This is a genomic window from Streptomyces sp. NPDC058619, assembly GCF_042717785.1.
GTDB lineage: Bacteria > Actinomycetota > Actinomycetes > Streptomycetales > Streptomycetaceae > Streptomyces.
Genome location: NZ_JBHXQN010000014.1, coordinates 54,976 through 168,562 on the forward strand (window position 1 = coordinate 54,976; position 113,587 = coordinate 168,562).

General features: G+C 71.3%; 102 protein-coding genes, 3 tRNA genes and 3 pseudogenes (1 of these 108 cut by a window edge). 51 read left to right on the plus strand and 57 right to left on the minus strand.

The window, feature by feature from the left end; translation table 11 throughout:
* Positions 1–29 precede the first annotated feature (29 nt).
* Positions 30–692, plus strand: a complete 663-nt coding sequence (locus ACFWTC_RS16370) for a response regulator (RefSeq protein WP_384027650.1) — start codon at positions 30–32, stop codon at positions 690–692.
* A gap of 109 nt (positions 693–801) precedes the next feature.
* Positions 802–1,218, plus strand: coding sequence for a pyridoxamine 5'-phosphate oxidase family protein (locus tag ACFWTC_RS16375; RefSeq protein ID WP_383916063.1), 417 nt, complete (start codon positions 802–804; stop codon positions 1,216–1,218).
* 56 nt (positions 1,219–1,274) lie between these two features.
* On the opposite strand, the gene ACFWTC_RS16380 is transcribed toward ACFWTC_RS16375, so the two are convergent.
* Positions 1,275–2,861, minus strand: coding sequence for a protein kinase (locus tag ACFWTC_RS16380; RefSeq protein ID WP_383916061.1), 1,587 nt, complete (start codon positions 2,859–2,861; stop codon positions 1,275–1,277).
* A 230-nt stretch (positions 2,862–3,091) separates the two neighbouring features.
* On the opposite strand from ACFWTC_RS16380, the gene ACFWTC_RS16385 reads away from it, so the two are divergent.
* The 10 genes from ACFWTC_RS16385 (at position 3,092) to ACFWTC_RS16430 (ending at position 15,334) form a co-directional block, all read left to right on the plus strand.
* The gene (locus ACFWTC_RS16385) at positions 3,092–4,747 is read left to right on the plus strand and encodes a protein kinase (RefSeq protein WP_383916059.1); all 1,656 of its coding nucleotides are present in this window, start codon (positions 3,092–3,094) and stop codon (positions 4,745–4,747) included.
* A 152-nt stretch (positions 4,748–4,899) separates the two neighbouring features.
* Positions 4,900–5,604, plus strand: a complete 705-nt coding sequence (locus tag ACFWTC_RS16390; RefSeq protein WP_384027648.1) for a hypothetical protein — start codon at positions 4,900–4,902, stop codon at positions 5,602–5,604.
* A gap of 96 nt (positions 5,605–5,700) precedes the next feature.
* Entirely contained in the window at positions 5,701–6,393 is a 693-nt protein-coding gene (locus ACFWTC_RS16395) for a PadR family transcriptional regulator (protein ID WP_383916055.1), read from the plus strand.
* Positions 6,394–6,418: 25 nt separating this feature from the next.
* Complete coding sequence (locus tag ACFWTC_RS16400; RefSeq protein WP_384027646.1) at positions 6,419–7,165, plus strand: ABC transporter ATP-binding protein; 747 nt, start codon at positions 6,419–6,421, stop codon at positions 7,163–7,165.
* On the plus strand, positions 7,162–10,023 hold the full coding sequence (locus ACFWTC_RS16405) for an ABC transporter permease (protein WP_384027644.1): 2,862 nt from the start codon (positions 7,162–7,164) through the stop codon (positions 10,021–10,023). Before ACFWTC_RS16400 ends, ACFWTC_RS16405 begins: the two co-directional genes overlap by 4 nt.
* Positions 10,024–10,131: 108 nt before the next feature.
* On the plus strand, positions 10,132–10,671 hold the full coding sequence (locus ACFWTC_RS16410) for a bacterial proteasome activator family protein (protein WP_383916049.1): 540 nt from the start codon (positions 10,132–10,134) through the stop codon (positions 10,669–10,671).
* A 234-nt stretch (positions 10,672–10,905) separates the two neighbouring features.
* Positions 10,906–11,844, plus strand: a complete 939-nt coding sequence (locus tag ACFWTC_RS16415; RefSeq protein ID WP_383916047.1) for an NTP transferase domain-containing protein — start codon at positions 10,906–10,908, stop codon at positions 11,842–11,844.
* Positions 11,841–13,205 carry a molybdopterin molybdotransferase MoeA gene (locus tag ACFWTC_RS16420; protein ID WP_383916045.1) on the plus strand — a complete coding sequence of 455 codons (1,365 nt, stop codon included), beginning with the start codon at positions 11,841–11,843 and terminating at the stop codon, positions 13,203–13,205. The genes ACFWTC_RS16415 and ACFWTC_RS16420 overlap by 4 nt, the downstream gene beginning before the upstream one ends.
* The gene (locus tag ACFWTC_RS16425) at positions 13,193–14,293 is read left to right on the plus strand and encodes a potassium channel family protein (RefSeq protein WP_383916043.1); all 1,101 of its coding nucleotides are present in this window, start codon (positions 13,193–13,195) and stop codon (positions 14,291–14,293) included. The genes ACFWTC_RS16420 and ACFWTC_RS16425 overlap by 13 nt, the downstream gene beginning before the upstream one ends.
* 63 nt (positions 14,294–14,356) lie before the next feature.
* The gene (locus tag ACFWTC_RS16430) at positions 14,357–15,334 is read left to right on the plus strand and encodes an NAD(P)H-quinone oxidoreductase (protein ID WP_383916041.1); all 978 of its coding nucleotides are present in this window, start codon (positions 14,357–14,359) and stop codon (positions 15,332–15,334) included.
* 328 nt (positions 15,335–15,662) lie between these two features.
* Here ACFWTC_RS16430 and ACFWTC_RS16435 read toward each other — a convergent pair whose 3' ends face one another.
* The 3 genes from ACFWTC_RS16435 to pdhA are packed head-to-tail and all read right to left on the minus strand — an operon-like array spanning position 15,663 to position 19,179.
* The gene (locus ACFWTC_RS16435) at positions 15,663–17,030 is read right to left on the minus strand and encodes a dihydrolipoamide acetyltransferase family protein (RefSeq protein ID WP_383916039.1); all 1,368 of its coding nucleotides are present in this window, start codon (positions 17,028–17,030) and stop codon (positions 15,663–15,665) included.
* Entirely contained in the window at positions 17,030–18,046 is a 1,017-nt protein-coding gene (locus ACFWTC_RS16440; protein ID WP_383916037.1) for an alpha-ketoacid dehydrogenase subunit beta, read from the minus strand. The genes ACFWTC_RS16435 and ACFWTC_RS16440 overlap by 1 nt, the downstream gene beginning before the upstream one ends.
* Positions 18,046–19,179, minus strand: coding sequence for a pyruvate dehydrogenase (acetyl-transferring) E1 component subunit alpha (gene pdhA / locus ACFWTC_RS16445; protein WP_383916078.1), 1,134 nt, complete (start codon positions 19,177–19,179; stop codon positions 18,046–18,048). The genes ACFWTC_RS16440 and pdhA overlap by 1 nt, the downstream gene beginning before the upstream one ends.
* 177 nt (positions 19,180–19,356) lie before the next feature.
* Between pdhA and ACFWTC_RS16450 the strand changes: the two genes are divergently transcribed.
* Positions 19,357–19,917: an Lrp/AsnC family transcriptional regulator gene (locus ACFWTC_RS16450; protein WP_383916035.1), complete on the plus strand. Its 561-nt coding sequence runs from the start codon at positions 19,357–19,359 to the stop codon at positions 19,915–19,917.
* A 100-nt stretch (positions 19,918–20,017) separates the two neighbouring features.
* Here the strand turns inward: ACFWTC_RS16450 and ACFWTC_RS16455 are convergent, their stop codons facing one another.
* Together ACFWTC_RS16455 and ACFWTC_RS16460 are read right to left on the minus strand one after the other, a co-directional pair.
* The gene (locus ACFWTC_RS16455; RefSeq protein WP_267725097.1) at positions 20,018–20,608 is read right to left on the minus strand and encodes a TetR/AcrR family transcriptional regulator; all 591 of its coding nucleotides are present in this window, start codon (positions 20,606–20,608) and stop codon (positions 20,018–20,020) included.
* On the minus strand, positions 20,605–22,125 hold the full coding sequence (locus ACFWTC_RS16460; RefSeq protein WP_383916033.1) for a 3-hydroxyacyl-CoA dehydrogenase: 1,521 nt from the start codon (positions 22,123–22,125) through the stop codon (positions 20,605–20,607). The genes ACFWTC_RS16455 and ACFWTC_RS16460 overlap by 4 nt, the downstream gene beginning before the upstream one ends.
* A gap of 124 nt (positions 22,126–22,249) precedes the next feature.
* On the opposite strand from ACFWTC_RS16460, the gene paaN reads away from it, so the two are divergent.
* Positions 22,250–23,932, plus strand: coding sequence for a phenylacetic acid degradation protein PaaN (gene paaN / locus ACFWTC_RS16465; RefSeq protein ID WP_383916031.1), 1,683 nt, complete (start codon positions 22,250–22,252; stop codon positions 23,930–23,932).
* Positions 23,933–23,961: 29 nt separating this feature from the next.
* On the opposite strand, the gene ACFWTC_RS16470 is transcribed toward paaN, so the two are convergent.
* The 3 genes from ACFWTC_RS16470 to ACFWTC_RS16480 all read right to left on the minus strand — a co-directional run bounded on the left by ACFWTC_RS16470 (position 23,962) and on the right by ACFWTC_RS16480 (position 27,041).
* Positions 23,962–24,717 carry a TrmH family RNA methyltransferase gene (locus ACFWTC_RS16470; protein ID WP_384027642.1) on the minus strand — a complete coding sequence of 252 codons (756 nt, stop codon included), beginning with the start codon at positions 24,715–24,717 and terminating at the stop codon, positions 23,962–23,964.
* 264 nt (positions 24,718–24,981) lie between these two features.
* On the minus strand, positions 24,982–26,346 hold the full coding sequence (locus tag ACFWTC_RS16475) for an HTTM domain-containing protein (RefSeq protein WP_384027670.1): 1,365 nt from the start codon (positions 26,344–26,346) through the stop codon (positions 24,982–24,984).
* Complete coding sequence (locus tag ACFWTC_RS16480; protein WP_384027640.1) at positions 26,343–27,041, minus strand: DUF5819 family protein; 699 nt, start codon at positions 27,039–27,041, stop codon at positions 26,343–26,345. Before ACFWTC_RS16480 ends, ACFWTC_RS16475 begins: the two co-directional genes overlap by 4 nt.
* A 135-nt stretch (positions 27,042–27,176) precedes the next feature.
* On the opposite strand from ACFWTC_RS16480, the gene paaA reads away from it, so the two are divergent.
* The 6 genes from paaA (at position 27,177) to ACFWTC_RS16510 (ending at position 32,120) form a co-directional block, all read left to right on the plus strand.
* Positions 27,177–28,169 carry a 1,2-phenylacetyl-CoA epoxidase subunit PaaA gene (gene paaA, locus ACFWTC_RS16485; protein ID WP_384027638.1) on the plus strand — a complete coding sequence of 331 codons (993 nt, stop codon included), beginning with the start codon at positions 27,177–27,179 and terminating at the stop codon, positions 28,167–28,169.
* Entirely contained in the window at positions 28,166–28,450 is a 285-nt protein-coding gene (paaB, locus tag ACFWTC_RS16490; protein WP_030009045.1) for a 1,2-phenylacetyl-CoA epoxidase subunit PaaB, read from the plus strand. The genes paaA and paaB overlap by 4 nt, the downstream gene beginning before the upstream one ends.
* Entirely contained in the window at positions 28,447–29,220 is a 774-nt protein-coding gene (gene paaC, locus ACFWTC_RS16495) for a 1,2-phenylacetyl-CoA epoxidase subunit PaaC (RefSeq protein ID WP_383916023.1), read from the plus strand. The genes paaB and paaC overlap by 4 nt, the downstream gene beginning before the upstream one ends.
* Positions 29,214–29,726: a 1,2-phenylacetyl-CoA epoxidase subunit PaaD gene (gene paaD / locus ACFWTC_RS16500; protein ID WP_383916022.1), complete on the plus strand. Its 513-nt coding sequence runs from the start codon at positions 29,214–29,216 to the stop codon at positions 29,724–29,726. Before paaC ends, paaD begins: the two co-directional genes overlap by 7 nt.
* Entirely contained in the window at positions 29,727–30,842 is a 1,116-nt protein-coding gene (locus ACFWTC_RS16505; protein WP_383916020.1) for a 2Fe-2S iron-sulfur cluster-binding protein, read from the plus strand. It begins immediately after the preceding gene.
* Between the two features lie 135 nt (positions 30,843–30,977).
* Positions 30,978–32,120, plus strand: a complete 1,143-nt coding sequence (locus tag ACFWTC_RS16510) for an acyl-CoA dehydrogenase family protein (protein WP_383916018.1) — start codon at positions 30,978–30,980, stop codon at positions 32,118–32,120.
* 88 nt (positions 32,121–32,208) lie between these two features.
* Here the strand turns inward: ACFWTC_RS16510 and ACFWTC_RS16515 are convergent, their stop codons facing one another.
* The 6 genes from ACFWTC_RS16515 to ACFWTC_RS16540 all read right to left on the minus strand — a co-directional run bounded on the left by ACFWTC_RS16515 (position 32,209) and on the right by ACFWTC_RS16540 (position 37,925).
* Complete coding sequence (locus ACFWTC_RS16515; protein WP_383916016.1) at positions 32,209–32,553, minus strand: rhodanese-like domain-containing protein; 345 nt, start codon at positions 32,551–32,553, stop codon at positions 32,209–32,211.
* A gap of 145 nt (positions 32,554–32,698) precedes the next feature.
* Entirely contained in the window at positions 32,699–33,583 is an 885-nt protein-coding gene (locus ACFWTC_RS16520) for a hypothetical protein (RefSeq protein ID WP_383916015.1), read from the minus strand.
* 216 nt (positions 33,584–33,799) lie between these two features.
* On the minus strand, positions 33,800–35,200 hold the full coding sequence (locus tag ACFWTC_RS16525) for a DUF2252 domain-containing protein (protein ID WP_383916013.1): 1,401 nt from the start codon (positions 35,198–35,200) through the stop codon (positions 33,800–33,802).
* A gap of 117 nt (positions 35,201–35,317) precedes the next feature.
* The gene (locus ACFWTC_RS16530) at positions 35,318–35,977 is read right to left on the minus strand and encodes a response regulator (RefSeq protein WP_383916011.1); all 660 of its coding nucleotides are present in this window, start codon (positions 35,975–35,977) and stop codon (positions 35,318–35,320) included.
* An 8-nt stretch (positions 35,978–35,985) separates the two neighbouring features.
* Positions 35,986–37,659: a sensor histidine kinase gene (locus tag ACFWTC_RS16535; RefSeq protein WP_383916009.1), complete on the minus strand. Its 1,674-nt coding sequence runs from the start codon at positions 37,657–37,659 to the stop codon at positions 35,986–35,988.
* Positions 37,660–37,842: 183 nt separating this feature from the next.
* Positions 37,843–37,925: transfer RNA gene (locus tag ACFWTC_RS16540), tRNA-Leu, on the minus strand.
* A gap of 292 nt (positions 37,926–38,217) precedes the next feature.
* On the opposite strand from ACFWTC_RS16540, the gene ACFWTC_RS16545 reads away from it, so the two are divergent.
* The 6 genes from ACFWTC_RS16545 to pknB all read left to right on the plus strand — a co-directional run bounded on the left by ACFWTC_RS16545 (position 38,218) and on the right by pknB (position 46,350).
* Positions 38,218–39,051 (plus strand): FhaA domain-containing protein, encoded by an 834-nt coding sequence (locus tag ACFWTC_RS16545; protein WP_383916007.1) that lies wholly within the window; start codon positions 38,218–38,220, stop codon positions 39,049–39,051.
* Between the two features lie 10 nt (positions 39,052–39,061).
* On the plus strand, positions 39,062–39,565 hold the full coding sequence (locus ACFWTC_RS16550; RefSeq protein WP_383916005.1) for an FHA domain-containing protein: 504 nt from the start codon (positions 39,062–39,064) through the stop codon (positions 39,563–39,565).
* A 144-nt stretch (positions 39,566–39,709) separates the two neighbouring features.
* Complete coding sequence (locus ACFWTC_RS16555) at positions 39,710–41,164, plus strand: Stp1/IreP family PP2C-type Ser/Thr phosphatase (protein WP_383916003.1); 1,455 nt, start codon at positions 39,710–39,712, stop codon at positions 41,162–41,164.
* A gap of 31 nt (positions 41,165–41,195) precedes the next feature.
* On the plus strand, positions 41,196–42,620 hold the full coding sequence (locus ACFWTC_RS16560) for an FtsW/RodA/SpoVE family cell cycle protein (RefSeq protein WP_384027636.1): 1,425 nt from the start codon (positions 41,196–41,198) through the stop codon (positions 42,618–42,620).
* Positions 42,617–44,080 carry a peptidoglycan D,D-transpeptidase FtsI family protein gene (locus tag ACFWTC_RS16565; RefSeq protein ID WP_383915999.1) on the plus strand — a complete coding sequence of 488 codons (1,464 nt, stop codon included), beginning with the start codon at positions 42,617–42,619 and terminating at the stop codon, positions 44,078–44,080. Before ACFWTC_RS16560 ends, ACFWTC_RS16565 begins: the two co-directional genes overlap by 4 nt.
* Before the next feature lie 215 nt (positions 44,081–44,295).
* A complete protein-coding gene (pknB, locus tag ACFWTC_RS16570) occupies positions 44,296–46,350 on the plus strand; it encodes a Stk1 family PASTA domain-containing Ser/Thr kinase (protein WP_383915997.1) in 2,055 nt (684 codons plus the stop codon).
* A gap of 253 nt (positions 46,351–46,603) precedes the next feature.
* On the opposite strand, the gene ACFWTC_RS16575 is transcribed toward pknB, so the two are convergent.
* The 6 genes and pseudogenes from ACFWTC_RS16575 to ACFWTC_RS16600 form a co-directional block, all read right to left on the minus strand.
* On the minus strand, positions 46,604–47,392 hold the full coding sequence (locus tag ACFWTC_RS16575) for a class E sortase (RefSeq protein ID WP_383915995.1): 789 nt from the start codon (positions 47,390–47,392) through the stop codon (positions 46,604–46,606).
* 22 nt (positions 47,393–47,414) lie between these two features.
* Positions 47,415–48,269 (minus strand): annotated as a pseudogene (locus tag ACFWTC_RS16580) (class E sortase); the annotation flags it as partial.
* Positions 48,236–48,874, minus strand: a complete 639-nt coding sequence (locus ACFWTC_RS16585; RefSeq protein WP_383915993.1) for an aminodeoxychorismate/anthranilate synthase component II — start codon at positions 48,872–48,874, stop codon at positions 48,236–48,238. The pseudogene ACFWTC_RS16580 and the gene ACFWTC_RS16585, both read right to left, overlap by 34 nt.
* Positions 48,871–49,071: a hypothetical protein gene (locus tag ACFWTC_RS16590; RefSeq protein ID WP_383916081.1), complete on the minus strand. Its 201-nt coding sequence runs from the start codon at positions 49,069–49,071 to the stop codon at positions 48,871–48,873. The genes ACFWTC_RS16585 and ACFWTC_RS16590 overlap by 4 nt, the downstream gene beginning before the upstream one ends.
* An 86-nt stretch (positions 49,072–49,157) precedes the next feature.
* A complete protein-coding gene (locus ACFWTC_RS16595) occupies positions 49,158–49,946 on the minus strand; it encodes a class E sortase (RefSeq protein ID WP_384027632.1) in 789 nt (262 codons plus the stop codon).
* Positions 49,918–50,691: a DUF881 domain-containing protein gene (locus ACFWTC_RS16600; protein ID WP_383915989.1), complete on the minus strand. Its 774-nt coding sequence runs from the start codon at positions 50,689–50,691 to the stop codon at positions 49,918–49,920. Before ACFWTC_RS16600 ends, ACFWTC_RS16595 begins: the two co-directional genes overlap by 29 nt.
* A gap of 91 nt (positions 50,692–50,782) precedes the next feature.
* Here ACFWTC_RS16600 and crgA point away from each other — a divergent pair, with 91 nt between their 5' ends.
* Positions 50,783–51,037 (plus strand): cell division protein CrgA, encoded by a 255-nt coding sequence (crgA, locus tag ACFWTC_RS16605; protein WP_383915987.1) that lies wholly within the window; start codon positions 50,783–50,785, stop codon positions 51,035–51,037.
* A 115-nt stretch (positions 51,038–51,152) separates the two neighbouring features.
* Here the strand turns inward: crgA and ACFWTC_RS16610 are convergent, their stop codons facing one another.
* Positions 51,153–52,025, minus strand: coding sequence for a rhomboid family intramembrane serine protease (locus tag ACFWTC_RS16610; RefSeq protein WP_383915985.1), 873 nt, complete (start codon positions 52,023–52,025; stop codon positions 51,153–51,155).
* 115 nt (positions 52,026–52,140) lie between these two features.
* Positions 52,141–52,692 (minus strand): peptidylprolyl isomerase, encoded by a 552-nt coding sequence (locus ACFWTC_RS16615; RefSeq protein WP_383915983.1) that lies wholly within the window; start codon positions 52,690–52,692, stop codon positions 52,141–52,143.
* A gap of 176 nt (positions 52,693–52,868) precedes the next feature.
* On the opposite strand from ACFWTC_RS16615, the gene ACFWTC_RS16620 reads away from it, so the two are divergent.
* The gene (locus ACFWTC_RS16620) at positions 52,869–53,567 is read left to right on the plus strand and encodes a DUF5324 family protein (RefSeq protein ID WP_383915981.1); all 699 of its coding nucleotides are present in this window, start codon (positions 52,869–52,871) and stop codon (positions 53,565–53,567) included.
* 75 nt (positions 53,568–53,642) lie between these two features.
* On the opposite strand, the gene ACFWTC_RS16625 is transcribed toward ACFWTC_RS16620, so the two are convergent.
* Entirely contained in the window at positions 53,643–54,218 is a 576-nt protein-coding gene (locus ACFWTC_RS16625; protein WP_384027630.1) for a LysM peptidoglycan-binding domain-containing protein, read from the minus strand.
* Between ACFWTC_RS16625 and ACFWTC_RS16630 the strand changes: the two genes are divergently transcribed.
* Positions 54,217–54,483 (plus strand): hypothetical protein, encoded by a 267-nt coding sequence (locus tag ACFWTC_RS16630; protein ID WP_383915977.1) that lies wholly within the window; start codon positions 54,217–54,219, stop codon positions 54,481–54,483. The two genes, ACFWTC_RS16625 and ACFWTC_RS16630, sit on opposite strands and share 2 nt — an antisense overlap.
* A 277-nt stretch (positions 54,484–54,760) precedes the next feature.
* On the opposite strand, the gene ACFWTC_RS16635 is transcribed toward ACFWTC_RS16630, so the two are convergent.
* Positions 54,761–54,833: transfer RNA gene (locus tag ACFWTC_RS16635), tRNA-Ala, on the minus strand.
* A gap of 161 nt (positions 54,834–54,994) precedes the next feature.
* On the opposite strand from ACFWTC_RS16635, the gene ACFWTC_RS16640 reads away from it, so the two are divergent.
* Both ACFWTC_RS16640 and ACFWTC_RS16645 read left to right on the plus strand, forming a co-directional pair.
* Entirely contained in the window at positions 54,995–55,543 is a 549-nt protein-coding gene (locus tag ACFWTC_RS16640; protein ID WP_383915975.1) for a helix-turn-helix domain-containing protein, read from the plus strand.
* A gap of 43 nt (positions 55,544–55,586) precedes the next feature.
* A complete protein-coding gene (locus ACFWTC_RS16645) occupies positions 55,587–56,954 on the plus strand; it encodes a serine/threonine-protein kinase (RefSeq protein WP_384027628.1) in 1,368 nt (455 codons plus the stop codon).
* On the opposite strand, the gene ACFWTC_RS16650 is transcribed toward ACFWTC_RS16645, so the two are convergent.
* The 12 genes and pseudogenes from ACFWTC_RS16650 to dnaA (ACFWTC_RS16705) form a co-directional block, all read right to left on the minus strand.
* On the minus strand, positions 56,941–58,203 hold the full coding sequence (locus ACFWTC_RS16650) for a hypothetical protein (RefSeq protein ID WP_384027626.1): 1,263 nt from the start codon (positions 58,201–58,203) through the stop codon (positions 56,941–56,943). The genes ACFWTC_RS16645 and ACFWTC_RS16650 overlap by 14 nt on opposite strands.
* 215 nt (positions 58,204–58,418) lie before the next feature.
* Entirely contained in the window at positions 58,419–58,553 is a 135-nt protein-coding gene (locus ACFWTC_RS16655) for a DLW-39 family protein (protein ID WP_208809277.1), read from the minus strand.
* A gap of 145 nt (positions 58,554–58,698) precedes the next feature.
* A tRNA-Ile gene (locus ACFWTC_RS16660) sits at positions 58,699–58,772 on the minus strand.
* 83 nt (positions 58,773–58,855) lie between these two features.
* A complete protein-coding gene (locus ACFWTC_RS16665) occupies positions 58,856–59,419 on the minus strand; it encodes a DUF3566 domain-containing protein (protein WP_384027624.1) in 564 nt (187 codons plus the stop codon).
* A gap of 87 nt (positions 59,420–59,506) precedes the next feature.
* On the minus strand, positions 59,507–62,116 hold the full coding sequence (gene gyrA / locus ACFWTC_RS16670) for a DNA gyrase subunit A (RefSeq protein WP_383915967.1): 2,610 nt from the start codon (positions 62,114–62,116) through the stop codon (positions 59,507–59,509).
* Positions 62,117–62,156: 40 nt separating this feature from the next.
* Positions 62,157–64,226 (minus strand): DNA topoisomerase (ATP-hydrolyzing) subunit B, encoded by a 2,070-nt coding sequence (gene gyrB, locus ACFWTC_RS16675; RefSeq protein ID WP_383915965.1) that lies wholly within the window; start codon positions 64,224–64,226, stop codon positions 62,157–62,159.
* 485 nt (positions 64,227–64,711) lie between these two features.
* Positions 64,712–65,260 (minus strand): DUF721 domain-containing protein, encoded by a 549-nt coding sequence (locus ACFWTC_RS16680; protein WP_383915963.1) that lies wholly within the window; start codon positions 65,258–65,260, stop codon positions 64,712–64,714.
* Entirely contained in the window at positions 65,257–66,402 is a 1,146-nt protein-coding gene (gene recF, locus ACFWTC_RS16685) for a DNA replication/repair protein RecF (RefSeq protein ID WP_383915962.1), read from the minus strand. Before recF ends, ACFWTC_RS16680 begins: the two co-directional genes overlap by 4 nt.
* A gap of 59 nt (positions 66,403–66,461) precedes the next feature.
* The gene (gnd, locus tag ACFWTC_RS16690) at positions 66,462–67,337 is read right to left on the minus strand and encodes a phosphogluconate dehydrogenase (NAD(+)-dependent, decarboxylating) (RefSeq protein ID WP_383915960.1); all 876 of its coding nucleotides are present in this window, start codon (positions 67,335–67,337) and stop codon (positions 66,462–66,464) included.
* 178 nt (positions 67,338–67,515) lie between these two features.
* Complete coding sequence (dnaN, locus tag ACFWTC_RS16695) at positions 67,516–68,646, minus strand: DNA polymerase III subunit beta (protein ID WP_383915958.1); 1,131 nt, start codon at positions 68,644–68,646, stop codon at positions 67,516–67,518.
* An 864-nt stretch (positions 68,647–69,510) separates the two neighbouring features.
* Positions 69,511–70,641: pseudogene (gene dnaA / locus ACFWTC_RS16700) on the minus strand (chromosomal replication initiator protein DnaA); the annotation flags it as partial.
* A gap of 33 nt (positions 70,642–70,674) precedes the next feature.
* A pseudogene (dnaA, locus tag ACFWTC_RS16705) lies at positions 70,675–71,274 on the minus strand (chromosomal replication initiator protein DnaA); the annotation flags it as partial.
* Positions 71,275–71,631: 357 nt separating this feature from the next.
* Here dnaA (ACFWTC_RS16705) and rpmH point away from each other — a divergent pair.
* The 9 genes from rpmH (at position 71,632) to ACFWTC_RS16750 (ending at position 78,106) form a co-directional block, all read left to right on the plus strand.
* On the plus strand, positions 71,632–71,769 hold the full coding sequence (gene rpmH, locus ACFWTC_RS16710) for a 50S ribosomal protein L34 (protein WP_383915956.1): 138 nt from the start codon (positions 71,632–71,634) through the stop codon (positions 71,767–71,769).
* A gap of 24 nt (positions 71,770–71,793) precedes the next feature.
* The gene (gene rnpA / locus ACFWTC_RS16715; protein WP_383915954.1) at positions 71,794–72,168 is read left to right on the plus strand and encodes a ribonuclease P protein component; all 375 of its coding nucleotides are present in this window, start codon (positions 71,794–71,796) and stop codon (positions 72,166–72,168) included.
* On the plus strand, positions 72,165–72,446 hold the full coding sequence (gene yidD, locus ACFWTC_RS16720; protein WP_078904056.1) for a membrane protein insertion efficiency factor YidD: 282 nt from the start codon (positions 72,165–72,167) through the stop codon (positions 72,444–72,446). Before rnpA ends, yidD begins: the two co-directional genes overlap by 4 nt.
* Positions 72,447–72,449: 3 nt before the next feature.
* Complete coding sequence (gene yidC / locus ACFWTC_RS16725; protein ID WP_383915953.1) at positions 72,450–73,553, plus strand: membrane protein insertase YidC; 1,104 nt, start codon at positions 72,450–72,452, stop codon at positions 73,551–73,553.
* A gap of 15 nt (positions 73,554–73,568) precedes the next feature.
* Positions 73,569–74,081 (plus strand): protein jag, encoded by a 513-nt coding sequence (locus tag ACFWTC_RS16730; RefSeq protein ID WP_383915951.1) that lies wholly within the window; start codon positions 73,569–73,571, stop codon positions 74,079–74,081.
* 106 nt (positions 74,082–74,187) lie between these two features.
* Positions 74,188–74,928, plus strand: a complete 741-nt coding sequence (rsmG, locus tag ACFWTC_RS16735; RefSeq protein ID WP_267721668.1) for a 16S rRNA (guanine(527)-N(7))-methyltransferase RsmG — start codon at positions 74,188–74,190, stop codon at positions 74,926–74,928.
* 267 nt (positions 74,929–75,195) lie between these two features.
* A complete protein-coding gene (locus tag ACFWTC_RS16740) occupies positions 75,196–76,284 on the plus strand; it encodes a ParA family protein (RefSeq protein ID WP_384027622.1) in 1,089 nt (362 codons plus the stop codon).
* Positions 76,281–77,369: a ParB/RepB/Spo0J family partition protein gene (locus ACFWTC_RS16745; RefSeq protein WP_383915946.1), complete on the plus strand. Its 1,089-nt coding sequence runs from the start codon at positions 76,281–76,283 to the stop codon at positions 77,367–77,369. Before ACFWTC_RS16740 ends, ACFWTC_RS16745 begins: the two co-directional genes overlap by 4 nt.
* Positions 77,370–77,488: 119 nt before the next feature.
* Positions 77,489–78,106, plus strand: a complete 618-nt coding sequence (locus ACFWTC_RS16750; RefSeq protein WP_383915944.1) for a GNAT family N-acetyltransferase — start codon at positions 77,489–77,491, stop codon at positions 78,104–78,106.
* Between the two features lie 79 nt (positions 78,107–78,185).
* Here ACFWTC_RS16750 and trxA read toward each other — a convergent pair whose 3' ends face one another.
* The 7 genes from trxA to ACFWTC_RS16785 form a co-directional block, all read right to left on the minus strand.
* Positions 78,186–78,527: a thioredoxin gene (gene trxA, locus ACFWTC_RS16755; RefSeq protein WP_383915942.1), complete on the minus strand. Its 342-nt coding sequence runs from the start codon at positions 78,525–78,527 to the stop codon at positions 78,186–78,188.
* Between the two features lie 51 nt (positions 78,528–78,578).
* Complete coding sequence (gene trxB / locus ACFWTC_RS16760; protein ID WP_383915940.1) at positions 78,579–79,538, minus strand: thioredoxin-disulfide reductase; 960 nt, start codon at positions 79,536–79,538, stop codon at positions 78,579–78,581.
* Between the two features lie 122 nt (positions 79,539–79,660).
* Positions 79,661–80,602 (minus strand): hypothetical protein, encoded by a 942-nt coding sequence (locus ACFWTC_RS16765; protein WP_383915938.1) that lies wholly within the window; start codon positions 80,600–80,602, stop codon positions 79,661–79,663.
* Complete coding sequence (gene sigM, locus ACFWTC_RS16770) at positions 80,599–81,300, minus strand: RNA polymerase sigma factor SigM (protein WP_383915936.1); 702 nt, start codon at positions 81,298–81,300, stop codon at positions 80,599–80,601. Before sigM ends, ACFWTC_RS16765 begins: the two co-directional genes overlap by 4 nt.
* A gap of 400 nt (positions 81,301–81,700) precedes the next feature.
* On the minus strand, positions 81,701–83,428 hold the full coding sequence (locus ACFWTC_RS16775; RefSeq protein ID WP_384027620.1) for a serine/threonine protein kinase: 1,728 nt from the start codon (positions 83,426–83,428) through the stop codon (positions 81,701–81,703).
* 117 nt (positions 83,429–83,545) lie between these two features.
* The gene (murJ, locus tag ACFWTC_RS16780; RefSeq protein ID WP_383915932.1) at positions 83,546–85,720 is read right to left on the minus strand and encodes a murein biosynthesis integral membrane protein MurJ; all 2,175 of its coding nucleotides are present in this window, start codon (positions 85,718–85,720) and stop codon (positions 83,546–83,548) included.
* Between the two features lie 46 nt (positions 85,721–85,766).
* Entirely contained in the window at positions 85,767–88,022 is a 2,256-nt protein-coding gene (locus ACFWTC_RS16785; protein ID WP_384027618.1) for a DUF6049 family protein, read from the minus strand.
* Between the two features lie 186 nt (positions 88,023–88,208).
* On the opposite strand from ACFWTC_RS16785, the gene ACFWTC_RS16790 reads away from it, so the two are divergent.
* Positions 88,209–89,651: a CCA tRNA nucleotidyltransferase gene (locus ACFWTC_RS16790; protein WP_384027616.1), complete on the plus strand. Its 1,443-nt coding sequence runs from the start codon at positions 88,209–88,211 to the stop codon at positions 89,649–89,651.
* A gap of 68 nt (positions 89,652–89,719) precedes the next feature.
* Here ACFWTC_RS16790 and ACFWTC_RS16795 read toward each other — a convergent pair whose 3' ends face one another.
* From ACFWTC_RS16795 to ACFWTC_RS16805, 3 genes are all read right to left on the minus strand, one after another.
* A complete protein-coding gene (locus ACFWTC_RS16795; RefSeq protein ID WP_384027614.1) occupies positions 89,720–90,988 on the minus strand; it encodes an MFS transporter in 1,269 nt (422 codons plus the stop codon).
* Positions 90,989–91,092: 104 nt separating this feature from the next.
* On the minus strand, positions 91,093–92,175 hold the full coding sequence (locus ACFWTC_RS16800) for an inositol-3-phosphate synthase (protein WP_383915924.1): 1,083 nt from the start codon (positions 92,173–92,175) through the stop codon (positions 91,093–91,095).
* A 49-nt stretch (positions 92,176–92,224) separates the two neighbouring features.
* Positions 92,225–92,827, minus strand: a complete 603-nt coding sequence (locus ACFWTC_RS16805; RefSeq protein ID WP_365921848.1) for a helix-turn-helix transcriptional regulator — start codon at positions 92,825–92,827, stop codon at positions 92,225–92,227.
* A 275-nt stretch (positions 92,828–93,102) separates the two neighbouring features.
* Between ACFWTC_RS16805 and ACFWTC_RS16810 the strand changes: the two genes are divergently transcribed.
* Complete coding sequence (locus ACFWTC_RS16810) at positions 93,103–95,736, plus strand: transglycosylase domain-containing protein (RefSeq protein WP_383915922.1); 2,634 nt, start codon at positions 93,103–93,105, stop codon at positions 95,734–95,736.
* 87 nt (positions 95,737–95,823) lie between these two features.
* Entirely contained in the window at positions 95,824–97,284 is a 1,461-nt protein-coding gene (locus ACFWTC_RS16815) for a glycosyltransferase family 87 protein (RefSeq protein ID WP_384027612.1), read from the plus strand.
* Positions 97,285–97,294: 10 nt separating this feature from the next.
* Here ACFWTC_RS16815 and ACFWTC_RS16820 read toward each other — a convergent pair whose 3' ends face one another.
* The 3 genes from ACFWTC_RS16820 to ACFWTC_RS16830 all read right to left on the minus strand — a co-directional run bounded on the left by ACFWTC_RS16820 (position 97,295) and on the right by ACFWTC_RS16830 (position 99,964).
* Positions 97,295–98,326, minus strand: coding sequence for an alanine racemase (locus ACFWTC_RS16820; protein ID WP_383915919.1), 1,032 nt, complete (start codon positions 98,324–98,326; stop codon positions 97,295–97,297).
* A gap of 72 nt (positions 98,327–98,398) precedes the next feature.
* Complete coding sequence (locus tag ACFWTC_RS16825; RefSeq protein ID WP_351270862.1) at positions 98,399–99,517, minus strand: peptidoglycan bridge formation glycyltransferase FemA/FemB family protein; 1,119 nt, start codon at positions 99,515–99,517, stop codon at positions 98,399–98,401.
* Between the two features lie 132 nt (positions 99,518–99,649).
* The gene (locus ACFWTC_RS16830; protein WP_383915917.1) at positions 99,650–99,964 is read right to left on the minus strand and encodes a hypothetical protein; all 315 of its coding nucleotides are present in this window, start codon (positions 99,962–99,964) and stop codon (positions 99,650–99,652) included.
* 251 nt (positions 99,965–100,215) lie between these two features.
* On the opposite strand from ACFWTC_RS16830, the gene rpsF reads away from it, so the two are divergent.
* From rpsF to rplI, 4 genes are all read left to right on the plus strand, one after another.
* A complete protein-coding gene (gene rpsF, locus ACFWTC_RS16835; protein WP_267721467.1) occupies positions 100,216–100,506 on the plus strand; it encodes a 30S ribosomal protein S6 in 291 nt (96 codons plus the stop codon).
* 72 nt (positions 100,507–100,578) lie between these two features.
* Positions 100,579–101,178: a single-stranded DNA-binding protein gene (locus ACFWTC_RS16840; RefSeq protein WP_383915915.1), complete on the plus strand. Its 600-nt coding sequence runs from the start codon at positions 100,579–100,581 to the stop codon at positions 101,176–101,178.
* A gap of 43 nt (positions 101,179–101,221) precedes the next feature.
* A complete protein-coding gene (rpsR, locus tag ACFWTC_RS16845; protein ID WP_005315025.1) occupies positions 101,222–101,458 on the plus strand; it encodes a 30S ribosomal protein S18 in 237 nt (78 codons plus the stop codon).
* 18 nt (positions 101,459–101,476) lie between these two features.
* Entirely contained in the window at positions 101,477–101,923 is a 447-nt protein-coding gene (gene rplI, locus ACFWTC_RS16850) for a 50S ribosomal protein L9 (RefSeq protein ID WP_383915913.1), read from the plus strand.
* A 124-nt stretch (positions 101,924–102,047) separates the two neighbouring features.
* Here rplI and ACFWTC_RS16855 read toward each other — a convergent pair whose 3' ends face one another.
* A complete protein-coding gene (locus ACFWTC_RS16855; protein WP_383915911.1) occupies positions 102,048–103,385 on the minus strand; it encodes an MATE family efflux transporter in 1,338 nt (445 codons plus the stop codon).
* 440 nt (positions 103,386–103,825) lie between these two features.
* Between ACFWTC_RS16855 and dnaB the strand changes: the two genes are divergently transcribed.
* On the plus strand, positions 103,826–105,322 hold the full coding sequence (dnaB, locus tag ACFWTC_RS16860; protein WP_383916074.1) for a replicative DNA helicase: 1,497 nt from the start codon (positions 103,826–103,828) through the stop codon (positions 105,320–105,322).
* A 9-nt stretch (positions 105,323–105,331) separates the two neighbouring features.
* A complete protein-coding gene (locus ACFWTC_RS16865; RefSeq protein ID WP_384027610.1) occupies positions 105,332–106,717 on the plus strand; it encodes a serine hydrolase domain-containing protein in 1,386 nt (461 codons plus the stop codon).
* A gap of 26 nt (positions 106,718–106,743) precedes the next feature.
* On the opposite strand, the gene ACFWTC_RS16870 is transcribed toward ACFWTC_RS16865, so the two are convergent.
* The 3 genes from ACFWTC_RS16870 to ACFWTC_RS16880 are packed head-to-tail and all read right to left on the minus strand — an operon-like array spanning position 106,744 to position 109,343.
* Positions 106,744–107,919 (minus strand): winged helix DNA-binding domain-containing protein, encoded by a 1,176-nt coding sequence (locus ACFWTC_RS16870; RefSeq protein ID WP_383915907.1) that lies wholly within the window; start codon positions 107,917–107,919, stop codon positions 106,744–106,746.
* 57 nt (positions 107,920–107,976) lie between these two features.
* Positions 107,977–108,438: a GNAT family N-acetyltransferase gene (locus ACFWTC_RS16875; protein WP_383915905.1), complete on the minus strand. Its 462-nt coding sequence runs from the start codon at positions 108,436–108,438 to the stop codon at positions 107,977–107,979.
* A gap of 17 nt (positions 108,439–108,455) precedes the next feature.
* Positions 108,456–109,343: a GNAT family N-acetyltransferase gene (locus ACFWTC_RS16880; RefSeq protein ID WP_384074226.1), complete on the minus strand. Its 888-nt coding sequence runs from the start codon at positions 109,341–109,343 to the stop codon at positions 108,456–108,458.
* Between the two features lie 157 nt (positions 109,344–109,500).
* Between ACFWTC_RS16880 and ACFWTC_RS16885 the strand changes: the two genes are divergently transcribed.
* Together ACFWTC_RS16885 and ACFWTC_RS16890 are read left to right on the plus strand one after the other, a co-directional pair.
* Positions 109,501–110,151 carry an HAD family hydrolase gene (locus ACFWTC_RS16885; protein WP_383916072.1) on the plus strand — a complete coding sequence of 217 codons (651 nt, stop codon included), beginning with the start codon at positions 109,501–109,503 and terminating at the stop codon, positions 110,149–110,151.
* A gap of 120 nt (positions 110,152–110,271) precedes the next feature.
* The gene (locus ACFWTC_RS16890; protein WP_384027606.1) at positions 110,272–111,474 is read left to right on the plus strand and encodes a globin domain-containing protein; all 1,203 of its coding nucleotides are present in this window, start codon (positions 110,272–110,274) and stop codon (positions 111,472–111,474) included.
* Between the two features lie 80 nt (positions 111,475–111,554).
* On the opposite strand, the gene ACFWTC_RS16895 is transcribed toward ACFWTC_RS16890, so the two are convergent.
* The 3 genes from ACFWTC_RS16895 to ACFWTC_RS16905 form a co-directional block, all read right to left on the minus strand.
* Positions 111,555–112,034 (minus strand): NUDIX domain-containing protein, encoded by a 480-nt coding sequence (locus tag ACFWTC_RS16895; protein WP_384027604.1) that lies wholly within the window; start codon positions 112,032–112,034, stop codon positions 111,555–111,557.
* Positions 112,035–112,094: 60 nt separating this feature from the next.
* Complete coding sequence (locus ACFWTC_RS16900) at positions 112,095–113,000, minus strand: LysR family transcriptional regulator (RefSeq protein WP_383915897.1); 906 nt, start codon at positions 112,998–113,000, stop codon at positions 112,095–112,097.
* A gap of 176 nt (positions 113,001–113,176) precedes the next feature.
* On the minus strand, positions 113,177–113,587 hold the 3' end of the coding sequence (locus ACFWTC_RS16905; RefSeq protein ID WP_384027602.1) for a cystathionine gamma-lyase. Its footprint extends 738 nt past the window's final position; only the last 411 of its 1,149 coding nucleotides appear in the window; the start codon falls outside the window, past its right edge — the gene reads right to left on this strand; the stop codon is at positions 113,177–113,179.

The following is a 113,587-nucleotide window of genomic DNA, read 5'->3' on the forward strand; positions in this document are numbered from 1 at the left end:
GGAAGGGGTGAGTGTGTGAAACTGACTTCGTGCGCGAAGACGGAAAAATCAAGGTATTCCTCCTGGACGACCACGAGGTGGTGCGTCGGGGCGTTCATGAGCTGTTGTCGATCGAAGAGGACATCGAGATCGTCGGTGAGGCCGGTACCGCCGCCGACGCCCTGGTCCGCATCCCCGCCACCCGTCCCGACGTGGCCGTCCTCGACGTTCGCCTGCCGGACGGCAGCGGCGTGGAGGTGTGCCGCGAGGTGCGCTCCCAGAACGAGGACATCAAGTGCCTGATGCTGACCTCGTTCGCCGACGACGAGGCACTGTTCGACGCGATCATGGCGGGTGCCTCGGGCTACGTCCTGAAGGCGATCCGGGGGAACGAACTGCTCGGCGCCGTACGTGACGTCGCGGCCGGCAAGTCCCTGCTCGACCCGGTGGCGACCGCCCGGGTGCTGGAGCGGCTGCGCGACGGCAAGAATGGGAAGGGCGACGACCGCCTCTCCAACCTCACCGACCAGGAGCGCAAGATCCTCGACCTGATCGGCGAGGGCCTGACGAACCGCGTCATCGGCGAGCGGCTGCACCTGGCCGAGAAGACGATCAAGAACTACGTCTCCAGCCTGCTGTCGAAGCTGGGCATGGAGCGGCGCTCCCAGGCCGCCGCGTACGTCGCCCGCCTGCAGGCGGAAAAGCGCCGCTGACGCGGGGGCTCCGCCGACGGAGGAATGGTTCCATTCGGGACCAACGTCCCCGATCATGGGGGCGGGATCCTCTTTACCGCCGACGCGTCGGTACCCGACAGTGGACGGCATGTCCCCAGAGGAACTCCACGCCGTAGAACTGCTGCGCCGGGTGCCGTACGGCCAGGTGGCCACGAGCATGCGCGCGCTGCCCTTCCTCGCCCTCGCCCGCCACATCGTGGTGGACGGCAAGGTCGTCCTGCGAATGCACTCCGGTTTCGGCCACCACCAGGCCTGCAACGGAAGCGTGGTGGCCTATGGCGCCGACAACTTCAATTCCCGGGACGCGCGTCTGTGGTCGGTCCAGTTCACCGGCACCGCCCAGGTCGTCGAACCGACCAACGCGGAACTGGAGCTATTCGGTCCGGGCCCGCATTTCGTGGACGGCTCGCTCTTCGACCCCGTCTACATGCGGATCGAACCCCAGTTCGTCACCGTGCACTCCCTGGCGGGGAATCCCGACCGCGCGTATCAGCACGCGCTCTGAACCACGTACGGAGAAGGGCCCGGCGGAGGCACTTCCGCCGAGCCCTTCTGCGCGGGTCATTCCCCTGCCTGGGGCTCCGGATCCGGGGACTTCGTCACCGGCGGGTCGGGGGACTTCGTCACCGACGGCTTGGTCGACGGAGTCGTCGACGGCTTCGTGGAGGGCGTCGACGACGGCGTCGCGGACGGGCTCGCCGACGCGGAGGGCGTCGGGCTCGGGCTCTGCGTCCGCGTGCGGTTCGGCGTCGGCGACGACTGGTTGTACGTGGGGTTGCTGGTCTCCGGCGTCGAGCGCGGCGGCGGGTTCTCCTCGGTCCCTGGCTGGCTCGGCTGGGTGCCGGGCGTGCTCTGGGACGTCTGGGGCGCGGGCGGCTCCTCCTTCTTGCCGCCGCCGCTCATGGTGCTGACGGCGTACGCCACGCCGCCCGCGACCGCGATGATCGCGAGCACCGCGAACAGCCACATCTTCCAGCGGCTGCCGCCGTTGCCGCGGTCTTCGTACCCGTCGTAGCCGCCCTGGCCGCCGCGGCCGCCGCCGGGGAAGGCCGAGCCGTCGTCCGGGTTGATCGGCGGCACCATCGACTGCTGGAACTGCGAGGTCGTGGCGTGCGAGGGGTACTGCTGGTGCCCGCCGGAGCCGCCCACGGACATGGACGTGGTCGCGGCCGGGCCCCGCCCGTGCGGCAGCGACATGGTCACCGGGCCGGTGTTCCAGGTGCCCGTGTTCGGCCCCTGCTCGTGGAGCATCTGGAGGGCGTACTGGGTCAGCCCGCGCATCTCCTCGGCGCTCTGGAACCGGTCGTCCGGGTCCTTCGCGAGGGAGCGCATGACGAGCCCGTCGAGCTCCTTCGGGATCGAACCGCCCTCGGGCAGGTGCGAGGGCGGGATCGGCGCGTCCTGAACGTGCTGGTAGACCACTGACAGCGGGGTCTCACCGGTGAACGGGGGCCGCAGCGCGAGGAGTTCGTACAGCAGACAGCCGGTCGCGTACAGGTCGGAGCGGTGGTCCACGGCCTTGCCGAGGGCCTGCTCGGGCGACAGGTACTGCGGGGTGCCCATGACCATGCCGGTCTGGGTCATCGTCGACTGCACGCCGTGCAGGGCGCGGGCGATGCCGAAGTCCATGACCTTCACCGCGCCGGCGTCGGTGATGATGACGTTCGCCGGCTTGATGTCACGGTGCACGATGCCGTGCTGGTGCGAGTACGCGAGGGCTTCGAGGACACCGGAGACGATGATGAGCGCCTGCTCGGGACCCGGGGCCTCGGCGCTGAGCAGCAGCTCGCGGATGGTGCGGCCCTCGACCAGCTCCATCACGATGTACGGGACGGTGTTCGGACCGACGGGGTCCTCGCCCGAGTCGTACACGGCGACGACGGCGTGGTGGTTGAGCCCGGCGACGGACTGCGCCTCGCGCGTGAAGCGGGCCTTGGAGACCGGGTCCTCGGCGAGGTCGGCGCGCAGCAGCTTCACGGCCACGGTGCGGCCCAGGCGTACGTCCTCGGCGGCGAACACCTCGGCCATGCCGCCTCGGCCCAAGCGGTGGGTCAGCCGGTAACGGCCGTCTCCCACCAGGCCACCGGCGCCCCAGTACTCAGGACCATCGGCCATCCCGGCGCCGTTTCCCTCGGGTTCGGGTGCCATCAGTCCTCGCCGTCGTCTCTCTCGGCCGCCGCTCAGCGGTTGTCCTCTTCTTTGGTGTTCCGGTGAACGCTACAGCCTCGGAACCGCTCGCCGTTCGGACAAAGGCGCCCTGTGCCCGTGTGGTCACGGATCGGGTACCCGGCTTGACGTGTGCTTGCCCTCCGGCAGACTGGGCGCGACATGCGCTCAGCCAGACGCGTAGTGACACATCCCGAGGGGAAGCAACAGCCATGAGCCAGGACGGCACTCAGGGCCAGTACGCGGGCGGCTCTCTGGCCGGTGGCCGTTACCAGCTAAGGGACTTGCTGGGCGAGGGCGGCATGGCCTCCGTGTACCTGGCCTACGACTCGGCGCTCGACCGGCAGGTCGCCGTCAAGACTCTGCACAGCGACCTCGGCCGCGAGCAGTCTTTCCGCGAGCGCTTCCGCCGCGAGGCCCAGGCTGTAGCCAAACTGTCGCACACGAACATCGTCTCGGTATTCGACACCGGCGAAGGCGAACTGGGCGGCGCGGTGATGCCGTACATCGTCATGGAGTACGTGGAGGGCCGGCCGCTCGGCTCGGTGCTCGACGAGGACATCCGGCGGTACGGGGCGATGCCGGCGGACCGGGCGCTGAAGGTGACGGCCGACGTGCTGGCCGCGCTGGACACGAGCCACGAGATGGGCCTCGTCCACCGGGACATCAAGCCGGGCAACGTCATGGTGAACAAGCGCGGCGTGGTCAAGGTGATGGACTTCGGCATCGCGCGCGCCATGCAGTCGGGGGTCACCTCGATGACGCAGACCGGCATGGTCGTCGGCACCCCCCAGTACCTCTCCCCCGAGCAGGCGCTGGGGCGCGGCGTCGACGCCCGTTCCGACCTCTACTCGGTCGGCATCATGCTGTTCCAGCTGCTGACCGGGCGGATCCCCTTCGACGCGGACTCCCCGCTGGCCATCGCGTACGCACACGTCCAGGAGGAGCCGGTCGCCCCGTCCTCCATCAACCGCTCGGTGACCCCGGCGATGGACGCGCTGGTGGCGCGGGCGCTGAAGAAGAACCCGAACGAGCGCTTCCCCACCGCCGCCGCCATGGGCGACGAGGTCGCGCGGGTGCTGGCTTCCGGGCAGACCGGGGCCCCGGTGATCGTCCAGGGGGCGCCGACGGGCGGCAGTGGCGCGGGCGTCTCCTCGGCCGTGTTCCCGCCGGTGGACTCCGGCTTCCAGGCACCGCCTCAGCACTCGGTGCAGCAGCCGTACCAGCCGCAGCACACCCCGGCGCCGTCCCCGTACGCGCCGAACCCGACGCCGGCCCCGCAGGCGCACGGGCAGGGCGGCTATGCCTACCCGCACACGCCCGCGCCCGCGCCGCAGCAGTACGCGCCGCAGACCCCGCCGCCCTACACGATCTCGCCGGCGGCGGGCGGGCAGGGCCAGGGGAGCTCCGCGGGCGGCGGGAAGCGGAACACGCCCGTGGTCGTGGGCGCGGTCGCGGTGGCGCTGCTGGCCGTCGGCGGCCTGATCACGGCGATCGTGATGAGCGGCGGCGACAAGGACCCGGACGACAACGCCTCCCCGGGCAGCTCGGCGTCGGCTCCCGCCACGGTCAAGCCGGGGTTCAAGGACGCGGACGTCACGCGCACGATCGACGCGTCCAAGTGCAAGGAGCCGACGAAGCACTACAGCGAGGCGGGGAAGTACATCGCGCCGGACCTGAAGTACAAGAACCTGCTGTCGGTGAAGGCGTGCATCCAGGCCTCGGGCGGCAAGTACAAGATCGTCGAGAAGGACGAGGCGGTGTTCGGCAAGGACACGGTGCTCTCCCAGTCCCCGAACGCCGGCGACAAGATCGAGAAGGAGGGCACGGAGTACACGCTGACCGTGTCCACTGGCTACCCGGAGTAGGACGCGGCGCGGGCTCCACGCCCCCGCGGCACCGCGGAATCTGACACACCGGCATCCCGGGCACCCCGATGGGGCGCCCGGGATGCCGCTTTTGCCCCACTATGTAAATCTGAGCGAGACACTTCGGTCGCTCGGGACGGGAGGGGCTCCCCGTGTTCACAGGCTTCCACCCCCGGCGCCGCACCCGGGACCGCACCCGACGCGTCCGGCCCGCCCGGACTCCGCGGGTCGCCCGGACTCGCTGGGCCGCACGGCTCACCCGGGGCGCACGGCTCACCCGGGTCGCACGGCTCCGTCCGCCGCGCCTGCTGGCCTGCGTCGCGCTGGCGGCCGCCGCGCTCGCGACGGCCGCACCGGGCGCCCACGCGCTCACGGCTCCCGCCGTCCTCGGCGCCCCGGCCGCCGCTCCGGCCGCTCCGGCCGCCCTCGCCGCCGCCGTGGTGGCCGTCCCCGCCGCCGCTCCAGCCGTCGTTGCGGCGCCCTCGAACCGCCGGTTGCCCGTCGGCGGGCCGCCGGGGGACGAACCGCCGAACGACCGGCCGGAGCACGCGTACGGGGACCTGGCCGGCAGCGCCCCCGGTGTCGGCCGGGAACGACCGGGCAGGCCGGTGACCGACCCGGTGAACCGGGAGGCCATGGTCGCCTCCCGCCCGCCGGCCGTCCGGCCGCGCACCCGGCCCGCCGCCCCGCCGAAGCCCGAGCCGACCCCCAGCCCCCGGGCCACCACCGCGCTCGGCACCGCGCCGAACGAGCGGGCCGCCGACCTCGCCGCGCACCTGCTGCCACTGGGCACCGGATGCGCCCTGATGGGAGTGGGCCTCGGCTACCTCGGGGCGCGGCTGCGCCGGGGGATCTAGAGCGCCGCCGCGGACCCGCCACCATCCGCCTCCCCCTCAGGACGTACGCCTGAGGATGGTTGCCCAGCGTGAACATACTGGGTATACATACTCGGTATGTCGATCCGCCACGGCCTTCTCGCCCTGCTGGAACGGGGTCCCCGGTACGGCTCACAGCTGCGTACCGAGTTCGAATCCCGCACCGGCTCCACCTGGCCACTGAACGTGGGGCAGGTGTACACCACCCTCGCCCGCCTGGAACGCGACGGCCTCGTCGCCCCCGGCGGAGAGGACGCCGCCGGGCACACCCTCTACGTCATCACCGACACCGGAAGCGCCGAACTGCGCCAGTGGTACGAGCGCCCCGTCGACCGGGCGAACCCGCCCCGTGACGAACTGTCCATCAAGCTCGCCATGGCCGTCGGCTCGCCCGGCGTGGACATCCGCGCCGTCATCCAGTCCCAGCGGCACGCCACCATCCGGGCGATGCAGGACTACACCCGGCTCAAGGCCCGGGCACTCGCCGCCGTCGAGAACGGGGACACCCGCGAACGCGACGACGTGGCCTGGCTCCTCGTCCTGGAACAGCTGATCTTCCAGACCGAGGCGGAGGCCCGCTGGCTCGACCACTGCGAGGCCCGGCTCGTACGGCTCTCCCTGCCGGCCGACCGGAGAGCCGACGCACCCCGACCGCCCCAGGCCGCAGGGCCCGTGGACCCCTCGGCAGCCGCGGCCGCCGGCGCCCCGGGCTCCTCCCGTACCGACCCGACCACCACCCCGCCCCGCACCGCCCGCACGCGGCGGGGCTGATCCACCGTCCCAGGGGGACCCCCTCATGCCTGACCAGCGCCCGTCCCAGTCGCCCGTGCTGCAGTTGGACCAACTGGTCCGCACCCACGGCAGCGGCGCCACCGAGGTCCACGCCCTGCGCGGCATCGACCTCTCCGTCTTCCCCGGCGAACTCGTCGCCGTCATGGGCCCGTCCGGCTCCGGCAAGTCCACGCTGCTCACCCTGGCCGGCGGCCTCGACACCCCGACCAGCGGGCGGGTGATCGTCGAGGGAACCGACATCACCACCGCCGGCCGCAAGCAGCTCGCGGCCCTGCGCCGCCGCAGCATCGGGTACGTCTTCCAGGACTACAACCTCATACCGGCCCTCACCGCGGCCGAGAACGTGGCCCTGCCCCGGGAGCTCGACGGCGTCTCCGCCCGCAAGGCCCGCGTCTCCGCGCTCGCCTCGCTGGAGGAGATGGGCCTGCGCCAGCTCGCCGACCGCTTCCCGGACGAGATGTCCGGCGGCCAGCAGCAGCGCGTGGCCATCGCCCGCGCCCTGGTCGGCGACCGCCGCCTCGTCCTCGCCGACGAGCCCACCGGCGCCCTCGACTCCGAGACCGGCGAGTCCGTACTCGCCCTGCTGCGCTCCCGCTGCGACGCGGGGGCGGCCGGGGTCCTCGTCACCCACGAACCGCGGTTCGCCGCCTGGGCCGACCGCGTCGTCTTCCTGCGCGACGGCAGCGTGGTCGACGAGACCCTGCGCAGCCACGCCGACTCCCTGCTCTCGGGGCGGGCGGCCGGCCAGTGATCTCCTGGTACCACTCCTGGGTCGCCGCGATCCGGATCGCCCGCCGCGACGCCTGGCGCGCCAAGGGCCGCAGCGCCCTCGTCCTCGCCATGATCGCGCTCCCCATCGTCGGCGTGAGCGCCGCCGACCTCACGCTCCGCAGCGCCGACCTCTCCGCCGAGCAGTCCCTGTCCCGGAAGATCGGCGCCGCCGACGCCCGGCTGTCCGACTCGCACCTCGGCCCCGTCTACCAGAGTCCCCGAGGCGACGCCTCCGCACCCGTCGGCGGCTACGAGACCTACGACCCGACGCGGTCCAAGCCGAAGGAGGGCGCGCCGGACCCGGTGCTCGCCGCGCTCCCGGCCGGTGCCCAGGCCGTCAAGGAGAGCACCGGCCACGCCAAGGTCCGCACCCGGCACGGCCTCCTCCACACCGAGATCCGCGAACTCGACACGCACAGCCCGCTGACGGCCGGCCTGCTCACGCTCGACCGCGGCCGCCTCCCGCGGGCCGCGGGCGAGGTCATCGCCACCAACGCCTTCCTGGAGGAGTCGGGGCTCTTCGTCGGCTCCTCGGTGCTGCCGCGCGGCGCGAAGTCCGCGTACCGGATCGTCGGCGCGTACGAGCTGCCCTCCGAGCTGAAGAAGCCCCAGATCACTGCCCCGCCCGGGACCCTGTTCGCCCCGCTCGACGAGGCCCTGCAGGCCGCCGGGAGTTCGGGCGTCCGGGCCGAGGACGGCTACCTGGTCAAGGTCGGCGGCGCCGGTTTCACGTGGAACATGGTCAAGGCGGCCAACGCCAACGGCGCGATCGCCGTCTCCCGCGCCGTCGTCCTCGACCCGCCCGCCGACTCCGAGGTACCGCTCTACCAGCAGCAGTCCAAGGACCAATACGGGCTCAACGGCACCGACGCCGCCGAGATGGCCGTGCTCGCGACCGTCGTCGGCCTCGCCATGCTGGAGATCTGCCTGCTGGCCGGACCCGCCTTCGCCGTGGGCGCCCGGCGCTCGCGCCGCCAGCTCGGCCTGGTCGGCTCCAACGGCGGCGACCGCCGCCACATCCGCGCCATCGTGCTCTCGGGCGGCCTGGTCATCGGCGCCGCCGCCGCCGTCATCGGCACCGGCATCGGCATCGCGCTCACCATCGCGCTGCGGCCCCTCCTGGAGGACCAGCTCGGCGTCCGCTTCGGCGGCTTCGACGTCCGCCCGCTGGAACTGGCCGGCATCGCCCTGCTCGCCGTGGTGACCGGACTGCTCGCCGCGATCGTCCCGGCCGTCACGGCCTCGCGGCAGACCGTCCTCGCCTCGCTGACCGGCCGCCGCGGGGTCCGCAAGGCCAACCGCGTCCTGCCCGTCATCGGCCTGGTCGCCGTCGCCGCAGGCGCCGCGATCGCCCTGTACGGCAGCGCTTCCGAGATGGGCTCCACCGTCGTCGCGGGCGGCAGTGCCGTCGCCGAGCTCGGCATCGTCGCCCTCACCCCGACCCTGGTCGGCCTGTTCGGGCGGCTCGGCCGCTGGCTCCCGCTGTCGCCGCGGCTCGCGCTGCGCGACGCGGTCCGCAACCGGGGGCGTACGGCGCCGGCCGTCGCCGCCGTACTGGCCGCCGTCGCCGGCACCGTCGCGGTGGCGACGTACGAGCACAGCCGCGACCTCCAGATGCGGCACGAGTACGTGGCCAGCCTCCCGCACGGCGTCGGGGTCCTCAACGCCGACGGCAGCGCCCACAAGGAGATGCCGGCCCTGCGTGAGGCCCTGTCCCGGCAACTCCCCGTGGCCACCCGAGCGGACGTGGACCGGATCGTCGTCGGCAAGCCGGGCTGCGAGGCGTACTCGTCCGACCCGACGTGCGGCCGGGCCGAGATCCTCACGCCCAAGGACCAGCGCTGCCCGCTCTACGAAGCCGAGAACGGGCCCGCCTCCTTCAGCGCCGAGGAGGCCAAGAAGCTGCGCACGGACTGGCGCTGCGCGGACGCGTCGCGGATCGGCGGAGGCCCGTCCAGCCCGTACGGCACGATCGTCGCCGACGAGACGCTGCTGCGCGTCCTCGCGGTCACCGACCCCGGCACCGTCTCCGCCCTCGCGGCAGGCCGGCCGGTCGCGTTCGACCGGCGCATCGTCAAGGACGGCAAGGTGACCATCCGGGTCGTCACCGACATGACGGCCGCCGAGGGCGCCTCCATGCGGCGGGAGGACCCGCCCGGCCAGGACAAGGTGTTCGCCGTGCACCAGGCGCCCGCAAGCGCCAACTCCTGGGGCAGCCAGCTGATCCTGCCGCCCTCCGCGGTCAAGGCCGCGGGCCTGACCACCAGCCCGTCCGGCAGCTACTTCACCCTCGACGAGACGGCCACCAGCAAGCAGCGGCAGGCCCTGGACGGGGACATCGACCGGATGGCGGTGGACGCGAACGTCGCCATCGAGTCCGGCTACCAGAGCGGGGGCGACATGGGCCTCCTCATCCTCACCGTCTTCGCCGGCCTGGTCACCGTCGGCGCCGCCGGCATCGCCACCGGCCTCGCCCAGGCCGACGCCGAGGCCGACCTGAAGACGCTGGCGGCGGTCGGCGCCGCTCCGCGGGTCCGGCGCACGCTCAGCGGCTTCCAGTGCGGGGTGGTCGCCCTGATGGGCGTCGTCCTCGGCTCGGCGGCCGGCCTGCTGCCCGCGGTCGGGCTGCGCTTCGCCCAGCGGCGGGAGATGGAGCAGCTCTACGCCAAGGGCCGCGAGATGGGCTCCTCGGTCACCGAGGCCGTGCCCTACGTACCGGTCGCCGTGCCGTGGGAGACCCTCGGCGGACTGCTGATCGTGGTGCCGCTGGGCGCCGCGCTGCTGGCGGCGCTGGTCACCCGGTCGAGCGGGGCGCTGGCACGGCGGGCGGCCGGATAGCCACACGGAGTGATGCAGGTGCCTGATGCAGGTGCCCCCGTACAGGGTGGATCACGCCCGTACGGGGGCACACCGTGTGAGTACGAAGGTGTGCGAGACAATGACGGCATGGAGATGCCGAGGAGTGAACGGTCGCAGGAAAGCCCCCCGAACGTCCTGATCGTGGGACAGGACGGGATGGCGGTCGGCGGCGCCGATGACGAGTCGCGCGAGGTCCCGGTGACGGAGATGGTCGAACAGCCCGCCAAGGTCATGCGGATCGGAAGCATGATCAAGCAACTCCTGGAAGAGGTACGTGCCGCGCCCCTCGACGAGGCGAGCCGGGTTCGGCTCAAGGACATCCACGCCGCGTCGGTGAAGGAGCTGGAGGACGGCCTGGCCCCCGAGCTCGTGGAGGAACTGGAGCGCCTGTCGCTCCCGTTCACCGAGGAGGCCATCCCCTCCGAGGCGGAACTGCGCATCGCGCAGGCCCAGCTGGTGGGCTGGCTCGAAGGGCTCTTCCACGGCATCCAGACGGCCCTGTTCGCGCAGCAGATGGCGGCGCGGGCGCAGCTGGAACAGATGCGCCGCGCGCTCCCGCCCGGTGCCTCCCACGAGGACGACGAGGACGGCGGCCACGGGGCCGTCCGCTCCGGCCCCTACCTGTAGCCGCCGGCGGCCGCCGGACCCCCTCCGCCGGCCGCCCACCCACCGCCGGGGCCCGGCGCCGCACCCCGGCACCGGGCCCCCGGCGTTCGCACCCCGGCATAGCCCCCCGGCATTCGCGCCACCCCAGCCCCGCCGGCGCCTGAGACGCGGGTCCGGGCGGAGCCCGGAGGGGTGGGTAAGTGGTGGGTAAGGGCGGGTGCCCGCCGGGGACATGGGCCGCGCATACTCGGGGGCATGAGCTACGACGCGATCGTCTTGGCGGGCGGCGCCGCACGGCGGCTCGGCGGGGCCGACAAGCCCGCGCTGAGCGTCGGCGGCCGTACCCTCCTCGACCGCGTCCTCGACGCCTGCCCCGACGCCGCCACCACCGTCGTGGTCGGCGGCCGCCGGGCCACCGCCCGGCCGGTGCGCTGGGCCCGCGAGGAACCGGCCGGCAGCGGCCCGGTGGCCGCCCTGGACGCCGGACTGCGCCAGACCACCGCCGAGCAGGTGCTCGTGCTCTCCGCGGACCTGCCGTTCCTGGACCGGGCGACCGTACGCACCCTGCTGGCCGCCCCCGGCGGGCACGCCGGACCCGCCGGCGACGGCCCGCACGAAGGCGCGCTCCTGCGCGACCCCGACGGCCGGGACCAGCCCCTCGTCGCCGTCTACCGGACGGCCCCGCTCCGCCGCGAGCTGACCCGCCTCGCCGCCGGGCGGAACGGCCTCGCCGGGCTCCCGCTGCGCTCGCTCACCGCCGCACTGGACCTCGCCCGGGTCGACGCGGGGCCACTCGCCTCCTTCGACTGCGACACCTGGGACGATCTCGCCGTCGCCCGCGCCCGGATCAGGGAGCATGGAACCGTGCTGGAGCAATGGATCACCGCCGTCAAGAACGAGCTGGGCATCGACCTCTCCGTCGACACCGCAGCCCTGCTCGACCTCGCCCGTGACGCCGCCCACGGCGTCGCCCGGCCCGCCGCCCCGCTGACCACCTTCCTGGTCGGCTACGCGGCGGCCCGGGCCGAAGCCGCCGGTGCCGACCCCGTCGAAGCCGTCGCCGAAGCCACCCGCAAGGCCACCGACCTGGCCCTGCGCTGGGCCGCGGAGGCCGAGGCCGAGGCCGCCACCGGAGCCGGGGCCACCACCGACACCGACACCGCCGCCGACCCCCGAAAGAACGGCTCCGGATGACCCCCACCGACGCCGACCGCGCCCTGGACGAAGCCCCGGCGGAAACGGCCGGGTCCGCCGAGCCCACCGGCTCCACCGAGCGGGACCTCGAAGAGGCCCTGGCCCTCGTCAGCCGCACCCCCGGTTCGGGCCCGGTCGCCGGAGCCGAGGGCCACCGCGCCGCCGCCTGGCAGCGGGCCCGGGACACCGCCGTGCACGCCGGGACCGCCGCACGGGCCCGTACCCACCGGGTTCCGCTCGCCGAAGCCCTCGGTGAGGTGCTGGCCGCGCCCCTGGACGCGCTGACCGACCTGCCGTCCTTCGACACCTCCGCCATGGACGGCTGGGCCGTCGCCGGCCCCGGCCCCTGGACCGTACGTACCGGGGACGACGCCCTCGCCGGTTCCGAGCGCCCCGGGCCCCTCATGGACGGGGAGGCCGTGCGGATCGCCACCGGGGCCCGGATCCCCGCCGAGACCACCGCCGTGATCCGCAGCGAACACTGCCGCGTGCACGGCGCCCAGCTCTTCGCCGACCGGCGCGTCCTCACCGGCCAGGACATCCGCCCGCGCGGCCAGGAATGCCGCTCAGGCGACCTGCTGCTGCCCGCGGGCTCCCTGGTCACCCCGGCCGTGCTCGGCCTCGCCGCGGCCGCCGGGTACGACGAGCTGACCACCCGGCCCCGGCCCCGCGTGGAGATCCTGGTGCTCGGCGACGAGCTGCTCACCTCCGGCCTCCCGCACGACGGCCTGATCCGGGACGCCCTCGGCCCCCTGCTCGCCCCCTGGCTCACCCGCCTCGGCGCCGAGGTCACCGGGACCCGCCGGCTCGGCGACGACCCCGCCGGGGCCGAGGCCCTGCTGAAGGCCGTCACCACCTCCACCGCAGACGTGATCGTCACCACCGGCGGCACCGCTTCCGGACCCGTCGACCACGTCCACCCGGTCCTGCGCCGGGCCGGCGCCGAACTGCTCGTCGACGGGGTCGCCGTACGGCCCGGACACCCCATGCTGTTGGCCCGCGTCGGCGACCGGGCGGACCCGCGGTACGTGGTCGGGCTGCCCGGGAACCCGCTCGCCGCCGTCTCCGGGCTGCTCACCCTCGCCGAACCGCTGCTGCGCGCCCTCGCGGGCCGCCGTCGGCGCCCGCGCTACGCGGCAGCGGTTCAGGGCGACGTCCCGGGGCACCCGCACGACACCCGGCTGGTGCCGGTCCTGCTGAACGACGAGCACGCCGTACCGCTGCGCTACAACGGACCGGCGATGCTGCGCGGGGTGGCGGCCGCCGACGCGCTGGCCGTCGTACCGGCGCACGGAGCGCGGTCTGGACAGGAGCTGGAGATCCTCGATCTGCCCTGGGCTTCGGGAGGATGTTTCACGTGAAACTCCACGGCCAGGACGCCATGGCCCGGGGGGCGGACGAGAAGCTCGTCTCCCGCCGCATCAAGCTGCCCAAACGCATCGTCGAAAAGCCGCTCGCCCAGGTCACCAAACGCCTGGTGATGGCCTTGTTCGTGCTCTTCCTGACGGTCCTCATCGTCTGGCTCGACCGCGCCGGCTACCACGACAACGCCGACGAGGAGGTCGACCTCCTCGACAGCCTCTACTACGCCACCGTCACCCTGTCGACGACCGGGTACGGCGACATCGTCCCGTACAGCGCCAGCGCGCGGCTGGTGAACGTCCTGCTCATCACCCCGCTGCGGGTGCTGTTCCTCATCATCCTGGTCGGCACGACCCTGGAAGTGCTGACCGAGCGGACCCGAGAAGAGTGGCGGCTGAACCGCTGGAGGAAGAACTTGCGTGAGCACACGGTCGTCGTCGGCTTCGGCACCAAGGGCCGCTCCGCCCTGCAGACGCTGCTGGCCACCGGCCTCTCCAAGGAGCAGGTCGTCATCATCGACCCGAGCGCCAAGGTGATCGACATGGCGAACGCGGAGGGCTTCACCGGGGTCGTCGGCGACGCCACCCGTTCCGAAGTCCTGCTGCGGGCCGAGCTCCAGAAGGCCCGTCAGGTCGTCATCGCAACCCAGCGGGACGACACGGCCGTCCTGGTGACGCTGACCGCACGCCAGCTCAACCGCGGCGCGAAGATCGTCGCCGCCGTGCGCGAGGAGGAGAACGCCCCGCTGCTGCGCCAGTCCGGCGCGGACGCGGTCATCACCAGCGCGAGCGCGGCCGGGCGGCTGCTGGGCCTGTCGGTCCTCAGCCCCAGCGCGGGCACGGTGATGGAGGACCTGATCCAGCAGGGCAGCGGCCTCGACCTCATCGAACGGCCGGTCACCAAGGCCGAGGTCGGCAAGTCGGTGCGGGAGACCAACGACCTGGTGGTCAGCGTGCTGCGCGGGCACCGGCTGCTGGCGTACGACGACTTGCACGCGAGCCCCCTGCAGCTGACGGACCGCCTCATCACCATCGTGCGGGCGTCGCCGCCGAGTTCGCCGCCGGTGATACTGGGACCGGCCGAGTAGGAGCACCGGCGCAGGCCCGGCGGATGCTGCGCCGCGGGGGGTCGTTCGCGTAGCCTCCGGGCCATGCATGCGATCACCATCGAGCAGCCCGGCGGCCCCGAGGCCCTCGTCTGGACCGACGTACCCGATCCGGTCGCGGGTGAGGGCGAGGTCCTCGTCGAGGTCGCGGCGAGCGCCGTGAACCGCGCCGACGTCCTCCAGCGCCAGGGGTTCTACGACCCTCCGCCCGGCAGCTCCCGCTTCCCCGGCCTGGAGTGCTCCGGTCGGATCGCGTCGATCGGGCCCGGGGTGTCCGGCTGGTCGGTGGGAGACGAGGTCTGCGCGCTGCTGGCCGGCGGCGGGTACGCGCAGAAGGTGGCCGTTCCGGCCGGGCAGCTCCTGCCCGTCCCGGCGGGCGTGGACCTGGTGACGGCCGCCGCGCTGCCCGAGGTCGTCGCCACGGTGTGGTCGAACGTCTTCATGGTGGCCGGGCTGCGCCCCGGCGAGACCCTGCTCGTGCACGGCGGATCCAGCGGCATCGGGACGATGGCGATCCAGCTGGCGAAGGCGGTGGGCGCCACGGTCGCGGTGACGGCAGGCGGCCCCGAGAAGCTGGCGCGCTGCGCGGAACTGGGCGCGGACGTCCTGATCGACTACCGCGAGCAGGACTTCGTGGCGGAACTGCGGACCGCGACGGGCGGCGCCGGGGCGGACGTGATCCTCGACATCATGGGGGCGAAGTACCTCGCGCGGAACCTGGACGCCCTGGCCGTCAACGGCCGGCTGGCGGTGATCGGCCTCCAGGGCGGGGTGAAGGCCGAACTGAACCTGGGCGCACTGCTGGCCAAGCGGGCGGCGATCACCGCCACGTCACTGCGGGCGCGGCCGCTGGAGGAGAAGGCCGCCATCATCGCGGCCGTACGCGAGCACGTGTGGCCCCTGGTCGCGGCGGGGCGGGTGCGGCCGGTGGTGCACGAGACGTTCCCGATGGCCCGGGCCGCGGAGGCACACCGGGTCCTGGAGTCCAGCAGCCACGTGGGCAAACTGCTGCTGACGACCTGACCCCCGCGAATCCCCCTTCCGGCCCCGCCAGGGCAGCTTTCCCCTTCCCGGCCCAACCGGACAACCACCAACCCCCGCGACCCACCCGGCATGCCGGGGCACCCTTTCAGCCTCGCCGGCGTTTGAGGCGCGGGGTCCGGGGGGAGCCCCGGCGGGTCCGGGCCGCGTCCCGGTAGCGGTGGCAGGGCGGGTCGGGGACCCGCTCCGCGCAGCGGCACCACACCACCGGACCGCACCACCGGCAAGGCCGGGCGCCGGCCGTCACGGCACGGCCGGGCGCCCGGCCGTCACGGCGGAGGGGGAGCGGAGGCCCCGCCCCGCCGGCCGGCTACAGGCCGCGCAACAGCACCGCCGGCGACTCGACGCAGTCCGCGACGTAGCGGAGGAAGCCCCCCGCCGTCCCCCCGTCGCACACCCGGTGGTCGAACGTCAGCGACAGCTGGACGACCTGCCGCACCGCCAGCTCCCCGCCGTGCACCCACGGCTTGGGGATGATCCGGCCGACGCCGAGCATGGCCGCCTCCGGGTGGTTGATGATCGGCGTGGAGCCGTCGACGCCGAACACCCCGTAGTTGTTCAGGGTGAAGGTGCCGCCCGTCAGGTCGGACGGTGCCAGCTTGCCCGCCCGCGCGAGCTCGGTCAGGCGGGCGAACTCCGCCGACAGTGCCTCCGCGCTGCGGCCCTGCGCGTCGCGGACCACCGGGACCATCAGGCCCCGCTCGGTCTGCGCGGCGAAGCCCAGGTTCACCGACGGGAGCCGGACGATCTCGCCCGCCGCCAGGTCCACCGTTGAGTTGAGCTCCGGGTACCGGGCGAGGGCGGCCGTGCAGATCCGCGCCAGCAGGGCCAGCACCGAGATCTTCGGCCCGCCCGCGGCGTTCATCGCGGTACGGGCGGCCATCAGCTCGGTGGCGTCGGCGTCCACCCAGCAGGTGGCGTCCGGGATCTCCCGGCGGCTGCGCGAGAGCTTCTCCGCGACGACCCCGCGCAGGCCCTTCAGCGGGACCCGCTCACCCCGCACCTGCGGCGCCGCCACGGGGGCGGCCGCGGCGGCGGCCGACGGCGCCGACAGCGCCGCCTCGACGTCCGCGCGCAGGATCAGGCCCTCGCGGCCCGACCCCCGCAGCGCACGCAGGTCGACCCCGTGGTCCCGGGCCAGCTTGCGCACGATCGGCGAGATGACGGCCACCGGCCCGGCGGAACCCGCCACCGGAGCGGAGACCGGCGCCGCGGCCACCGGAGCGGCGGAACGGACCGGAGCGGGAGCCGCGGCCTCGGCGGTGGCGGGTCGCACCCGCCGCCGTCGCGCCGGGCGGGAGTGGTCCGTGCCGTAGCCCACCAGCACGTTCCCCGACCCCGAGGACTCCGACGTCGAGGACTCCGACGCCGGGGACCCGGAGGTCCCAGCCCCCGAAGGCTCCGCATCCGGCTCCGGCTCCGTCCCCGCGGCCGCACCCACCGCCACGGTGATCAGCGGAGCCCCCACCGGAAGCTCCTGCCCCTCCTCACCGAAGCGGGCGGTGACCACGCCCCCGTAGGGGCACGGCACCTCCACCATCGCCTTGGCCGTCTCGACCTCGACGACCGGCTGGTCGATGGCGACGACATCGCCGACCGCCACCAGCCAGCGCACGATCTCGGCCTCCGTCAGGCCCTCACCGAGATCCGGCAGCTTGAACTCCATCACCTGCGGCATCAGTTCTCCCACTGCAGGCGGCCCACGGTGTCCAGGATCCGGTCCACGCCCGGCAGGTGGTACTTCTCCAGCATCGGCGGCGGGTACGGGATGTCGAAGCCCGTCACCCGCAGCACCGGCGCCTCCAGGTGGTGGAAGCACCGCTCGGTGACCCGGGCGGCGATCTCCGCGCCCGGTCCGCCGAAGCCGCCCGCCTCGTGCACGACCACCGCGCGCCCGGTCCGGCGTACGGACTCCACGACGGTGTCCTCGTCGAAGGGGACCAGCGAGCGCAGGTCAACGACCTCCAGGTCCCAGCCCTCCTCGCGGGCCGCCTCGGCCGCCTCCAGGCACACCGGAAGCGACGGCCCGTAGGTGATCAGGGTCGCGCTCGTGCCGCTGCGCCGGACGAGCGCCTTCCCGATGCCCGGGACCCGCGCCGGTGCCTGCGGCGACCAGTCGGCCTTCGACCAGTACAGCCGCTTCGGCTCCAGGAAGATCACCGGGTCGTCGCTCGCGATCGACGCGCGCAGCAGACCGTACGCGTCCTCGACCGTCGCCGGGGTCACCACGGTCAGGCCAGGCGTCGCCACGTAGTACGCCTCGGAGGAGTCGCTGTGGTGCTCCACCCCGCCGATCCCGCCGCCGTACGGCACGCGGATGGTGATCGGCAGCGGCATCGCGCCCCGGGTGCGGTTGCGCATCTTCGCCACGTGCGAGATCAGCTGCTCGAAGGCCGGGTACGCGAACGCGTCGAACTGCATCTCGACGACGGGCCGCAGCCCGTACATCGCCATGCCCACCGCGGCGCCGAGGATGCCGGCCTCCGCGAGCGGGGTGTCCGTACAGCGCTCCTCGCCGAACTCCTTCGCCAGCCCGTCCGTGATCCGGAAGACCCCGCCGAGCGTGCCGACGTCCTCGCCCATGACGTGAACGGTCGGGTCCTCCGCCATCGCGTCGCGCATCGCCCGGGTGAGGGCCTGCGCCATCGTGGCCGGCTTGGCCGGAGCCTTGGCCTTCGCCGTGGCCGTCGTCATCACTCGTCCTCCGCTTCCAGCTCCGCGCGGAGCATGGCCGCCTGCTCGCGCAGTCGGCCGGTCTGCTCCGCGTAGACGTGCGCGAAGAGGTCCATCGGGTCCAGTACGGGATCGGCGTTCATCCCCTCGCGCAGCGCCGCCGCCATCTCCTCGGCCGCCTCGCGCTCCACCCGGATGCCCTCCTCGTCGAGGATGCCGCGGGCGGTCAGCTCGCGCTCCAGCAGCAGGACCGGGTCGTGCGCCTTCCACGCCTCGACCTCGGCGTCCCCGCGGTAGCGGGTCGCGTCGTCGGCGTTGGTGTGGGCCTCGATGCGGTACGTGACCGCCTCGATCATGGTCGGTCCGCCGCCGGCCCGGGCCCGCCGGACGGCCTCGGAGAGCACCTCGTGCATGGCGGCGACGTCGTTGCCGTCGACCAGCCGGCCGGGCATCCCGTACCCCACGGCCTTGTGGGCCAGGGTCGGGGCGGCGCTCTGCTTGGCGAGCGGGACGGATATCGCGAAGCCGTTGTTCTGCACCAGGAAGACCACCGGCGCCTGCCAGACCGCCGCGAAGTTCATCGCCTCGTGGAAGTCGCCCTCGCTCGTGCCGCCGTCGCCGACCATGGCGAGGGCGACCACGTCGTCCCCGCGCAGCCGGGCCGCGTGCGCCAGTCCGACGGCGTGCGGCAACTGGGTGGCGAGCGGGGTGCTCAGCGGGGCTATCCGCAGCTCGCGCGGGTCGTAGCCGGTGTGCCAGTCGCCGCGCAGCAGCGTGAGCGCCTGGACGGGGTCCAGTCCGCGGGCGACGGCCGCCAGGGTGTCGCGGTAGCTCGGGAAGAGCCAGTCCTGCTCCTCCAGGACCAGGGCGGCCGCGATCTCGCAGGCCTCCTGTCCGACGGTGGAGGGGTACACGGCGAGGCGGCCCTGCCGGGTGAGCGCGGTGGCCTGCGCGTTGTAGCGGCGGCCGCGCACCAGTTCGGCGTAGCAGCGCCGCATCAGCACGGGGTCGAGCCGGTCCGCCGCCTCGGTGCCCAGCACCCGGTAGGGCTCGGGGTCCGGAAGCAGCGGAGCGGCGTCCGTACGGGGCCTCCAGGCGGGCGGCGGGGTGGACCGGTGGGACGCACCGGCACCGGGCAGCTCTTGGACCGTCATGGCGGCGTACACCTCCTCGTGGGAAGCGGGCAGGGACGCCTCGGGTGTGAGGCGCCTCACCTACCGATTGTTCGGTTGTCCGCGCAATTTGGCTACAGGCGGCTCCAGGCTGTGGACAAACTGGCGCCGGGGCCCTGGGATGGGTGCAGGACGTCCAGGAGAGGGAGGCATCGGGCAATGCCGGATGAACAAATGGCCGGAGCGGGTTCCGCGCCGGTCCCGCCGGGGGGCTCCTCCGGCGTCCCGCCGGTGCCGCCCCGCCCCCTCGACCCGATCGACCGGTCGATCATGCGGCTGCTGCAGGCGGACGGCCGCGCGTCGATACGGTCGGTGGCGGAACAGGTACACGTCTCGCGGGCGAACGCGTACGCCCGCATCAACCGGCTCATCGACGACGGGGTGATCCGCGGGTTCACCGCCCGCGTGAACCACGAACGGGCAGGTCAGGGCGCCTCCGCCTACATCACTCTGAAGATCGTCCAGAACTCCTGGCGCACGGTCCGCGAACAGCTGCGCGAACTCCCGGGCGCCGCGCACATCGCGCTGGTCAGCGGGGACTTCGACGTACTGCTCCTGGTGCACACCCCGGACAACCGCACGCTGCGCGAGCTGGTGCTGACCCGCCTCCAGTCCATCCCGGAGGTGCTATCCACCCGCACCCTGCTGGTGTTCGAGGAGACGGACCTGCTGGCCCCGGGGCCGGGCCGGCCCTCCGGACCGACGATCACGGAGGACTAGGCCGTACGGGGCGGTCGGCGCGGGGCAGTCCGGGCGCGGCGATCCGTGCGGGGCAGGTCCGTGAGCGAACCGCCCCCGGAGCGGGCCGGGCGCCCCGAGGTCAGTCCCGGACGGTCCGCAGGCCGTCCAGCGCCATGCTGACCACCGCGTCCGCGAGCTGGTCCTGGCTCGTGCCCGGGTGCGGCCGGTACCACTCGACCAGCGAGTTCACCATGCCGAACAGCAGGCGGGTCGCGAGGCGGATGTCCACGTCCGCGCGCAGGTCGCCCTCGGCCGCGGCGGCCTTGAGGAGCTCCGCGACCTGATGGTCGAACTCGCGCCGCCGTTCCAGGGCCCACCGCTCGGTCCGGGTGTTGCCCCGTACGCGCAGCAGCAGCGTCACGTACGGCAGCTCGGAGACCAGCACCTCCACCGTGCGGCGGGTGACGTACTCGACGCGCTCGACGGCGCGCCCGCGCACCGCGGCCGGCTCCTCCAGGACGGCGAACAGCCCGTCGAGGGCGCGGCTGACGGCCCGGCGCAGCAGTTCCTCCTTGCCCGCGACATGGTGGTAGATCGAGGACTTGGAGATGCCGGCGGCCTTGGACAGGTGCTCCATCGACGTGCCGTCGTAGCCGCGCTCGTTGAAGACCTGCACGGCCACGGACAGGAGCGTCTCGGGGGTGTAGGTGTCCCGTTTGGCCGTCGTCACTCCGTGTCCCCCGACTCGTCCTCGTCGCCCGCCGCGTAGCCCAGCTTGAACAGCGCCAGCGAGGGCGCGTACCGGCCGCCGGGGCACCGTTCGTCGAGGTGGTGGAGGAGGTCGTACGCCCAGTCCCGGCCGAGCCGGTCGTGCCATTCGGCGGGGCCGAGCGGGTAGTTGACGCCGAGCCGCATCGCGGTGTCGACGTCCTCGGCAGTGGCCGCCCCGCGGGCGACGGCGTCGGCGGTGAGGTCGATCAGCATCGCCACCGTCCGCGCGACGATCATGCCGGGGACGTCCCCGATGACGGAGACCTTCTTGCCGAGCTTCTGGAAGAGGCCGACCGCCTCGGCGAGGGTCCGCTCGCTGGTGTCCGCGCTCGCGGAGAGCGCGACGCGGGTGCAGCCGCGGTAGTCGAGCGCGAGGTCGAAGTAGACGACGTCGGCGAACTCGACGGAGGTCTTGCCGTCCGCGAGGACCAGCTGGCCCTCCCCGGGCAGCTGGATGTACGGGCCCCCGTGCTCGGCGGCCGTGACCGCGATCCCGGCCTCCTCCAGCAGGTCGGCCAGCTCGGACGCCGGACCCAGGTCGCCGACGACGGTGACCTGGGCGGGCGCCTCCTCGGGCCCGGCCGTGTGCGGCTGCGGCAGGACGGCGTCCGGGCCGTACGGGAACCAGCCGTGCCCCGACTTGCGGCCGAGGCGGCCCGACTGGACCAGGCGGCGCTGCGCGAGGGACGGGGTGAACTTGGGGCTGCGGAAGAAGGACTCCCACACCGAGCGGGTCACGGCCTCGTTGACGTCCTGGCCGATCAGGTCGGTCAGCGCGAAGGGGCCCATTTTGAAGCCGCCGCTCTCGCGGAGCACGGCGTCGATGGTGGCCGGGTCGGCGCCCTGCTCCTCGTACACCGCGAAGGCCTCGGCGTAGAAGGGGCGGGCGATCCGGTTGACGATGAAGCCGGGGGTGTCGGCGCAGCGGACCGGCGTCTTGCCCCAGCCGAGGACGGTGGCGTACGCGCTCTCGGCGGCGGCCGGGTCGGTCGCGAAGCCGGTGACCACCTCGACGAGCGGGAGCAGCGGGGCCGGGTTGAAGAAGTGCAGGCCGAGGAAGCGGCCGGGGTGCGCGAGTCCGGTGGCGAGCTCGGTGACGGAGAGGGAGGAGGTGTTCGTGGCCAGCAGCGCGTCCGGCGCGACCACCTCTTCGAGGGCCTGGAAGAGGGCGCGCTTGACGCCGGCGTCCTCGACGACCGCCTCGACGACGAGGGCGGCCGCGGCGAGGTCCGCGAGGCCGGCGGCCGGCGCGATCCGGGAGATCGCGTCCTCGGCCTCGGCCCGGTCGATGCGGCCCTTGGCCGCCATGCGCTCGACGCGGTCCTGCACGATGCCGGCGCCGTCCGCGGCGAGCGCGCCGTTGATGTCGTAGATCAGCACGCGGTGACCTGCGAGGAGGGCGACCTGGGCGATGCCCTGACCCATGGTGCCCGCGCCGACGACCGCCACAGTCCGGGACCGCTCGATTGCTGTCATGACCCGATCCTCCCGCACCGACTTATCCACAGGTCGGCCGGGCCCTCTTGTCCCGACCGATCGTTCGGTTACTCTAACTCCAGTCTGCTCTCCTTCGCCCGGCTCAACGAGGAGTTGGTCCCTGATGGCCGCCGAGCTCACCGTCCCCCAGCTGTCCGCCCAGCACCGGCCCACCCTGGACCAGGCCCTGTCGGCGATCCGCAGCCGTGCCTACTGGTCCCCGCACCCCGAACACCCCAAGGCGTACGGGGAGACCGCGCCGGCCGACGGGCTCGCCGCCTTCGAGGCCCTCCGCGGCACCCGGCTGGACCTGGACCAGCCCGGTACGGACGGCTGGGTCGGCGGCGAGGTGTCGCCGTACGGCCCGGAACTGGGCGTCGAGTACCCGCACGCCGATCCGGAGGTCCTGCTGCCCGCCATGCGGGCCGGCATGGGCGCCTGGCGCGACGCGGGCCCCGAGACCCGCGCCCTGGTCTGTATCGAGATCCTGTCCCGCATCTCCGCCCGCACCCACGAGTTCGCGCACGCGGTGATGCACACCAGCGGCCAGGCCTTCATGATGGCGTTCCAGGCGGGCGGCCCCCACGCCCAGGACCGCGGCCTGGAGGCCGTGGCCTACGCGTACGAGGAGCAGACCCGCGTCCCCGGCCGCGCCGACTGGTCCAAGCCGCAGGGCAAGCGCGACCCGCTGCAGATCGGCAAGAGCTTCACGGCGGTCCCGCGCGGCATCGCCCTGATGATCGGCTGCAACACCTTCCCCACCTGGAACGGCTACCCGGGCCTGTTCGCCTCCCTGGCCACGGGCAACGCCGTGCTGGTCAAGCCGCACCCGCGCGCCGTCCTCCCGCTGGCCCTGACCGTCCGGGTCGCCCGCGAGGTGCTCGCCGAGGCCGGCTTCGACCCGAACCTGGTCGCGCTGGCGGTGGAGCGGCCCGGCGAGGGCATCGCGAAGACCCTGGCCGTGCGCCCCGAGATCAAGCTGATCGACTACACGGGCTCCACGGAGTTCGGCGACTGGCTGGAGGCCAACGCCCGCCAGGCGCAGGTCTACACGGAGAAGGCGGGCGTCAACACCGTCGTCCTGGACTCCACCGACGACTACAAGGGCATGCTGTCCAACCTGGCCTTCTCGCTGTCCCTGTACAGCGGCCAGATGTGCACCACCCCGCAGAACCTGCTGATCCCCCGCGAGGGCATCGCCACGGACGCCGGGCACAAGACGTACGACGAGGTCGTGGCCGACCTCGCGGCCTCGGTCGGCGGCCTGCTGGGCGACGACGCCCGGGCCAACGCGCTGCTGGGCGCCCTGGCCAACCCGGACGTCAAGGCCCGGCTGGAGGCGGCCGCCTCCCTCGGCGAGGTCGCGCTGGCCTCCCGCGAGGTGGTGAACCCCGACTTCCCCGACGCGGTGGTCCGCACCCCGGTCGTGGTCAAGCTCGACGCCGCCAAGCCGGACCCGGACGCGGCCTACCTCTCCGAGTGCTTCGGCCCGGTCTCCTTCGCGGTGGCGGTCGACTCCACGGCGGACGCGCTGGACCTGCTGCGCCGCACGGTGCGCGAGAAGGGCGCCATGACGGTCGGCGCGTACACGACGTCGGCGGACACCGAGCGGGCCATCGAGGAGGTCTGCCTGGAGGAGTCGGCGCAGCTCTCGCTGAACCTGACGGGCGGGGTGTACGTCAACCAGACCGCCGCGTTCTCCGACTTCCACGGCTCCGGCGGCAACCCGGCGGCCAACGCGGCCCTGTGCGACGGCGCCTTCGTCGCGAACCGGTTCCGCGTGGTGGAGGTCCGCCGCCAGGCGTAGGGCTGCCGGGGGCTGCCGGGGGCTGCCGGTCAGTCCTTAGGGCCGCCCCAGTGGAAGAGGGTCATGGCCACGCTGGTCGCCAGGTTGTAACTGGAGACCTGCGGCCGCATCGGCAGGGAGACCAGGTGGTCGGCCCGGGCGCGCAGCTCGGGCGAGATGCCGTGGCGCTCGGAGCCGAAGGCGAGCAGGGCGTCGTCCGGGAGGGTGAGGGAGCGGATGTCCTCGCCCTCCGGGTCGAGCGCGTACATCGGCCCCGGGGGCAGCTCCTCCAGCTCGACCCGGTCCACGGTGGTGGCGTAGTGCAGCCCGGCCCCGGACCGGACCACGTTCGGGTGCCAGGGGTCGAGGTCGCCGCGGGTGACCACGCCGGTCGCGCCGAAGCCGGCGGCCAGGCGGACGACGGCTCCGACGTTGCCGAGGTTGCGGGGGTTGTCGAGCACGACCACCGGGGCGGGACGCGGCAGCCGCCCGAGCGCGGCGCGGCCCGCCTCCCGGTCGGGCCGTACGGCGAGTGCGGCCACCCCCGTGGGGTGCACGCGGGCCAGCAGGCCCTTCAGCTCCGCCCGGCGCACGAGCCGGTCCACGTCGGGCCCGACGTCCGGGGCGAGCTCGGCCGCGAGGCCCCGTACGGCGGCGGGATCGTCGGCGACGACCACCTCGACCCGCGCCCCGAAACGCAGGGCGTGCTTCAGCGCGTGGAACCCGTCCAGCAGCACGAGATCCCCCCGCCCGGCGGCCTCCCGCCACACCCGCGCGGTTTCCCCGACTCCCGCATCCTCACTCATCCCCCGACCCTACGACCCCACCACGCCCCTCACGGCCCCCGTCCGGCCCCGCCGGGCCGAACCCACCCGTCAGCGCCCCGCCATCGCCCACGCGCTCTCCTCACAGCTCAGCAAACGCCTGGGCACACCCCTCACGGCCCAGCCACCGCTCAGGGCTTGCCGCCCAGCCCCGCACATGCTTGAGGCACGCATCCAGCCCCCGCCGGCGTTTGAGGCGCGGGGGTCCGGGGGCGGAGCCTCCGGGAACGGCGTCGCAGGTCGGGGTCAGCGCCCGCTCGGACTGGGCGCCGGCGCCGGCTCCGGGACGGCCGCGGGCTCCCCCTCGGCCTCGGCGGGCGCCGCAAGCCTCCCGGCACCGCGCGCGGGCGCCGGGCCCGAAGCCGGCAGCGGCACCGGCTCCGGCACCCCACCCCCCGGCCGGAGGCCGCCGACCCGGGCCCCGAGCCACAACAGGAACCCCGTCGGCAGGAACACCGCGTCAGCGGCGATCATCGCCAGCGAGAAGAACGGCAGGCCCAGCAGCACCGCGATCCCGGCGTGCTCCAGCATCATCACCGCCAGCAGCACGTTCTTGATCCGCCGGTTGCACAGCGTGAACGGGAACGCCACCTGCACCGCCACCGTCCCGTACGACAGCAGCATCACCAGCGTCCCGCTGCCCGCCACCAGCGCCGACAGCGCCGGCCACGGCGTGAAGTAGTCCAGCCCCAGCGGGTAGTACAGCGCGGTTCCGTCCTGCCACCGCGAGCCCTGGATCTTGTACCACCCCGCGGTCGCGTAGATCAGGCAGACCTCCGCCATGATCACCAGCATGCCCGCGTTGTGCAGCAGGTTCGCCAGGACGTCCAGCGTCGCCCGGCCCTCCCCCTCCGCCTCGTACCGGTCGACCATCCACCACAGCGCGGTGGCGACCCACAGCGTCGCGAAGGCCGCCAGCCAGCCGTAGCCGAACCGCCCGGTCGCCGCCCCGTACGCGAACGCCGCGCCCAGGACCATCCACAGCACCGGCCCGCCGGCGCCGGCCGTCGCCGAACCGTGCCGACGGGCCCTGCGGGCGTCCAGCGACCACACCTGCGCGCACCGCGTCAGCACCAGGTAGAGCGCCATGAGGTGGATGACGTTGTCCCCGCCGTCCCCCATGAAGACGCTGCGGTTCTGCAGCGACAGCACCCCGACCATGAACACCACGGACGTGCCGCGGGTCCGCCAGCCCAGCATCAGCGCCACGCTCGCCAGCACGGACACCGCGTAGACGATCTCGAACCACAGGGTGGAGTCGGACCACATCAGCACGGTGAAGGCCCGGTTCGAGGCGATCAGCCGCTCCGCCAAACCGAAGCTCCACGGCCCGTCCGGCCCGTACAGCTCGGCCCGGTTCGGGATCTCCCGGAGCAGGAAGAAGAGCCAGGTGCCGCTGAAGCCGATCCGGATGACGGCACTCTGGTACGGGCCCAGGGCCTGCCCGGAGACCTTCGCCAGCCCCCGCCCGGCCGAAGCCCGGAGCCTCCGCGCGACGGCCCTCGCCCCCGGCACAGAACCCGGCACGGGACCCGAACCCGGACCCGCCGGGGCCGGACCCGCCGGGGCCGGACCCGCCGGGGCCGGACCCGCCGGGGCCCCCGGCTTCACACCGTCCACCACGGCAGCTCCCGGTAGTACGTCTGGGTGTCGGTCGTCTCGGTGCTCCACTCTGGCGCGGGTACCGCCCTCGTCGCCGAGCGCAGCTGGATCCGCAGGACGTGCCCGTCCCGGTGGTCCGGCCCGATCCGGGCCGCCGCGATCCGCCGCAGGTACTCCTCGGACAGCTCGCCGCGCTCGCCGCTCGGCTTGTTGTCCGCGTCGTGGGAGCCCGTGAAGAAGTCCCAGGCCCGCCGCAGCTCGTTCTGCTCGGTGTGGCTCGGCAGCAGGCTGTGGCGGATCGCCGCGCCGTCCTCGGCGGACAGGTCGCGCCAGCCGGTGGTGACCAGGTTGCCGCCACCGGTCCGCACCTGGGCCCGTACCTCGACCGCGATGTTCTGCTGGAGCGGGTTGGGCGCGAAGAGCTTCCAGTTCTGTTCGAACTCGGGATAGATCCAGCCGTCGACCGTCCGCGCGTGCTCCCGGCTGACCGTGTTCACGGGCGCCACGTGCAGGAAGACCAGTGCCAGGTGGGAGCAGGCCGCCACGGCGGCCGCCCCCAGGGCGAGGGCCGTGACGACCCGGTACGGGGTGCTCAGACCGGCGATTCCGGGTGCTCTCGGAGGAGGCGGGAGCGGAGGCTGGGGCGGAGGCTGGGGCGGGGGCTGAGCAGTGCCCTCGGCGGGCTTTCGCTCGTTCGAATCCATCCCGCCCCGATCATCGGCCGTCCACAGGGTTCACCACAGAGGTTGACACCCTACGGGCCGCCGTCTCACCATTGAAGAGGATGAACCGAACGATCGGTCGGTCGGGCGGACGGCAGACTCAGACAGGGAGCCGGGATGACGGCAGTGACCCCGGACACGGGACACGACACGGACCTCGTGCGGCTCGCAGCCGCCTTCGACGCCACCGTGGCGGCGGACGAGCGCGTCGAGCCGCGTGACTGGATGCCCGAGGAGTACCGCGCGACCCTGGTCCGCCAAATGGCCCAGCACGCCCACTCCGAGATCATCGGCATGCAGCCCGAGGCGAACTGGATCACCCGCGCGCCCTCGCTGCGCCGCAAGGCGATCCTGATGGCCAAGGTCCAGGACGAGGCGGGCCACGGGCTGTACCTGTACAGCGCCGCCGAGACGCTGGGCACCAGCCGCGACGAGCTGCTCGACAAGCTCCACGCGGGCAAGCAGAAGTACTCCTCGATCTTCAACTACCCCACCCTGACCTGGGCGGACGTCGGCGCGATCGGCTGGCTCGTCGACGGCGCCGCGATCACCAACCAGGTGCCGATCTGCCGCTGCTCCTACGGGCCCTACGCCCGGGCCATGGTCCGGATCTGCAAGGAGGAGTCCTTCCACCAGCGCCAGGGGTTCGAGCTGCTCATGGCCCTCTCTCGGGGCACCGAGGCACAGCACGCGATGGCGCAGGACGCGGTCGACCGGTGGTGGTGGCCGTCCCTGATGATGTTCGGTCCTCCGGACGACGCCTCGTCGCACTCGGCGCAGTCGATGGCCTGGCGCATCAAGCGCCACTCCAACGACGAGCTGCGCCAGCGCTTCGTGGACATCGCCGTCCCGCAGGCCGAGTCGCTGGGCCTGACCCTGCCCGACCCGGACCTCAAGTGGAACGAGGAGCGCGGGCACCACGACTTCGGCGCGATCGACTGGGCCGAGTTCTGGGACGTGCTCAAGGGCAACGGCCCCTGCAACGCGGAGCGGATCGGCCGCCGGCGCGCGGCACACGAGGAAGGCGCCTGGGTGCGCGAGGCGGCGGCGGCCTATGCGGACAAGCAGGCCGCGAAGAACGACGGACAGACCGAGGAGGCACGGGTATGACGCAGAACTGGCCCTTGTGGGAGGTGTTCGTGCGCTCGCGGCGCGGCCTGTCGCACACGCACGCGGGCAGCCTGCACGCCCCCGACGCGGAGATGGCCCTGCGCAACGCCCGCGATCTCTACACCCGGCGCGGCGAGGGCATCTCGATCTGGGTGGTGCCCTCCACCGAGATCACCGCCTCGTCGCCGGACGAGCGGGACCCGTTCTTCGCACCGTCCGCCGACAAGCCCTACCGGCACCCCACCTTCTACGACATCCCGGAGGGGGTGAGCCACCTGTGACCGGCACCGACACCGCCCGCGGGACCGTTCGCGAAACCGGTCCCGACACCGTCCGCGACAGCTCCGCGGCGGCGGCCCTGGCCCTCGGGGACGACGCGCTGATCCTCTCCCACCGCCTCGGCGAGTGGGCGGGCCACGCCCCCGTCCTGGAGGAGGAGGTCGCGCTCGCCAACATCGCCCTCGACCTCCTCGGCCAGGCCCGCGTCCTGCTGTCCCTGGTCGGCGACGAGGACGAGCTCGCGTTCCTGCGCGAGGAGCGGTCCTTCCGCAACCTCCAGCTGGTCGAACAGCCGAACGGCGACTTCGCCCACACCATCGCCCGCCAGCTGTTCTTCTCCCTCTACCAGCACGAGCTCTACGGGGAACTGGCCCGGGGCGACGGCCCGTTCGCCCCGCTCGCGGCCAAGGCCGTCAAGGAGACCGCCTACCACCGCGACCACGCCGAGCAGTGGACCCTGCGGCTCGGCGACGGCACTCCGGAGAGCCGCGCCCGCATGCGGGCCGCCCTCGACGCGCTGTGGAGGTACACGGGCGAGATGTTCCAGCCCGTGGAGGGCCTCGACGACGTGGACCGGGCCGCCCTGGAGGCCCGCTGGCTCGCCGCGGTCACCGCCGTGCTGGAGCGGGCCGGGCTGGCGCTGCCCGGGGGGCCGCGCACCGGAGCCTGGGCGGCCGGAGCCGGTCGGCAGGGCCTGCACACCGAGCCGTTCGGCAGGCTCCTCGCGGAGATGCAGCACCTGCACCGCAGTCACCCGGGGGCGTCGTGGTGACCGGCGCGGGAACGGCCGCGACGACCCGGCTCGAAGCCGAACTGGCCGAGCTCGCGGGCTCCGTGCCCGACCCCGAGCTGCCCGTCCTCACGCTCTCCGAGCTCGGCGTCATGCGCGGGGTGCGGATGTGCGAGGACGGTCACGTCGAGGTCACCCTCACCCCCACGTACACCGGCTGCCCGGCCATCGAGGCGATGTCCGCCGACATCGAGCGGATCCTGAACGACCACGGCGTGCCCGAGGTGCGGGTGACCACGGTCCTGGCCCCCGCCTGGTCCACCGACGACATCTCCGCCGAAGGACGCCGCAAACTGGCCGAGTTCGGCATCGCCCCGCCCCGGCCGCACGCGGCAGGCGGCCCCGTCCCGCTGACCCTCTCGGTGCGCTGCCCGAACTGCGGGTCCACCGACACCGAACTGCTCAGCCGCTTCTCCTCCACCGCGTGCAAGGCCCTGCGCCGCTGCGTCGCCTGCCGCGAACCGTTCGACCACTTCAAGGAGCTGTAGATGGCCGAGGCACCCCGGCCGGCCGGCCGGCACGGCGCGTTCCACCCGCTCACGGTGGCCTCGGTCGAGCGCCTCACCGAGGACGCGGTGGCCCTGGCCCTCCAGGTCCCCGGCGGCCTGCGCGCCGAGTACCGGCACGCCCCCGGCCAGCACCTGACCCTGCGCCGGACCACCCCCGAAGGGGTGGAGATCCGCCGCACGTACTCGATCTGCTCAGCCGCCCCGGCCCCGGACGGCCCGGGCCCCGACCTGCTCCGCGTCGGGGTGCGGCTCGTGGAGGGCGGCGAGTTCTCCACGTTCGCGCACAAGGAGATCGCCGCCGGGGACGTGCTCGACGTGATGGTCCCGGCCGGACGGTTCGTCCTGGACCCGGCCACGGCACCGGCCGACGGGCACTACGCCGCCGTCGTCGGCGGCAGCGGGATCACCCCCGTGCTGTCCATCGCCGCGACCCTGCTGGCCGCCCGTCCCGACGCCCGGTTCTGCCTCGTGCGCAGCGACCGCAGCGCCGCCTCCACGATGTTCCTGGAGGAGGTCGCCGACCTCAAGGACCGCTACCCCGCCCGCTTCCAGCTGGTGACGATCCTCTCCCGCGAGGAGCAGGAGGCCGGCCTGCCCTCCGGCCGCCTCGACGAGGAGCGGCTGGCGGCGCTGCTGCCCGCCCTGCTGCCGGTCGCCGAGGTGACCGGCTGGTTCCTGTGCGGGCCGTACGGCCTGGTGCAGGGCGCCGAGCGGGCGCTCGGGGCACTCGGCGTCGCCCGGAACCGGGTCCACGAGGAGATCTTCCACGTCGAGGACACGGCGGCGCCGACCCGCGCGGCCGCGTCCGCCGCGCCCGCCCACGGGCGGGTCACCGCACGGCTCGACGGCCGCTCGGGCACCTGGCCGGTCCGCGACGGGGAGTCCCTGCTGGACGCGGTGCTGCGCAACCGCGCCGACGCCCCGTACGCCTGCAAGGGCGGCGTGTGCGGCACCTGCCGGGCCTTCCTCGTGACGGGCGAGGTGCGGATGGAGCGGAACTTCGCCCTCGAAGAGGAGGAGACGGAGGCCGGCTTCGTCCTGGCCTGCCAGTCGCACGCCGTGACGGAGGAAGTGGAGATCGACTTCGACCGCTGACCCGGCGCCCTCCCGGCCGTCCTCCCCGCGCCCTTCCGCCCCGGTCCGGCACCAGGCTGTGCATTTTCAAGAACTTGTTCTATCTTGACGCACCGTCAGGACAGGACGGACCGGGTGCGCGCGGGAGGACAGGCAGTGGACTTCACCTTCACCGAGGAACAACAGGCCGCCGTCGAGGCGGCGAAGGCCGTGTTCGCGGATGTCGCGCCCGACAGCGTGCCGAGTCCCGCACTCACCCCCGGGGCGGTCGCCCAGGACTTCGACCGGCCGCTGTGGGCCAAGCTCGCCTCATCCGACCTGCTGAGCCTGGTCCTCGCCGAGGAACACGGCGGCGCCGGCCTGGACACCATCGCCCTGTGCCTGGTGCTGCGCGAGGCCGCCGGGGTACTGGCCCGCGTACCGCTGCTGGAGCACTGCGCCACCGCCATGGCCGTCCAGGCCCACGGGGGGCCCGAGCTGACCGCCGCGCTCCTGCCCGGCGCCGGGAACGGGACGCTCGTCCTCACCGCCGCCGCGCACGGCCGCTCCGGCCACGACCCGGCCGAACTCGCCGTCACCGCCCGCCGCGACGGCGCCGAGTGGACCCTGGAGGGCGTCCAGACCGCCGTCCCCTGGGCCCAGAACGCCGACTGGATCGCCGTACCGGCCCACACCGGCGGGGGAGAGGCCGTCCTCGCGCTCGTCCCCCGCACCGCCGGGGGCCTGGCCCTCGCCGAGCAGTCCTCCACCAGCGGGGAGCGCCTCGCCGAACTGACCCTGGACGGCGTACGGGTGCCCACCTCGCACCTCATCGAAGCCGCCGGCGCCTGGGAACGGCTCCGCCAGCTCCTCGCCACCGGAACCTGCGCCCTCGCACTCGGCCTCGGCGAGCGGGTGCTCGCCATGACCAGCCGGTACACCGCCGAGCGCGAGCAGTTCGGCTTCCCCGTCGCCACGTTCCAGGCCGTCGCCGTCCAGGCCGCCGACCGCTACATCGACCTGCGCGCCATGGAGGTCACCCTCTGGCAGGCCGCCTGGCGCCTCGACGCCGCGACCGGCGGAGCCGGCGGTCCGCTGCCGAGCTCCGGTGACGTGGCGGTCGCCAAGATCTGGGCCTCGGAGGGGGTGCGCCGGGTCGTGCAGACCGCACAGCACCTGCACGGCGGGTTCGGCGCCGACACCGACTACCCGCTGCACCGCTACCACGCGTGGGCCAAGCAGCTGGAGCTCCAGCTCGGCCCGGCCGCCGCGCACGAGGAGGCCCTGGGCGACCTGCTGGCCGCCCACCCCCTCGCCTGACGCCGGGCCGGGCCCGGGGGCCCGGTCCGGGCCCCCGGGGGCCGCCCTGAGGCCCCAGAGCCCTGGGCCCTTGAGCTCCTGACCTGCCCTAGAGCACGAAGGGCGGGGTCCCGCTGTCCGTCACCATCGGGCGCCCGGCCCCGTCCCAGGCCTGCATGCCGCCGTCGATGTTGACGGCGTCGATGCCCTGGCGGACGAGGTACTGCGTGACCTGCGCGGAGCGCCCGCCCACGCGGCACATCACGTGCACGCGGGCGCCGTCCGGGGCCGCCTCCGTGAGCTCGCCGAAGCGGCTCACGAAGTCGCTCATCGGGATGTGCAGAGCGCCCTCGACGTGGCCGGCCGCCCATTCGTCGTCCTCGCGGACGTCGAGGACAAAGCCTTCGGAGGGCACCGCGGCGGCGTCCACCGAGGGAAGCGGTCCGAAGTTCATGCGTGGCCTTCTCTCATCGCAGATGGGTGAGGCCAACCTATCGGACCGCACCCCTGCGACCCGCCGGTGCCGGGGTCCCGCCGAGTACCGCCGCGGCCGGGCCCACAACCCCATCGGCGCAGGCCGGGGAGGGCCGCAGCGCCCCTCAGGGAGCGGCGAGAGCAGCCAGTTCCGCCTCGCGCTCGGACACCTGCGCCAGCAACTGCTCCGCGATCTCCTCCAGCAGCCGGTCCGGGTCCTCCGGGGCCATCCGGAGCATCGACCCGATCGCGCTGTCTTCCAGGTCCTTGGCGACCAGCGACAGCAGCTCCTTGCGGCGCGACAGCCACTCCAGCCGGGCGTACAGCTCCTCGCTCTCGCCCGGAACCGCCTGCTCGGGCGCCGGACCGGCCGCCCACTCTTCGGCGAGCTCGCGCAGCTGCTGCTCCTCGCCCCGCCCGTACGCGGCGTTCACCCGGGCGATGAAGGCGTCACGGCGCTCTCGCTCGGCCTCGTCCTGGGCGAGGTCCGGGTGGGCCTGGCGGACCAGCTCGCGGTAGAGGCGCCGTACCTCCTCCGAGGGCCGCACCCGCTGCGGCGGCCGCACCGGACGGTCGGTGAGCATCGCGCCGGCGTCGTCGGAGACCCCGTCGGAGTCCATCCAGTCGTGGAACAGCTCGTCCACGCCCGGCATGGGCATCACCAGCGCCCGGGCCTCCTTGGCCCGCCGCAGATCGTCGGGATCGCCGCTACGGTCCGCCTTCGCCTCGGCGATGAGCGCGTCCAGCTCATCGAGCCGCGAGTACATCGGCCCGAGCTTCTGGTGGTGCAGGCGGGAGAAGTTCTCCACCTCCACGCGGAAGGTCTCCACCGCGATCTCGAACTCGATCAGCGCCTGCTCGGCGGCGCGCACGGCCCGCTCCAGGCGCGCCTCGGGACGGTCTGCGCCGGAGTCACCGCAATCGCCGGGACCGCCGGAATCACCGGGGCCGCCGGGGGCCGGCTGCACGGGCTGCTCAGGCTGCTCGGTCTGTTCGGTCTGCTCGCTCACGCGGCCAGCCTACGGCCCGCCCGGCCGGGTGGTGTTTCACGTGAAACACCACCCGCCGCGCGAGGCACCACCCCGAAGCCCGGGCCCCCGGAGACCCACCCCCCGAACCCCGCCTGCCGACCCGGCACCGGGCCCGGCACCCGACCCGCCGACCCGGCACCCGCCCGCGGCACCGACCCCGCCGGCCCCGCGCCCGGCCCGCACCGCGCCGCACCGTCAGACCCCGGCCTCCGCCGCGATCCGTCCCGCCCGCACCGCCGTCACCAGGTCCGCGTGGTCCGCCTCGGTCCGGTCGGCGTAGGCCACCGCGAAGGCGGCCACCGCCTCGTCCAGCTCCTCGTTCTTCCCGCAGTACCCGGCCAGAAGCCGGGGGTCGACGCTGTGCGCGTGCGCCCGCGCCAGCAGCGCCCCGGTCATCCGCCCGTAGTCGTCGAACTCCTCCGCGGTCAGCGCCGCCGGGTCCACGCTGCCCTTTCGGTTGCGGAACTGCCGCACCTGGAAGGGCCGCCCCTCCACCGTGGTCCAGCCGAGCATGATGTCCGACACCACCTGCATCCGCTTCTGCCCGGTCACCACCCGGCGCCCCTCGTGCTCCTGCGGCGGCGCGGGGAAGCCCAGGGCCGGCAGGTGCGGCAGCAGGACCGAGGGCCGCGCCTCCTTCACCTGGAGCACCAGCGGCTCGCCCCGGTGGTCCATGAGCAGCACCACGTACGAGCGCGTGCCGACGCTCCCGGTGCCCACGACCCGGAAGGCAACGTCGTGGATCGCGTACCGGGCCAGCAGCGGCAGCCGGTCTCCCGTCAGGGTCTCCAGGTACGGGCCCAGCGAGGCCGCCACCGCAGCCGCCTCCGCGTCCCCGACCCGGCGCAGCACGGGCAGCGCGTCCACGAAGCGACAGCTGCCGTCCGCCGCGGCCTCGGTCGACTTCGCCGCGAACCGGGCGGAGGTGTTGTTGCGGGCCTTCTGCGACACCCGCTCCAGCGTCCCCAGCAGGTCCCGCGCGTCGGCGTGCGAGACGAGTTCCTCGTCCGCGATGGCGTTCCAGGCGTCCATGGCGGGCAGCTTCGCCAGCAGCCGCATGGTCCGCCGGTAGGCGCCCACCGTGTCCCGCGCCGCCGCACGGCAGGTGTCCTCGTCGGCTCCGGCCACCCGCCCGGCCAGCACCAGCGAGGTCGCCAGCCGCTTCACGTCCCACTCCCACGGACCGAAGACGGTCTCGTCGAAGTCGTTGAGGTCGATGGTCAGACGGCCGTGCACGTCCCCGTACAGCCCGAAGTTCGCCGCGTGCGCGTCCCCGCAGATCTGCGCGCCGACCCCGGTGACCGGGCCGCCGGACAGGTCGTACGCCATCAGCCCGGCCGCCCCGCGCAGGAACGCGAACGGGTTAGCCGCCATCCGCCCCACCCGTATCGGAGTTAGCTCGGCGACCCGCCCGGCGTTGGACTCCTCGACCGCCCGCACGGCGTCCGGGCGGTCGGCCGGCGCCTCGAAGGCGGCGTGCGCCGAGCGCGGCACCCGTCCGCGCAGGGCCTTGCCGTGCTCCTTCGGCGATCCGTCCGCCACTCTCGGCGCGAACCCCTTCACCTGCGGTATCCGCTGCCCCGCTGCCGCCGTCATGTGCGCCGCCCCACCCGTCCATTCGATCGCCAGAACGGGCTGACCGTACCGACAGCCGGCGCCCCTGGCCAGCAACCTCCGTGCCGGCGTCCCCGGCCCGCACCTCCGGCCGGGCGGCTACAGCCCCGCGTCCCTGGCCAGCAGCGCCGCCTGCACCCGGTTCTCACAGCCCAGCTTCGCCAGGATCCGGCTCACGTACGTCTTCACCGTGGCCTCGCTCATGTGCAGCCGCCGGCCCGCGTCCGCGTTCGACAGGCCCTCCCCGAGCAGCGCCAGCACCCCGCGCTCCCGCTCGCTCAGCTCCGCCACCTGCCGGCGCGCCTCCTCGCCGCGCACCGCCGCCCTACCCGAGGACAGCTGGTCCACCACGTGCCGCGTCGCACCCGGCGACAGGTAGGCGTCGCCAGCCGCGGCCGCCCGCACCGCCCCGATCAGCTCGCCCGGCGCGGAGTCCTTCAGCAGGAACCCCGCGCCGCCCTGACCCAGGGCCCGCAGCACGTTCTCCTTCTCCCCGAAGGTGGTCAGGATCAGCGCCCGCACCGCCGGAACCGCCCGCTTCAGCTCCCCCAGCGCGGTCAGCCCGTCCATCACCGGCATCTGGATGTCCAGCAGCACCACGTCCGGCCCGTGCGCGCGGGCCAGGTCCACGGCCTCGCGCCCGTTCGACGCCTCCGCCACCACCTCGATGTCCGGAGCCGAGGTCAGGATCATCCTGATCCCGGCCCGGATCAACGGCTCGTCGTCCGCGATCACCACGCGGATCACTTCGGTTGTCACCCGAACTCCTACTGCTTGACCTGGTAGGACTGCTTGTCGACAAGCGTGCCGTCCTTGAAGCAGAACCGGAACGCGACGTCGGTGGTCAGGTCCGGCGAATCCTCCGACGACAACAGCACCAGACAGCTCGCCCCCTCCGGCCGCGGCGGCCCCTTCCGGTCCATGCCCCCGGTGAAGATGCTGTCCCCGTCCGGCAGCCGGTCGCGGACCGCCTGCTCCGGCTCGCCCAGCCGCACGGCGTCGTACTCACCCCGGTCGATCATCGCGTTGTTCACCGACCCCACCAGCAGCACCACTCCGGCCACCAGGGCCACCAGCAGCACCACCACGGCCGCGGACGCGATCCCGCACCCCAGCGCTATGCCGCCGGACCGGCTGCGGGCCCGTACGGCCAGCTCCCGGTCCACCGCGGCCCAGTCCATCGGGGAGTCGCCCTTCGGGTCCCCGACCACGGCCCCCTGCCCGAAGTCGTCGGCCACGTCCGCCACCCCGGCCGGCCCGGCACCGTACGGGAGCACCCCCGCGACCCGGAAGCCGCCGCCCTCGACGGCGCCCGCGTGCACCATTCCGCCGACCAGCCGGGCCCGTTCGCGCAGCCCCGTCAGCCCCTGCCCGCCCGACACGACCTCGCCGGCCCCCGGACCGGTCGCCACGCCGTTGGCTATCTCCACCACCAGCGAGTCGTCCTCGTACCGCAGTTCCACCGCGATCGACGCCCCCGGAGCGTGCTTGTACGCGTTCGTCAGCGCCTCCTGCACGATCCGGTACGCCGCGTGGTCGCAGGCCGCGACGAGCTCCCTCGGCTGCCCCGACGTCGTCAGCCGTACGTCGGTCCCCGCGCCCCGCGCCGCCTCCACGACCCCCGCGATCCCGGCCACGCCGCGCGCCGGGGACTGGGCCTCCTCCACCGGCACCGGGCCCTCCACCCCGTCGCGCATGATGCCGACGACCTCGCGCAGCTCGTGCATCGCCGCCACCGAGGCCTGCCGCAGCACCCCCACCGCCTCGCGCTGGCGGTCGGTCAGCTTCGGATCGACCTCCAGCGCACCGGTGTGCACCGAGATCAGCGCCAGCTGGTGGCCCAGGCTGTCGTGCATGTCCTGCGCGATCCGCTGCCGCTCCCGCAGCCGCGCCTGGCCCGCGATCATCGCCCGTTCCCGCAGCAGCTGCCCGTTGCGCTCCTGCAGGGCCCGCAGCAGCGTCCGGCGCTGCGACCAGTACCGGCTGGCCAGACCCGGCACCACCGTCGCCACGAGGAACATCAGCGTCGTGAACACGATCACGAGCAGCGGCCGCATCTGGTCCCACTGGGACAGCAGGCTGAATCCGGTCGCTGCGAGGAAGGCGAGGGTGAAGGCGGCCAGCGCCCGGCCCACCCCGACGATCCGCCGCCCCGCGGACCAGCCCAGCAGAATCGTGACCAGGAACACCCCGGGCAGCACGCTGCTCGCCGCCGAGCCGACCACGAGGGCGCTCCCGGGGAACCGCCGGCGCAGGAGCGTCAGCACCACGACGGCCAGGGCGCTCACCAGCATCCGGCGCCCGGAGCCGTTGTCGAGTTCCTCGACGCCCAGCCCCAGCACGGCCAGCACACCGGCCAGGGCCAGGTCACCGGCCAGCATCCGCCGGGTCCAGGGCTCGGGCCCCCTCAGCCGGTCCCAACCCGCACGCGTCTTCGCCATGACATCCACCCGACGACCCTAGACACCCGCGTCCGGCGCCGGCCGCCCTCTTTCGTCGCACCCCCCGCGACGAAAGTCTGGTGTCCGGGGACAAGGGAGACGAAGAGGGACCAGGGACCCACCCGATGCGGGCAACACGAAACGGCCGCCACCGCTTCCGCGATGACGACCGTTTCGTCGATGTGGGCGAGGGGGGATTTGAACCCCCACGTCCCGAAGGACACTGGCACCTGAAGCCAGCGCGTCTGCCGTTCCGCCACTCGCCCGAGCAGCACCCCAGTGGATCTTCCCTTTCGGGCCGTTCCCCTGGCGACGTCGAAAGATTAGCACGTAGAACGGGGTGGATTCACATCCCTTTCCCCGGCCCCCGCACCCCGCCGGGGGCGGCCCCTCCCGCACTCCGCCCCGGGTGCGGGACACTGTCCCTGACACGCCCCTACGATCGCTTGTGAGGACCAACACTCCTCCGCACAGGACCGATGGGGAACCAGCCGAATCCGCCACGCGTGGATACGATCAGTAAGCAGTACAGGGCGACAACGACGGAGGAGGTGCCCCATGGGAGTCCTGAAGCGGTTCGAGCAGCGACTCGAAGGTCTGGTGAACGGCACCTTCGCCAAAGTCTTCAAGTCCGAGGTCCAGCCGGTCGAGATCGCCGGCGCCCTCCAGCGCGAGTGCGACAACAACGCCACCATCTGGAACCGTGAGCGGACCGTCGTCCCCAACGACTTCATCGTGGAGCTCAGCGCCGGCGACTACGACCGCCTGAGCCCCTACTCGGGGCAGCTCGGCGACGAGCTCGCGGGCCTGGTCCGCGACTACGCCAAGCAGCAGCGCTACAGCTTCATGGGCCCCATCAAGGTCCAGCTGGAGAAGGCCGAAGACCTCGACACCGGGCTCTACCGGGTCCGCAGTCGTACCCTCGCCTCCAGCACCTCGCAGCCGCAGGCCCCCCAGGGCGGCCAGGCAGCGTCCCAGAACCAGCAGCAGGGCGGCTACGGGTACCCCCCGGTCGCCGCCCCGCCCATGCCCGCGGGCCCGCCTCCCGGCGGCGCTGCAGGGCGTCGGCCCGCCCCCGGCGGAGCCGCTCCCGCGTCCTCCCCGGGCGCCCCGCGACGGCACTGGATCGAGATCAACGGCACCCGCCACCAGATCTCGCGCCCCACGCTCGTACTCGGCCGAAGCACGGAAGCCGACGTGCGGATCGACGACCCCGGCGTCTCGCGCCGGCACTGTGAGATCCGGACCGGAACGCCCTCGACGATCCAGGATCTAGGGTCCACCAATGGCATCGTGGTGGACGGGCAGCACACCACCCGCGCTACGCTCCGCGACGGCTCGCGGATCGTCGTGGGCAGCACCACCATCATTTACCGGCAAGCCGAAGGGTGAAGCGGGGGCAATGTCAGAGCTGACCCTGACGGTCATGCGGTTGGGTTTCCTAGCCGTTCTGTGGCTGTTCGTCATCGTGGCCGTCCAGGTCATCCGCAGCGACCTCTTCGGCACGAGGGTGACGCAACGCGGCTCCCGCCGCGGCGGCGCGGCTGCCGGTGCCCAGCAGCAGGCGGGGGGCCGCCAGGCGGCCCCACCCCAGCAGCGCCAGCGCCGCGGTGCGCCGACCAAACTCGTCGTCTCCGAGGGCACCCTCACGGGCACCACGGTGGCCCTCGCGGGCCAGACGATCACGCTGGGCCGCGCCCACGACTCGACGATCGTGCTGGACGACGACTACGCGTCCAGCCGTCATGCCAGGATCTACCCGGACCGTGACGGGCAGTGGATCGTCGAGGACCTCGGCTCCACCAACGGCACGTATCTCGACCGGAACCGGCTGACCACCCCGACGCCCATTCCGCCGGGTGCCCCGATCCGCATCGGCAAGACCGTCATCGAGCTGCGGAAGTAGTACGAGAATGAGCGAGCGGAGCGAGCGAGCCGCGGAGATCCGTCCCACTGTGGAAACGGACCCGCGCGCGCTCCCGACCGGAGGGTGGGCAGTGTGGCTCGAGACCGGTTGTACCCGGAGGCAGCGTCGACAGGGCAGGTGCGCATGAGTCTGTCCCTGCGGTTCGCTGCCGGATCGCACAAGGGCATGATCCGCGAGGGGAACGAGGACTCCGGTTACGCCGGCCCACGTCTCCTCGCGATCGCCGACGGCATGGGCGGCCAGGCCGCCGGCGAGGTCGCCAGCTCCGAGGTGATCTCGACCCTCGTGCAGCTCGACGACGACGTCCCGGGCTCCGACATCATCACCTCGCTCTCCACCGCCGTGCAGCGGGCCAACGACCAGCTGCGCGCGATGGTCGAGGAGGACCCGCAGCTCGAGGGCATGGGCACCACCCTGACCGCCCTCCTGTGGACCGGCCAGCGCCTCGGCCTCGTCCACGTCGGCGACTCCCGGGCCTACCTGCTGCGCGACGGCGTCCTCACGCAGATCACCCAGGACCACACCTGGGTGCAGCGCCTCGTCGACGAGGGCCGTATCACCGAGGAGGAGGCGACGACCCACCCGCAGCGCTCCCTCCTGATGCGCGCGCTCGGCAGCGGCGACATCGTCGAACCCGACCTCTCCATCCGCGAGGTCCGGGCCGGAGACCGCTACCTGATCTGCTCCGACGGGCTGTCCGGCGTGGTCTCCCACCAGACCCTGGAAGAGACCCTCGCCGACTACCACGGCCCCCGCGAGACCGTGCAGTCCCTGATCCAGCTCGCGCTGCGCGGCGGCGGTCCCGACAACATCACCTGCATCGTCGCCGACGTCCTCGACACCGACAGCGGCGACACGCTCGCCGCCCAGGTGAGCGACACCCCGGTCGTCGTCGGCGCGGTCGCCGAGAACCAGCACCAGCTCTTCGACGGCGGCAACGCCATGCACACCCCGGCCGGCCGCGCCTCGGGACTCGGCCGCCAGGCCCCCCCGCCCGCCGGCTCCTTCGGCCCGCCCGGAAGTGGCGACGCCCCCGGTTACGGGTACGCGGACCCCGGCCAGGGCGGCGGCGGGTACGGCAGCTTCGGCGAAGCCGACGGCTACGACTCCGGGTACGAGGACGCGTACGACAAGCCCCGCAGGCGCCGCAGCAAAGGGCGCAAGTGGACCACCCGTACGCTGATGCTGCTGCTCGTCGCCGGAGTCATCGGCGGCGGCCTCTACGCCGGCTGGCGCTGGACGCAGACCCAGTACTACATCGGCGTCAAGGGCGACCACGTCGCGCTCTTCAAGGGCATCAGCCAGAAGCTCGGGCCGGTCAAGCTCTCCGAGGTGGAGACCGACCGACCCGACATCGAACTGAAGTACCTCCCGCCCTTCAAGCTGAAGCTCGTACAGGCCACCATCAGCGAGAGCAGCCTGGACGGCGCACGCGAGAAGATCGACGACCTCGGTCTCCAGGTGTCCGCCTGCAAGAAGGACGAAGAGCGCCGCAACGCCGAGGCGCAGAACCAGACACCCGCCGCCGGCCTGACTCCCGCGGAGCAGCAGCTGGTCGGCCTGTGCGGAAAGCAGTAGACACACGCGGGCGCAGGGGGCCTGCCACACCATGAGCGTTGTCACCAATACGACCACCATCGGCGCCATCGAGCTGCCGAGCCGGCGGAACACCGAGCTGATGCTGCTCGGATTCGCCGTGGTCATCCCGATGTTCGCCTACGCCAACGTGGGTCTCGCGATCAACGGCACGCTGCCGCCCGGCATGCTCGCCTACGGCCTCGGCCTCGGCGCGCTCGCCGGGGTCGCGCACCTCGTCGTACGCCGCTACGCGAAGTACGCCGACCCGCTGCTGCTGCCGCTGGCCACCCTGCTCAACGGACTCGGCCTCGTCTTCATCTGGCGCCTGGACCAGTCCGAGCGGCTGCAGAACCTCGCGAAGCGCTCCTTCGGCAACTTCTCCCCCTCAGCGCCCAACCAGATGCTCTACACGGCCGTCGGCATCGCCCTGTTCGCCGCCGTCCTGCTGCTGCTCAAGGACCACCGCGTCCTGCAGCGGTTCACGTACATCTCGATGGCCGGCGCCCTGGTCCTGCTGATCCTGCCCGTCATCCCGGGCCTGGGCGCGGACGTCTTCGGCGCGAAGATCTGGATCAGCGTCGGCGGGTTCTCCATCCAGCCCGGCGAGTTCGCGAAGATCGTCATCGCGATCTTCTTCGCCGGCTACCTGATGGTGAAGCGCGACGCGCTGGCCCTGGCCAGCCGCCGCTTCATGGGCCTCTACCTGCCGCGCGGCCGCGACCTCGGCCCGATCCTGATGATCTGGGCGATGAGCCTGCTCGTCCTGATCTTCGAGAACGACCTCGGCACCTCGCTGCTCTTCTTCGGCATGTTCGTGATCATGCTGTACGTGGCCACCGAGCGCACCAGCTGGATCGTCATCGGCCTGCTGATGTCGGTGGGCGGCGCCGTCGTCGTCGCCTCCTTCGCCAGCCACGTCCAGGCCCGCGTCACGGCCTGGCTCGACCCCTTCGCCTGCTACACCACCTCGGGCGCCTGCGAGCAGGTCGGCCAGTCCCTGATGAGCTTCGGCTCCGGCGGCGTCCTCGGCACCGGCCTCGGCCAGGGCCACTCCGACCTGATCCTCTTCGCCGCGAACTCCGACTTCATCTTCTCCACCGTGGGAGAAGAGCTCGGGCTCGCCGGCGTGATGGCCTTCCTGCTGATCTACGGGCTCATCATCGAGCGGGGCGTCCGCACCGCCCTGGCCGCCCGCGACCCCTTCGGCAAGCTCTTCGCCATCGGACTCTCGGGCGCCTTCGCCATCCAGATCTTCGTCGTCGCCGGCGGGGTCATGGGCCTCATCCCCCTCACCGGCATGACGATGCCCTTCCTCGCCTCCGGCGGCTCCTCCGTCCTCGCCAACTGGGCCCTCATCGGGATCCTCATCCGGATCAGCGACACCGCACGCCGACCCGCCCCGGCTCCCGCTCCGTCCCCCGACTCCGAGATGACCCAGGTGGTCCGCCCGTCATGAACAAGCCCCTGCGCCGCATCTCGCTGTTCTGCGGGCTGCTCGTCCTCGCCCTGCTGATCCGGACCAACTGGCTGCAGTACGTGCAGGCCGAGGAACTCAGCACGCGCAAGGAGAACCGCCGGGTCCAGATCGCCCAGTACGCGACGGAGCGCGGCAACATCATCGTGAAGGGCAAGCCGATCACCGGCTCGGTCGCCACGAACGGCAGCGACTTCGAGTTCAAGCGGACCTACGAGGAGGGCCCCCTGTGGGCCCCCGTGACGGGCTATGCCTCGCAGGCCTTCGGCTCCACCCAGCTCGAATCGCTCGAGGACGGCATCCTCACCGGCAACGACGACCGGCTCTTCTTCGACCGCACGGTCGGCATGTTCACCGGGGAGAAGAAGCAGGGCGGCAACGTCATCACGACGCTCAGCCCCGACGCCCAGCGGGCCGCCTTCGCCAAGCTGGGCAAGAACAAGGGCGCGGTCGCCGCGATCGACCCGCGCACCGGCGCGATCCTGGCCCTGGTCTCCACCCCCTCGTACGACCCGTCGAGCTTCGCCGGCAACTCCAAGGACGACGAGAAGGCCTGGGTCTCGCTGAAGGACGCCGAGGACAAGAACCTCGTCAACCGCGCCCTGCGCGAGACCTACCCGCCGGGCTCGACCTTCAAGGTCGTCACGGCCGCCGCCGCCCTGGAGCACGGTGTCGTCACCGACATCAACGCGCCGACGGACACCCCGGAGCCGTACATCCTGCCCGGCACCAAGACGCCGATGGTCAACCACGCGAGCGGCTGCGAGAAGGCCCCGCTCAACGAGGCCCTGCGCGTCTCCTGCAACTCCGTCTTCGCGAACCTCGGCAACAAGGTGACCCGCGACAAGATGGTGGAGACCGCGGAGAAGTTCGGCTTCAACAACGACAAGGTCGACATCCCGGTCCGCGCCTTCGCCAGCGTCTACGACAAGAAGATGAGCCCGGACGGCAACGCGCTGAGCTCCATCGGGCAGTTCAACACCGCGGCCACCCCGCTCCAGATGGCCATGGTCACCGCCGCCATCGCCAACGACGGCAAGCTGATGAAGCCGTACATGGTGGACCAGCTGACCGCGCCCAACCTCGACCTCATCGAGAAGCACGAGCCGCAGGAGATGAGCCGGCCCCTCTCCGCCGCCAACGCGCAGAAGGTCCAGGAGATGATGGTCAACGTCGTCGAGACCGGCACCGGCACCCCGGCCAAGATCAAGGGCACCAAGGTCGGCGGCAAGACCGGTACCGCCCAGCACGGCGAGGGCAACAAGAAGCGCCCGTACGCCTGGTTCATCTCGTACGCCGAGAACCCGGACGGCAGCTCGCCCGTCGCCGTCGCCGTCGTCATCGAGGACAGCGGCGCGGACCGCGAGGACATCAGCGGCGGCGGACTCGCCGCCCCGGTCGCCAAGGCCGTGATGGAAGCCGTGCTGAAGGGCCAGGGGTGAGCCGGTGCGAGCCGGGCGCGAGCCGCGAACGGCGGGGGCCCGCGGGGTGATCCGCGTCACTGGTTCCGGGCGGATGCGAGCGTACGGTACCGGTCCGGTATCAGCCTGTGGCCACGAACCGATCACCGACGATCGGCCGGTAGCCTTTGCGCGAACAGCACACCGCCGGACCACACACAGGTGCGGTCGGGACTGACGGAGAGGGCTGGAACGTTATGGAAGAGCCGCGGCGCCTCGGCGGCCGGTACGAGCTGAGCCACGTGCTCGGCCGTGGTGGGATGGCCGAGGTCTACCTCGCCCACGACACCCGGCTCGGCCGTACCGTCGCCGTCAAGACCCTGCGTGCCGACCTCGCCCGCGACCCGTCCTTCCAGGCCCGGTTCCGGCGCGAGGCCCAGTCGGCCGCGTCCCTGAACCACCCGGCGATCGTCGCCGTCTACGACACCGGCGAAGACTACGTCGACAACATCTCCATCCCGTACATCGTGATGGAGTACGTCGACGGATCCACCCTGCGCGAGCTCCTGCACTCCGGCCGCAAGCTGCTGCCGGAGCGCACCCTGGAGATGTGCATCGGCATCCTCCAGGCGCTGGAGTACTCGCACCGCGCCGGCATCGTGCACCGCGACATCAAGCCCGCCAACGTGATGCTGACCCGCACCGGCCAGGTCAAGGTCATGGACTTCGGCATCGCGCGCGCCATGGGCGACTCCGGCATGACCATGACGCAGACCGCGGCGGTCATCGGCACGGCCCAGTACCTCTCGCCCGAGCAGGCCAAGGGCGAGCAGGTCGACGCGCGCTCCGACCTGTACTCGGCCGGCTGCCTGCTCTACGAACTCCTCAGCGTCCGGCCCCCGTTCGTCGGTGACTCCCCCGTGGCCGTCGCCTACCAGCACGTACGGGAAGAGCCCCAGCCGCCGTCCAACTTCGACTCCGAGATCACGCCCGAGATGGACGCGATCGTGTTGAAGGCGCTGGTCAAGGACCCCGACTACCGCTACCAGTCCGCCGACGAGATGCGCGCGGACATCGAGGCCTGCCTCGACGGCCAGCCCGTCGCCGCCACCGCCTCCATGGGCGCGGCCGGCTACGGCTACCCCGACCAGGGCCACGGCTACGGCCACCAGGGCTACGACCAGCCCACCACCGCGCTGCGCTCCGCCGACAACGGACAGACCGCGATGATGTCGCCCATGCCTCCCGGCGGGGGCGACGGCGGGTACGGGTACGGCGACCAGGGCGGCTACGACCAGGGCCCGCACCGCCGCCAGAAGAAGAGCAAGGCGTCCACGATCCTCCTCGTGGCGGCCGGCATCCTCGTCCTCGTCGGCGCGATCCTCATCGGCCGCTCCCTCTGGGGCGACGGCGCCGACAACCGCCCCGCGGTGCCCAAGCTCGTCGGCCAGACGCTGGAGCAGGCGCAGAAGAGCGGCGCCAACGCCGGGGTCAAGGTCGAGAAGGAAGCCGACGAGCCCTGCGAGGGCCAGGCCAAGGGCAACGTCTGCTCGCAGAACCCGGAGGCCGGCCTCAAGGTCGACAAGGACTCCACGGTCAAGGTGAAGATCTCCTCGGGCGCGCCCGCGGTGGCGGTGCCCGACGTGCTCCGCGTCCCGTTCGAGGAGGCCGAGGCGGCGCTCAAGGCCAAGGGCTTCCAGGTCGAGCGCAAGAACCAGGAGTCCGACAGCACCCCCGGCATCGTCCTGGAGCAGAATCCCAAGGCCGGCACCCAGGCCCAGAGGAACGACGTCATCACGCTGACGGTGGCCAAGGAGCAGTCCAAGACCACGGTCCCGGACCTGCTGGGCAAGTCGAGGGAAGAGGCGGTCAAGCTCCTCACCACCGCCAAGCTCAAGCTCGGCAGCACGACGGAGACCGAGTCCCCCGGCGCCACCCCGAAGACGGTCATCGCGCAGCAGTTCGCGGCCGGCGAGCCGATCGAGATCGGCAAGACGGTCAACATCACGGTCGCCAAGGCCGCGACGACGGCGCAGGTGCCCAACCTGGCCGGCAAGACGGTCGACCAGGCCAAGGACGAGCTCAAGCGGGCCAACCTGGCCTTCGGCTCCGTCCTGTCGGGCCCGACGGACGACAAGGCAACGGTGATCATCTCCGACCCGCCGGCGAACACCACGCTCCCCAGCGGTACGCCCGTCAACGTCCGGACCCTCCCGGGCCAGCAGGACGGCGGGAACAACAACGGCGGGAACAACAACGGCGGAAACAACAACGGCGGCGGCGGCTTCATCGGCGGCCTGGGCGGCCGCTAGCGCCGGCCGCCGGCCGCAGCGCGCCGCGGCACGGGCACGGATAGGGTCCGGCCCCTCCTCAGGGAGGGGCCGGACCTTCGCCGTACGGGCCTCGGTACGGGCCGTGGCGCGGCCGTGGAGGCTGTGCGGGGACCGTAGGGCCCCCGGGGTTGCCCGCGGGGGCCCGTGGGGCTCCAGGGACCCCCGCGGGCCCGGGCGGCTCGGGTGCGGGGCATCCCTCGGAGCACGGCCGTCGGCGCCACCGCCGTCGGCCTCAGCGCAGCTCCGCCGGGAGGCTGCGGTCGGCGTTCACCCTCTCCGTCCGGACCAGCTCGCCCCACACGACGTACCGGTACTTCGAGGTGTACACGGGCGTGCAGGTCGTCAGCGTGATGTACCGGCCGGGGGCCGTGCGGCCCGACTCCTTCGGGACCGGACTGATCACGTCCACGTTGTACTTGGAGGTCTGCCGCAGTTCTGCGAAGACCTTGTAGACGTACCAGGTGTCGCGCGTCTCGAAGACGATCGCGTCGCCGTTCCTCACCTTGTCGATGTTGTGGAACTTCGCCCCGTGACCGTCCCGGTGCGCGGCGAGGGAGAAGTTCCCGGACGCGTCCCACGGCAGCGCCGACTTCACCGGCTCGGTGTAGTAGCCGGCCACCCCGTCGTTCAGCACGTCCGGCGCGGTGCCGCGCTTGACCAGCACCTCGCCGTTCTTCATCGCCGGCACGTGCAGGAAGCCGACCCCGCCGCCGGTGTCCAGGGCTCCCGGCTCCGCGGGCTTCGCGGGCTCCGGGGCGGACGGGGAGGGGGCGAGCCACTGCTGGCGGACCGCGTCGCCGCGCGCCGACGCCTGCCGGTCCGCAAGCACGTTCGTCCACCACAGGGAGTACGCGACGAACAGGCCCAGCACCAGGCCCAGCGTGATCAGGAGCTCGCCCAGAAGGCTCAGGAACCCGGCGAGGACGCTGCGGCGCACGGCCGGCGGGCCGTCGGCGGAAGAGGCGTCGTACGGGGCGGCGGCAGCGTCGGCAGGACGGCGGCGGTGGCTGGAAGGTGACACTGCGGATTCGTCCTTCGGGCGGCTACGAGCTGGTCAGCGCGGGTGGCGGACCCTCGCTGCGGGGACGTTCTCCGGTCATCCTGCCCCATACGATCATCCGGTAGGTGCTGGTGAACTCCGGGGTGCAGGTGGTCAGCGTGATGTACCGGCCCGGAGTAGTGAACCCCGAGCCCTCCGGCACCGGCTTCAGCACCGCGACGTTCGTCGGCGGCGTCTGCGCCAGCGCGGAGGCCGTCTCGTACGTGTAGTAGGCGTCCCGGGTCTCGACCACGACGGGATCGCCCTGCACCAGCCGGTTGATGTAGCGGAACGGCTCGCCGTGCGTGTTCCGGTGGCCCGCCACCGCGAAGTTGCCCTGCGGGTCCGAGGGCATCGCCGTCTTGAGCGGGCCCTCGGCGTAGTGCCCGACCATCCCGCGGTCCAGCACCTTCGGCTTGCTGATGCCCTCCGCCACCGGGACCTTCACGTCCAGCTTCGGGATGTGCAGGATGGCGAAGCCCTGCCCCGGTTCGAACGCCGACACCGGCGGGGCGCCCGCCCCGGCCTCCGGCGCCCGTTCCCAGGTCTGCCGGAGCGAGCCCGCCGCGCCGTTCGCCGTCCGCGCCGCGAGGAGGTTCGTGTACCAGAGCTGGTAGGCCACGAACAGCAGCATCACCAGGCCCAGCGTGATGAACAGCTCGCCGCCCAGCCGGCTCGCGACGACCAGCGGTCCGCCCGACGCCGGCCGCCTTCGGCGCCGTCCGCCGCGCCGCCGCGTCTGCTTCGCGGCCCGCTTCGCCGCCTCCTGCGCGGCCCTGCGTCGCGCGGCCCGGCCCTCCGTGGGCGCGGACGGCGCGAGCGTGGTCACGCGACGGCCTTGCCCACCACCGGGGCCAGCCCCACCGACCGCTCCACGGCACCGGCGTCGCCGCAGCGCACCAGCCAGTTCGCGAGCATCCGGTGCCCCCACTCGGTGAGCACCGACTCGGGGTGGAACTGCACGCCCTCCACGTCGTGCTCCCGGTGGCGCAGGCCCATGATGATCCCGTCCTCCGTGCGCGCCGTGACCTCCAGCGTGCCGGGGAGGGCCAGCGGCTCGGCGGCCAGCGAGTGGTAGCGGGTCGCGGTGAACGGCGACGGCAGCCCCTCGAACACCCCGAGGCCCTCGTGGACCACGGGCGAGGTCTTGCCGTGCAGCAGTTCCGGGGCCCGGTCCACGACGCCGCCGTACGCGACCGCCATCGACTGCATCCCGAGGCAGACGCCGAAGACCGGGACACCGGTGTCCGCGCAGTGCCGGACCATGTCGATGCAGATCCCGGCCTCCTCGGGGGTTCCCGGGCCGGGGGACAGCAGGACGCCGTCGAACCCGTCCTGCGCGTGCGAGAGCGCCACCTCGTCGTTGCGCAGCACCTCGCATTCGGCGCCGAGCTGGTAGAGGTACTGGACCAGGTTGAAGACAAAGCTGTCGTAGTTGTCGACAACCAGAATGCGCGCGCTCACGGAGTCGCTCCCGATCCCTCGTCCACCGTCACGTCGTTGAACGGAAGGAGCGGCTCGGCCCACGGGAAGACGTACTGGAACAGCACGAACACCACCGCGAGGACCAGTACGAGCGAGATCAGCGCGCGCACCCACGCGGTTCCCGGCAGATGCCGCCAGATCCAGCCGTACATGCCGTCTGATTCCTTTTCGTCCACGATCGTTCCACGCACCGCGGGGGCGGTACGCGAACAGCCTAAAGGCAGCGGCCCGGCGGGGTGGGTCAGCTCGGCAAACCCCCGGATCAGACCTGCCCGGACGTCCGGGTGCCGGTCAGTTCCGCCCACACGACCAGCCGGTGGCTGTGGCCCCACTCGGGGTCGCAGGTGGTCAGCGTCAGGTAGCGGCCGGGGACGGTGAAGGGTGACTTCCGGGGCACCGGGTCGACCACGGCGACGTCGGTCGGCAGCGTGCGCACGGGCCCGCCGCGGATCATGTAGGTGTACGTCGTCGTCGCGTCCTTGAGGATGACGGCGTCCCCGGGGCGCAGGGCGGGGAAGTCCTTGAAGGGGTCGCCGTACGTGCGCCGGTGCCCCGCGACCGAGAAGTTCCCGGTCCCGCCGAGGCGGGCGGTGCGGGTGTAGTGGCCGAGGCCCTTCTTGAGTAGCTCGGTGCCGGTGCCCTCCAGGACGGGCTTCCTCCAGTCCGGCCCGAAGCGCGGGATGGACATCTCGGCGAAGGGCCGTCCGGCGGGGTACGCGGCGGGTTCGGGCTCCTTCGCGGTCCCGGGCGGCTCCGCCGGCTGCGCGGGCTTCCCGGACGGGCCCGGGCCCGGGGGCGGGGTAGGGGACAGGGACGCGGACGGGGACGTCGGCTCGGGGTCTCCGGACGCTGCCCAGCCGCCGCGCAGCCGGGCCATCTCGCCGTCCATGGCCCGGTCGGCCTTGACCCCGGTCCAGAGCAGGACGTAGGCCACGAACAGCACGATCAGCGTGCCCGCCGTCAGGCACAGCTCGCTCAGCGCCCGGACCACCAGGCGCAGGACGACGTCGGCGCTGACCCGCTCAGGGCGTCGGTTCCACCGGCTTCGCATAGTGGAGGTCCACTGTGCCGGAGTAGCCGGGAAGTGTCAGCGCCCTGTGCTCGTCCACTTTCCAGCCCAGCCCGTACGCGTTCACGTACAGCTGGTAGTTCTGCAGGGCGGGAGAGGCCGCGAGGGCCTTGCGCAGCACGCCCGGCTCGCCGACCGCCGAGATCTTGTACGGGGGCGAGTACACGCGGCCCTGGAGGATCAGGGTGTTGCCCACACAGCGGACGGCGCTGGTGGAGATGAGCCGCTGGTCCATGACCTGGATGCCCTGGGCGCCGCCCTTCCAGAGGGCGTTCACCACCGCTTGGAGGTCCTGCTGGTGGATCACCAGGTCGTTGGGCTGCGGCTCGGGCACGTTGGGGATGCGGGCGGTGGCGCCCGGCGGGGCGTCGTTCAGCGTGACGGTCAGGCCCTTGCCGGCGAGCTCCTCGGTGCCGGAGGCTTTGCGCAGGGCGGCCATCCTGGCGTCCTCCGCCCGGGTCCTTCCGTCGTCCCGCTCGGCGAGGGTGTCCACCCGGCTGCGGACGGCTCCGGTGCTCTGTTCCAGCTCCGCGTTCCTCTGGCTGCGCTCCTGGATCAGGTCCGACAGCTTCAGGAGGGAGGCATCGGTCCGGATGTTCGTACCCTTGGAAGTGTTGAAGCTGGTGACGAAGATCAGACCGGCCAGGGCGAAGACCGCGGCCGTCAGCAGCCGGACCGGCCTGGCCCGGCGACGGGGACCCGCGGAGGAGTCGTCGGAATTGCTCAACGTACCCTTCTCCTTCAACGCCACAGGTCCACTACGCTAACGGACGCCCGGGGCAGGCAAGGTCCCCAGCCCATCGACAGGAGAGCCCCTCGTGCCGAAGTCACGTATCCGCAAGAAGGACGACTACACGCCGCCGCCGTCGCGGCAGCCGCAGGCCATCAGGCTGACGAACCGCAGCTGGGTCGCCCCGGTCATGCTGGCCCTCTTCCTGATCGGACTCGCGTGGATCGTCGTCTTCTACGTGACCGAGACCCAGCTGCCGGTCGAGGCACTGGGCAATTGGAACATCGTGGTCGGTTTCGGTTTCATCGCGGCGGGATTCGGCGTATCCACACAGTGGAAATAGCACCTTCCGACCGCTGAGGGAAGCTCTCCCCATGAGTTATCCACAGCGTCATCCACACCTGAGGAAAAGACAGAAGATCTGTGGATAACCCTGTGGAGAGTTGACGCCGGTGTGATCAGGTGAGTGCGGCCGTGCGGACCAGTACGACCGCTGCGGCCAGCAGGAACACCGCCACACAGGTACCCCACTGGATGAGGGTGCGGCTCCTGCCCGCGGCGGGCAGGAGCATCCCCAGGGCCACCAGTGCCCCGGTGACCAGGCCGCCGACGTGGGCCTGCCAGGACACCCGCAGGCTGCCGAACGACACGAAGCTCAATAGCAGCATCAGCCCGACCATCACGAGCACCGGCCGCATCTCGTACCGCAGCCGCCGTGCCAGGACGACGGTCGCGCCGAGCAGGCCGAAGACGGCCCCGGACGCGCCGATGGTCGGTACGTTCGGCGCGGTCAGCAGATAGACGAGGGCGCTGCCGCCCAGGCCGGACAGCAGGTAGACGGCGAGATAGCGGGCGCGGCCCAGCGCCGCCTCCAGCGGGCCGCCGATCACCCACAGGCCGATCATGTTGCCGATGATGTGCCACCACTCGGCGTGCAGGAACACCGAGGTCATCAAGCGGTAGTACTCCCCGCTGGAGACGCCCTGGGCCGGCGCCCCGTAGTACTCGGCGTACCGGCCGAGCAGTTCCAGCGGGCGGGCGGCCGTCGGCACGGCCAGACAGAAGAGGAACACCGCGGCGTTGAGGCCGATCAGGGCCTTCGTGACCAGCTGGGGGTCGGCGGCGACCACTCCGCCGGCGAGGGTGCGCGGCGCGTTCGCGGAGGGCCGGTGTCCGGTGCCGGAACCCTCGCGCACGCACTCCGGGCACTGGAAGCCGACCGAGGCACTGATCATGCACTCGGGGCAGATGGGACGCTCGCAGCGGGTGCAGCTGATCCCCGTGTCGCGGTCCGGGTGGCGGTAGCAGCCCGGCAGGCGGTCCGTGTCCATCGGTCCCCTCGGTCGGCGGCGGGTCGCGGGGGGGGGCGCCCCGCCGGTCCGGTACGTGTATCCAGGACGGACGGGCGGGGCGGAAAGGTTCCCCGCGGCCGGAGGCCGTGCTCGGTCAGCGCTTCTCCGTGGCGACGGATCCGCGCTTCTCGATGACGACGGACTGGATGATCACGTCGTCCAGGGGGCGCTCGGTGCGCGGATTGGTGGCCAGGCCGGCGATCGCGTCCACGACCTGCCGGGAGGCCTTGTCCGTGACCTCGCCGAAGATGGTGTGCTTCCGCGTCAGCCACGCGGTGGGGGCGACGGTGACGAAGAACTGCGAGCCGTTGGTGGCCGGACCGGCGTTGGCCATGGCGAGCAGGTAGGGCTTGGTGAAGGCCAGGTCGGGGTGGAACTCGTCGGCGAACTGGTAGCCCGGGCCGCCGGTGCCGTTGCCGAGGGGGTCGCCGCCCTGGATCATGAAGCCGCTGATGACGCGGTGGAAGACGGTGCCGTCGTAGAGCGGGTCCGTGGTCTTCTGACCGTCGGTCGGCCGGGTCCACTCGCGGGCGCCCGTGGCGAGCTCGACGAAGTTCCGGACGGTCTTCGGAGCGAAGTTCGCCAAGAGCTCGATCTCGATGTCGCCGTGGGTCGTCTTCAGGGTGGCGTAGAGCTTCTCGGCCACGGATCTGCCTTCCTTAGTCATCACTGTCGGTCCAGATAGTCGCACGGAGCGCTGCACCGTACAGAAAATCGTCCACCCGTATGCCCTGTCACGCATGCCCGTCGACGTGATGGCAGGCATGATCCGACAAAGGGTGGAAAGGTGAACTGTGTCCGCCACCGAGGAGGAGGAATCCCGTGACCCGCAAGGACAGCGTGCGCCTGGCCGCCGAGAGCGCCAGGGAGACTGTGCGGCACGCGTCGGAAGTGGTGGCGCCGTACGCAGAAACCGCCAAGGATGCCGCGGTGCACTACGCGCATGAGGCGAACGAGCGGCTGGCGCCCAAGGTGTCGTACGCGGCCAACGAGGCCGCGAAGCAGGCACGTACGACGTACGACAACCATCTGCACCCCCGGCTCAAGTCGGCGCGCTCCCACGTGCCGCCGAACGTGGACCGGGCGGCGACGCGTGCGGTAGAGCAGACGCGCAGGGCCGCGCGTCAGGCGGCCGACTACACGCAGCCGAAGTTCGAGAGCGCGATCGCGGCGGCCACCCCGGTCGCCGAGGAGGCCGCCTCGCGGTCGACCGCCGCCTTCGCCGCGCTGCGCGGCCAGGTGTCGGCGAAGGAGGTGCAGCGGCTGGTGCGGCGACACGAGCGCCGGGCGCGCACGGGCCGCGTGCTGCGCGGCGTGGCCCTGGTCGGCCTGCTGGCCGGCGGTGCCTACGCGGCGTGGAAGTGGTGGGACCAGCAGTCGAACCCGGACTGGCTCGTCGAGCCCCCGGCGGCCACCGAGCTGTCGGCGCGCGACACCGGCCCGGCCAGCTTCGACGACGAGCTGGCGGAGAAGGAGCGCGACGCGGACGCGGGGCCGACCGTCGAGGGCGAGCGGCCCTGACCCGCGGATCACCCGTAGGCCGAAGGGGCCCGCATCCTGCCGGATGCGGGCCCCTTCGGCATGTGCCGGGCGGCGTCAGTTGGGGAGGACGAGGACCATGCCCGGGCGGATGAGGTCGGGGTTGGATCCGACGACGGCCTGGTTCACGGCGTAGAGCTCGCGCCAGCGGCCCTCGTTGCCGAGCTCGCGGCGGGCGATCAGGGAGAGCGAGTCGCCGGGCCGGACGGTGTACGTGCGCTTCTTGGCGGCGGCCGCCGCCGGGACCGCCTTGTGCGCGGCCGAGGTGGGCGACGGGGTGTGCGGCGCACCGGGACCCCTGGCGGGCGCCACGGGCTTCGGCGGCACGACGGCGGGCTTGGGGGCCACGGGGACGGCCTTGTGCGCCGCCGACGCGGGGGTTGGCGCCGCGGGCCTGGGCGACGCGCCCCCGGCCGGGGTGCGGACCGCCGCCACCGGGCGGGTCGGCGCGGCCTTGGGCGGCGCGGCGGCCGCCATCCGGTCGGCGGCCGCCCGGGTCGCCGCGGCGGCGTCGGCTGCGGAGCTCGCGGGAGGCGCGGCGGGCGGCGACGCCTGCTGGACCTGTTCCTTCCCCTTCTCGGCGGTCTCGTCCTGCTTCTTCTTGTCGGACTTCAGGAAGTCGAAGAGTCCCATGTCTGTACGCCTCCGGCGTGGTGGTGCCCCCCTGGGCGGTACGCCTTCCCCCACTGTCGGACACCGGGCCCCGGACGGCCCCGCGACGGGGCCGTCCGGGGGACGCGCGTGCCTTCGGCGGTCTCCTGCTGCCGACACCGTCGGCGCCCCGCTGGTCACCGCCGGGCTGATGCCGGGCGTCTTCACCGTGTTCGAGGTGGAGCGGTACGGCTGGACCGCCGGGCGCACCCTCGGCCTCGGGGGCCTCTGGCCCTCGTCGTGCTGACCCGGCTGCCGGTCGACGCCGATGACGCCACCGACCTGCTGCCCTTGATGCTGCCGGTAGCCAGCTTCGGCCTGGCCCTGCCAACAGATCGGCATGGCGCTCGGAGTGGCCGTACCCTCCACCCTCACCGCGACCCTCCTGCGGGGCTCGCGACCCTCCTGCGGGGCGTTGTTTCACGTGAAACAACGCCCCGCAGGTAGCCGGGGCAGCCCCGGACGCACGCGCACGAAAAACCCCCCTGCCTGCGTTTCCGCAGTTCAGGGGGGTCATTACGATGTGGAGCCTAGGAGATTCGAACTCCTGACATCTGCCTTGCAAAGGCAGCGCTCTACCAACTGAGCTAAGGCCCCGAGCATGTGGACGCACCCGTCCCCGTACGAGGAGGGGTCGTTCCGCAGAACAGAGTACCGGGTGTACCCCCTCATCTCGCAAAATGATAGGGACTCCCGCCCCGCGACCACTCTCCGTAAGATGCTCGCGAGGTTCGCACCAGCGAAGGGGAGTAGTAAGAGTGGACGCAGTACAACAAGAGGCCACGGCCAGAGCAAGAGAGCTCCAGCGCAGTTGGTACGGGGAGCCGCTCGGCGCACTCTTCCGCCGACTCATAGATGACCTCGGCTTGAACCAGGCCCGCCTCGCTGCCGTCCTCGGACTGTCGGCGCCCATGCTGTCCCAGCTGATGAGCGGCCAGCGCGCCAAGATCGGCAACCCTGCCGTGGTGCAGCGCGTCCAGGCCCTCCAGGACCTCGCCGGACAGGTGTCCGGCGGGAGCGTCAGTGCCGGGGAGGCCGCCGACCGGATGGACGAGATCAAGAAGACCCAGGGAGGCTCCGTCCTCAGCAACAGCGGCCAGACCGCGACCCATTCAGGCGCCCCCACCGTCAAGCGGGTCGTCCGGGAGATCCAGTCGCTGCTGCGCTCGGTCTCCGCGGCCGGCGACATCATCGACGCCGCCGACACCCTCGCCCCCAGCCACCCGGAACTGGCAGAGTTCCTCCGGGTGTACGGCGCGGGCCGCACCGCGGAAGCGGTGGCCCACTACGAGGCCCATCAGAACTGACACGTACGGCGGCGGACAAAGGTGACGGGGGGACGGGCACAGCGTGGGTGAGATCTTCGCCGGTCGGTACGAGCTGATCGATCCGATCGGGCGCGGTGGTGCGGGGGCCGTGTGGCGGGCCTGGGACCACAGGCGTCGACGGTACGTCGCCGCGAAGGTCCTCCTGCAGAGCGACGCCCACACCCTGCTGCGCTTCGTGCGGGAACAGGCCCTGCGGATCGACCACCCCCACGTACTGGCGCCGGCCAGCTGGGCGGCCGACGACGACAAGGTCCTCTTCACCATGGACCTGGTCGGCGGCGGCTCCCTCGCCCACGTGATCGGCGACTACGGACCGCTCCCGCCCCGCTTCGTGTGCACGCTGCTCGACCAGCTCCTGTCCGGGCTGGCCGCGGTGCACGCGGAGGGTGTCGTGCACCGCGACATCAAACCGGCCAACATCCTGATGGAGGCCACCGGAACCGGGCGGCCGCACCTGCGGCTGTCCGACTTCGGCATCTCCATGCGCAAGGGCGAGCCCCGGCTGACGGAGACCGACTACGTGGTCGGCACGCCCGGTTACTTCGCCCCCGAGCAACTTCTGGGCGCCGAGCCCGACTTCTCGGCCGACCTCTTCGCCGTCGGGCTGGTGGCCCTGTACCTGCTGCGGGGGCGCAAGCCCGACTCCCAGGGCCTGGTGGAGCGCTTCCTCGCCCACGGCACCCCCGGCGCTCCCGAAGGCGTTCCCGCGCCGCTCTGGGACGTCCTCTCCTCCCTCCTCCAGCCGGACCCCCACAGCCGGTTCCGGACGGCCACGGGCGCCCGCAAGGCGCTCGCCGAGGCCGTCGAGCTCCTCCCGCCGCCCGCCCCCGACGAGGAGCCGGTGGAGGTGTTCGACCAACTCGGACCGATCCCCGCCGGTTTCGGCCCGCAGGGGCCGCTGAGCACGTCCGCCGTGACCCCCGGGGCGCCCACGGTCGCCACCGTCCCGCCGGGCGGTCACCCGCCCGTTCCCGGCCCCCCTCCCGCGTCCTCCGGGACCGTGCCGGAGTCCGCCCCCGCCGATCCGCGGGGAACGGCCCGGACGGCGGCCGGGGCCACGGCCCCCGCCTCCCCCGCAGCGCCCCACAGCGGGACCACCGCCGCCCCGTACCCGGCTGCCCCGTACCCGGCCGCGCCCTACCCGGCCCCGGCCCACCCTGCCGCTCCCGCCCGGGCGTCCGGCCCCTCGGCGACCGGGAGCTTCCACCTGCCGCCCCCGGGCCCCGCCCCGCACCCGACACCGGCGGCACCCGCCGCGTCCGCGGCACCCGCCGCCCCGGCGGCCCGTACCGGCGGCATCGCACCGCCCCCGGCCCGGGTGACGGCCGGCATCCTCCTCGCGGCGCTGCTCTGCTTCGCCGTCGGAGTCTGGGCCGTCATCCAGCAGTAGCGCCCCGGCCCCGCCGGGCCAGCAGCACCCAGCCGCCCAGGACGAGCAGCAGCAGCGTCCCGGTGCCGAAGCCCGCCCCGGCCACCAGCCGCATCGACGAACGGTTCGCGGCGTCCTCGCTCGCCTCCGGCGCGGTCAGCCCGTCACGGGCCGCCGCCCGCTCCGCGGTCCCGACGCCGAACCCGCCCGGGGCGGGATCCTCCCGGTAGGCGGGCGCCCTCCCCGGACTGCCGATGACGTCCGTCCGCAGGGTCAGGGGCACCGGAACGGCGTCCTGCGTGAACTCGGCGACCTTTACGCCCATGGTGACGCCGATGTAGTACCAGCCTGCGATCCCCACCGCGTGGACGTCCGTGTCACCGGAGAAGCGGTTCTCGTACGCCACGGGCGGCGTCTTCTCCAGCGTGAGCCCGGCCTGCTTGCCGTCGTACGGGGCGTTCTCGTCCGAGACGAGAGCCCGGTACGGGCTGTACAGCGCGACGGTGAGCCCGTTCGACGCCGAGCCGTACTGCTTCGTCATCCGGGCCGCGGCCAGCTCGGCGCCGACGCCCAGCTGCTGCCCCCAGTCCAGCGGGACCCGGTAGTACCGGGTCTGCCCGGGCAGCAGCTCGTCGCGCCACACCCCGGACGTCAGGGCCCGGGCGTCGTTGAAGCCGGTGCCGCCGGTCCGGGGCACCGGCTCGCTGCCGGGCAGCGCGGGCGTCCCCGAGGGCCAGGCGCTCGGCGCCGCTGTGGGGCCGCCCGCGCCGGTGCCGGGCTCGCGCTGGACCCGGAGCTCCAGCGGCCAGGGGCTCTGGTCGGAGCCCTTCGCGGCGGTCCGGGTGACCTTGGCGTAGTAGACCCCGCCCGGCGCGCAGTCGTGGTCCTCCGCGCCCCGCCGGACGCCCGCGGCGCTGATGGGGACCGGGTCGTAGCCGAAGGAGGCCCGGCCCGAACCGCCGGGGCAGGTCCGCCCGGCGGTGGTCATGACCTCCACCGTGATGCCGTCGCCGTAGCCGACCTTGGCGCCGGCCCCCGGCCGCGCCACCGCGGAGACGTACACGTCGGACCGGTCCTGCTCCAGGACGAGCCGGTAGACCCGCTCCCCTGGCGCGAGGGTGTCCGCGTAGGTGTGGCCGGCCTCCAGCAGCGGGGCGTCCGCGGTGGAGGGCTTCCCCTCCACCGCCCTGGCGCCCTCGGCGGCCCGGTACGCCGGCACGGGCTGCGGGGCCGCCCCCGTGGCGTGCGCCGCCGCCGGCGCCCCCGCCACGAGGCCCAGGACCGCAGCTCCCAGAAGCGCGGTCCTCCGTACCCGCGGGGCCCGGCGCACCCGCACCCGACCCGTCCGACGTACCCGACCCATCACACCCACCCCGAGTTTGCTAGCGCAAGTCAAATCTTTACATAACGCAATTTTTCGTCACAGGACAGCACAAAGCCCCGGCAGCAGCGGCAGCCGGGGCTTCATGGGATCAACCTTGGGTCTCACACACCGGAACCAGAGGGCACGGAGTCAGTTGCCTCCGTCCACAGGTCCTGCTCGGCGCGGTCCGCCTGGATCTGGCGGTACACGAGGAGCCCGCCGATGGCGGCCAGTGCGACCAGGAGCAGCTTCTTCACCGCGCGACCTCGTCTTTCGTTGACGTAGGGGACTTCTGGCGCCCAACAATACACACCGACCGATACCGATCGGTGACCTGGCGACCCACCAACTGGCCCAACGACGAAGACCCCCAGGCCTAGGGCCTGGGGGTCTTCGACACTGTGGGGCTAACAGGATTTGAACCTGTGGCCTCATCCTTATCAGGGATGCGCTCTAACCAACTGAGCTATAGCCCCATCCGCGCTGCGCGCTGACTCCTGAAGATTAGCGCACAGACGCGGTAGCTCCAAAATCGGTTCTGACCACGCGTCTGCGCAGGTCACTCGTCCTCGGCGAGCGTCAGCTCGACACCGCCGACGAAGCCTGCGGACAGGTTGTAGATGAAGGAGCCGAGCGTCGCCAGCGCAGTCGCCAGCACCACGTTGATGACCGCGATCACCGACGTGAAGACCAGCACGCGCGGCAGCGACAGGAACGACTGGAGGTCGAAGCCGTTGCTCTCGTTCGAGCCGGTCGCCTCGCTGATCGTGCCGCCGACGGTCGAGAAGACGCCCATCGCGTCCATGACCATCCACAGCACCACCGCGGCGACGATCGTGCAGACGCCCAGCGCGATCGACAGAAGGAAGCTGACCTTCATCACCGACCACGGGTCGGCCTTGGCCACCCGCAGCCGCGCCTTGCGCGTCCGGGGCGCCGTACGCGTCCCCGTACGCGGCGCGCGCTGTGCGGCCGCGCCGCCGCCCCGCGGCGCCCCCTGGCCGGGGGGCGCCGCGTATGCCTGCGGCGGCTGGTACGGCTGTGCGGGCCGCTCCTGGCCGGCGCCGGCACTGGTACCCGTACCGGCGCCGCCCGCGGGCTGCGGTCCTCGGGTGTCCGTCACGGTTCCCCCCTGAGGGTCCGCGGCGGGGCCACGGGCACCGTTCGCTCCAGTCTTGGCCGGTCCGGCGCCCGTGGCTCCACTCACGACTTACTCCTCGTGCTCCCCGGCCGGAGGCTGCGTGCCCCCGGCGGCCTCGGCGGCCTGTCCGTCGGCTGCCTCGGTCTCGATCTCTGTCTCGATCTCGTCGACCTCGTCAGCTTCCTGACCGGCCTCGGCGTTACGAGCGATGCCCACCACGGCATCGCGCTTCCCCAGGTTGATCAGCTGGACACCCATGGTGTCACGGCCGGTCTCCCTGACTTCGTTGACGCGCGTACGAATCACACCACCGCTGAGCGTGATGGCAAGAATCTCGTCCGTTTCGTCCACAACGAGCGCCCCTACGAGCGACCCGCGGTCCTCCACGATCTTCGCGGCCTTGATGCCCAGACCGCCACGGCCCTGGACCCGGTACTCGTCGACCGGCGTGCGCTTGGCGTAGCCCCCGTCGGTCGCGGTGAACACGAACGTACCCGGCCGGACCACGCTCATCGAGAGCAGCTCGTCCGCGCCGCGGAAACTCATGCCCTTCACGCCCGAGGTGGCGCGGCCCATCGGGCGCAGCGAGTCGTCGGTCGCCGTGAAGCGGATCGACTGCGCCTTGCGGCTGATGAGCAGCAGGTCGTCGTCGGCGGACACCAGCTCCGCGCCGATCAGCTCGTCGTCGCTGCCGTCCTCCGTCTCCCGGAGGTTGATCGCGATGACGCCACCCGAACGGGGCGAGTCGTAGTCCTTGAGCGCCGTCTTCTTCACCAGGCCGCCCTTGGTGGCCAGGATCAGGTAGGGCGCCGCCTCGTAGTCGCGGATCGCGAGGATCTGGGCGATCTTCTCGTCCGGCTGGAAGGCCAGCAGGTTCGCCACGTGCTGCCCGCGGGCGTCACGGCCGGCGTCCGGCAGCTCGTACGCCTTGGAGCGGTAGACGCGGCCCTTGTTCGTGAAGAACAGCAGCCAGTGGTGCGTGGTGGAGACGAAGAAGTGGTCGACCAGGTCGTCCTGCTTCAACTTCGTCCCGCGCACGCCCTTGCCGCCGCGCTTCTGCGAGCGGTAGTCCTCGGTCTTGGTCCGCTTGACGTAGCCGCCGTGCGTGATCGTGACGACGATGTCCTCTTCGGCGATCAGGTCCTCCATGGACATGTCGCCGTCGAAGGGGACCAGCTTGGAGCGCCGGTCGTCGCCGAACTTCTCGACGATCGCGGCCAGTTCCTCACTGACGATGGTGCGCTGGCGCGACTCCGAGGCCAGGATCGCGTTGTACTCGTTGATCTTGGCCTGGAGCTCGTCGTGCTCGGCGACGATCTTCTGCCGCTCCAGGGCCGCCAGGCGGCGGAGCTGCATCTCCAGGATCGCGTTCGCCTGGATCTCGTCGATCGACAGCAGGCCCATCAGGCCCTCGCGCGCGATCTCGACGGTGTTGCTGCGCCGGATCAGCGCGATGACCTCGTCGATCGCGTCCAGCGCCTTGAGCAGGCCGCGCAGGATGTGCGCCCGCTCCTCCGCCTTGCGCAGGCGGAACTTCGTGCGCCGGACGATGACCTCGATCTGGTGCGTCACCCAGTGGCGGATGAACGCGTCGATCGACAGCGTGCGCGGCACGCCGTCCACCAGCGCCAGCATGTTGGCGCCGAAGTTCGTCTGCAGGTCGGTGTGCTTGTACAGGTTGTTCAGCACGACCTTGGCGACGGCGTCGCGCTTGAGGACGATCACCAGGCGCTGGCCGGTCCGCGAGGACGTCTCGTCGCGGACGTCGGCGATGCCGCCGACCTTGCCGTCCTTGACGAGGTCCGCGATCTTCTGCGCGAGGTTGTCGGGGTTGGTCTGGTACGGGAGCTCCGTGACCACCAGGCACTGGCGGTTCTGGATCTCCTCGACCTCCACCACCGCGCGCATCGTGATGGAGCCGCGCCCGGTCCGGTACGCCTCCTCGATGCCCTTGCGGCCCACGACCAGGGCGCCCGACGGGAAGTCCGGGCCCTTGATGCGCTCGATGAGCGCGTCCTGGAGCTCCTCGTGCGAGGCCTCCGGGTGCTCCAGCGCCCACTGGGCACCGGACGCGACCTCGCGGAGGTTGTGCGGCGGGATGTTGGTGGCCATGCCGACCGCGATGCCGGCGCTGCCGTTGACCAGCAGGTTCGGGAAGCGCGCCGGCAGGACGGTGGGCTCCTGGTTGCGGCCGTCGTAGTTGTCCGTGAAGTCGACGGTGTCCTCGTCGATGTCCCGGAGCATCTCCATGGCCAGCGGCATCAGCTTGCACTCGGTGTAGCGCATCGCGGCCGCCGGGTCGTTGCCCGGGGAGCCGAAGTTGCCGTTGCTGTCCACCAGCGGCATCCGCAGCGACCACGGCTGGGCCAGGCGGACCAGCGCGTCGTAGATCGAGGAGTCGCCGTGCGGGTGGTAGGTGCCCATGACGTCGCCGACGACGCGGGCGCACTTGTAGAAGCCCTTCTCGGGCCGGTAGCCGCCGTCGTACATCGCGTACAGCACGCGGCGGTGGACCGGCTTGAGGCCGTCCCGCACGTCCGGCAGGGCGCGCGAGACGATGACGGACATGGCGTAGTCGAGGTAGGAGCGCTGCATCTCCGTCTCGAGCCCGACGGGCTCGATACGCATGACGGGCTCCTCCGCGGAGTTCTCCGCGGTGGGGGTGGTTTCGTCGGCCATTGCTGGTCAGAGGTCCTTTCAGGCAGTCAGCTGAGCCGACTCAGATGTCGAGGAAGCGGACGTCCTTGGCGTTGCGCTGGATGAAGGAGCGCCGGGCTTCGACGTCCTCACCCATCAGCACCGAGAACAGGTCGTCGGCCTGTGCGGCGTCGTCCAGGGTGACCTGGCCCAGTACGCGGTGGTCGACGTCCATGGTGGTGATGCGCAGTTCCTCGGCGTTCATCTCGCCCAGACCCTTGAAGCGCTGGATGGAGTCTTCCCTGATCCGCTTGCCGTTGTGCTTGCCGAGTTCGACCAGGGCGTCGCGTTCGCGGTCGGAGTACGCGTACTCGAAGTCGTCCCGGCCCCACTTGATCTTGTAGAGCGGGGGGCGGGAGAGGTACACGTGTCCGGCCTCGACCAGCGGCCGCATGAAGCGGAAGAGGAAGGTGAGGAGGAGGGTGTTGATGTGCTGGCCGTCGACGTCGGCGTCCGCCATCAGGATGATCTTGTGGTAGCGGAGCTTCTCGATGTCGAAGTCCTCGTGGACACCGGTGCCGAAGGCGCTGATGAGGGCCTGGACCTCGGTGTTCTGGAGGATCTTGTCGATGCGGGCCTTCTCGACGTTCAGGATCTTGCCGCGAATGGGCAGGATGGCCTGGTACATCGGGTTGCGGCCGGACTTCGCGGAGCCGCCGGCCGAGTCGCCCTCGACGATGAAGATCTCGCACTTGGCCGGGTCGTTGGACTGGCAGTCGGACAGCTTGCCCGGCAGCGAGGCGCTCTCCAGGAGGCCCTTGCGGCGGGTGAGGTCGCGGGCCTTGCGGGCCGCGACGCGGGCCGTGGCGGCCTGGATCGACTTGCGGATGATGTCCGCGGCCTCGTTCGGGTTCCGGTCGAACCAGTCGTTGAGGTGCTCGTGGACCACCTTCTGCACGAAGGTCTTGGCCTCGGTGTTGCCCAGCTTCGTCTTCGTCTGGCCCTCGAACTGGGGCTCGCCCAGCTTCACCGAGATGATCGCCGTCAGACCCTCGCGGATGTCCTCGCCGGCGAGGTTGTCGTCCTTCTCCCGCAGGAACTTCTTCTCCCGCGCGTAACGGTTCACCAGCCCGGTCAGCGCCGCACGGAAACCCTCCTCGTGCGTGCCGCCCTCGTGCGTGTGGATCGTGTTCGCGAAGGAGTAGACCCCCTCCGTGTACTGCGAGTTCCACTGCATCGCGATCTGGACCGAGAGCATGCGCTCCTTGTCCTCGGCCTCGACGTCGATGACCGTCGGGTGGATCAGCTCGCCCTTGCGCGAGTTGAGGTACTTCACGAAGTCGACGATGCCGCCCTCGTAGTGGTACTTCACCGTGCGCGCCGGGGGCTCGGCCGCGTCCACGTCCGGGTCGTCCGCGCCGACCGTCGCCTTCGCCGACTCCCGCTCGTCCGTCAGCGACAGGGTCAGGCCCTTGTTGAGGAAGGCCATCTCCTGGAAGCGCCGGGAGAGCGTCTCGAAGGAGTACTCGGTCGTCTCGAAGATGTCGGCGTCGGCCCAGAACGTCACCGACGTGCCGGTCTCGCCGGTCTCCTCGTTCTTCGCGAGCTCCGCGGTCGGGGCGCCGAGCTTGTAGTCCTGGGTCCAGCGGAAGCCGTCACGCCGGACCTCGACCGCGACCCGCTTGGACAGCGCGTTCACGACGGAGACGCCCACGCCGTGCAGACCGCCGGAAACGGCGTAGCCGCCGCCGCCGAACTTGCCGCCCGCGTGCAGGACGGTCAGCACGACCTCGACGGCCGGCTTGCCCTCGGAGGGCACGATGTCGACCGGGATGCCACGGCCGTTGTCGACGACCTTGACCCCGCCGTCGGCGAGGATCGTGACGTCGATGGTGTCCGCGTGTCCGGCCAGCGCCTCGTCGACCGAGTTGTCGACGACCTCGTAGACGAGGTGGTGCAGACCGCGCTCACCCGTCGATCCGATGTACATGCCGGGCCGCTTGCGGACCGCGTCCAGGCCCTCCAGGACCTGGATGTTGCTTCCGGTATACGAAGATCCACCTGCCTCGGCGGCCTCGCCGCCGGCGGTGGACTCGTTCTTGTCGTTGGGGTTGCCGGAATCGGCCACGAAGCGCCCTTTCTGGCACAGCACAGGCCGTACTCCGGGCCAGCAGGCATGCGAGCGGGAGCGGCTGCGTCGATCTGCGTTGTCAGCGTGTTGTCGGCGTAAGTCGACGGGATCCCGCGATCGGGCGGGATTGGCTCCAGTCTACCGGTACCGCCGACATGAATGGGGGTTTGCCGGTACCTGAGTCCGCATGTGCCGCCCTGAACCGCCTCTCTCCGACTCCCCATATACGGGAAGGGGCTCAAAGAGGCTCACACGGGCATCCAGCGCTTCGGCCTGTCAACCTCCCGCTACCGTGAGGGACGCCACGCGCGAACCGCCGCCGGACCCCGCGCCCGGCGCGCGTTCCGGCGCCGCCGACCGCCCGTCCCGTACGGGATATCCGGGCGGAGGACCCGCTGCCGGGACCGGCCGGGCCGCGGGTGCCGCCGCCGGGGCCGCCCGGGCAGGGACAGCACCGCCGACGGGTTCCGCCCCCGGCCCCCGGCCGCGGGCGCCGGGGGGCCGGCTCAGCCGTAGGTGTCCCCCGGGCCCTTGCTACCGGGCGCCCGCCACGGCCCGTACCCCTTGGGACGCCCGCCGGGGCCATGCACCTTGATCAGCCGTACCGTGCCCTGCCCCAGGTCCGCGTTGAGCCGCGCGACCAGCTGCGGGGCCAGCAGCTTCAGCTGCGCCGCCCACGCCGAGGAATCGCACCGCACGACCAGCTCACGGTCCTCGTAGCGTTCCGGTTCACAGTGCGCGGCGATGTCCGGGCCGACGATCTCCGGCCAGCGCTCCATCACGCCCGCCACCGCCATCGGCATCTCCCAGCCGCGCTCCGTGCGCAGCCGGTCCAGCGCCGCCATCAGCGGCATCGGGTCGCGGCCGTCCGCCCGGGCGCCCGAGCGCAGCCCCTGCTGGTGCTGCCGCTTGCGGCCGCCGCCCGCCGCGTTGCCCCGGGCCCGCGCCTGCTCCCGCGCCGCCGCCAGGGCCTGGCGGGCCAGGTCCACCCCGGACGCCTCCGGAACCCTGCGCGGCTCCTGTCCGGCCCGGGGGCCGTCTCCCTGATCGTTCACAGCCGGGTCACCTCACCGCCGGACACTCCGAACCGCGCTCCCGCCAGCACACCCGGAACGTCATCGTCCACAGCCGCCGTCACCAGGACCTGCTCACCCGGCGCCACCAGCTCCGCCAGCCGCTCCCGGCGCCGCGCGTCCAGCTCCGCGAAGACGTCGTCCAGGATCAGCACGGGCTCGCTGCCCTCCGAGCGCAGCAGCTCGTACGAGGCCAGGCGCAGCGCCAGCGCGTACGACCACGACTCCCCGTGGCTGGCGTACCCCTTCGCGGGCAGCTCGCCCAGCCGCAGCAGCACGTCGTCGCGGTGCGGGCCGACCAGGGTCACCCCCCGCTCGATCTCCTGCTTGCGCACCTCCGCCAGGGCCGCCAGCAAGGCATCGAACAGCGCCTCGCGGGTCCGCGCGGCGCCGCCGTCCCCGGCCTCGGCCGCCTCGCCCGCCGAGGACTTGTACGCCATGCCCAGCGGGCCGCCGCCGGGCGCGAGCTGCTCGTACGCCTTGTCCGCCAGCGGCAGCAGGGTCGCGATGAGGTCCAGGCGGTGCGCCAGCAGCTCCGCGCCCGTGCGCGCCAGGTGCTGGTCCCACACGTCGAGGGTGGACAGGTCCATCGAGCGGCCGCCGTGCCGACGGGCCATCGCCGCGGACTTCAGCAGGGTGTTGCGCTGCTTGAGCACGCGCTCGTAGTCGGACCGGACCGCCGCCATCCGCGGCGAGCGCGCGGTGACGAGCTCGTCCAGGAACCGCCGCCGCTCTCCCGGGTCGCCCTTGACCAGGGCCAGGTCCTCCGGGGCGAACAGCACCGTGCGGACGATCCCCAGCACGTCCCGCGGCCGTACCTGCGAGGAGCGGTTGATCCGGGCCCGGTTCGCCCGCCCCGGGTTCAGTTCCAGCTCCACCAGCTGCCGGCGCTCGCCCTGGGTGAGGGCGGCGCGGATGACCGCCCGCTCCGCGCCCATCCGCACGAGCGGGGCGTCCGAGGAGACGCGGTGGCTGCCGAGGGTGGCCAGGTAGCCGATGGCCTCGACGAGGTTGGTCTTGCCCTGGCCGTTGGGACCCACGAACGCGGTGACGCCCGGGTCGAGGGGTACCTCGGCCCGGGCGTACGAGCGGAAGTCGGCCAACGAGAGATGCGAAACATGCATACGGCGCCGACCTCCCCCGGCTTCCTGCTGCTCTGTGGTGCTGTCGTGCTGTGGTGGTGCTAGGCCTTCTCGACCGCGTGGCCGCCGAACTGGTTGCGCAGCGCGGCGATCATCTTCATCTGGGGGGAGTCGTCCTGGCGCGAGGCGAAGCGCGCGAACAGCGACGCGGTGATCGCCGGCAGCGGAACGGCGTTGTCGATCGCCGCCTCCACGGTCCAGCGGCCCTCGCCCGAGTCCTGGGCGAAGCCGCGCAGCTGATCCAGGTGCTCGTCCTCGTCGAGGGCGTTCACGGCCAGGTCCAGCAGCCAGGAGCGGATGACGGTGCCTTCCTGCCAGGAGCGGAAGACCTCGCGGACGTCGGTGACCGAGTCCACCTTCTCCAGGAGCTCCCAGCCCTCGGCGTAGGCCTGCATCATGGCGTACTCGATGCCGTTGTGGACCATCTTCGCGAAGTGGCCCGCGCCGACCTTGCCGGCGTGTACGGAGCCGAAGTCGCCCTCGGGCTTGAGGGCGTCGAAGACCGGCTGGACGCGGGCGACGTCGTCCGCGGAGCCGCCGTACATGAGGGCGTAGCCGTTCTCGAGGCCCCAGACGCCGCCGGAGACTCCGCAGTCGACGAAGCCGATGCCCTTGGCGGCGAGCTCCGCCGCGTGCTTCTCGTCGTCGGTCCAGCGCGAGTTCCCGCCGTCGACGACGACGTCGCCGGGGGAGAGCAGCTCGGCGAGCTCGTCGACGGTGGACTGGGTCGCCGCGCCTGCCGGGACCATCACCCACACCACCCGGGGGGCCTGCAGGCTGTCCACAAGTTCCCGCAGGCTGTGGACATCGGCGAGGTCCGGGCTGCGGTCGTATCCGATGACGGTGTGGCCTGCGCGGCGAATGCGCTCGCGCATGTTGCCGCCCATCTTGCCGAGACCGACGAGACCAAGCTCCATCAGGTGGTTCCTTAAGCGTTGTGGCCGTCTGTACCGGGGGTCCCCTGCTTCCCGGAGACACCCCCCGGCCCCGAGCCTACGCCGGGGCGGGGCGCCCGGCTTCACGGGGCGCACGGGGACCGTGACGCGGTCAGGCCCGGTCCCGCAGACTGCGAAACCGGGCCTGACCTGCGAAGCATCAACCGGAGAGACGCACCGGCATGATCAGGTACTTGTACGCCTCGTCCGCTTCGGCGTCGACCGCGGGACGGCCGCTGAGCAGGGCCGGCTTGGTGGACGTGGTGAAGCTGAGCTGGGCGGCGGGCGAGTCGATCGCGCTCAGGCCGTCCAGCAGGAAGGTCGGGTTGAAGGCGATCGAGATGTCGTCGCCCTCGAGCTTGGCGTCGACGCGCTCCACAGCCTGTGCATCGTCGCTGGAACCGGCTTCCAGGATGAGCACGCCCTGCTCGAAGCTCAGCCGGACGGGGGTGTTGCGCTCGGCGACCAGGGCGACGCGCTTGACGGCCTCGACGAACGGGGCGGTCTCGATCACGGCGACGGAGTTGAACTCGGTCGGGAAGAGCGTCCGGTACTTCGGCAGGTCGCCTTCGAGCAGCCGGGTGGTGGTGCGGCGGCCGGCGCCCTCGAAGCCGATGAGCCCCTCGCCCTGACCGGAGCCGGAGAGCGCCAGGGTGACGGTGTCACCGCTGGTCAGGGACTTCGCGGTGTCCAGGAGCGTCTTCGCGGGCACCAGGGCCACGGCGGAGGCCTCCGGGTCCTCCGGCTTCCACAGGAACTCGCGGACCGCGAAGCGGTAGCGGTCGGTGGAGGCCAGGGTGACGCGGTCGCCCTCGATCTCGATGCGGACACCGGTCAGCACGGGCAGCGTGTCGTCGCGGCCGGCGGCGATGGCGACCTGCGCGGCGGCGGAGGCGAAGACCTCGCCGGGCACGGTGCCGGTCGCGGTCGGCATCTGCGGCAGCGCCGGGTACTCCTCCACAGGCAGGGTGTGGAGTGTGAATCGTGAGGAGCCGCAGACCACGGTGGCCCGTACACCGTCTGTGGAAATCTCCACCGGCCGGTTGGGCAGGGCGCGGCAGATGTCGGCGAGCAGCCGACCGGATACCAGGACCGTGCCGTCCTCCTCGACGTCCGCGTCGACGGAGACCCGGGCCGAGACCTCGTAGTCGAAGCCGGAGAGGCTCAGCTTGCCGTCCTCGGCCTTCAGCAGAAGGCCCGCGAGAACGGGGACCGGCGGCCGGGCCGGGAGGCTGCGGGCCGTCCAGGCCACCGCCTCCGCGAGTACGTCGCGCTCCACCCGGATCTTCACCGGAACCGCCTCCTGCTGTTGCTCGCTCGTCTTGCCGGCCTTCGTCGTCGGCTCGTCGATGCCTCGACCGATGCCGGGGACCAGTCTGACGTACGGCGCCGACAGTCGGTGCGGTCGGCGGTCAAGTCGGGGACGAGGCGGCGGCGAGCCCGCCCACCGAGTTGTGCACAGGGCCTGCTTGAAAACCGAATCCGAGCTAACTCTCTATGGGGGTAGTAGTAGGGGCTGTGGATACAGTGGATAAAACCGTTTCCGCAGGTCAAGGCGTGGTTTTTATCCACCGGGCCTGTGGGCGGCACCGGTGGACAACACGGTGTTCCTGTGGAGAACGAAAACTTCTGCACAGGCCGTCCCCAGGAGAGCCCTACTACTCCACAGGTGTGTCCCCAGCTTTCCCCCGGTACTCCACAACCCAAACGTCTACTTCCGTGTGACCGCTTTCACTCGGGGCGGTGAGAGGGGGTGGCGCTTTGCCGAACAGTGGACAACGGTGTGGAGAAGTCCTCGGATCCTGTGCACAGGGTCGGCGAAGCTGTGGGCCGCCGGTGGACAAAGGCGTGGACAGCCCTGTGGACGAAATATTCGTCCACAGCCTGTGGATGACGCTTGCGCACAATTCCACAGGGGGCTGACCTGCCCTGATGGGGACTCACCCGGCAGCCCTGTGGACAGATTGTGGGCAACGGATCCTGTCCCCAGGCTGTGGACGGAAGAAAGTCCGGGAATCTGTGGATGACTTGCTCTCTTGGGGGCGTATTCGAACAGGTCAGGGGCGCACGGACGAAGAAGGGCGCCCCCGTTGTGATCCGGGAGCGCCCTCTGCGTGCGTGTGACGGGGCCCTGGCATCGCTCCTGCGGGCCGTCTCAGGCGTTCTTGATGCGGTTGGTGAGCTCCGTGACCTGGTTGTAGATGGAGCGCCGCTCGGCCATCAGGGCCCGGATCTTGCGGTCCGCGTGCATGACGGTGGTGTGGTCGCGGCCGCCGAACTGCGCCCCGATCTTGGGCAGGGAGAGGTCCGTGAGCTCCCGGCACAGGTACATGGCGATCTGCCGGGCGGTCACCAGGACCCGGCTCCGGGACGACCCGCAGAGGTCGTCCACCGTCAGCCCGAAGTAGTCCGCGGTGGCCGCCATGATGTCCGAGGCGGTGATCTCGGGCGCGCTGTCCTCGCCGCCCGGGATCAGGTTCTTGAGGACGTCCTCGGTGAGGCCGAGGTCGACCGGCTGCCGGTTCAGGCTCGCGAAGGCCGTGACCCGGATCAGCGCTCCCTCCAGCTCGCGGATGTTGCGCGAGATGCGTGAGGCGATGAACTCCAGTACCTCCGGCGGCGCGTTGAGCTGCTCCTGGACGGCCTTCTTGCGCAGGATCGCGATACGGGTCTCCAGCTCGGGCGGCTGGACGTCGGTGATCAGGCCCCACTCGAAGCGGTTGCGGAGCCGGTCCTCCAGAGTGACGAGCTGCTTGGGCGGCCGGTCGGAGGACAGCACGATCTGCTTGTTGGCGTTGTGGAGCGTGTTGAAGGTGTGGAAGAACTCCTCCTGCGTCGACTCCTTGCTCGCGAGGAACTGGATGTCGTCGACCAGCAGGATGTCCATCTCCCGGTACCGCTTGCGGAAGGCGTCGCCCTTGCCGTCGCGGATGGAGTTGATGAACTCGTTGGTGAACTCCTCGGAGCTCACGTACCGCACGCGGGTCCCCGGGTACAGGCTCCGCGCGTAGTGCCCGATGGCGTGCAGCAGGTGCGTCTTGCCGAGGCCCGACTCCCCGTAGATGAAGAGGGGGTTGTACGCCTTGGCGGGTGCCTCGGCGACGGCCACCGCGGCGGCGTGCGCGAAGCGGTTGGAGGCGCCGATGACGAAGGTGTCGAACAGGTACTTGGGGTTCAGCCGGGCGGTCGGCTCCAGCGGGCCCGAGGTCGAGCCGCCGGACGGGGCCGGCGCCGAGGGCCGGCCCTGGGGCTGGCGCGGCGCCGGCTGCTCGTACTGCTGCTGCTCGTACTGATGGGACTGCCGCGACTGCTGGGGCTCGTACGGGGACTGCTCGTACTTCTGCTGCTCGTACGGGCCCTGGTCGTAGCCGGAGGGCTCGGACTGCTGGAGGTACCCCGGCTGCGGGGAGGCGTACGGGTCGCGCTCGGGGAAACCGCCGAGGCGCGGCTGCTGCCAGCCGTAGTCGTCCTGCTGCCCGCCGCGGGGCCAGGAGCCGGGCTCGGGGCGGGGCTGCTGGTAGTCCGGGTAGGCGGGGCGGGCGCTGGGGAGCTGGTCGTCCGGGGGGCCGCCGCCGGAGCGCTGGCCGCCGTACGGCTCGTAGCCGTCGCGCTGCTGGACGGGCTGGGCGGGGGGAGCGGGCTCGCCCGCGGAGTCGTCCACGGTGATGGCGATCCGGATGGGGCGGCCGCACTCCCGGCTGAGCGCGTCGCTGATGAGCGGGGCGAGCCGGCCTTCGAGGACGCGCTTGCCCCATTCATTGGGGACGGCGAGCAGCGCGGTGTCGGCGACGAGGGCCAGCGGCTGACAGCGCTCGACCCACTGCTTGTCCTTGGGCTCGATCCCCGGCTGTCCCTCTCCGAGGAGCTTTTCGAGCACCCTTGGCCACACTGCGGCAAGATCGGCAGGTACGTCAGCCACAGAACACGCTCTCTCACGGGGGTCCCACGAATGTGTGGTTCTTTGGGACGGTCGGGACTAAAAATCCGGGGTCAGTCAACGGTAGTCAGGGCGACGGGTACGGTTCAAGTCGTTGTCCACAGCCTGTGCACAGTGTGGGGCACCGTCGGCTCGGTTTGACCGGATGGCGTAGCCGCGCGTACCGTGACGAGGTCGAGTTGTCGATGGCTGCTGCCGCCTGCCTACCGATGGGCGAAGATCACGGAACGTGATCGTTTGCGGTGCCACTCGGGCGAACACGCGAGTTGTTTCCTCGTGGGCGCACGGTGACAGCCAGGCGATGTCCCGCCACAACGATTCATTCTCTGGAGCCCCCGAGTGAGCAAGCGCACCTTCCAGCCGAACAACCGCCGTCGTGCCAAGACCCACGGCTTCCGTCTCCGGATGCGTACCCGTGCCGGTCGCGCGATCCTGGCGAACCGCCGTGGCAAGGGCCGCTCCGTCCTTTCCGCGTAACCAACAGACGCAGGTCGTGACGTCGTGCTGTCTCCCGAAAATCGGCTGAGGCGGCGCGAGGACTTCGCGAGCGCGGTACGTCGAGGACGCCGGGCCGGTCGCCCGCTCCTCGTCGTCCACCTACGTACAAGCGGTGCAACGGACCCGCACGAGCCGGGGGAGATCGATCCCTCGACGCGTGCGGGTTTCGTCGTCAGCAAGGCCGTGGGCAACGCCGTCGTCCGTAACCGGGTGAAGCGCCGTTTGCGCCATCTTGTCCGCGAGCGGCTGTCCCAGCTGCCCGCCGGTAGCCTGGTGGTGGTACGCGCGCTGCCCGGATCGGGTGACGCCGGCCCCGACGAACTGGCCCGGGACCTGGATGCCGCGCTGACGCGGCTCCTGGGAGGCGTCGCTCGATGAAGTACCCGCTGCTCGCTTTGATCAAGCTGTACCAGTGGACGATCAGTCCGCTGCTCGGCCCGGTGTGCCGGTACTACCCCTCGTGTTCGCACTACGGGTACGCGGCCATCGACCGGCATGGTGCGGTGAAGGGGACGGTTCTGACCGCCTGGCGGATCCTGCGGTGCAATCCGTGGTCCCCGGGCGGCGTGGACCACGTCCCACCCCGTAAACGCCCGCGTTGGCACGAGCAGCTGCGCAGTGCGTTGCGTAGATCTCGCAATGCTCAAGGAGCCTGATTAGTGGACACGATTGCCGGTCTGTTCAGCTTTATCACCACACCCGTCTCGTGGATCATCGTCCAGTTCCACAGCGTCTATGGCGCGGTCTTCGGACCGGACAGTGGGTGGGCCTGGGGCCTGTCCATCGTGTCCCTGGTGATCCTGATCCGTATCTGCCTGATCCCGCTCTTCGTGAAGCAGATCAAGGCGACGCGTGGCATGCAGGCGCTCCAGCCGAAGATGAAGGCGATCCAGGAGCGCTACAAGAACGACAAGCAGCGTCAGTCCGAAGAGATGATGAAGCTGTACAAGGAGACGGGTACCAACCCGCTCTCCTCGTGCCTTCCCATCCTGGCGCAGTCGCCGTTCTTCTTCGCCCTCTACCACGTGCTCGCCAGCATCGCCAACGGCGAGACCATCGGTGTCATCAACCAGTCGCTGCTGGAGAGCGCCCGGCAGGCGCACATCTTCGGCGCCCCCCTGGCTGCCAAGTTCACGGACAGTGCCGAGAAGGTCGCGGGCCTGGACGCCTCGATCACCAACGTGCGCATCGTGACCGCCATCATGATCGTCCTGATGTCGCTGTCGCAGTTCTACACGCAGCGCCAGCTGATGCAGAAGAACGTCGACCTGTCGGTCAAGACGCCGTTCATGCAGCAGCAGAAGATGCTGATGTACATCTTCCCGCTGATCTTCGCGGTCATGGGCATCAACTTCCCCGTCGGTGTCCTCGTCTACTGGCTCACCACGAACGTCTGGACCATGGGTCAGCAGATGTACGTGATCAACCAGAACCCGACGCCGGGCAGCATGGCGCAGGACCAGTACCTGACCCGTCTGCTGAAGCACATCAGTGCGAACGGCGACGTCAAGGGCCGGAGCAAGAAGAAGATCGTCGCGGGGATCGTGGCCAAGGGGCCGGACCGCAACGACAACGAGCGCAAGTTCATCAATGCGCTGACGAAGCAGGGTCTGGCCGCCCAGGCTGACGGTTCCGTGTCCAAGAGTGTCGAGGCCACGGCAGACTCTGATGCGGCGAGTGGTGGTGCCGCGAAGCGGCAGCAGCCGAAGCGCCAGTCGAAGTCGCAGCGCCAGACGCCCACCAAGCCCTCTCCCAAGAAGTAAGAAGGAGTCCCTCCCGTGACGGAAGGCACCACCACCGCCGCCGCTGAGGGTGGCGACACCCTGACCCGCCTCGAGCAGGAGGGCGAGATCGCGGCCGACTACCTCGAGGGTCTGCTGGACATCGCCGACCTCGACGGGGACATCGACATGGACGTCGAGGCCGACCGGGCCGCGGTGTCGATCGTGAGTGACTCGGCCACCCGCGACCTGCAGAAGCTCGTGGGCCGCGAGGGCGAGGTCCTGGAGGCTCTGCAGGAGCTGACGCGCCTTGCCGTGCACCGGGAGACCGGGGACCGCAGCCGGCTGATGCTGGACATCGACGGGTTCCGCGCGAAGAAGCGCGAGGAGCTGACGGCAGCGGGCGCTCAGGCCGCGGCGGACGTGAAGGCGTCCGGCGAGCCCCTGAAGCTGGCGCCCATGACCCCGTTCGAGCGGAAGGTCGTCCACGACGCGGTGGCGGCCGCGGGCCTGCGCAGCGAGTCCGAGGGCGAGGAGCCGCAGCGCTTCGTCGTGGTACTCCCCGCCTGACCTGTAGCGAGAGTGTTCGGCCCCGTCTGTGTCGCAGGCGGGGCCGATGTTTGTCAGCCTGGCATGTGAACAACGCACCATCGTGAAGACGTGGTTCTTCAGAACCATGCGGTACGGAAGGACGGTCCCCGTGACGGAGGCAGCTGAGCTTCCCCCGGCGCCTGAAGAGGCGCGCGCGGTGTTCGGTGAGTTTTTCCCGGAAGCTGTGCGCTACGCGGAGCTGCTGGCCGATGCGGGAGTCAAGCGGGGCCTGATCGGGCCCCGCGAGGTGCCGCGGCTGTGGGAGCGGCACCTGTTGAACTGCGCTGTGCTGTCGGAAGTGGTGCCCCAGAACGTCACCGTGTGCGACGTGGGCTCGGGCGCCGGGCTCCCCGGCATCCCCTTGGCCCTGGTGCGGCGCGATCTCAAGATCACGCTGCTCGAGCCGCTGCTGCGCCGGACGACCTTCCTTCAGGAGGCCGTGGAGCTGCTCGGCCTCGACCACGTCACCGTGGTGCGCGGGCGGGCCGAGGAGGTCCTCGGCAAGCTGCAGCCGGTGCACGTGGTGACGGCGCGCGCGGTCGCCCCGCTGGACCGGCTGGCCGGCTGGGGCGTACCCCTGCTGCGCCCCTACGGGGAGATGCTGGCGCTCAAGGGCGACACCGCAGACGAGGAGCTGGTGGCGGCGAAGGTCGCGCTGGCGAAGCTCGGTGTGGTGAAGACCTCGGTGCTCCAGGTGGGCGAGGGAGTCGTGGATCCGCTGTCCACGGTGGTGCGCGTCGAGGTCGGAGAGAGCCCCGGTGGGGTGAGGTTCGCGGCCAAGCGGGCTAAGGCGGCGCGGGTGGGACGCGTCCGCCGTCGCCGTTGATCATGCTGCTCCCGGGGCGTCCATGCGGGAGATTTCACCCGTGTTGAGCCCTATAGGTATGGATTTCGGAGTGTCGTAGCGGCCTGAAGACTCCGTCCGGGCATCGTGTTTCACGTGAAACGTCGCTCTCTGCTGCACGGAATCATCAGCCGCGGTCGGGCGGCTGCGGCCCCTCGCCCCCGCAAGGACGCGAGGGGGACAGAGTTGTCCACAACGGTGGATTCATCCACAGGAGTATGGGCCCCGCTGGTTCGCGACCCGGATGACATGGCAGGCTCTGTGCATCGCGAGCCTGATGTCGAGGAGAGTGACACCGTGCGGTCCGACGCCAACCTCGCGGGGCCGATGGCCGATCCGGTCCCCGGTCCCCGCTCTGAATCGGTGGGGGAGGATGTTTCACGTGAAACATCGCCTCCGCCCCTTGTAGACAACGACACCCCCATCGGCCGATCCGCCCAGCTGCCGGTCGAGGCGCTGGGGCGCGCCGGTGAGGGTCTGCCCCGCCCGGACCAGACCCGGATCATCGTGGTCGCCAACCAGAAGGGCGGGGTGGGCAAGACCACCACGACCGTGAACCTGGCGGCCTCGCTGGCACTGCACGGTGCACGGGTCCTGGTGGTCGACCTCGACCCGCAGGGCAACGCGTCCACGGCGCTGGGCATCGATCACCACGCCGATGTGCCGTCGATCTACGACGTGCTCGTCGACAGCCGTCCGCTGCTCGAAGTGGTCCAGCCGGTGGCGGACGTGGAGGGCCTGTTCTGTGCTCCGGCCACGATCGATCTGGCGGGCGCCGAGATCGAGCTGGTATCGCTCGTGGCGCGGGAGAGCCGGCTTCAGCGGGCGATCCAGGCGTACGAGCAGCCGCTCGACTACATCCTGATCGACTGCCCGCCCTCGCTGGGTCTACTCACCGTGAACGCACTGGTGGCGGGTGCGGAGGTACTCATCCCCATCCAGTGCGAGTACTACGCGCTGGAGGGTCTCGGCCAGCTGCTGCGCAACGTCGACCTGGTGCGCGCCCACCTCAACCCGACGCTGCACGTCTCGACGATCCTGCTCACGATGTACGACGGCAGGACCCGGCTGGCCTCGCAGGTGGCGGAGGAGGTGCGCACCCACTTCGGCAAGGAGGTGCTGCGCACCAGCATCCCGCGGTCGGTGCGCATCTCCGAGGCGCCGAGCTACGGACAGACGGTTCTCACGTACGACCCGGGTTCCAGCGGTTCCCTCTCCTACCTGGAGGCGGCACGCGAGATCGCGTATCGCGGGGTCGGAATGCAGTACGACGCCCAGCACGCCCATCTGGGCGCGGGCATGAACAGCACGCAGAGTGTGGCGGAGGGGATCCAGTGAGTGAGCGACGTAGAGGTCTGGGGCGGGGACTCGGTGCGCTGATCCCCGCGGCTCCGCAAGAGAAGACACCGCCGGTGATCGGCGCCGGTTCGACGTCTCCGTCGGCGGTTCCGGTACTGCCCTCGGAGCGCGGGGTCGCGGCGGCGAAGCTCGCCGCGCTGACGCAGGCCGATGTTTCACGTGAAACATCGCTCGCCGTCGTGCCGGCAGAGCCGGATCCGGTGGCGGCGGAGGTCAACGTGGTGGCGGGGGCGACGTTCGCGGAGCTTCCGATGGACTCCATCACGCCGAATCCCCGGCAGCCGCGCGATGTCTTCGACGAGGACGCCCTCGCCGAGCTGGTGACCTCCATCCAGGAGGTGGGTCTGCTACAGCCGGTGGTCGTGAGGCAGGCTGCTCCCGGCCGCTATGAGCTGATCATGGGCGAGCGTCGCTGGCGGGCCTGCCGCGAGGCCGGGCTGGAGAGCATTCCGGCGATCATCCGTGCCACGGACGACGAGAAGCTGCTGCTGGACGCCCTGCTGGAAAACCTGCACCGGGCGCAGCTGAACCCGCTGGAAGAGGCTGCGGCGTACGACCAGCTGCTCCGGGACTTCAACTGCACGCACGACCAGCTGGCCGACCGGATCGGCCGGTCCCGTCCGCAGGTGTCGAACACCCTGCGGCTGCTGAGGCTGTCGCCGTCGGTGCAGCGCCGGGTTGCCGCGGGTGTGCTGTCGGCGGGTCACGCGCGGGCCCTGTTGTCGGTGGACGACTCCGAAGTGCAGGACCGGCTGGCGCACCGGATCGTGGCCGAGGGCCTTTCGGTGCGGGCGGTCGAGGAGATCGTGACGCTGATGGCCTCGGAGCCGTCGAGCTCGGTCAAGTCGAAGGGGCCGCGAGCCGGCGCCCGGGTGGCTCCGGCGCTCAACGAGCTGGCGACGCGGCTGTCGGACCGGTTCGAGACGCGGGTAAAGGTGGACCTGGGCCAGAAGAAGGGCAAGATCACCGTCGAGTTCGCCTCGATGGAGGACCTGGAGCGGATCCTCGGGACGCTGGCACCCGGCGAGGGCCGCGTGCTGGAACAGGGGCCGTCCGGGGAGTAGTCCCCGGCCCGTAGGGGCGGATCGCGCTGGTGACAACCGGTGTGGTCCGCCCCTTCGCCGTGTCCGGCCCGAGGCGCCGACCCGTCGAAGAAGGAGGGGTCAGTGGATACGATGCGCTCATGGGTCGTCGGCTGGTACCGCTCACGCTGGACAACCTCCCGGACCTGCCCCGGCGTTGCCGGTCCTGCGTGTTCTGGGAGCTGGATCCGGTCAGCGGGGAGGCCGCCGTAAAGGCGGGCACCGCGGAGTCGGAGAAGGAGGCGTGGATCTCGGCCGTCCTCCTGGAGTGGGGATCGTGCGGCCGCGTGATCTACGTGGACGACGTCCCGGTGGGGTTCGTGCTGTATGCGCCCCCGGCGTACGTGCCCCGGGCCACCGCGTTCCCGACCAGTCCCGTCTCACCCGACGCCGTACAGCTGATCACCTCGTGGATCATGCCGGGCTATCAGGGCCAGGGCCTGGGGCGCGTGATGGTCCAAACGGTGGCGAAGGATCTGCTGCGCCGGGGGTTCCGGGCGATCGAGGCCTTCGGCGACGCCCGCTGGGAGGGCCCGGCCTGTCTGCTGCCGGCGGACCATCTGCTCGCGGTGGGCTTCAAGACCGTACGGCCCCACCCGGTACACCCGCGGTTGCGGCTGGAGCTGCGCTCCACGCTGTCGTGGAAGGAAGACGTGGAGATGGCGCTGGACCGGCTGTTGGGCGGGGCGCGCAAGGAGCCGGTCCTGCGCCCGCTGTGATCAGGGGTAGCGAAACGGGGCCGCCCCTGGGGGCGACCCCGTTTCACGTGAAACACCGCTGCCGTCGAATGGTCCCGACTCAGACGGTCTTGACCTCGACGAAGTCGGCGAGGTCGCGCAGGATGGCAGCCTTCGGCTTGGCGCCGACGATGGTCTTGGCGACCTCGCCACCCTGGTAGACGTTCAGGGTGGGGATGGACATGACGCCGTACTTGGCAGCCGTGGCCGGGTTCTCGTCGATGTTCAGCTTGACGATCTCGATCTGGTCGCCGTACTCGGCGGCGATGGCCTCGAGGGACGGCGCGATCTGACGGCACGGTCCGCACCAGGCGGCCCAGAAGTCCACCAGTACGGGCTTGTCGCTCTTGAGGACCTCGGCATCGAAGTCAGCGTCGGTCACGTTCTTGAGGGTGCCGGCCACAGCGGCCTCCTTCTTCTTCCTGCGGGGTGTGGGTGGGGGCTGGTAAGGGTGTCAGACCGTTGCGTGGGCCTTCTCGGTGTCCGCGAGGGCGGCGAGGAAGCGCTCGGCGTCGAGAGCGGCGGAACAGCCGGTTCCCGCGGCGGTGATGGCCTGACGGTACGTGTGGTCCACGACGTCGCCCGCGCCGAAGACGCCGGTGACGTTCGTCCGCGTGGACGGGGCGGCGACCTTGAGGTAGCCCTCGTCGTCGAGCTCCAGCTGGTCCTTGAACAGTTCGGTGCGCGGGTCGTGGCCGACGGCGATGAAGAGGCCGGTCACGGGCAGCTCGGAGGTCTCACCGGTCTTGGTGTTGCGCAGGGTGAGGCCGGAGAGCTTCTGCTCGCCGTGGATCTCGGCGACCTCGCTGTCCCAGGCGAACGTGATCTTCGGGTCGGCGAAGGCGCGGTCCTGCATGGCCTTGGAGGCGCGCAGGCTGTCGCGGCGGTGAACGATGGTGACGGACTTGGCGAACCGGGAGAGGAAGGTCGCTTCCTCGATCGCGGTGTCGCCGCCGCCGACGACGGCGATGTCGTGGTCCTTGAAGAAGAACCCGTCACACGTGGCGCACCAGGACACGCCGCGCCCGGACAGGGCGTCCTCGTTGGGCAGGCCGAGCTTGCGGTGCTGCGAGCCGGTGGTGACGATGACGGCCTTGGCGCGGTGCACGGTGCCGGCGGTGTCGGTGACGGTCTTGATCTCGCCGGTGAGGTCCACGGACACGATGTCGTCCGGGACCAGTTCGGCGCCGAACCGCTCGGCCTGGCCGCGCATGTTGTCCATCAGGTCCGGACCCATGATGCCGTCCTGGAATCCGGGGAAGTTCTCCACCTCGGTGGTGTTCATCAGGGCGCCACCGGCGGTGACCGCGCCTTCGAAGACCAGGGGCTTGAGCGAAGCGCGTGCGGTATACAGGGCGGCCGTGTAACCGGCCGGCCCGGAGCCGATGATGATCACGTTTCGAACGTCGCTCACGGGTTTCTTCCTCGTCTCTGCGGACTGCTTCTTGCCTACCGGGGGCCGGTGCGGACTCTCACCCCACCCAACGGATCCTACGGCGCGTGCATTCCCCGGCTGTCCGCCGCGATCCTGCGGTGTCAGCTTCGCGGGTAGGTGCTCGACAGCAGGAGCTTTCCGGGGGCGTCCGCACCGGCGGACTCGCAGGCGGTTTCCACGAGGTAGGCGTCGACCCGGGTGACGTCTCCCGGGTGCGCAAGGACCAGAAGGTAGACCGGGGCGCCCCGGTAGCTGCCGCGCTCGGCGGCGAGCGGGGTGTCGGGGCGGCCGGTCCCGTTCTGGACGCAGGAGGGGACGGCGGAGGCCGCGCGGTCGCCGCCTCCGGCGATTCCGGGAGCCGGGGAGGTGTTCTCCATCCCGAAGGTGTTGTTCTGCTCCTGCGGGGCGGTCTTGGCGCCGGGCCCGGAGGCCAGCAGCTCGCGGACGTCGTCCCGGAGGCCCCCGGCGGTGTAGGTCCCGTCCTCCGCGGGGGGCTGGGCCGCGGAGGACGCGGCGTCGCCGCGGGAGGTGGTGTTCTGGTCGGGCGCGCCGGAGAGGTCGGCGAAGAGGAAGATCCCGAGGGCGCAGGCGGTGGCTCCGGCCAGGCCCGTGATGATGGCGATCCGGCGGCGGGCGCGGCGGCGGCCGGGGCCGCTTGGGCCGACCGGGTGACCGGAGGGCCGGCGGACGTCGGTTCCGGGGGTGGAGCCGGACGTGGTTCCACGTGAAACAACCGGCGCCGCGGTGTCGGTCCGGGGCGCGGCCGGGGAGGGTGCCGGGTGCTTCGCGGCGTCGAGGAGGGCCTCGGCGGCGAGAGCCGCGTCGATGCGTCCGGCGATGTCCGCGGGCATGCGGGCGGGGCCCGGAAGGGTGCCCAGCAGGCCGCGGATCTCGTCCAGGGAGGCACCGACGTCCGCACACAGCGCGCAGTCGCCGAGATGGCGGCGGACCTCGGTGGTGCGGGCGGGCGAGAGGAGCCCTTCGGCCAGGTCGGAGATCTCCGAGACGTCCGGGTGCCTGATCGTGCCGCTCGTGGGGCTCACGGTCGTCCACCTCCACCCTTCACAGCGTCTGGGTCTGGATGCCTGGGTTCTGCCGACGGTGTGACGGATGGGCCCGGCGTCCGGTTCCCTCCCCGCTCGGAGACGGTGTTATCCCCGGCATTCGCGCGCAGATGAGTGAGGAGCGGGGCCAGTTTGGCCCGCCCCCGCGCGCACCGGCTCTTCACCGTCCCGGTGGGCACGTCGAGGATGTGGGCGGCCTCGGCCACGGGGTATCCCTGCATGTCTACGAGGACCAGCGCGGCGCGCTGGTCGGCCGGCAGAGTGCCCAGGGCGGCCAGGAGCTGCCGGTGGAGGTCCTGGCGCTCCGCGGGGGCCTCGGCGGACTCGTGGGGCTCCAGGAGCCGCTCCAGGCGGTCCGTATCGTCCAGGGGCGCCGTCTTGCGGGAGGCGGCCTTGCGCGCGCGGTCGAGGCAGGCGTTCACGGTGATGCGGTGCAACCAGGTGGTGACGGCCGATTCCCCGCGGAAGGTGTGGGCGGCCCGGTAGGCGGAGACGAGGGCGTCCTGGACCGCGTCGGCGGCCTCCTCGCGGTCGCCGAGGGTGCGCAGCGCGACGGCCCACAGGCGGTCGCGGTGGCGTCGTACGAGCTCGCCGAAGGCTTCGGGGTCGCCGGCCACGTGCCGGGCGAGGAGATCCTGGTCGGTGCCCGAGCGGGGGTCGTCAGCCGCGGGCCTCATGATTCCCCTCCCTGGTCGGATCCGTGCAGGTATTGAATCGGGTTTGCCGCAGAAAGTAAACGACGAAAATCGGGCATTTCGGCCACCCTGGCACCGGCACTTCTGCCGACGCCGATCGAGAGGGAATGCATTCCCGTGCCCGCCCCGGTGCCGCTGTGCGGCGCGGTGCTGCCGGGAATTCTCGGGCTCCCCATGGCTCCCGGTGTGGGAAACCCGTCACCCGGCCGAACGTGCTGTCGGGTCAGGTCTGACGAGTCGGCGCCGCCGCGGCCCCTGCGGAGCCCGCCCGGCTCGCCGGCCGAGGGCCGGACGCGTATTCCCGCGGGAACTCGACCGCATTCCGGGGCTGCGGAATATGGTGCTCCACCGCCCCGGTTTGCGTTTCCGGATCTTTCCGACGCTATGAATTGCGCGAGAACGAGACGTTCGTGACGGCCTGCTTGTAGCCGGCTCCGCTGAATTCATAGGCGTTGGACTTCGGCATGGCGGTGATCCACAGGACCACGTAGCGGGTCTTGACCGGCGTCTCGGTGGCGAGGTCGAGTTGCTTGCCGGAGGTCTTGCCGGTGACGATCTTCTGCATGGAGCCGACCGGCGTCGCAGACGACAGGCTGTTGGTCGCGTACAGGGTGGCGGTGGTGTGGTCGCCGCCGAACTTGAACTTTATCGACGCGGCGTTGACCTCCTGCTCGAGGCCCAGGTCGTAGACGATGCCGACGCCCGCCTTGAAGGAGGGGTCCATTTCGGGACCGTCGTTGAACGCCTTGGTCCGCCAGTACGACGCGGGATCGTTGTCGTAGCTGTTCGCGACGTCTTCGGCGTTCTGTGCCGTTCCGTCCGGGTAGTACTCGGCCGCGTCCTTGACGGGGAGCTGGACCGGCTCTGCCTTCGGGTCGTCGCCGGTCTCGGCGGGCTCGTCCTGCGTGGTGCCGGTGTCGCTCTGGCTCCTGTGGTCCAGGAGCGTGTCGGCGAGCTGCCAGCTGCCCAGGCCCAGTGCGGCGATCAGCAGGGCGGCGACGCCCCACTTGAGCGCCCGTCCGGTACGGCTCTGCAGCGGGGGTGGCGGGACGACCACGACCGACGGGGCCGTGGGCGCGCCGCGGGGCGTGGGACGGCCGTAGCTGCCCTGCTGGTAGGTCGTGTGCTGGTACTCGGGCGGGGCGGTGAAGGTGGGCTCCGGCGGCCTGATGCGGGGCATCGCGGCAACGGCCTTGGCCAGCTCTTCCGGGGTGGTGAAGGCGGGCTCCTGACGGGAGGCGGTCGCCCCGTCGTTGGCGAGCGCGCGCATGGCGAGTTCGCCCAGGCTGCGGTGGACTCCGGCGCGTACCTGGTCGGGTGCGATCAGGCCCACGCCCTTGGGCAGGCCGGTGAGGCCGTAGGCGTCGTTCTCGTACGGCCAGCGCTGGGTCAGGGCGGCGTACAGGAGGGCGCCGATGGCCTCGGTGTCCGCGCGCTGCGGGGTGTCGCTGGTGATGCCGCGCAGGGCGGCGTTCACGGCGAGGCCGCGGATGCGGTACTGGCCCGAGGAGGTGCGCAGTATCGCGCTGGGCGTCAGCCGCAGGTGGGCGAGGCCCTCGCGGTGCGCGGCGGTCATCGCCTGGGAGATCTGGCTGACGAGCTGGTAGGCCTCGTGGGCCTCCAGCGGGCCGGCGGCCAGGAGCGCGGTGAGCTCGGTGGAGTCGGGCAGCCACTCGTGGACGACGTAGACGAGGTCGTTCTCCTCCACGGCGTCGAGGACCTGGACGAACCGGGGGTCGCCGAGGAGGGCCGAGGAGCGGGCCGCCGCCAGCACGGAGCGGGCCCGCGGGTGGTCGGCCGGCAGCAGGTGGACCCCCACGGCCCGGCGCAGCTTCTCGTCCATCGCACGCCAGCTGCTGAATCCGTCCACACGGGTGACGCATTCCTCGAGGCGGTAGCGTCTGGCGAGCTTGTGGCCGCTGTGGAGTTCGGGGGCGGCCGCGGGGGCCGCGCCGATCCGTTCGCCGTCTTTTTCGAGCACAGGTCCGTCCGCGGCTCGTCCGTTCTGGGTGTCCACCCCGTCGGCCGTGGCCTTGGCCGCATCTGCGGCCAGCGGCTCTTCGCCGCTGTTGTCGGCCACGTCGACGGCAGCCGTGCTACGTTCCGCCACCGTCGGTTCCGCCTCCCCATCCGTTGCGCGCTGTAGGCCAGCCTGCGAAGCCATGCCAATTGTGCCCACAGTCCGTCGCTATGCACGACACGCGATGGGGTCCGACGGTTGTGCGCATCAGCGCCCCAAACGTCCGCGGACCATTCCGACCATCGCGTTGAGCTCTTCGATCCTCATCCGCTTGGCGGCGATGAGGAACACCGCCGCCAGGGCGATCCCGCCGGCGACGAGGGCGGCTGCCGAGCCGGTGACCCCGCTGCCGAGCCACTGGGTGACCCCGTAGGCGGCGGCTCCCGCCACCGCGGCGGCGGGGACGCACGCGCCGGTCAGGCGGGCGTAGGTGCGCATCACGTGGGCGCCGTCGAGGTCGCCGCCGAGCCGGTTGCGCAGGCGGCGCCAGGCGACTCCGACGCCGACGGCGTAGCCGAGGCCGTAGGCGGCGGCCATGCCGACGACGGCCCAGCGCGCGGGGAGGAGGAAGAAGGAGGCCGCGGAGCCCGCCGCGTTGACGGCGGCCACGATGACCGTGTTGTAGAAGGGCGTCCGGGTGTCCTCGTAGGCGTAGAAGCCGCGCAGGACGACGTACTGGACGGAGTACGGGATCAGTCCGAGACCGAAGGCCATCAGGACGTAGCCGATGTTCTGGGCGCCGGAGCCGGATCCGGCGTAGAGGAGGGTCGCCATCGGGACGCCGAGCGCGAGGAACGCGAAGGCACAGGGCACGATCGCGACGGCGGAGGTGCGCAGCCCGTACGAGATGTCGTCACGGACGGCTGCGGCGTCCCCGTCGTGGGCCGAGCGGGAGATGCGGGGGAGGACGGCCGTCATGACGGAGACGGTGATGATGGCCTGCGGCATCTGCCAGAGCAGCAGCGCGTAGTTGTAGGCGGTGATGCCCGTGCCGGGGTGGCCCTGCTTCTCGGCGACCGAGCCGGCCCAGGTGGCGAGCTGGGTGACGACGACGAGGCCGACCTGGTTGGCGAGGACGAAGAAGAACGTCCACTTGGCCAGGCGGGCGGCCTTGCCCAGGCCGTGGCCCTTCCAGTCGAAGCGCAGGCGCGGGGCGAAGCCGGCGTCGCGCAGGTAGGGCAGCATCGCGAGGGCCTGGACGGTCAGGCCCAGCAGGGTGCCCAGGCCCAGCAGGCGGACGCCGTCCGCGGTGACGGTGGTGGCGTTGACGCCGGAGGTGGTGAAGCCGCCGAACGCCCAGATGAAGGCACCGAAGGTGGCGATGACGACGATGTTGTTGAGGACCGGGGTCCACATCATCGCGCCGAACCGGCCGCGGGCGTTCAGGATCTGACCGAGGACCACGTGGACGCCCATGAAGAACATGGTCGGCAGGCAGTAGCGGGCGAAGGCGACCGCGACGTCCATCTGCTGGGGGTCGGAGGCGATCTTCGGCGACATCATGGTGATGAACACCGGGGCGGCCAGCACGCAGACGGTGGTGATCGCGGCGAGCAGGACCACGACGAGCGTCAGCAGCCGGTTGGCGTACGCCTGTCCGCCGTCGCTGTCGTTCTTCATGGCCCGGACGAGCTGGGGGATGAAGACGGCGTTGAGCGCGCCGCCACCGACCAGCACGTAGATCATCGTGGGCAGCGTGTTGGCGATCTGGTACGTGTCGTTGAAGGTGCCGACGCCGATGGCACCGGCGATGACCAGGGTCCGCAGGAAGCCGGTGATGCGGGAGACGATCGTGCCGGCGGCCATCAGCGCGCTGGACTTGAGCAGGCTGGATGCCCGCCCGGCCGGCTTGGCCGGCGCCGGGGCCGCCACCGGGGCGTCCTCCGCGGCGGTGCGGGGCGCCGCCTCCTGGTCCCGGTACAGGTGCGCGAAGGCATCCGGTTCCGGCTGCTCGTCCGAGGCCCTGGTCACGAGGGAGTCCACGCCGACGAACTGGGTGGTGGTGGCGTGGTCCCCGTACGGCAGGTGTCTCGACGGGCCGTCCGGCTCGGGCGGCGGGGTCTGGGCCCAGACGCGCGGGTCGGGGGAGTACGGGGGTGCGGACGGGGCCGCGTAGAGCGGGCCGGGCTCCTGGTAGGTGCCCGGCGGCGGCGGGGGGTGCGAGGCCCGGTCGTAGAGGACCTCGGCGACGGGGTCCTGGGCCGACAGGTCCTGCGACCGGTAGGGGTCGTAGTCGTAGGCTCCCTGGACATACGGGTCGTGGTCCGGTGCGGGCGCGGGCGCGGGAACCTGCCCGGGCACCGGGGTGCCCGGGGCAGTGCCCTGGCCGGGCGCGGGCCCACCAGTGCCCTGCGCGCGGTCACCGTCGTACGGCGCGTTCATCGAAACCCCACCTCATCGTCCCCAGGCCGACCGGCCACGGCATCGCTCAACGGTCCACTGTCTCACCCGTGCCGGACGCCTCGGTGCTTTGCGGTCCGGTGTCCGTGGACTCGTCACTCGGCTGCGTGCTCTCCTCGGCGGCCGCGCGTGCCGCGACGCGCTTGCGGCTGGCGTACATCTTGATGCCCGCCAGGACGAGGAGGAGCACACCGCCGGCGATGACGAGCATGACGGTGGGGGTGATTTCGGTGGCCTCGACGGTGAAGGTGCGTGCCTTGCCGTAGGGGACGCCGTCTTCGGTGAAGAGCTGTGCGGTGACCTCGACCGGGCCGCTCGCCGTGGCGTTCGCGGTGAACTTTACGGTCTGGCTGTGCCCGCCCTGCACCGTGACCTCCTGCTCGCTGTCGCTGAACATCAGGCGGGTCGGGTTCGCCGACTTCACCCGCAGGACGAGGTTGTGGACATCCTGGACGAGGCTGTTCTGGACGCTGACCGGAATGGTGGCGCTGTGGCCGGACAGGGTGGCGTCGGACTTGGGGATGACCTTGACCTTCTCCGTCAGGCCGATCAGGTAGTCCTGCACCTGCTGCCGGTAGAGCTTGGCCTCCTCCGGACGTCCGCGCCAGGAGGTGGACATCTCCCGGTTGATGGCGTTGCCGAACGGGATTTCCACGCGGTCGGGCGCGGCGAGGATGACCTTGAAGTGGTCGAGGGTGTTCTGCGTGGTACGGATCTTTTCGAACGCCGCCACCGGCAGTTCCTGCTTGCGCAGGGCCTCGGGGTACTCCCCCGCGCCCGGTACCTGGGTGGCGGCGCCGGGGTCGGGCTTGGCCGCAGCCGCGGACTCGAGGTCGCCGGGCTGGGTCCAGCGGCCCGCCTGGAGGCTGCGCAGGGCGGTGGCCATCGAGTTCGCCTGGCTGGCGGACGGCATGCGCTGAGGGGTGACGACGAAGCTGCGCTGCTCGTCGGTCTTCTGCAGGTTGAGGGCGAGGCTCTGGGCGAGGAACCGCTGCACGGCGAGCGTGGAGTTCTCGGCGCGCAGCATGTCGCCCTCGAAGGCGGTGGAGAGCTCCTCGTCCGCCACGATCGCCGTGGTGCCCGCGCCGATGGGCCGCGCGGCCGAGGGGGTGTAGCCGAGGGCCCCGGTCTCCGTGAGGCTGTCGCTGCGGGTGAGGACGTTGTGGGCGCCGGCCGAGGTGGCGACGTTGACGATCGAGGGGTCGATGGCGCCGTTCACGGGCCAGGAGAAATCGGTGGAGGCCGGGACGTGCAGGACGGTCTCGACCGCGTCCTTCGCCTTGTCGGTGGCGGGCCGGAGCTGGCCCAGGGTCCCCGAGACGTCCTTGCCCTGGTGCGCGAGGGAGGCGAGGTCGGGATCGGCGAAGGGCAGCGCGACCACCTTCTTGCCCTGGACCGCGGCTTCCAGCGAGCTCAGCCACTGCTCGGCGACGGCCTTCTTCCTGCCCTGGACGATCTTCCCGTCGGGACCGCGGACCCGGTACCCCTTGGTCATGGCGTCGACCGTGAAGAGCAGGTCGGGGTCGATCAGCCAGGTGACGGGGAGGTCCTTGCCGAGGGCGACCATCTGGCCCAGGCGGCCGCTGGGCTCCAGCTCCTGGGCGAGCGAGTCGTCGAGGAAGACCGGGGTCTGCAGCTCGTCGGAGCCGGTCTCCGCGGTCACCCGGGTATGGGCGATCAGCGGCCACGCGAAGGTGAGGCTCGAGCGCTTGGCGGCTGCGTCCGGCTGCCAGGGGAGGAAGGTCCGCTTGATGCCGAGGACCTGTTCGGAGGGCCGTCGGTCGGTCGCCCCGGAGAGCGAGACGCCGAGCTGGTAGACGCCGTCCTTGTCCAGCTCCAGCTTGTTCACCGGGACCGAGAGGGTGAAGTCCTGGCCGGCCTTCGAGGGCAGCGAGGGGATCTTCACGGCGTAGGCCGGGTCGATCTCGCCCGGGTCCGTGCCGGCCCGGAAACCGGTGCGGTCCGCCACATCGTCGATGGAGGCCCGGTCCGCCAGGGCGGGCCCGACCCGTAGCCCGACGTGGGCGTCGGTGATCGTGTCGGAGCCGTTGTTGACCACGGTGCCGGAAATGGTGAGGGTGTCGCCCTTGACCGGGGCCGCGGGAGCCATGGACGTCAGCTGGACGTCGACCGAGGGTCCGGGGGCCGCCTGGGCCTCGGGGGCGGGAGAGTAGATCAGAGCAGCCAGCACGGGCGTCCCCGCGAGCAGGACCACCGCCCGTCGCATCCACCGGCGCCGGACAGGGGCGGGGGACGCCCCCTTGATCTCTGCCGCCTCGGCCACGCGCTAGCCCGTTCCTCGAAGTGTCAGTGGTCGTCGTCTGTGCGTCCACTGATGGTAACGAGACCCGCTGTGCGCGAGTGCCGCGTCTTGCTCCACATGATCGGCTCCACCCCGGGGCGGTTGTGTACCGGGGTGGCAACAAAACGGGGAAGCCCGGGCCGGGCAGGCCACGTACCCTTTTCTGTTGTGCCGAAAGCCAACGAAGACAGCCCCAGTGCCCTGAGTCAGGTGCAGCGCCGCGCGGTGAGCGAACTGCTGCGGATCGCCCCTGTCGCCGACGAGCTCGGCCGCCGTTTCCAGCAGGCGGGCTTCCGCCTCGCCCTGGTCGGCGGGTCCGTCCGCGACGCGCTGCTGGAGCGTCTCGGCAACGATCTCGACTTCACCACCGACGCCCGTCCCGAGGACGTGCTGAAGATCGTCCGGCCGTGGGCCGACTCCGTGTGGGACGTCGGGATCGCCTTCGGCACCGTCGGATCGCAGAAGGACGGCTTCCAGATCGAGGTGACCACCTACCGCTCGGAGGCGTACGACCGCACGTCCCGCAAGCCGGAGGTCTCCTACGGCGACTGCATCGAGGAAGACCTGGTCAGGCGTGACTTCACGGTCAACGCCATGGCCTTGGCCCTGCCGGAACAGGAGTTCATCGACCCGCACGGCGGCCTGGAGGACCTGGCCGCGGGAATCCTCCGTACACCCGGCACGCCGGAGGACTCCTTCTCCGACGACCCCCTGCGCATGCTGCGGGCGGCCCGGTTCGCGGCGCAGCTGGACTTCGAGGTCGCCCCGGAGGTCGTGGCGGCGATGAAGGCCATGTCCGACCGGATCGAGATCGTCTCGGCGGAGCGGGTGCAGGGAGAGCTGAACAAGCTCATCCTCTCCGCCCACCCGCGCAAGGGCCTGGGCCTGCTCGTGGACACCGGGCTGGCGGACCGGGTGCTTCCCGAGCTGCCCGCGCTGCGGCTGGAGAGTGACGAACACCACCGGCACAAGGACGTCTACGACCACTCGCTGATCGTGCTGGAACAGGCGATCGCGCTGGAGGAGGACGGTCCCGACCTGGTGCTGCGGCTCGCGGCCCTGCTGCACGACATCGGCAAGCCGCGCACCCGCCGTTTCGAGAGCGACGGCCGGGTCTCCTTCCACCACCACGAGGTGGTGGGCGCGAAGATGACCAAGAAGCGCCTTACCGCGCTGAAATACTCCAACGACATGATCAAGGACGTGTCCCGGCTGGTGGAGCTGCACCTGCGCTTCCACGGCTACGGAGACGGGGAGTGGACCGACTCGGCGGTGCGGCGCTACGTCCGTGACGCGGGTCCGCTGCTGGGGCGCCTCCACAAGCTGACCCGGTCCGACTGCACCACGCGGAACAAGCGCAAGGCCAACGCCCTGTCCCGGACCTATGACGGGCTCGAGGAGCGCATCGCGCAGCTCCAGGATCAGGAAGAGCTGGACTCGATCCGCCCCGATCTGGACGGCAACGAGATCATGCGGGTGCTGGACGTCGGGCCCGGCCCGGTCATCGGCCGGGCGTACGCGTTCCTGCTGGAGCTGCGCCTGGAGAACGGGCCGATGGAGCGGGAGGCGGCCGTCGCCGCGCTCAAGGAGTGGTGGGCCTCGCAGGCCTGAGGCAGGAGGACCCGCGTCGGTGTTTCACGTGAAACATCGGCTCGGGACGGGTCGGCGGGGGCGATGTTTCACGTGAAACGTCGCCCCCGCCGTTCCAGTAGGGCTGCTGTGCCGGCGTACAGGGCGGCCACGCTGAGGATCAGCGTCACGGAGCGCCCGTCGACGGGGAGCATCAGGGCGGCGACCGCCGCCGCTCCGACGAACGCGATGTTGAACAGCACGTCGTAGACGGCGAATACGCGGCCGCGGTAGGCGTCGTCCACCTGTGACTGCACGACCGTGTCGGTCGAGATCTTGGTGCCCTGGGTGGCGAGCCCCAGGACGAACGCGGCGGCCAGCATCGGGCCGGGGGTGAAGAACAGTCCGAGGGCCGGGACCAGCACCGCGGCGCCCGCGGCGCAGACGGTGATCGCGCCGCGGGTCCCGAGCCGGCTCACCAGCCAGGGGGTGATGAGGGCGGCGGCGAAGAATCCGGCCCCCGAGACGCCGATCGCGACGCCCAGCAGGGCCAGCCCGTCGGACTCGTTGTCCGCCCAGGAGTAGCGGCACAACATCAGCAGCATGACGAACAGGGACCCGTAGCAGAACCGCATCAGGGTCATGGCGGCGAGCGCTTGGGCGGCTTCCCGCCGGGCGGCCAGGTGCCGCAGCCCCGCGACCATGCCCCGCACGGTGAGGACGACTCCCTCGGCGACCGACGGGCGGAGCCGGCCGGGAAGGTGGTCGGGCCCCAGGAGGCCGACGGCGAGGCGCAGGGAGACCAGGGCCGCACACAGGTAGAGGCCGGCTCCGAGGAGTACGACGAGTGCGTCGGAGTCGGCCGCCAGCACTCGGACGAGGAAGGCCAGACCCCCGCCCGCGACCGCGGCGAGCGTTCCGGCGGTGGGCGAGAGGGCGTTGGCCGTGACGAGCTGGTCGGGACCGACGACGTGGGGCAGGGACGCGGCCAGACCGGCCAGCACGAAGCGGTTGACGGCCGTCACCGACAGGGCCGAGGCGTAGAACAGCCAGTCGGGCACGTGGGCGACGATCAGCATTCCGGTGACGCAGGCGAGGAAGGCGCGCAGCAGGTTGCCGTAGAGGAAGACCTGTCGGCGGCGCCAGCGGTCGAGGAGGACCCCGGCGAAGGGGCCGATGACCGAGTAGGGAAGCAGCAGCACGGCCATGGCCGAGGCGATGGCGGCCGGCGAGGTCTGCTTCTCCGGTGAGAAGACCACGTAGGCCGCGAGAGCGACCTGGTAGACGCCGTCGGCCGACTGGGAGAACAGCCGTACGGCGAGCAGGTTGCGGAAGTCCCTCAGGCGCAGGAGTACGCGCAGATCACGTACGACAGGCATGAGGGCAAGGGTCACACACGCGGAGGGTCCCCGGACACATTGCCCGGGGACCCTCCGCGGAAGAACAGCCTAAGTCCAGGTGTCCTGAGGACCCTTGGGCTCGACTAGCGCTCGACCTCGCCCTTGATGAACTTCTCGACGCTGGCGTAGGCCTCGTCGTCGAAGTACTGCACCGGCGGGGACTTCATGAAGTAGCTGGAGGCCGACAGGATCGGGCCACCGATACCGCGGTCCTTCGCGATCTTCGCGGCGCGCAGGGCGTCGATGATGACACCGGCCGAGTTCGGGGAGTCCCACACCTCGAGCTTGTACTCGAGGTTCAGCGGGACGTCGCCGAAGGCGCGACCCTCGAGGCGGACGTAGGCCCACTTGCGGTCGTCGAGCCACGCGACGTAGTCGGACGGGCCGATGTGGACGTTGTTCTCGCCGAGGTCCCGGTCCGGGATCTGCGAGGTGACGGCCTGCGTCTTGGAGATCTTCTTCGACTCGAGGCGGTCGCGCTCGAGCATGTTCTTGAAGTCCATGTTGCCGCCGACGTTGAGCTGCATGGTGCGCTCAAGACGGACACCGCGGTCCTCGAACAGCTTCGCCATCACGCGGTGCGTGATGGTCGCGCCGACCTGGGACTTGATGTCGTCGCCGACGATCGGGACACCGGCCTCGGTGAACTTGTCAGCCCACGCCTTGGTGCCGGCGATGAAGACCGGGAGGGCGTTGACGAAGGCGACCTTGGCGTCGATGGCGCACTGCGCGTAGAACTTCGCCGCGTTCTCGGAGCCGACGGGCAGGTAGCAGATCAGGACGTCGACCTGGCGGTCCTTGAGGATCTGGACCACGTCGACCGGAGCCTCGGCGGACTCCTCGATCGTCAGGCGGTAGTACTTGCCCAGGCCGTCCAGGGTGTGGCCGCGCTGAACGGTCACACCGGCGTTCGGGACGTCGCAGATCTTGATGGTGTTGTTCTCGCTGGCGCCGATGGCGTCCGAAAGGTCGAGGCCGACCTTCTTCGCGTCGACATCGAACGCGGCGACGAACTCGATGTCACGCACGTGGTAGTCGCCGAACTGGACGTGCATCAGACCGGGGACCTTGGCCGCCGGGTCGGCGTCCTTGTAGTACTCGACGCCCTGCACCAGCGAGGCGGCGCAGTTGCCTACGCCGACGATGGCTACGCGAACCGAACCCATTCCGGTTGCTCCCTGTTTGTTCTCGGACGAGGCCTGCGAGATGCAGGCCTCATTTTGCAGTTTCGTCGGACGGACCGGGTCGTCTCTGATCCCGTCCCGCCCGCTCGCTCTCGATGAGCTCGTTCAGCCAGCGCACTTCGCGCTCCACCGACTCCATGCCGTGCCGCTGTAGCTCCAGCGTGTAGTCGTCGAGACGCTCCCGTGTGCGGGCGAGTGAGGCGCGCATCTTCTCCAGGCGCTCCTCCAGCCGACTGCGGCGGCCCTCCAGTACCCGCATGCGCACTTCTCGCTCGGTCTGGCCGAAGAAGGCGAAGCGGGCGGCGAAGGACTCGTCCTCCCAGGTGTCGGGCCCCGTGTGGGAGAGCAGCTCCTCGAAGTGCTCCTTGCCCGCGGCCGTCAACCGGTAGACGATCTTGGCGCGGCGCCCTGCGAGTGAAGCGGCGAGAGCGTCTTCCGGAGCGTTGCCCGGTTCCTCGATCAACCAGCCGTTGGTGACCAGTGTCTTGAGGCAGGGGTAGAGCGTCCCGTAGCTGAACGCCCGGAACACCCCCAGCGAGGTGTTGAGCCGCTTACGCAGCTCGTAGCCGTGCATGGGGGATTCGCGAAGCAGGCCGAGGACGGCGAATTCCAGGATGCCTGAGCGCCTGCTCATCCGCCTGCCCCTCCTCCGACTCTGAGGTCTTTATGTCGAGCTGATGTATCGACTCGATACATCCAGACGATAGATCGAGCAGCCGCTTGCGACAAGGGGCGACATGGTGACCGGCGTCACATCACGAATTCGTACGAGGCAAGTTGCCTGATTTGGGGTGAACTTCGGCACTGTTCGGGTTTTGAGCGTGCGTAGTCTGTGGGCCATGACACCGGGGGAACCGGAATTCACCCGCCGCTTCCAGGCCTCTCGCCTGCCCGAGGAGTAGTCGTTCGATGAGCGAGCATCGCCGCAAACCGCCGCAGCCCCAGGGCGGTGGACGCGCCTCGTCCCGCCGGGCTGCCCCGCAACGCCCCGGACGGGGCGCCGAGGCCGGACGTGGTGTGCCCACCGCGTCGCCCAGCGGCCCGTACGCAGAACAGTCCTCCCAGGGCAGCCGCGCCGAGGCCCGCCGCGCCGCTCAGAGAGGTTCCGCGGGCCGCGGACGGGGCGGTGGAGCGCCGGGACGCGGCGCGGGCCGCCCGGCCAAGCGCCTCATCAACTACCCGCGTGCCGACAAGGGCGGCTGGAAGCGCTTCGTACCGTCCTGGAAGCTCGTCAGCGGGACGGTGCTGGGCTTCTTCGCGGTCATCGTGGCCGGAGCCGGCATCGGCATCGCCATGGTGAGCACGCCCGACCCCAACAAGGCGGCCGAGGCCCAGAACAACGTCTTCCTCTGGGCCGACAACACCCAGATGGTGGCCACCGGCGGTTCGATGAACCGGCAGATCGTGGGCATCGACCAGATCCCGCTGTCGATGCAGAACGCCGTGATCGCCGCGGAGAACGAGTCCTTCGAGACGGACAAGGGCGTCGACCCCATGGGCATCGTCCGCGCCGTGTGGAACATGGCCAAGGGCGGTTCCACCCAGGGCGGCTCGACCATCACCCAGCAGTACGTGAAGAACAACTTCCTGGACTCCGAGCAGACGCTCAAGAGGAAGGTCACCGAGCTCTTCATCTCGATCAGGCTCGGTGTCACCGAGGAGAAGGACAAGGTCCTCGCGGGCTACCTCAACACCGCGTACTACGGCCGGGACGCCTACGGCATCCAGGCCGCGGCCCGTGCCTACTTCGGCAAGGACTCCAAGGACCTGAACCCCTCCGAGTCCGCCTTCCTGGCCTCGGTCCTCAAGGGCCCCAACCTGTACAACCCGGACGGCGGCATCGGCGCCGCGGCCACGCCCGAGGCCAACACCGCGCGGGCGAAGCAGCGCTGGACCTGGGTGCTCGACCGCCAGGTCCAGGTCAACAGGATGTCCAAGGAGGAGCGGGCGAAGTACAAGCCCGAGAACTTCCCCGCCCTCGTCGAGTCGGCGCAGGCGCGCGGCATGTCCGGCCAGATCGGCTACCTGGTCGAGACGGCCAAGCAGTACGTGATGAAGACCAAGGACATCAGCGCCGAGAAGATGGCGCTGGGCGGATACCGGATCAAGACCACCTTCCAGAAGCCGAAGGTGGACGCCCTGGTCAAGGCCGTGGAAGACACCCGCAACGACTTCCTCGACGAGAAGAAGCGCCCCGACCTGGACACCTTCGTGCAGTTCGGCGCGGCCTCCGTCGACGTGAAGACCGGCGCGATCGTGGCCCTGTACGGCGGTCCGGGCTGGGACCAGAAGTACTTCAGCAACAACGCCAACACCATCGGCGTCCCGGTCGGCTCGACCTGGAAGCCGTACGTCCTGGCCGCGGCGATGAAGCACGGCACCCAGAACTCGAACGGCGAGGGCATCTCGGTCGACAGCAAGTACATGGCCGACGACCTGACGGTGATCAAGAACCGCCAGGGCAAGCCGCTGCTCGCCGCGGACGGCAAGCCGTTCCGGCAGAAGAACGAGAGCCCGACCGCGTTCGGCTACGTCACCCTCAACGAGGCGATGGAGAAGTCCATCAACGTGCCGTTCGCCCAGCTCGTCTTCGACGTCGGACACACCAAGGTCCGCGAGATGGCCAAGTCCACGGGCATCCTCGAGGACTCGATGGACAAGAACAACAACGCGTCCTTCGCACTCGGCACCTCCACCCCGAGCGCCATCCGCATGGCCGACTCCTACGCCACCTTCGCGGCCTCCGGCACGCACCGCGAGCCGTACTCGGTGAGCCAGGTCACGAAGGACGGGCAGGAGTTGTCCGGATTCGAGGCCCCCAAGGAACAGCGGGCCATGGACAGTGCCGTCGCCGACAACGTCACCAAGGTCCTGGAGAACGTGGTCAAGAACGGCACCGGTACGAAGGTCAAGAAGCTGGGACGGCCCGCCGCGGGCAAGACCGGCACCACCGACCAGAACAAGTCGGCGTGGTTCGTCGGCTACACCCCGGAGCTGTCGACCTCCGTGGCGCTCTTCCGCACGGACCCGAACTCCGCGGACAAGAAGCTGATGTCCATGAACGGCGTGGGCGGTACCGACTCCATCCACGGTGGTGACATCCCCGCCGTCATCTGGACCGAGTACATGCGCGAAGCCCTCAAGGACGCGCCGGTCAAGGACTTCCCCGAGGCCGAGCCCATCGGCGTCGAGGCGGACTCCGCCGGCGCGCCGTCCCCGACGCCGTCGGCGGCTCCCACTCCGTCCGCGTCGCCCTCGCCGTCCCCTTCCAGCCCCTCGCCGACGCCGTCCCCGACGCCGTCGAAGAGCGGGAAGCCCTCCTGCAAGCCGTGGGGGCTGTACTGCGACCCGAGCACGGCGGCCGGCGCGGCCAACGGCGGCGCGAACAACGGAGGCGCCAACAACGGCGGCGCGGACAACGGAGGCGTCATCGGCGGCGCCGACGGCGGTGCCACCGGCGAGCCGTCCCCGTCGAGCACCGGCCGGCCGGGCCGCCCGGGCGGCGTCACCGGAGGGTGGACCACCGGCAGCCCGGACGGCTGAGCCGGGCGCCCGGGCGGAGCGGGAAGGCCGTCGCACCCCGTGCGACGGCCTTCCCCCGTCTCCGGCCCCGTACGGCAGGATGAGCGCATGACGAAGGTGCAAGAGGACCTCCCCGTACTGCCCACCCAGCAGGACGAGGTCGCCGCAGCCGGTAGCGAGCTCATCGGCGGCCCGCTCGGCCGCTACGCCCGGCTGGGCGGGCACTGGCTGGGGCCGGTCCGCGTCGTGGCCCTCCTCGCCATCGGCATGTTCGCGCTCGGCATGGTGCAGAAGCTGCCCTGCTACAACTGGGCGTGGTTCCGGGGAGCGGGCTCGCAGTACACCCACGCCTGCTACTCCGACATCCCGCACCTGTACGCCGTACGGGGCTTCGCCGACAACCTGACGCCCTACTTCGACCGGCTCCCCGGCGACATGGAGTACCTGGAGTACCCGGTGCTCACCGGGCTCTTCATGGAGATCGCCTCCTGGCTGACCCCGGGCAGCGGCTCCATGCAGCACCGCGAGCAGATCTACTGGATGGTCAACGCGGGCATGCTGATGGCCTGCGCCGCGGTGATCGCCGTGTGTGTCGCCCGCACCCACCGGCGCCGCCCCTGGGACGCCCTGCTCTTCGCCCTCGCGCCCGCCTTCGCACTCACGGCGACGATCAACTGGGACCTGCTGGCCATCGCCCTCACCGCCGCCGGGATGCTCGCGTGGTCCCGCGGCCGGGCGGTGCTCTTCGGCATCCTCATCGGCCTCGCCACCGCTGCCAAGCTCTACCCCGTCCTGCTGCTCGGGGTGCTGTTCGTCCTCTGCTGGCGGGCCGGGAAGTGGCGCGCTTTCGGCGGCGCGGCGCTCGGCGCGGCCGGGGCCTGGCTCGTGGTGAACCTGCCGGTGATGCTGTTCGCCCGGGACGGCTGGTCGAAGTTCTACACCTTCAGCCAGGAACGCCCCATCGACTTCGGTTCCGTGTGGCTGCTGATCTCCCAGCGCTCGGGCAACCCCCTCGACGGTGCCAACACGTACGCGACCGCGCTGACGCTCCTGCTGTGCGCCGCCATCGGGCTGCTCACGCTGTGCGCCCCGCGGCGGCCCCGTTTCGCGCAGCTGGCCTTCCTGGTCGTCGCCGCGTTCATCCTGGCCAACAAGGTCTACTCGCCGCAGTACGTGCTCTGGCTGATCCCGCTCGCCGCGCTGGCCCGGCCGCGCTGGCGGGACTTCCTGGTCTGGCAGGCCGGAGAGATCGTCTACTTCTTCGGGATCTGGTTCTACCTCGCCTACACCAGCAGCGGCGACAAGCACCAGGGCCTGCCCGTGGAGGGGTACCAGCTGGCCATCGCGGCCCACCTGGTGGCCACGGTGTACCTGTGCGCTGTCGTCGTGCGGGACATCCTGATGCCCGAGCGGGACGTCGTGCGCCGGGACGGCTCGGACGACCCCTCGGGCGGCGTCCTGGACGGTGCCACGGACGTGTTCGTGCTGTCCGACGCAGCGAGGGCGCCGCGGTACGCGGCGCCCTCGGAGGGACAGCAGGTCGGCTGGGGCGTGCACCCCGAGAAGTGACCGGACGGGCTCAGGCGTCGAGCACCCGGTCGAACTGCGTGGTGGTGTGGCGCAGGTGCGCCACCAGCTCGTCGCCGACCTTCGGCTCGGTGGCGTCCGAGGGCACGAAGAGGATCGACACCTGCATGTGCGGCGGCTCCGCGAACCAGCGCTGCTTGCCGGCCCACACGAACGGCGACAGGTTCCGGTTGACGGTGGCCAGACCCGCCCGGGCGACGCCCTTGGCCCGCGGCATCACGCCGTGCAAGGCCTTGGGGGCCTCCAGGCCCACCCCGTGCGAGGTGCCCCCGGCGACCACGACCAGCCAGCCGTCGGACGCGGCCTTCTGCTGGCGGTAGCCGAACCGGTCGCCCTTGGAGACGCGCGTGACGTCGAGGACCGCGCCTCGGTACTCGGTCGCCTCGTGGTCGCCCAGCCACAACCGGGTGCCGATACGGGCCCGGAAGCGGGTCTGCGGGAACTGCTGCTGGAGCCGCGTCAGCTCCTGGGCCCGCAGGTGGCTGACGAACATGGTGTGCAGCGGCAGCCGCGCCGCGCGCAGCCGGTCCATCCAGCCGATGACCTCCTCGACGGCGTCCGAGCCGTCCGGGCGGTCCAGCGGCAGGTGCAGGGCGAAGCCCTCCAGCCGGACGTCCTCGATCGCGCTGTGCAGCTGGCCGAGGTCCTGCTCGGAGATGCCGTGCCGGCGCATCGAGCTCATGCACTCGATGACCACCCGGGCGCCCACGAGACCGCGGACCCCGTCCAGCGAGGACACCGACCGGATGACCCGGTCCGGCAGCGGAACCGGGTCCTCGCCCCGCCGGAACGGGGTGAGGACGAGCAGATCGCCGCCGAACCAGTCCTTGATGCTGGCGGCCTCGTACGTCGTCCCGACGGCCAGGACGTCGGCGCCCATGCGGGTCGCCTCCTCGCACAGCCTTTCGTGGCCGAAGCCGTAGCCGTTGCCCTTGCAGACCGGGATCATCCCGGGGAACTGGTCCTGGATCTGCTTCTGGTGCGCACGCCAGCGCGCGGTGTCGACGTAGAGCGTGAGCGCCATGCCCGTCCGGAACCTCTCCTGTGGAGCTGCGTGGTGCAGCGGTGTGTGGTGTGGGTGGGGATGAGGTGCGGGTCAGCGCCGCGACATGTAGATGTCGAGGGCCTTGTGCAGCACCTTGTTGAGCGGGAAGTCCCATTCGCCGACGTACTCGACGGCCTCGCCGCCCGTGCCGACCTTGAACTGGATGAGGCCGAACAGGTGGTCGTTCTCGTCCAGCGTGTCAGAGATGCCGCGCAGGTCGTAGACGCTGGCGCCGAGCGCGTAGGAATCGCGCAGCATGCGCCACTGCATCGCGTTCGACGGCCGCACCTCGCGCTTATGGTTGGCGGACGCGCCGTACGAGTACCAGACGTGCTGGCCCACGGTGAGCATCGTGGCGGCGGCGAGCGGCTCCCCCTCGTGCGTGGCGATGTAGAGCCGCATCCGGTTGGGGTCCTCGGAGTTGAGGGCCGTCCACTGGCGCTGGAAGTAGCTGAGCGGGCGCGGGCGGAACTTGTCGCGCTCGGCCGTGATCTCGTACAGGTGCTGCCAGGTCGGCAGGTCCTCGTAGCCGCCCTGGACGACCTCGACGCCGGCCTTCTCGGCCTTCTTGATGTTGCGGCGCCACAGCTGGTTGAAGCCCTTGAGGACGTCGTCCAGCGAGCGGTTGGCCAGGGGCACCTGGAAGACGTAGCGCGGCTGGACGTCGCCGAAGCCGGCGCCGCCGTCCTCGGCCTGCTGCCAGCCCATGCGACGCAGCTTGTCCGAGACCTCGAACGCGCGGGGTTCGATGACCGACGCCTCCACATCGCGCAGGCGCTTGACGTCGGGGTCCTGGATGCCGGCCTTGATGGCGGTCGAGTTCCACCGACGGATGACGACGGGCGGGCCCATCTTCACCGTGAAGGCGCCCTGCTGCTTGAGGTGCGCCAGCATCGGCTGGAGCCACTCCTCCAGGTTGGGGGCGTACCAGTTGATGACAGGTCCCTCGGGAAGGTACGCGAGGTACCGCTTCACCTTGGGCAGCTGCCGGTACAAGACGAGCGCGGCGCCGACGAGTTCGCCGGAGCCGTCGAACCAACCGAGGTTCTCCGAACGCCACTCGTTCTTCACGTCGGCCCACGCCGGGACCTGGCAGTGGCTCGCCGAGGGCAGGCTCTGGAGGTAACCCAGATGCTGCTCTCGGCTGATGGTCCTCAGGGACAGGCTCATGCGGGGCGTCTCCTCCGGCGGCTTCGCTGGCTATGGCGCGAAGCCTACTGCGACAGGGACGCCACCCATCTGGGGGACGGGGCCGGGGCCCGGGCCGACTCGCGGCCGGCGCCCTGTCGCGGAGGCGTCCCGTCAGCCCAGCCAGCCGCCGAAGAGGCCGCCGTGGGCCATCCCCATGTAGAAGCCGAAGGCAGACGCGCCAAGGCCGATGATCAGCGCGAAGCGCTCGCGTGTCGTGACGGAGATGAACTGTCCGTACGCACCGGTCAGGATGCCGATCAGGCCCGCCCACGAGCTGATCAGGTGCAGCTGGTCGAAGAAGGCCGTGACGAACGCCACGGCGCCGAGGACCAGGGTGACCGCCATCAGGGTGTCCTGCAGCGGGTGGGGCTTGCCGTCGGTCGCGAAGAGCGAGATGGAGGACTGGCGTCGCATTGCCTGTGCCATCGGAAGGCACCTCCTGGCTGAAGCAGAGCGGTGCAGCGGGGCTGTCTCCGGACCGGCCGGGGGCATAGCACCGAGCACACCCGATGGATACAGATTGTGGCCTCCTCCTGCCGGATTTCAACCGGAAGGAGTCGACGGGGTAGTCTGTACGGTCTGCGCGGTGTCTGTTCACGGACGTCGTGCAGTACGCATCACGACCCTCCTGCCACGGATCGACCGTGGCCGCTGAGTCCAAAGGAGGTGGGTTCCACATGCGTCACTACGAAGTGATGGTCATCCTCGACCCCGATCTCGAGGAGCGCGCTGTCTCCCCGCTGCTCGAGAACTTCCTCTCCGTCGTCCGTGAGGGCAACGGAAAGGTCGAGAAGGTCGACACCTGGGGCCGTCGTCGTCTCGCTTACGAGATCAAGAAGAAGCCCGAGGGCATCTACTCGGTCATCGACCTTCAGGCCGAGCCTGCGGTCGTCAAGGAGCTTGACCGACAGATGAACCTGAACGAGTCGGTTCTCCGGACCAAGGTCCTTCGCCCCGAGACCCACTGAACTTCGGTTCAGCGGTAATCGGGACCGAGTAGCACAGCAGCCCAGCAGCAATCCCCGCCGAGAGGTTCACCCATGGCAGGCGAGACCGTCATCACGGTCGTCGGCAATCTCGTCGACGACCCCGAGCTGCGCTTCACCCCCTCGGGTGCGGCGGTCGCGAAGTTCCGTGTCGCGTCCACTCCCCGCATCTTCGACAAGCAGACCAACGAGTGGAAGGACGGCGAAGGCCTGTTCCTCACCTGCTCGGTCTGGCGTCAGGCGGCGGAGAACGTCGCCGAGTCCCTTCAGCGGGGCATGCGCGTCATCGTGCAGGGCCGGCTGAAGCAGCGGTCCTACGAGGACCGTGAGGGTGTCAAGCGCACGGTCTACGAGCTGGACGTCGAGGAAGTCGGCCCCAGCCTGAAGAGCGCCACGGCCAAGGTCACCAAGACCACCGGTCGCGGTGGCCAGGGTGGATACGGCGGCGGCGGCCAGCAGCAGGGTGGCGGCGGCGGCAACTGGGGCGGAGCCCCCGGTGCCGGCGCCCCGCAGGGCGGCGGAGGTCCCTCCGACGACCCGTGGGCGTCCAGCGCGCCGGCCGGCGGCCAGCAGCCGCAGGGCGGCGGCGGGGGCGGCTGGGGCGGAAGCTCCGGCGGCACCGGCGGTGGCTACTCGGAGGAGCCGCCCTTCTAGGGCAGCTCTCACCCCCACTTCTTGATCACACAGGAGAGACACAATGGCGAAGCCGCCTGTGCGCAAGCCTAAGAAGAAGGTCTGCGCGTTCTGCAAGGACAAGACCGCGTACGTGGACTACAAGGACACGAACATGCTGCGGAAGTTCATTTCCGACCGTGGCAAGATCCGTGCCCGCCGCGTCACCGGCAACTGCACGCAGCACCAGCGTGACGTCGCCACGGCTGTGAAGAACAGCCGTGAGATGGCGCTGCTGCCCTACACGTCCACCGCGCGATAAGGAAAGGGTGACTGACCAATGAAGATCATCCTTACCCACGAGGTCTCTGGCCTCGGTGCCGCCGGCGATGTCGTCGACGTCAAGGACGGCTACGCTCGCAACTACCTGGTCCCGCGCGGTTTCGCGATCCGCTGGACCAAGGGTGGCGAGAAGGACGTGGCGCAGATCCGCCGCGCCCGCAAGATCCACGAGATCGCGACCATCGAGCAGGCCAACGAGTTCAAGGCCAAGCTCGAAGGCGTGAAGGTCCGTCTGGCCACCCGCGCGGGTGACGCCGGTCGTCTCTTCGGTTCCGTTACCCCGGCCGACATCGCCACGGCGATCGAGTCCTCGGGCGGCCCGAAGGTCGACAAGCGCCGCGTGGAGCTGGGCGCCCCGATCAAGACCCTCGGTTCGTACCAGGTCTCCGTGCGTCTGCACGCCGACGTGGCCGCGAACGTGGGCATCGAGGTCGTCGCCGCCTAAGGGCTGCACACGAAGGGCCGCACCCCCGCGGGGGTGCGGCCCTTCGTCGTGTGTGGAGCCGTCGGGAACGCGCTGTTTCACGTGAAACAACGGTCGGCCGTCGTGTTTCACGTGAAACACCGCCCTAGCGGGTGGCTCCCGCGACCAGCCACCGGCCCGAGCGGGCCCGGAGCTGGAGGGTGACCATGCGGACCAGCATCATCAGCGTCATGGCCCACCAGAGGGTCGTCAGGCCGCCGCCCAAGGCCGGGACGAGCAAGGCTGCGGGGATGAAGACCGCCAGCGTCAACAGCATGGCCCAGGCCAGGTAGCGGCCGTCTCCTGCGCCCATCAGCACCCCGTCGAGGACGAAGACGATGCCGGAGACCGGCTGGGAGACGGCCACCACCAGCAGGGCGGGCAGCAGGACGTCGTCCACGGCCGGATCGCTGGTGAACAGGGGGACGAACACCGGGCGGGCCAGGATCACGAGCAGGCCGAGGACGATGCCAGAGACGATCCCCCACTGGACCATGCGGCGGCAGACGGCCTTGGCGCCCGCGGTGTCGCCCGCGCCGAGGTAGCGGCCGATGATGGCCTGCCCGGCGATGGCGATGGCGTCCAGGGCGAAGGCGAGCAGGCTCCACAAGGAGAGCAGGATCTGGTGCGCCGCGATGTCGGCGTCGCCGAGGCGCGCGGCCACGGCGGTCGCGATCATCAGCACGGCGCGCAGGGACAGGGTCCGGACCAGCAGCGGCGCTCCGGCCTTGGCACAGGCTCGGATCCCCGTGGCATCGGGCCGCAATGAGGCGCTGTGGCGCCGGGCTCCGCGGAGGACGACCACGAGGTAGGCCGCGGCCATGGCGCACTGGGCGATGACGGTGCCCCAGGCGGAGCCGGCGATACCGAGGTCCGCGCCGTAGACGAGGGCGACGTTCAGGACCCCGTTGAGGGCGAAGCCCCCGATGGCGACGTAGAGCGGTGTACGGGTGTCCTGGAGGCCGCGGATGACACCGGTGGCGGCGAGCACCATGAGCATGGCGGGGATGCCGAGCGCGGAGATCCTCAGATAGGTGATGGCGTACGGGGCGACGGTGTCGGAGGCCCCGAAGACGGACACCAGCCAGGGCGCCGCGGGCAGGACCACGACGATGACGGCGGCGCCCAGCAGGAGGGCGAGCCAGATGCCGTCCATGCCCTGCCGGATCGCCGCCCTGAGGTCACCTGCCCCCACCCGGCGGGAGACGGCCGCGGTGGTGGCGTAGGCGAGGAAGACGAAGACGCTGACGGCGGTGGTGAGGAGTGCGGCGGCGATGCCGAGGCCGGCCAGTTGGGGAGTGCCGAGGTGTCCCACGATGGCGCTGTCGGCCATCACGAAGAGGGGTTCGGCGACGAGTGCGCCGAAGGCGGGTACGGCGAGAGCGAAGATCTCCCGGTCGTGTCGTCTCGGCGCAGCCTTCGGCGCGGCGGGGGCCTGTGTCATGCGGTCAATCTAATCTTCCACAGGTAATGGATGCAAGGCTCCCAGGGTCCTTACCGATGCGCTGACTTGGGCGTTCTTTCCGCCCCGTTGGAGGCGATCCTGAGACAGTGGCGAATTTTTTTCCGGCGCGTAGGCCCCTGAGGAAGAAATCCCAGGTCAGCATGGGTAACGGGGTGGGGCGGGTGATTTTGTCCACAGCGTCGTCCCCCGGTCCGTGCACAGCTTCCGGGGAGTTACCCACAGCATTGGCGCCGTCGTCCACATCTCATCCACACAGCCTGTGGATAACAAGATTGGCTGACGCCGCTCCCGGCCCTACCGTGGTGCGTTGCCCGACTCGCCGACAGCCGATCCGGGTGCCCCAAATGTCAGAGCCGTGTCGTAGAAAGAGTGACACGGCGAGGTCCGCGTTGCGGACGGGAGGAGGTGGCCCGGTGAGCATGCCCGAGCCCACGGACGACCCTTGGGCCGACAGCGGTCCAGGTGACCGTCTGCCCGCCCGTACTCGCCGTAACAGCGAGGGCCGCGGCCGCGGGGACGGCCGGCGTGAGCGGGGCCGTGAGGACGGCTCCTGGGACGACGACGGCGGGGGTGGCGGAGGCGGCGGTGGCGGCTTCGAGCGCGTCCCTCCGCAGGACCTCGACGCCGAGCAGTCGGTGCTCGGCGGCATGTTGCTCTCCAAGGACGCGATCGCCGACGTCGTGGAGGTCATCAAGGGCCACGACTTCTACCGGCCCTCGCACGAGACGATCTACCAGGCCATCCTCGACCTCTACGCCAAGGGCGAGCCGGCCGACCCGATCACCGTCGGCGCCGAACTGACCCGGCGCGGCGAGATCAGCAAGGTCGGCGGGGCCTCTTACCTGCACACGCTGGTGCAGTCCGTTCCCACGGCGGCCAACGCCGAGTACTACGCCGAGATCGTCCACGAGAGGGCGGTCCTGCGCCGCCTGGTGGCCGCCGGCACGAAGATCACGCAGATGGGTTACGCGGCCGACGGCGACGTCGACGAGATCGTCAACAGTGCCCAGGCCGAGATCTATGCCGTCACCGAGCAGCGGACGTCCGAGGACTACATGCCGCTCGGCGACATCATGGAGGGCGCCCTCGACGAGATCGAGGCGATCGGGTCCCGCAGCGGCCAGATGTCAGGCGTCCCGACCGGATTCACCGACCTGGACTCGCTGACCAACGGCCTGCACCCGGGTCAGATGATCGTCATCGCCGCCCGTCCCGCGATGGGCAAGTCCACGCTCGCCCTGGACTTCGCGCGGGCCTGCTCGATCAAGAGCAACCTGCCGAGCGTGATCTTCTCTCTCGAAATGGGACGCAACGAGATCGCGATGCGCCTGCTCTCGGCGGAGGCCCGGGTGGCGCTCCACCACATGCGCTCGGGAACGATGACGGACGACGACTGGACCCGGCTGGCCCGCCGGATGCCGGACGTCTCCGCCGCCCCGCTGTACATCGACGACTCCCCCAACCTGTCGATGATGGAGATCCGGGCGAAGTGCCGCCGGCTCAAGCAGCGCAGCGACCTCTCGCTCGTCGTCATCGACTACCTCCAGCTGATGCAGTCGGGCGGCTCGCGCCGTCCCGAGAGCCGCCAGCAGGAGGTCTCGGACATGTCCCGAAACCTCAAGCTGCTGGCGAAGGAGCTCGAGGTCCCCGTGATCGCGCTCTCGCAGCTGAACCGTGGACCGGAACAGCGCACCGACAAGAAGCCCATGGTCTCCGACCTGCGTGAATCCGGCTCGATCGAGCAGGACGCCGACATGGTGATCCTGCTGCACCGTGAGGACGCGTACGAAAAGGAGTCTCCCCGCGCGGGGGAGGCGGACCTTATCGTGGCGAAGCACCGAAACGGCCCGACGGCGACGATCACAGTGGCCTTCCAAGGCCACTATTCGAGGTTCGTGGACATGGCCAACACGTAGCATCCGCTCATGGATGAGCTCCCTGAGGACCTGGCCCTTCTTCCCGCCACCCGCCGCGCGTTGAGCCACCGGATCGCCGTGGCGCAGAGCGAGGGCCGTGCCCCCTCCGTGGTGGCCGCCGTCGCGCGGGGCGGGGCGGTCGTCTGGGAGGGCTCGCGGACCTCCGTTCCCGGGCACGGCCCCGACGGGAACGTCCAGTACCGGATCGGCTCCATCAGCAAGACGTTCACGGCCGTCCTGGTGATGCGGCTGCGGGACGAGGGGCTGCTGGACCTTGCCGACCCGCTGGAGAAGCACGTGCCGGGCACCCGCGCCGGCGAGGTGACGATCACCCAGTTGCTGTCCCACACCGGGGGACTGGCCGCCGAGACGCCCGGTGAATGGTGGGAGCGCACGCCCGGATCGACGCGGCCGGAACTGGCCGACGTACTGGGCGAGGAGCCCTTCCGGCACGTGCCGGGACGCAGGTTCCACTACTCCAACCCGGGCTACACGCTGCTGGGCTCGCTCATCGAGACACTGCGCGGAAGGCCGTGGGAGGAGGTGCTGCGGGCGGAGGTGCTGGAGCCGCTCGGGCTGGACCGGACGAGCGCGGTGCCCCAGGCCCTCCACGCCGGCGGCTGGGCGGTGCACCCGTGGGCGGACGTGATGATGCCGGAACCCCTGGAGGACCTGGGCCTGATGGCTTCGGCCGGTCAACTGTGGTCGACCACCCGAGACTTGGCCCGGTTCGCTGGATTCCTCTTGCGGGGTGACGAGCGGGTGCTGAGCGAGCGGACCGTACGGGAGATGCGTACGCCGGCCTCACCCCCGGAGCCGGGCGTCGCAGAGTCCGGCTACGGGCTGGGCCTGCAACTCACGTCCGACGGCGGGCGCAGGCTCGCGGGGCACAGCGGCTCGCTGCCGGGGTTCCTCGCGGCACTGTGGGTGGGCGAGGCGGACGACGTGGCGGCGGTGGTCCTGGCGAACTGCACGTCGGGCCTGCCGTCCGCGGCGGTGGCCGCCGACCTGGTGGCGATCGTGGCCGACGCGGAACCGAGGTTTCCGGAGCCGTGGCGGCCGTTCCGCGAGGCCGATCCGGTGGCACTGGAGCTGTGCGGGCCCTGGTACTGGGGTACGTCGGCCCAGGTGGTGCGGCTGGCCGCGGACGGCTCGCTGGAGCTGGGGCCGGTCGGCCCCACCGGGCGGGCGGCGCGCTTCCGGGCGGAATCGGACGGCACCTGGACGGGGCTGTCCGGCTACTACGCGGGGGAGACGCTGCGGGCGGTGCGGCGCGAGGACGGCTCGGTCGGCCACCTCGACCTCGCGTCGTTCGTGTTCACGCGGGAGCCGTACGACGCGCAGGCCCCGGTGCCCGGCGGGGTCGACCCGCAGGGCTGGCGCGGCATCGGCTGACGTTCCCGCGCGGGGCGGCGCCGCCGTCAGGCCGCGAGTTCGCGTTCCAGCGGAGTGCGTATGCGCGGGGTGACGCGGGCGTCGCCCACCCACGCGCCCAGGCGCGAGGCCTCCGCGGTGATCGCCTTCTCGGCGGCACGGCCCGGGCTGCCCAGCACCCGCCAGACGATCCGGCCGTCGGACCCCTGCGCCCAGCCACCGACGATCTTGCCGTTCCACCAGACGGTGGGGCCGATGTTGCCGGCGTAGTCGAAGAGGGCGGGCCGGTAGGCGGGATCGAGGTGGAAGCCCCGGTCCGCCCAGCCCATGCTGCTGGGGTCGAGGGCCGGCAGCAGGGCGGCCCAGGGTTCCGGGGCCGGCTCGGCGCCGGTGTCGCCGGGGCTCACCAGCGCCGTGGTGCCGTCGTCGAGTCGGACCTGGTCCGTGCCGGTGGCGGCCAGGGCCGTGCGGACATCGGTGAGGCTCCAGCCGGTCCACCACTTGAGGTCGGCCTCGGTGGCCGGACCGTACGCCTCGAGCCAGCGCCGCGCGATCTCGGCGCGGGCCTCCGCCGCGGGCAGGGCGGGCCAGGGCTCCGTGTGGACCCAGCGGAACTGGCTGGAGGTCCACGACCCGCGCGGCCGGTCGCGCCGGATTCTGCCGTCGGCGGCCAGCAGGCGGATGACCCGCGTGGCGACGCCGGTCTGCGCCTCGTACTTCTTGCCGGGGTCGATGGTGATCTTCTGGCGGAGAAGGGGCACGGCAGCCGACAGCTGGCTTCCCGTGGAGGGGCCGCGGGCATCGAGGGCGTCGAGCGCGGCCCCCTCCGCCCCGGCCAGCCACTCGGCGTCGAGACCCTGCCCGTCCTCGGCGAGGTGCTTGAGGAGGGAACGGCGCTCCTTGGCCGCGATGCCGCGGGCGGTGGAGGCGTCGACGTACGGGGCCAGGGTGGTGGAGACCGCGAAGAGCGTGTTGCGCATGCTCAGCAGCCGCACCAGGCCGACGTCCTCGTAGAGCGCCCGCTCGACGGCGTCGGGGCCGCCGTCGGCCAGCCGGGCGCGTGCGGAGAGGAAGACCGTCGCCGCGTCCGTGGCGTGCAGGGCGACCACCGCGTCCGCCGCCTGGACCACCGTCGCGCCCCGGAACGAGGGAGCCAGCCGGTGACGCCGGCCGAGCCGGTGCCGCCGCTCGGCGGTGCTGATGAGGGGAAGGCTTGCGCTCATCCTCCGGATCCTAGGCCGGGCCACCGACACGGCGGCCCGGCCCGTCGGCGTTGCGGCTCAGAGGGCCAGCTTGAACCCGACGTGGGACGGGGTGAAGCCGAGCCGCTCGTAGAAGCGGTGCGCGTCGGTGCGCGTCACGTCCGAGGTCAACTGCACGAGGCTGCACCCCTCGGTACGGGACTGCTCGACGGCCCATTCGATGAACAGGGTGCCGAGGCCTCCGCCGCGCTCGTCGGCGTGCACCCGGACCCCTTCGATGATCGAGCGGGTGGCCCCCTTGCGGGAGAGGCCCCGGACGATCGTCAGCTGGAGCGTGCCCACGACGCGGTCCGCGCGGACCGCGACGACCACGTGTTGGTTCGGGTCCTCCGAGAGGTGCTTGAGGGCCTTCCGGTACGGGGTGAGGTCGTCGGGTGATTCGCGTGCGGCGCCCAGGGGGTCGTCGGCGAGCATCGCGACGACAGCGGGAAGATCCGCCTCGGTGGCGGGGCGGATGGTCAGCTCGGAGACATCGGTCATCGGGGTGTGTTCCTCTCTCAGCCCGCAGCGACGGTGAGCGGAGCCCAGCGCCGGGTCCAGTCACCGGGCAGGCCGGGGATGTCGCGCGTCATGACGGCGTTGAAGGCCACGGACTCCAGGCCGCGCCCCTTCAGCCAGCCGAGGAACTCCTCGTGGCGTACGTCGACATCGGTGCGCAGCGGTCGGTCGGTTCCCGTGGCCAGCGCGGTGACCAGGGCCTTGGCGGTGCCGGTGTCACGCGCGATCAGCGGACCGATCACATGGGTCTCCATGTTGGGCCAGGTCGCGGCGTAGCCGGTGAGCGTGCCGTCGGCGTCCTCGGCGACGAGCAGGCGGTCCGCGAAGGCCGGCAGCCGGATGACCATGTGCGTACGGTCGGCGCCGAACACCTCGGCGTCCAGACGCAGGATGCGCGGAAGGTCCTCGGCGTGCGCCGGCCGTACTGCGGGGGCACCGGAGGGACCGGGGGCGTCCTCGTACCGGAAGTTCCCTCGCAGCATCTCGGCACGGCCCGTGGTGTCGAAGCCGAGCTCCTCGTAGAGGGGGCGGCCGAAGGGGGTGGCGTGCAGGGTGAGGGGGACGCCCTTGAGCACGTCGTCGCACACGTGCCTCATCAGGCGACGGCCCAGGCCCTGGCGGGCGTAGCGGTCGGCGACGAGGACCATCCCGACGGCGGCGAGCTCCGGTTGGCCGTTGGCCAGGCCGTACCCGGTGACGACGCAGGCGGCGGCGAGCCCCTGCCCGTCGGGGGCGTCCATGCCGTAACCGTTTCCGGCGGCGAGCAGCAGTCCCCACTTGTGGTCCTCGCGGGGCCAGCCGCGATCTTCGGACAGGTCGGCGCACCGGCGGAGGTCGTCCGCGGCCAGTGCTCGGATCGGTAGATCGGTGAGATGTGGTGGTGTCACCGACTCAGACTGGATCATCAGCCGCCGACCGTCCAGAGGGTTGATGAGGCGGGTGTTTCACGTGAAACACGACCCCGATGTTTCACGTGAAACCGCTCGCTTGTTTCACGTGAAACAAGCTGTTTCGCGAGAATCAGAGGGACTAATCTCCATGGCTATGACCACCCTCCACCTCTTCGACCTCGACGGAACCCTGATGTACGGCTCCGCGGCACCGGTCGAGATTTCCCGCCAGCTCGGGGTGAGCGCCGAGATCGCGGAGCTGGAGCGGGCCTTCGGCGCGCGCCGGATGGCCCCCCACGAGTTCTCGGTGGCAGTTCACGCGCTGTGGGCCGGGCTGACACCCGCGCACGTCCGGGCGGCGTTCGACGGGTCCCCGTGGCTGGCCGGCATCCGGGACGTGTGGCGCGAGATCCGGGAACGAGGGGACTACTGCGCGGTCATCTCGCTGTCACCCTCCTTCTTCGTGGAGCTCCTGCTGGAGTGGGGCGCGCATGCCGCGCACGGCTCGGTTTTCCCCGAGGTGCCGTTCACCCGGCCCGTGGAGGTGGCCGGCATCCTCACCCCCGAGGCCAAGGTCACCGTGGCGGACCGGCTGTGTACGCAGTTCGGTGTAACCCGGGGCGACTGCGTCGCGTACGGGGACTCGATTACCGATTCCGTGCTCTTCGAGGTGGTTCCGGTTTCGGTGGCGGTCAATGCACGGCCCTACCTGGCGGAACGCGCGACTCATGTCTACGAGGGCCGTGATCTCCGGGAGGCATACCAGCTCGTAGGGGTGGCACGCCCGGGAGCTGAGGCATCTTAAGGGGATAGGGGGCTCGAAACGCAGATTTCCGCGTTTCCCCGCAGTGCTCAAGGTCGGCTGGCACGCTGTGGAACCCGGAACCACGGATGCACGGCCCGTGGCGTGTGCAGACCGACCGAGATGCTCGAAGCGAGGCACCGCATGGACGCTCCGCCCACCAGATCGGCAAGACGGGAGACGGCCCCGATACCCTCCGGGGCCGGTACGGCCGAGCCCTCGCCGGATGCCGTGCTCATCCGCCGGACCCTCGCGGAGATCGGCCCCGTCGCCGACAAGGTGACCTCGTACTTCTACGCCCTGGTGTTCATAGGGCATCCGGAGCTGCGGAGCCTGTTCCCCGCCGCCATGGACGTACAGCGCGACCGGCTGCTGAAGGCGCTGCTGACGGCCGCCGAGCACATCGACAACCCGGACGTGCTCGTCCCGTACCTGCGCAGGCTGGGCACCGGCCACCGCAAGTACGGCACCCTGCCCGGTCACTACCCGGCCGTGGGCGAGGCCCTCGTCGGGGCGCTGGCCCGGTACGCGGAGGCGACGTGGGGACCGGAGACGGAGGCCGCCTGGGTCCGGGCGTACACCGCGATCTCCCAGATCATGATCGACGCGGCGGCGCAGGACGCGGCCCCGGCCTGGTGGCACGCGGAGGTGGTCTCCCACGATCTGCGCACCCCGGACATCGCGGTGCTGACGGTCCGCCCCGACCAGCCGTACGCCTTCGTGGCCGGCCAGTACACGAGCCTGGAGACCCCGTGGTGGCCCCGGGTGTGGCGGCACTACTCCTTCGCCTCGGCGCCGCGCTCCGACGGGCTGCTCTCCTTCCACGTCAAGGCCGTTCCCGCGGGCTGGGTCTCCAACGCGCTGGTGCGTCACGCCCGCCCGGGAGACGTGCTGCGCCTCGGCCCGCCGTCCGGGTCGATGGTGGTGGACCACACCACGGACAACGGGATGCTCTGCCTGGGCGGCGGGACCGGCATCGCGCCGATCAAGGCGCTGATCGAGGACGTTGCCGAGCACGGCGAACGGCGGCCGATGGAGGTGTTCTTCGGCGCGCGCAGCGACAACGACCTGTACGACAAGGACACCCTGCTGGGGCTGCAGCGCTCCCACCCGTGGCTGTCGGTGCGCCCGGTGGTCGGCGACGGTCTGGCCGGGCAACTGCCGCAGGCCGTGGGCCCCCACGGGCCGTGGAGCTCGTACGACGCCTTCGTGTCGGGTCCGCCCGCGATGATCCGCAGCGGTGTCAACGAGCTCAGGCGGATCGGGATCCCCAACGAGCGGATCCGCCACGACGAGGTGGAGGAGCTGGCCGGTGTCGCCGGCTGAGAGCGGCGGGGAGCCCGACGTTCTCGGCCGGTGACGTGAGCGGTCGGCGGGGGCGCGAGGCCTCCGCCGGTGGGGTGGGGTCAGCCGAGGTCGGAGGCGTGCATGGCGCGCACGCCCTCGATGTTGCCGTCGAGGTAGTGCCGCAGGGACAGCGGGACGAGATGGACGGCCGCGATGCCGACCCGGCTGAAGGGCACGCGGACGATCTCGTACTCGCCCTCGGGCTCGTCGATCTCGGGCCCGTGCCGTTGGCTGGGGTCCATCGATTCGAGGTGGCAGACGAAGAAGTGCTGCACCTTCACGCCGGTCACGCCACGCTCGACGATGTGCTCGACCGTGTCGACGAAGCACGGCACCACATCGGTGATCTTCGCGCCGAGTTCTTCGTGGACCTCCCGGTGGAGGGCGTCGACGACGGTGGCGTCCGAGGGTTCGACTCCCCCGCCGGGGGTCAGCCAGTACGGATCGATGCCGGGCTTGGTGCGCTTGATGAGGATCAGGTCGTCACCGTCGAGCAGAATCGCGCGGGCGGTGCGTTTGACCACAGGACGTTCGGTCATGGGAGAAGAGTGGCCCACGGCTCCGCTTCTGAAACGCGCCACGGCCGGATCAATGCGGGCTCACCAGCGCACGGCGGCGTGCAGGAGGCTGTCGTGGGCGCGCGCGAGGTGCGCGAGGGCGAGGCTGCCGGCCCGTACGACCAGGAACCAGGTGCGCAGCGGCGGGACCGCGGGCTCGGGCAGGGCCACGATCCTCCCGGAGTCGAGGGCCTCCTGGCACAGGTACCGCGGGAGGACCGCGAGCCCCGCGCCGGCCCGGACGCATTCCAGCACGGCGCGCAGGTCGGGTACGACCACGGTGGCGGCGGGAAGCCCGGCGTCGGGCACGGTGTCGAAGACGGCGGCCCAGTAACGGGCCACGAGCGGCAGGGACTCGTGGACCTCGACCAGGGGGATGCCGTCGAGTGCCGCGGGGCCTTCGGCGCGCAGCCGTTCCGGATCGACGAAGGCGGCCCAGTAGGGGGCGGCGACCAGGACGTGCTCCTCGTCGCACAGGGCGGTGGCGCTGAACAGCTCCCCGCGGGGCTGGGCGGTGGTGACGACGAGGTCGTGGTGGCCGGCGGCCAGCCCGTCGAGGGTCTCCTCGGTCCCGGTCCGGAAGGTGGTGCGCAGGGAGTGGCCCCGGCCGACGAGGGGCGCGAGGGCCGGGAGCACGCGCAGGCTGAGGAACTCGGGCGGTCCGGCGAGGTGGAGGGTGCGGAGCTCGCCCGCGGCGTCCTGCTCGGCCTCGGTGATCTTCAGCAGGGCGTCGAGGTGGGGAGCGGCCTTGTGGGCGAGCTCGTCGCCGATCGCGGTGGGGGTGACGCCGCGTGCGCGCCGGTGGAACAGGGGTCGCCCGAGCTGCCGTTCGAGGGTGCGGATCTGGGAGGTGACGGCGGGTTGCGACAGTCCGAGGAGCGCTGCTGCCCGGGTGAACGACCCGGCCCGGTGGACGGCGATGAAGGTGCGCAGCAATGCCAGGTCCACGGCGGCGCCTCTCGGTGGGGGCCTACAACTATAAATATCCGGATAGGCACCTGTCGTCACCGTGATTGGACTCTGACGAGCAGTCAACTAGCCTTGTCGCGTGGTTCTTCGCGCGCGGAACCCGGGGCGGTCCGAGCCACTAGGGGGGAGGCTCGGACCGCCCTTCCGTACCGTCTTCAGCTGCCGCCACCTGCGATGACAAGGGCGCGCAGGACGTCCGCGACCAGGTCCGCGGTGTCCTCTGCGCCGGCCGAGAAGCGGATGAACCCCTCCGGCACGGCGTCGCCGCCCCACCGCCCGCGCCGCTCGGCCGTGGACCGCACTCCACCGAAACTCGTGGCGTCCTCGACCAGGCGCAGAGCCTCCATGAAGCGTTCGGCGTGCGCGCGGTCGGGGAGGGTGAAGGAGACCACCGACCCGAAGCCGCGCATCTGGAGGGCGGCCGTCTTGTGGGAGGGGTCGGTGACCAGGCCCGGATAGCGCAGACCGGTCACGTCGGCGTGCCCGGCGAGCGCCTCGGCGACGGCCAGCGCGTTCTCCCCCTGGCGTTGCGTGCGGAGCTGGATGGTGGCCAGGGAGCGGTGGGC

Coding starts and splice junctions, on each gene's coding strand:
- ACFWTC_RS16375 (WP_383916063.1), top strand. CDS start 802: ATGTCCCCAGAGGAACTCCACGCCGTAGAACTGCTGCGCCGGGTGCCG.
- ACFWTC_RS16380 (WP_383916061.1), bottom strand. CDS start 2,861: ATGGCACCCGAACCCGAGGGAAACGGCGCCGGGATGGCCGATGGTCCT.
- ACFWTC_RS16385 (WP_383916059.1), top strand. CDS start 3,092: ATGAGCCAGGACGGCACTCAGGGCCAGTACGCGGGCGGCTCTCTGGCC.
- ACFWTC_RS16395 (WP_383916055.1), top strand. CDS start 5,701: ATGTCGATCCGCCACGGCCTTCTCGCCCTGCTGGAACGGGGTCCCCGG.
- ACFWTC_RS16400 (WP_384027646.1), top strand. CDS start 6,419: ATGCCTGACCAGCGCCCGTCCCAGTCGCCCGTGCTGCAGTTGGACCAA.
- ACFWTC_RS16410 (WP_383916049.1), top strand. CDS start 10,132: ATGGAGATGCCGAGGAGTGAACGGTCGCAGGAAAGCCCCCCGAACGTC.
- ACFWTC_RS16415 (WP_383916047.1), top strand. CDS start 10,906: ATGAGCTACGACGCGATCGTCTTGGCGGGCGGCGCCGCACGGCGGCTC.
- ACFWTC_RS16420 (WP_383916045.1), top strand. CDS start 11,841: ATGACCCCCACCGACGCCGACCGCGCCCTGGACGAAGCCCCGGCGGAA.
- ACFWTC_RS16425 (WP_383916043.1), top strand. CDS start 13,193: ATGTTTCACGTGAAACTCCACGGCCAGGACGCCATGGCCCGGGGGGCG.
- ACFWTC_RS16430 (WP_383916041.1), top strand. CDS start 14,357: ATGCATGCGATCACCATCGAGCAGCCCGGCGGCCCCGAGGCCCTCGTC.
- ACFWTC_RS16435 (WP_383916039.1), bottom strand. CDS start 17,030: ATGCCGCAGGTGATGGAGTTCAAGCTGCCGGATCTCGGTGAGGGCCTG.
- ACFWTC_RS16440 (WP_383916037.1), bottom strand. CDS start 18,046: ATGACGACGGCCACGGCGAAGGCCAAGGCTCCGGCCAAGCCGGCCACG.
- pdhA (WP_383916078.1), bottom strand. CDS start 19,179: ATGACGGTCCAAGAGCTGCCCGGTGCCGGTGCGTCCCACCGGTCCACC.
- ACFWTC_RS16450 (WP_383916035.1), top strand. CDS start 19,357: ATGCCGGATGAACAAATGGCCGGAGCGGGTTCCGCGCCGGTCCCGCCG.
- ACFWTC_RS16460 (WP_383916033.1), bottom strand. CDS start 22,125: ATGACAGCAATCGAGCGGTCCCGGACTGTGGCGGTCGTCGGCGCGGGC.
- paaN (WP_383916031.1), top strand. CDS start 22,250: ATGGCCGCCGAGCTCACCGTCCCCCAGCTGTCCGCCCAGCACCGGCCC.
- ACFWTC_RS16470 (WP_384027642.1), bottom strand. CDS start 24,717: ATGAGTGAGGATGCGGGAGTCGGGGAAACCGCGCGGGTGTGGCGGGAG.
- ACFWTC_RS16480 (WP_384027640.1), bottom strand. CDS start 27,041: ATGGATTCGAACGAGCGAAAGCCCGCCGAGGGCACTGCTCAGCCCCCG.
- paaA (WP_384027638.1), top strand. CDS start 27,177: ATGACGGCAGTGACCCCGGACACGGGACACGACACGGACCTCGTGCGG.
- paaB (WP_030009045.1), top strand. CDS start 28,166: ATGACGCAGAACTGGCCCTTGTGGGAGGTGTTCGTGCGCTCGCGGCGC.
- ACFWTC_RS16505 (WP_383916020.1), top strand. CDS start 29,727: ATGGCCGAGGCACCCCGGCCGGCCGGCCGGCACGGCGCGTTCCACCCG.
- ACFWTC_RS16515 (WP_383916016.1), bottom strand. CDS start 32,553: ATGAACTTCGGACCGCTTCCCTCGGTGGACGCCGCCGCGGTGCCCTCC.
- ACFWTC_RS16525 (WP_383916013.1), bottom strand. CDS start 35,200: ATGACGGCGGCAGCGGGGCAGCGGATACCGCAGGTGAAGGGGTTCGCG.
- ACFWTC_RS16535 (WP_383916009.1), bottom strand. CDS start 37,659: ATGGCGAAGACGCGTGCGGGTTGGGACCGGCTGAGGGGGCCCGAGCCC.
- ACFWTC_RS16545 (WP_383916007.1), top strand. CDS start 38,218: ATGGGAGTCCTGAAGCGGTTCGAGCAGCGACTCGAAGGTCTGGTGAAC.
- ACFWTC_RS16550 (WP_383916005.1), top strand. CDS start 39,062: ATGTCAGAGCTGACCCTGACGGTCATGCGGTTGGGTTTCCTAGCCGTT.
- ACFWTC_RS16555 (WP_383916003.1), top strand. CDS start 39,710: ATGAGTCTGTCCCTGCGGTTCGCTGCCGGATCGCACAAGGGCATGATC.
- ACFWTC_RS16560 (WP_384027636.1), top strand. CDS start 41,196: ATGAGCGTTGTCACCAATACGACCACCATCGGCGCCATCGAGCTGCCG.
- ACFWTC_RS16565 (WP_383915999.1), top strand. CDS start 42,617: ATGAACAAGCCCCTGCGCCGCATCTCGCTGTTCTGCGGGCTGCTCGTC.
- pknB (WP_383915997.1), top strand. CDS start 44,296: ATGGAAGAGCCGCGGCGCCTCGGCGGCCGGTACGAGCTGAGCCACGTG.
- ACFWTC_RS16595 (WP_384027632.1), bottom strand. CDS start 49,946: ATGCGAAGCCGGTGGAACCGACGCCCTGAGCGGGTCAGCGCCGACGTC.
- ACFWTC_RS16610 (WP_383915985.1), bottom strand. CDS start 52,025: ATGGACACGGACCGCCTGCCGGGCTGCTACCGCCACCCGGACCGCGAC.
- ACFWTC_RS16630 (WP_383915977.1), top strand. CDS start 54,217: ATGTCTGTACGCCTCCGGCGTGGTGGTGCCCCCCTGGGCGGTACGCCT.
- ACFWTC_RS16625 (WP_384027630.1), bottom strand. CDS start 54,218: ATGGGACTCTTCGACTTCCTGAAGTCCGACAAGAAGAAGCAGGACGAG.
- gyrA (WP_383915967.1), bottom strand. CDS start 62,116: ATGGCCGACGAAACCACCCCCACCGCGGAGAACTCCGCGGAGGAGCCC.
- recF (WP_383915962.1), bottom strand. CDS start 66,402: ATGCATGTTTCGCATCTCTCGTTGGCCGACTTCCGCTCGTACGCCCGG.
- gnd (WP_383915960.1), bottom strand. CDS start 67,337: ATGGAGCTTGGTCTCGTCGGTCTCGGCAAGATGGGCGGCAACATGCGC.
- yidD (WP_078904056.1), top strand. CDS start 72,165: ATGAAGTACCCGCTGCTCGCTTTGATCAAGCTGTACCAGTGGACGATC.
- rsmG (WP_267721668.1), top strand. CDS start 74,188: ATGCGGTACGGAAGGACGGTCCCCGTGACGGAGGCAGCTGAGCTTCCC.
- ACFWTC_RS16740 (WP_384027622.1), top strand. CDS start 75,196: ATGGCAGGCTCTGTGCATCGCGAGCCTGATGTCGAGGAGAGTGACACC.
- ACFWTC_RS16750 (WP_383915944.1), top strand. CDS start 77,489: ATGGGTCGTCGGCTGGTACCGCTCACGCTGGACAACCTCCCGGACCTG.
- sigM (WP_383915936.1), bottom strand. CDS start 81,300: ATGAGGCCCGCGGCTGACGACCCCCGCTCGGGCACCGACCAGGATCTC.
- murJ (WP_383915932.1), bottom strand. CDS start 85,720: ATGAACGCGCCGTACGACGGTGACCGCGCGCAGGGCACTGGTGGGCCC.
- ACFWTC_RS16795 (WP_384027614.1), bottom strand. CDS start 90,988: ATGCCTGTCGTACGTGATCTGCGCGTACTCCTGCGCCTGAGGGACTTC.
- ACFWTC_RS16800 (WP_383915924.1), bottom strand. CDS start 92,175: ATGGGTTCGGTTCGCGTAGCCATCGTCGGCGTAGGCAACTGCGCCGCC.
- ACFWTC_RS16805 (WP_365921848.1), bottom strand. CDS start 92,827: ATGAGCAGGCGCTCAGGCATCCTGGAATTCGCCGTCCTCGGCCTGCTT.
- ACFWTC_RS16810 (WP_383915922.1), top strand. CDS start 93,103: ATGAGCGAGCATCGCCGCAAACCGCCGCAGCCCCAGGGCGGTGGACGC.
- ACFWTC_RS16815 (WP_384027612.1), top strand. CDS start 95,824: ATGACGAAGGTGCAAGAGGACCTCCCCGTACTGCCCACCCAGCAGGAC.
- ACFWTC_RS16820 (WP_383915919.1), bottom strand. CDS start 98,326: ATGGCGCTCACGCTCTACGTCGACACCGCGCGCTGGCGTGCGCACCAG.
- ACFWTC_RS16825 (WP_351270862.1), bottom strand. CDS start 99,517: ATGAGCCTGTCCCTGAGGACCATCAGCCGAGAGCAGCATCTGGGTTAC.
- ACFWTC_RS16830 (WP_383915917.1), bottom strand. CDS start 99,964: ATGGCACAGGCAATGCGACGCCAGTCCTCCATCTCGCTCTTCGCGACC.
- rpsF (WP_267721467.1), top strand. CDS start 100,216: ATGCGTCACTACGAAGTGATGGTCATCCTCGACCCCGATCTCGAGGAG.
- ACFWTC_RS16840 (WP_383915915.1), top strand. CDS start 100,579: ATGGCAGGCGAGACCGTCATCACGGTCGTCGGCAATCTCGTCGACGAC.
- rpsR (WP_005315025.1), top strand. CDS start 101,222: ATGGCGAAGCCGCCTGTGCGCAAGCCTAAGAAGAAGGTCTGCGCGTTC.
- rplI (WP_383915913.1), top strand. CDS start 101,477: ATGAAGATCATCCTTACCCACGAGGTCTCTGGCCTCGGTGCCGCCGGC.
- ACFWTC_RS16855 (WP_383915911.1), bottom strand. CDS start 103,385: ATGACACAGGCCCCCGCCGCGCCGAAGGCTGCGCCGAGACGACACGAC.
- dnaB (WP_383916074.1), top strand. CDS start 103,826: ATGCCCGAGCCCACGGACGACCCTTGGGCCGACAGCGGTCCAGGTGAC.
- ACFWTC_RS16865 (WP_384027610.1), top strand. CDS start 105,332: ATGGATGAGCTCCCTGAGGACCTGGCCCTTCTTCCCGCCACCCGCCGC.
- ACFWTC_RS16870 (WP_383915907.1), bottom strand. CDS start 107,919: ATGAGCGCAAGCCTTCCCCTCATCAGCACCGCCGAGCGGCGGCACCGG.
- ACFWTC_RS16875 (WP_383915905.1), bottom strand. CDS start 108,438: ATGACCGATGTCTCCGAGCTGACCATCCGCCCCGCCACCGAGGCGGAT.
- ACFWTC_RS16885 (WP_383916072.1), top strand. CDS start 109,501: ATGACCACCCTCCACCTCTTCGACCTCGACGGAACCCTGATGTACGGC.
- ACFWTC_RS16890 (WP_384027606.1), top strand. CDS start 110,272: ATGCTCGAAGCGAGGCACCGCATGGACGCTCCGCCCACCAGATCGGCA.
- ACFWTC_RS16895 (WP_384027604.1), bottom strand. CDS start 112,034: ATGACCGAACGTCCTGTGGTCAAACGCACCGCCCGCGCGATTCTGCTC.